Source organism: Paenibacillus sp. S25 (genome assembly GCF_019454085.1).
GTDB classification, from domain to species: domain Bacteria; phylum Bacillota; class Bacilli; order Paenibacillales; family Paenibacillaceae; genus Paenibacillus; species Paenibacillus polymyxa_B.
In genome coordinates this window covers 3088530-3203872 of the sequence record NZ_CP073683.1, presented here as the reverse complement: position 1 = coordinate 3203872, position 115343 = coordinate 3088530, and the positions used below count along the sequence as shown (strand labels likewise).

Annotated in this window: 114 protein-coding genes, 1 pseudogene and 2 riboswitches (2 of these 117 cut by a window edge); of the genes and pseudogenes, 100 read left to right on the top strand and 15 right to left on the bottom strand. The window is 45.2% G+C overall.

The window, feature by feature from the left end:
- The 5 genes from KAI37_RS13745 to KAI37_RS13725 all read left to right on the top strand — a co-directional run.
- Positions 1-452: the 3' portion of a hypothetical protein gene (locus tag KAI37_RS13745; RefSeq protein ID WP_068941120.1), read on the top strand. 295 nt of this gene lie to the left of the window's left edge; only the last 452 of its 747 coding nucleotides appear in the window; its start codon lies off the left edge, out of view; the stop codon is at positions 450-452.
- 496 nt (positions 453-948) lie between these two features.
- Entirely contained in the window at positions 949-1536 is a 588-nt protein-coding gene (locus tag KAI37_RS13740; protein WP_220029636.1) for a hypothetical protein, read from the top strand.
- A 271-nt stretch (positions 1537-1807) separates the two neighbouring features.
- Positions 1808-2566: a hypothetical protein gene (locus tag KAI37_RS13735; protein WP_220029635.1), complete on the top strand. Its 759-nt coding sequence runs from the start codon at positions 1808-1810 to the stop codon at positions 2564-2566.
- A gap of 30 nt (positions 2567-2596) precedes the next feature.
- Entirely contained in the window at positions 2597-3901 is a 1305-nt protein-coding gene (locus KAI37_RS13730; protein WP_220029634.1) for a site-specific DNA-methyltransferase, read from the top strand.
- 137 nt (positions 3902-4038) lie between these two features.
- Positions 4039-4257: a hypothetical protein gene (locus KAI37_RS13725; protein WP_220029633.1), complete on the top strand. Its 219-nt coding sequence runs from the start codon at positions 4039-4041 to the stop codon at positions 4255-4257.
- A 64-nt stretch (positions 4258-4321) separates the two neighbouring features.
- On the opposite strand, the gene KAI37_RS13720 is transcribed toward KAI37_RS13725, so the two are convergent.
- The gene (locus KAI37_RS13720) at positions 4322-4864 is read right to left on the bottom strand and encodes a hypothetical protein (RefSeq protein ID WP_220029632.1); all 543 of its coding nucleotides are present in this window, start codon (positions 4862-4864) and stop codon (positions 4322-4324) included.
- Between the two features lie 78 nt (positions 4865-4942).
- On the opposite strand from KAI37_RS13720, the gene KAI37_RS13715 reads away from it, so the two are divergent.
- From KAI37_RS13715 to KAI37_RS13560, 32 genes are all read left to right on the top strand, one after another.
- A complete protein-coding gene (locus KAI37_RS13715) occupies positions 4943-5809 on the top strand; it encodes a phage terminase small subunit-related protein (RefSeq protein ID WP_220029631.1) in 867 nt (288 codons plus the stop codon).
- On the top strand, positions 5803-7488 hold the full coding sequence (locus KAI37_RS13710) for a terminase large subunit (RefSeq protein WP_220029630.1): 1686 nt from the start codon (positions 5803-5805) through the stop codon (positions 7486-7488). Before KAI37_RS13715 ends, KAI37_RS13710 begins: the two co-directional genes overlap by 7 nt.
- A gap of 3 nt (positions 7489-7491) precedes the next feature.
- Positions 7492-8988, top strand: coding sequence for a phage portal protein (locus KAI37_RS13705; protein WP_220029629.1), 1497 nt, complete (start codon positions 7492-7494; stop codon positions 8986-8988).
- The gene (locus KAI37_RS13700) at positions 8981-9811 is read left to right on the top strand and encodes a phage minor head protein (protein WP_220029628.1); all 831 of its coding nucleotides are present in this window, start codon (positions 8981-8983) and stop codon (positions 9809-9811) included. The genes KAI37_RS13705 and KAI37_RS13700 overlap by 8 nt, the downstream gene beginning before the upstream one ends.
- 25 nt (positions 9812-9836) lie before the next feature.
- The gene (locus KAI37_RS13695; RefSeq protein WP_220029627.1) at positions 9837-11075 is read left to right on the top strand and encodes an XkdF-like putative serine protease domain-containing protein; all 1239 of its coding nucleotides are present in this window, start codon (positions 9837-9839) and stop codon (positions 11073-11075) included.
- An 18-nt stretch (positions 11076-11093) separates the two neighbouring features.
- The gene (locus KAI37_RS13690) at positions 11094-12026 is read left to right on the top strand and encodes a phage major capsid protein, P2 family (protein ID WP_220029626.1); all 933 of its coding nucleotides are present in this window, start codon (positions 11094-11096) and stop codon (positions 12024-12026) included.
- A 38-nt stretch (positions 12027-12064) separates the two neighbouring features.
- A complete protein-coding gene (locus tag KAI37_RS13685) occupies positions 12065-12388 on the top strand; it encodes a Rho termination factor N-terminal domain-containing protein (RefSeq protein WP_258383091.1) in 324 nt (107 codons plus the stop codon).
- Positions 12357-12743 carry a DUF3199 family protein gene (locus KAI37_RS13680; protein ID WP_220029624.1) on the top strand — a complete coding sequence of 129 codons (387 nt, stop codon included), beginning with the start codon at positions 12357-12359 and terminating at the stop codon, positions 12741-12743. Before KAI37_RS13685 ends, KAI37_RS13680 begins: the two co-directional genes overlap by 32 nt.
- Positions 12740-13066 carry a hypothetical protein gene (locus tag KAI37_RS13675; RefSeq protein ID WP_220029623.1) on the top strand — a complete coding sequence of 109 codons (327 nt, stop codon included), beginning with the start codon at positions 12740-12742 and terminating at the stop codon, positions 13064-13066. Before KAI37_RS13680 ends, KAI37_RS13675 begins: the two co-directional genes overlap by 4 nt.
- Positions 13053-13547: an HK97 gp10 family phage protein gene (locus tag KAI37_RS13670; RefSeq protein WP_220029622.1), complete on the top strand. Its 495-nt coding sequence runs from the start codon at positions 13053-13055 to the stop codon at positions 13545-13547. Before KAI37_RS13675 ends, KAI37_RS13670 begins: the two co-directional genes overlap by 14 nt.
- Positions 13547-14041, top strand: coding sequence for a hypothetical protein (locus KAI37_RS13665; protein ID WP_220029621.1), 495 nt, complete (start codon positions 13547-13549; stop codon positions 14039-14041). Before KAI37_RS13670 ends, KAI37_RS13665 begins: the two co-directional genes overlap by 1 nt.
- Positions 14038-14292 (top strand): hypothetical protein, encoded by a 255-nt coding sequence (locus tag KAI37_RS13660; RefSeq protein WP_220029620.1) that lies wholly within the window; start codon positions 14038-14040, stop codon positions 14290-14292. Before KAI37_RS13665 ends, KAI37_RS13660 begins: the two co-directional genes overlap by 4 nt.
- A complete protein-coding gene (locus tag KAI37_RS13655) occupies positions 14273-15625 on the top strand; it encodes a phage tail sheath subtilisin-like domain-containing protein (protein ID WP_220029619.1) in 1353 nt (450 codons plus the stop codon). The genes KAI37_RS13660 and KAI37_RS13655 overlap by 20 nt, the downstream gene beginning before the upstream one ends.
- A gap of 3 nt (positions 15626-15628) precedes the next feature.
- Entirely contained in the window at positions 15629-16075 is a 447-nt protein-coding gene (locus KAI37_RS13650) for a phage tail tube protein (RefSeq protein WP_064796729.1), read from the top strand.
- Between the two features lie 64 nt (positions 16076-16139).
- Positions 16140-16574: a hypothetical protein gene (locus KAI37_RS13645; RefSeq protein WP_076158934.1), complete on the top strand. Its 435-nt coding sequence runs from the start codon at positions 16140-16142 to the stop codon at positions 16572-16574.
- Positions 16575-16732: 158 nt separating this feature from the next.
- Positions 16733-20260 carry a tail tape measure protein gene (locus KAI37_RS13640; RefSeq protein ID WP_258382971.1) on the top strand — a complete coding sequence of 1176 codons (3528 nt, stop codon included), beginning with the start codon at positions 16733-16735 and terminating at the stop codon, positions 20258-20260.
- A gap of 3 nt (positions 20261-20263) precedes the next feature.
- Positions 20264-20911 (top strand): hypothetical protein, encoded by a 648-nt coding sequence (locus tag KAI37_RS13635; RefSeq protein ID WP_220029618.1) that lies wholly within the window; start codon positions 20264-20266, stop codon positions 20909-20911.
- A 6-nt stretch (positions 20912-20917) separates the two neighbouring features.
- A complete protein-coding gene (locus tag KAI37_RS13630; protein ID WP_220029617.1) occupies positions 20918-21895 on the top strand; it encodes a hypothetical protein in 978 nt (325 codons plus the stop codon).
- 2 nt (positions 21896-21897) lie between these two features.
- Positions 21898-22323 carry a hypothetical protein gene (locus KAI37_RS13625; RefSeq protein ID WP_220029616.1) on the top strand — a complete coding sequence of 142 codons (426 nt, stop codon included), beginning with the start codon at positions 21898-21900 and terminating at the stop codon, positions 22321-22323.
- Positions 22316-22759, top strand: a complete 444-nt coding sequence (locus KAI37_RS13620; protein ID WP_220031480.1) for a DUF2634 domain-containing protein — start codon at positions 22316-22318, stop codon at positions 22757-22759. The genes KAI37_RS13625 and KAI37_RS13620 overlap by 8 nt, the downstream gene beginning before the upstream one ends.
- The gene (locus KAI37_RS13615; protein ID WP_220029615.1) at positions 22756-23580 is read left to right on the top strand and encodes a baseplate J/gp47 family protein; all 825 of its coding nucleotides are present in this window, start codon (positions 22756-22758) and stop codon (positions 23578-23580) included. The genes KAI37_RS13620 and KAI37_RS13615 overlap by 4 nt, the downstream gene beginning before the upstream one ends.
- Positions 23577-24329: a putative phage tail protein gene (locus KAI37_RS13610; protein ID WP_220029614.1), complete on the top strand. Its 753-nt coding sequence runs from the start codon at positions 23577-23579 to the stop codon at positions 24327-24329. The genes KAI37_RS13615 and KAI37_RS13610 overlap by 4 nt, the downstream gene beginning before the upstream one ends.
- 9 nt (positions 24330-24338) lie before the next feature.
- Positions 24339-24728: a phage tail-collar fiber domain-containing protein gene (locus tag KAI37_RS13605; protein WP_220029613.1), complete on the top strand. Its 390-nt coding sequence runs from the start codon at positions 24339-24341 to the stop codon at positions 24726-24728.
- Between the two features lie 14 nt (positions 24729-24742).
- A complete protein-coding gene (locus tag KAI37_RS13600) occupies positions 24743-25666 on the top strand; it encodes a phage tail protein (protein ID WP_220029612.1) in 924 nt (307 codons plus the stop codon).
- Positions 25667-25683: 17 nt separating this feature from the next.
- On the top strand, positions 25684-26064 hold the full coding sequence (locus tag KAI37_RS13595) for a hypothetical protein (RefSeq protein WP_220029611.1): 381 nt from the start codon (positions 25684-25686) through the stop codon (positions 26062-26064).
- Positions 26065-26125: 61 nt separating this feature from the next.
- A complete protein-coding gene (locus KAI37_RS13590) occupies positions 26126-26305 on the top strand; it encodes a CD1375 family protein (protein WP_220029610.1) in 180 nt (59 codons plus the stop codon).
- Positions 26306-26413: 108 nt separating this feature from the next.
- On the top strand, positions 26414-26881 hold the full coding sequence (locus tag KAI37_RS13585; protein WP_220029609.1) for a phage holin family protein: 468 nt from the start codon (positions 26414-26416) through the stop codon (positions 26879-26881).
- Positions 26847-27623, top strand: coding sequence for a M15 family metallopeptidase (locus KAI37_RS13580; protein WP_220029608.1), 777 nt, complete (start codon positions 26847-26849; stop codon positions 27621-27623). Before KAI37_RS13585 ends, KAI37_RS13580 begins: the two co-directional genes overlap by 35 nt.
- A complete protein-coding gene (locus KAI37_RS13575) occupies positions 27620-27838 on the top strand; it encodes a hypothetical protein (protein WP_220029607.1) in 219 nt (72 codons plus the stop codon). Before KAI37_RS13580 ends, KAI37_RS13575 begins: the two co-directional genes overlap by 4 nt.
- Before the next feature lie 121 nt (positions 27839-27959).
- Positions 27960-28643: a DUF6338 family protein gene (locus tag KAI37_RS13570; RefSeq protein ID WP_220029606.1), complete on the top strand. Its 684-nt coding sequence runs from the start codon at positions 27960-27962 to the stop codon at positions 28641-28643.
- 360 nt (positions 28644-29003) lie between these two features.
- The gene (locus KAI37_RS13565; protein ID WP_220029605.1) at positions 29004-30095 is read left to right on the top strand and encodes an HNH endonuclease; all 1092 of its coding nucleotides are present in this window, start codon (positions 29004-29006) and stop codon (positions 30093-30095) included.
- A 77-nt stretch (positions 30096-30172) separates the two neighbouring features.
- Positions 30173-30400: a hypothetical protein gene (locus KAI37_RS13560; RefSeq protein WP_220029604.1), complete on the top strand. Its 228-nt coding sequence runs from the start codon at positions 30173-30175 to the stop codon at positions 30398-30400.
- An 85-nt stretch (positions 30401-30485) separates the two neighbouring features.
- On the opposite strand, the gene KAI37_RS13555 is transcribed toward KAI37_RS13560, so the two are convergent.
- Together KAI37_RS13555 and KAI37_RS13550 are read right to left on the bottom strand one after the other, a co-directional pair.
- The gene (locus KAI37_RS13555) at positions 30486-31004 is read right to left on the bottom strand and encodes a hypothetical protein (protein ID WP_220029603.1); all 519 of its coding nucleotides are present in this window, start codon (positions 31002-31004) and stop codon (positions 30486-30488) included.
- Entirely contained in the window at positions 30997-31929 is a 933-nt protein-coding gene (locus KAI37_RS13550) for a hypothetical protein (RefSeq protein WP_220029602.1), read from the bottom strand. The genes KAI37_RS13555 and KAI37_RS13550 overlap by 8 nt, the downstream gene beginning before the upstream one ends.
- A gap of 435 nt (positions 31930-32364) precedes the next feature.
- Here KAI37_RS13550 and KAI37_RS13545 point away from each other — a divergent pair.
- From KAI37_RS13545 to KAI37_RS13485, 13 genes and pseudogenes are all read left to right on the top strand, one after another.
- Positions 32365-33558, top strand: a pseudogene (locus KAI37_RS13545) (pilus assembly protein CpaF); the annotation flags it as partial.
- Entirely contained in the window at positions 33548-35632 is a 2085-nt protein-coding gene (locus KAI37_RS13540) for a hypothetical protein (RefSeq protein ID WP_220029601.1), read from the top strand. The pseudogene KAI37_RS13545 and the gene KAI37_RS13540, both read left to right, overlap by 11 nt.
- Positions 35633-35683: 51 nt before the next feature.
- Positions 35684-36163 carry a hypothetical protein gene (locus tag KAI37_RS13535; RefSeq protein ID WP_029517430.1) on the top strand — a complete coding sequence of 160 codons (480 nt, stop codon included), beginning with the start codon at positions 35684-35686 and terminating at the stop codon, positions 36161-36163.
- 40 nt (positions 36164-36203) lie between these two features.
- The gene (locus KAI37_RS13530) at positions 36204-36599 is read left to right on the top strand and encodes a hypothetical protein (protein ID WP_220029600.1); all 396 of its coding nucleotides are present in this window, start codon (positions 36204-36206) and stop codon (positions 36597-36599) included.
- 1 nt (position 36600) lies between these two features.
- Positions 36601-37155 (top strand): hypothetical protein, encoded by a 555-nt coding sequence (locus KAI37_RS13525; RefSeq protein ID WP_220029599.1) that lies wholly within the window; start codon positions 36601-36603, stop codon positions 37153-37155.
- Complete coding sequence (locus KAI37_RS13520; RefSeq protein ID WP_220029598.1) at positions 37142-38131, top strand: hypothetical protein; 990 nt, start codon at positions 37142-37144, stop codon at positions 38129-38131. Before KAI37_RS13525 ends, KAI37_RS13520 begins: the two co-directional genes overlap by 14 nt.
- A gap of 183 nt (positions 38132-38314) precedes the next feature.
- On the top strand, positions 38315-39868 hold the full coding sequence (locus KAI37_RS13515) for an ABC-F family ATP-binding cassette domain-containing protein (RefSeq protein ID WP_023988981.1): 1554 nt from the start codon (positions 38315-38317) through the stop codon (positions 39866-39868).
- Positions 39869-39961: 93 nt separating this feature from the next.
- Positions 39962-40070, top strand: a riboswitch (TPP riboswitch).
- A gap of 264 nt (positions 40071-40334) precedes the next feature.
- On the top strand, positions 40335-40928 hold the full coding sequence (locus tag KAI37_RS13510) for a thiamine phosphate synthase (protein ID WP_220029597.1): 594 nt from the start codon (positions 40335-40337) through the stop codon (positions 40926-40928).
- A 64-nt stretch (positions 40929-40992) separates the two neighbouring features.
- Complete coding sequence (gene thiO / locus KAI37_RS13505) at positions 40993-42141, top strand: glycine oxidase ThiO (protein WP_220029596.1); 1149 nt, start codon at positions 40993-40995, stop codon at positions 42139-42141.
- On the top strand, positions 42138-42341 hold the full coding sequence (gene thiS, locus KAI37_RS13500) for a sulfur carrier protein ThiS (RefSeq protein WP_076293603.1): 204 nt from the start codon (positions 42138-42140) through the stop codon (positions 42339-42341). Before thiO ends, thiS begins: the two co-directional genes overlap by 4 nt.
- 2 nt (positions 42342-42343) lie before the next feature.
- Complete coding sequence (locus KAI37_RS13495; RefSeq protein WP_220029595.1) at positions 42344-43111, top strand: thiazole synthase; 768 nt, start codon at positions 42344-42346, stop codon at positions 43109-43111.
- Positions 43108-44169 carry a ThiF family adenylyltransferase gene (locus KAI37_RS13490; protein ID WP_220029594.1) on the top strand — a complete coding sequence of 354 codons (1062 nt, stop codon included), beginning with the start codon at positions 43108-43110 and terminating at the stop codon, positions 44167-44169. Before KAI37_RS13495 ends, KAI37_RS13490 begins: the two co-directional genes overlap by 4 nt.
- A gap of 140 nt (positions 44170-44309) precedes the next feature.
- Positions 44310-45002 (top strand): response regulator transcription factor, encoded by a 693-nt coding sequence (locus tag KAI37_RS13485; RefSeq protein ID WP_071641110.1) that lies wholly within the window; start codon positions 44310-44312, stop codon positions 45000-45002.
- Between the two features lie 65 nt (positions 45003-45067).
- Here the strand turns inward: KAI37_RS13485 and KAI37_RS13480 are convergent, their stop codons facing one another.
- On the bottom strand, positions 45068-45565 hold the full coding sequence (locus KAI37_RS13480; protein ID WP_025724146.1) for a C40 family peptidase: 498 nt from the start codon (positions 45563-45565) through the stop codon (positions 45068-45070).
- A gap of 280 nt (positions 45566-45845) precedes the next feature.
- Complete coding sequence (locus KAI37_RS13475; protein ID WP_220029593.1) at positions 45846-46487, bottom strand: thiamine diphosphokinase; 642 nt, start codon at positions 46485-46487, stop codon at positions 45846-45848.
- Positions 46488-46635: 148 nt separating this feature from the next.
- Between KAI37_RS13475 and KAI37_RS13470 the strand changes: the two genes are divergently transcribed.
- A complete protein-coding gene (locus KAI37_RS13470; RefSeq protein ID WP_076293708.1) occupies positions 46636-47100 on the top strand; it encodes a low molecular weight protein-tyrosine-phosphatase in 465 nt (154 codons plus the stop codon).
- Positions 47101-47244: 144 nt separating this feature from the next.
- Here the strand turns inward: KAI37_RS13470 and KAI37_RS13465 are convergent, their stop codons facing one another.
- The gene (locus KAI37_RS13465) at positions 47245-47979 is read right to left on the bottom strand and encodes an alpha/beta hydrolase (RefSeq protein WP_220029592.1); all 735 of its coding nucleotides are present in this window, start codon (positions 47977-47979) and stop codon (positions 47245-47247) included.
- Positions 47980-48234: 255 nt separating this feature from the next.
- Between KAI37_RS13465 and pdhA the strand changes: the two genes are divergently transcribed.
- The 8 genes from pdhA (at position 48235) to KAI37_RS13425 (ending at position 59622) form a co-directional block, all read left to right on the top strand.
- A complete protein-coding gene (gene pdhA / locus KAI37_RS13460; RefSeq protein ID WP_013310511.1) occupies positions 48235-49302 on the top strand; it encodes a pyruvate dehydrogenase (acetyl-transferring) E1 component subunit alpha in 1068 nt (355 codons plus the stop codon).
- A gap of 100 nt (positions 49303-49402) precedes the next feature.
- Positions 49403-50383 carry an alpha-ketoacid dehydrogenase subunit beta gene (locus tag KAI37_RS13455; protein ID WP_013310510.1) on the top strand — a complete coding sequence of 327 codons (981 nt, stop codon included), beginning with the start codon at positions 49403-49405 and terminating at the stop codon, positions 50381-50383.
- Between the two features lie 34 nt (positions 50384-50417).
- Positions 50418-52031 (top strand): 2-oxo acid dehydrogenase subunit E2, encoded by a 1614-nt coding sequence (locus tag KAI37_RS13450; RefSeq protein WP_220029591.1) that lies wholly within the window; start codon positions 50418-50420, stop codon positions 52029-52031.
- Positions 52032-52034: 3 nt separating this feature from the next.
- Positions 52035-53456, top strand: a complete 1422-nt coding sequence (gene lpdA, locus KAI37_RS13445) for a dihydrolipoyl dehydrogenase (RefSeq protein WP_023988970.1) — start codon at positions 52035-52037, stop codon at positions 53454-53456.
- A 254-nt stretch (positions 53457-53710) separates the two neighbouring features.
- Complete coding sequence (gene thyA, locus KAI37_RS13440; RefSeq protein WP_013310507.1) at positions 53711-54505, top strand: thymidylate synthase; 795 nt, start codon at positions 53711-53713, stop codon at positions 54503-54505.
- A gap of 17 nt (positions 54506-54522) precedes the next feature.
- Positions 54523-55011, top strand: coding sequence for a dihydrofolate reductase (locus KAI37_RS13435; protein ID WP_023988968.1), 489 nt, complete (start codon positions 54523-54525; stop codon positions 55009-55011).
- Between the two features lie 238 nt (positions 55012-55249).
- Positions 55250-56737 (top strand): glutamate synthase subunit beta, encoded by a 1488-nt coding sequence (locus tag KAI37_RS13430; RefSeq protein WP_220029590.1) that lies wholly within the window; start codon positions 55250-55252, stop codon positions 56735-56737.
- Positions 56738-57264: 527 nt separating this feature from the next.
- Positions 57265-59622, top strand: a complete 2358-nt coding sequence (locus KAI37_RS13425; protein WP_220029589.1) for a type IA DNA topoisomerase — start codon at positions 57265-57267, stop codon at positions 59620-59622.
- 68 nt (positions 59623-59690) lie between these two features.
- Here the strand turns inward: KAI37_RS13425 and KAI37_RS13420 are convergent, their stop codons facing one another.
- Both KAI37_RS13420 and KAI37_RS13415 read right to left on the bottom strand, forming a co-directional pair.
- Positions 59691-60455 (bottom strand): HAD family hydrolase, encoded by a 765-nt coding sequence (locus KAI37_RS13420; RefSeq protein WP_013310503.1) that lies wholly within the window; start codon positions 60453-60455, stop codon positions 59691-59693.
- 66 nt (positions 60456-60521) lie between these two features.
- A complete protein-coding gene (locus KAI37_RS13415; protein ID WP_076293609.1) occupies positions 60522-61439 on the bottom strand; it encodes an ArsR family transcriptional regulator in 918 nt (305 codons plus the stop codon).
- 438 nt (positions 61440-61877) lie between these two features.
- Between KAI37_RS13415 and KAI37_RS13410 the strand changes: the two genes are divergently transcribed.
- The 5 genes from KAI37_RS13410 to KAI37_RS13390 all read left to right on the top strand — a co-directional run bounded on the left by KAI37_RS13410 (position 61878) and on the right by KAI37_RS13390 (position 67301).
- The gene (locus tag KAI37_RS13410) at positions 61878-63035 is read left to right on the top strand and encodes an MFS transporter (RefSeq protein WP_076293610.1); all 1158 of its coding nucleotides are present in this window, start codon (positions 61878-61880) and stop codon (positions 63033-63035) included.
- 82 nt (positions 63036-63117) lie between these two features.
- A complete protein-coding gene (locus KAI37_RS13405; protein WP_023988962.1) occupies positions 63118-63843 on the top strand; it encodes a phosphonate ABC transporter ATP-binding protein in 726 nt (241 codons plus the stop codon).
- On the top strand, positions 63840-65174 hold the full coding sequence (locus KAI37_RS13400) for a hypothetical protein (RefSeq protein WP_071641093.1): 1335 nt from the start codon (positions 63840-63842) through the stop codon (positions 65172-65174). Before KAI37_RS13405 ends, KAI37_RS13400 begins: the two co-directional genes overlap by 4 nt.
- Before the next feature lies 1 nt (position 65175).
- A complete protein-coding gene (locus KAI37_RS13395) occupies positions 65176-65874 on the top strand; it encodes a response regulator transcription factor (protein WP_007432526.1) in 699 nt (232 codons plus the stop codon).
- A complete protein-coding gene (locus KAI37_RS13390; RefSeq protein WP_071641091.1) occupies positions 65871-67301 on the top strand; it encodes a sensor histidine kinase in 1431 nt (476 codons plus the stop codon). Before KAI37_RS13395 ends, KAI37_RS13390 begins: the two co-directional genes overlap by 4 nt.
- Before the next feature lie 85 nt (positions 67302-67386).
- On the opposite strand, the gene KAI37_RS13385 is transcribed toward KAI37_RS13390, so the two are convergent.
- Complete coding sequence (locus tag KAI37_RS13385; RefSeq protein WP_071641089.1) at positions 67387-68613, bottom strand: glucose-1-phosphate adenylyltransferase; 1227 nt, start codon at positions 68611-68613, stop codon at positions 67387-67389.
- Positions 68614-68849: 236 nt separating this feature from the next.
- On the opposite strand from KAI37_RS13385, the gene glgB reads away from it, so the two are divergent.
- Entirely contained in the window at positions 68850-70772 is a 1923-nt protein-coding gene (gene glgB, locus KAI37_RS13380) for a 1,4-alpha-glucan branching protein GlgB (protein WP_220029588.1), read from the top strand.
- A gap of 21 nt (positions 70773-70793) precedes the next feature.
- Complete coding sequence (gene glgA / locus KAI37_RS13375) at positions 70794-72236, top strand: glycogen synthase GlgA (protein ID WP_220029587.1); 1443 nt, start codon at positions 70794-70796, stop codon at positions 72234-72236.
- A gap of 89 nt (positions 72237-72325) precedes the next feature.
- Here glgA and KAI37_RS13370 read toward each other — a convergent pair whose 3' ends face one another.
- The gene (locus KAI37_RS13370) at positions 72326-73396 is read right to left on the bottom strand and encodes a glycine-rich domain-containing protein (protein ID WP_220029586.1); all 1071 of its coding nucleotides are present in this window, start codon (positions 73394-73396) and stop codon (positions 72326-72328) included.
- A 42-nt stretch (positions 73397-73438) separates the two neighbouring features.
- Positions 73439-74617, bottom strand: coding sequence for a M20 family metallopeptidase (locus tag KAI37_RS13365; protein WP_220029585.1), 1179 nt, complete (start codon positions 74615-74617; stop codon positions 73439-73441).
- A gap of 148 nt (positions 74618-74765) precedes the next feature.
- Between KAI37_RS13365 and KAI37_RS13360 the strand changes: the two genes are divergently transcribed.
- The 3 genes from KAI37_RS13360 (at position 74766) to KAI37_RS13350 (ending at position 78015) form a co-directional block, all read left to right on the top strand.
- Complete coding sequence (locus KAI37_RS13360) at positions 74766-76229, top strand: ABC transporter substrate-binding protein/permease (RefSeq protein ID WP_023988953.1); 1464 nt, start codon at positions 74766-74768, stop codon at positions 76227-76229.
- On the top strand, positions 76216-76938 hold the full coding sequence (locus KAI37_RS13355; RefSeq protein ID WP_071641082.1) for an amino acid ABC transporter ATP-binding protein: 723 nt from the start codon (positions 76216-76218) through the stop codon (positions 76936-76938). The genes KAI37_RS13360 and KAI37_RS13355 overlap by 14 nt, the downstream gene beginning before the upstream one ends.
- A 233-nt stretch (positions 76939-77171) precedes the next feature.
- Positions 77172-77340, top strand: a riboswitch (cyclic di-AMP (ydaO/yuaA leader).
- A 6-nt stretch (positions 77341-77346) separates the two neighbouring features.
- Positions 77347-78015: a 3D domain-containing protein gene (locus tag KAI37_RS13350; protein ID WP_220029584.1), complete on the top strand. Its 669-nt coding sequence runs from the start codon at positions 77347-77349 to the stop codon at positions 78013-78015.
- 198 nt (positions 78016-78213) lie between these two features.
- Here the strand turns inward: KAI37_RS13350 and KAI37_RS13345 are convergent, their stop codons facing one another.
- Positions 78214-79020, bottom strand: a complete 807-nt coding sequence (locus tag KAI37_RS13345; protein WP_071641078.1) for a polysaccharide deacetylase family protein — start codon at positions 79018-79020, stop codon at positions 78214-78216.
- A 305-nt stretch (positions 79021-79325) separates the two neighbouring features.
- Here KAI37_RS13345 and KAI37_RS13340 point away from each other — a divergent pair, with 305 nt between their 5' ends.
- From KAI37_RS13340 to mobB, 11 genes are all read left to right on the top strand, one after another.
- Positions 79326-80348, top strand: a complete 1023-nt coding sequence (locus KAI37_RS13340) for an NADH:flavin oxidoreductase/NADH oxidase (protein WP_023988950.1) — start codon at positions 79326-79328, stop codon at positions 80346-80348.
- Positions 80349-80435: 87 nt separating this feature from the next.
- A complete protein-coding gene (locus tag KAI37_RS13335) occupies positions 80436-81104 on the top strand; it encodes a PspA/IM30 family protein (RefSeq protein ID WP_013310486.1) in 669 nt (222 codons plus the stop codon).
- A 131-nt stretch (positions 81105-81235) separates the two neighbouring features.
- Positions 81236-81643 carry a DUF350 domain-containing protein gene (locus KAI37_RS13330; protein WP_013310484.1) on the top strand — a complete coding sequence of 136 codons (408 nt, stop codon included), beginning with the start codon at positions 81236-81238 and terminating at the stop codon, positions 81641-81643.
- Positions 81644-81667: 24 nt separating this feature from the next.
- Complete coding sequence (locus tag KAI37_RS13325; protein ID WP_007432513.1) at positions 81668-82174, top strand: DUF4178 domain-containing protein; 507 nt, start codon at positions 81668-81670, stop codon at positions 82172-82174.
- Between the two features lie 13 nt (positions 82175-82187).
- A complete protein-coding gene (locus KAI37_RS13320) occupies positions 82188-82943 on the top strand; it encodes a DUF4247 domain-containing protein (RefSeq protein WP_025722664.1) in 756 nt (251 codons plus the stop codon).
- A gap of 186 nt (positions 82944-83129) precedes the next feature.
- Positions 83130-83582 carry an SRPBCC family protein gene (locus KAI37_RS13315; protein WP_071641074.1) on the top strand — a complete coding sequence of 151 codons (453 nt, stop codon included), beginning with the start codon at positions 83130-83132 and terminating at the stop codon, positions 83580-83582.
- 190 nt (positions 83583-83772) lie between these two features.
- A complete protein-coding gene (locus KAI37_RS13310; RefSeq protein WP_071641072.1) occupies positions 83773-84486 on the top strand; it encodes a hypothetical protein in 714 nt (237 codons plus the stop codon).
- Positions 84437-84985 carry an accessory gene regulator ArgB-like protein gene (locus KAI37_RS13305; protein ID WP_220029583.1) on the top strand — a complete coding sequence of 183 codons (549 nt, stop codon included), beginning with the start codon at positions 84437-84439 and terminating at the stop codon, positions 84983-84985. The genes KAI37_RS13310 and KAI37_RS13305 overlap by 50 nt, the downstream gene beginning before the upstream one ends.
- On the top strand, positions 84958-85089 hold the full coding sequence (locus KAI37_RS26375) for a hypothetical protein (protein ID WP_256703320.1): 132 nt from the start codon (positions 84958-84960) through the stop codon (positions 85087-85089). Before KAI37_RS13305 ends, KAI37_RS26375 begins: the two co-directional genes overlap by 28 nt.
- Positions 85090-85413: 324 nt before the next feature.
- Entirely contained in the window at positions 85414-86691 is a 1278-nt protein-coding gene (locus KAI37_RS13300; protein ID WP_220029582.1) for a molybdopterin molybdotransferase MoeA, read from the top strand.
- Positions 86688-87236: a molybdopterin-guanine dinucleotide biosynthesis protein B gene (gene mobB / locus KAI37_RS13295; RefSeq protein WP_076293620.1), complete on the top strand. Its 549-nt coding sequence runs from the start codon at positions 86688-86690 to the stop codon at positions 87234-87236. Before KAI37_RS13300 ends, mobB begins: the two co-directional genes overlap by 4 nt.
- Before the next feature lie 3 nt (positions 87237-87239).
- Here the strand turns inward: mobB and xerS are convergent, their stop codons facing one another.
- Positions 87240-88340 (bottom strand): tyrosine recombinase XerS, encoded by a 1101-nt coding sequence (xerS, locus tag KAI37_RS13290; RefSeq protein ID WP_013310478.1) that lies wholly within the window; start codon positions 88338-88340, stop codon positions 87240-87242.
- Between the two features lie 116 nt (positions 88341-88456).
- Here xerS and KAI37_RS13285 point away from each other — a divergent pair, with 116 nt between their 5' ends.
- The 7 genes from KAI37_RS13285 to KAI37_RS13255 all read left to right on the top strand — a co-directional run bounded on the left by KAI37_RS13285 (position 88457) and on the right by KAI37_RS13255 (position 99770).
- Positions 88457-88966, top strand: coding sequence for a GNAT family N-acetyltransferase (locus KAI37_RS13285; RefSeq protein ID WP_104494567.1), 510 nt, complete (start codon positions 88457-88459; stop codon positions 88964-88966).
- A gap of 284 nt (positions 88967-89250) precedes the next feature.
- The gene (locus KAI37_RS13280) at positions 89251-90867 is read left to right on the top strand and encodes an ABC transporter substrate-binding protein (protein WP_076293709.1); all 1617 of its coding nucleotides are present in this window, start codon (positions 89251-89253) and stop codon (positions 90865-90867) included.
- Positions 90868-90916: 49 nt separating this feature from the next.
- Positions 90917-91843: an ABC transporter permease gene (locus KAI37_RS13275; RefSeq protein ID WP_076293622.1), complete on the top strand. Its 927-nt coding sequence runs from the start codon at positions 90917-90919 to the stop codon at positions 91841-91843.
- A gap of 30 nt (positions 91844-91873) precedes the next feature.
- The gene (locus tag KAI37_RS13270) at positions 91874-92770 is read left to right on the top strand and encodes an ABC transporter permease (RefSeq protein WP_076293623.1); all 897 of its coding nucleotides are present in this window, start codon (positions 91874-91876) and stop codon (positions 92768-92770) included.
- A 45-nt stretch (positions 92771-92815) separates the two neighbouring features.
- The gene (locus KAI37_RS13265; protein WP_220029581.1) at positions 92816-94948 is read left to right on the top strand and encodes an ABC transporter ATP-binding protein; all 2133 of its coding nucleotides are present in this window, start codon (positions 92816-92818) and stop codon (positions 94946-94948) included.
- A 114-nt stretch (positions 94949-95062) separates the two neighbouring features.
- The gene (locus KAI37_RS13260) at positions 95063-96235 is read left to right on the top strand and encodes a M20 metallopeptidase family protein (protein WP_220029580.1); all 1173 of its coding nucleotides are present in this window, start codon (positions 95063-95065) and stop codon (positions 96233-96235) included.
- A gap of 466 nt (positions 96236-96701) precedes the next feature.
- Positions 96702-99770 carry a cellulose binding domain-containing protein gene (locus KAI37_RS13255; protein WP_076293627.1) on the top strand — a complete coding sequence of 1023 codons (3069 nt, stop codon included), beginning with the start codon at positions 96702-96704 and terminating at the stop codon, positions 99768-99770.
- 342 nt (positions 99771-100112) lie between these two features.
- On the opposite strand, the gene KAI37_RS13250 is transcribed toward KAI37_RS13255, so the two are convergent.
- A complete protein-coding gene (locus KAI37_RS13250) occupies positions 100113-101030 on the bottom strand; it encodes an AEC family transporter (RefSeq protein WP_025720621.1) in 918 nt (305 codons plus the stop codon).
- Positions 101031-101280: 250 nt separating this feature from the next.
- Here KAI37_RS13250 and KAI37_RS13245 point away from each other — a divergent pair, with 250 nt between their 5' ends.
- Together KAI37_RS13245 and KAI37_RS13240 are read left to right on the top strand one after the other, a co-directional pair.
- Positions 101281-102282, top strand: coding sequence for a copper amine oxidase N-terminal domain-containing protein (locus tag KAI37_RS13245; protein ID WP_076293628.1), 1002 nt, complete (start codon positions 101281-101283; stop codon positions 102280-102282).
- Positions 102283-102471: 189 nt separating this feature from the next.
- On the top strand, positions 102472-103260 hold the full coding sequence (locus tag KAI37_RS13240; protein ID WP_023988932.1) for an SDR family oxidoreductase: 789 nt from the start codon (positions 102472-102474) through the stop codon (positions 103258-103260).
- Between the two features lie 79 nt (positions 103261-103339).
- Here the strand turns inward: KAI37_RS13240 and KAI37_RS13235 are convergent, their stop codons facing one another.
- Positions 103340-104065 carry a DsbA family oxidoreductase gene (locus KAI37_RS13235; protein WP_220029579.1) on the bottom strand — a complete coding sequence of 242 codons (726 nt, stop codon included), beginning with the start codon at positions 104063-104065 and terminating at the stop codon, positions 103340-103342.
- Between the two features lie 212 nt (positions 104066-104277).
- Between KAI37_RS13235 and KAI37_RS13230 the strand changes: the two genes are divergently transcribed.
- The 11 genes from KAI37_RS13230 to KAI37_RS13180 all read left to right on the top strand — a co-directional run.
- Positions 104278-105306: a LacI family DNA-binding transcriptional regulator gene (locus KAI37_RS13230; protein ID WP_071641041.1), complete on the top strand. Its 1029-nt coding sequence runs from the start codon at positions 104278-104280 to the stop codon at positions 105304-105306.
- Positions 105299-106177 (top strand): ribokinase, encoded by an 879-nt coding sequence (gene rbsK, locus KAI37_RS13225; protein ID WP_071641039.1) that lies wholly within the window; start codon positions 105299-105301, stop codon positions 106175-106177. The genes KAI37_RS13230 and rbsK overlap by 8 nt, the downstream gene beginning before the upstream one ends.
- A 1-nt stretch (position 106178) precedes the next feature.
- Complete coding sequence (gene rbsD, locus KAI37_RS13220; RefSeq protein ID WP_220029578.1) at positions 106179-106613, top strand: D-ribose pyranase; 435 nt, start codon at positions 106179-106181, stop codon at positions 106611-106613.
- 30 nt (positions 106614-106643) lie between these two features.
- Positions 106644-108125 carry a sugar ABC transporter ATP-binding protein gene (locus KAI37_RS13215; protein ID WP_220029577.1) on the top strand — a complete coding sequence of 494 codons (1482 nt, stop codon included), beginning with the start codon at positions 106644-106646 and terminating at the stop codon, positions 108123-108125.
- Position 108126: 1 nt separating this feature from the next.
- Positions 108127-109095, top strand: coding sequence for an ABC transporter permease subunit (locus KAI37_RS13210; RefSeq protein ID WP_076293632.1), 969 nt, complete (start codon positions 108127-108129; stop codon positions 109093-109095).
- 34 nt (positions 109096-109129) lie between these two features.
- Positions 109130-110050 (top strand): ribose ABC transporter substrate-binding protein RbsB, encoded by a 921-nt coding sequence (rbsB, locus tag KAI37_RS13205; RefSeq protein ID WP_220029576.1) that lies wholly within the window; start codon positions 109130-109132, stop codon positions 110048-110050.
- A gap of 220 nt (positions 110051-110270) precedes the next feature.
- Positions 110271-111278: an ABC transporter substrate-binding protein gene (locus KAI37_RS13200; RefSeq protein WP_220029575.1), complete on the top strand. Its 1008-nt coding sequence runs from the start codon at positions 110271-110273 to the stop codon at positions 111276-111278.
- Positions 111279-111310: 32 nt separating this feature from the next.
- Positions 111311-113026, top strand: coding sequence for an ABC transporter ATP-binding protein (locus KAI37_RS13195; RefSeq protein WP_071641031.1), 1716 nt, complete (start codon positions 111311-111313; stop codon positions 113024-113026).
- A 56-nt stretch (positions 113027-113082) separates the two neighbouring features.
- A complete protein-coding gene (locus KAI37_RS13190; protein ID WP_220031479.1) occupies positions 113083-114045 on the top strand; it encodes an ABC transporter substrate-binding protein in 963 nt (320 codons plus the stop codon).
- A 224-nt stretch (positions 114046-114269) separates the two neighbouring features.
- Complete coding sequence (locus KAI37_RS13185; RefSeq protein ID WP_025720646.1) at positions 114270-115334, top strand: FecCD family ABC transporter permease; 1065 nt, start codon at positions 114270-114272, stop codon at positions 115332-115334.
- A gap of 1 nt (position 115335) precedes the next feature.
- On the top strand, positions 115336-115343 hold the 5' portion of the coding sequence (locus KAI37_RS13180) for a FecCD family ABC transporter permease (protein WP_220029574.1). The gene runs 1039 nt beyond the window's last position; the window shows 8 of its 1047 coding nt (coding positions 1-8); its start codon is at positions 115336-115338; its stop codon lies beyond the right edge, outside the window.

Below are 115343 nucleotides of genomic sequence, written 5' to 3'. Positions count from 1 at the left end.
CTGCTGAGGATTTCGAAGTAATTAAGGAAGATGAGAATGAAGTAGAAGCTGTGTTATCCTTTGATGCTGAGCAACAGAAGGAAATGCTTTCTGAGTTTGGAGATCATGCTCTAGTAATAGAAGCTGCTAGATTTATAGAGGCTTTGGAAAGAACTTTGGATCAAATGGAGTTATGTTGTGCAACAGGCAAAATTGATTATATAAATTATTCAACTAACAAGAATGCACATCTACCGGAATTAATGAATAATGATCTGTCTGTTTATTTTAAGAAAGATCATTCACTTTCTTATCAAAAAGAGTTTCGTGCTGTTATTTTAAATAAAGATATTGAGGAACCCATAACAATTAATATTGGGGATATGACTTCCTTTTCAGGAATTCTTCCTTCTCCTCATCTACTAAGTGGAGGATTCGGCGTTAAAATTAACCTGAAGCATGAAAGTTCATAAACTGTGAAAAAAGTAGAGTTTCGTAGATAATCAGTTAGTTGTTAACTGTAACGAGTGAGTTTATTGATTGACCATTTTCTGAGCGATCAGTAAAATGGTCTTGTTCTTCCTCTCTAGTAACTAAGTACAGATGCTTTTATGCAACAGCGTAGCGTTTTGCATCCCGCTTGCGGGAATAGGCTCTACCGTTGTTTATTTTTTCGGGTTTTAAATAAGCGCCTCAGTTCATTTGGTGCTGTAAATACATAGGCAGATACAAGTCACTCATTTGGGTGGCTTTTTTTATATTGCCTTGAAAGGTTTGAATGGTTTGAAGAAGAAGCAGAAGAAAGGAATTTTGCTATATAAGAAAGGCCCACCAAAACAGCCGAAAAAATGCAAAGGTTGTGTTTGGGGTAGATGGGATGGGGTTAAACAGTTTTGTTCCCGTACCGCATGTGTGAAAAAGGATAAGCTTTCCTGAATGTCGAATTATGGTGTAAAGGGAGGGTGTTTAATGAGGAAATTTAGAAAATTTATAAAAAAAACGCTTATGGTATTAAGTATAGTTCTAGTGGGAGTAGTTCTATACTTTTCAATAGAGTACTTACTGAATATTGTCAAGACACTTGCACCTCAGGTTTTGGCAGCAATAATCGCTGGTATGTTTACTGTTTTTGTAACTGTAATATCTTTAATAATTGCTAAGAGGAGAGAAAACAAGCAGTCAATTGATGAACAACATCGAATTAAGAAAATCCCTATATATGAGGAGTTTCTTCAATTTTGGTTCAAAGTATTATTGCATGGGAAAATCGGTAAACCAGTTACTGAAGAAGAGATGCTAAACTTTTTTACTGAGTTTACTCAAAAATTAATCTTATGGGGTTCTGACGAAGTGATATTGGAGTATGGAGAATTTAGAACCTTCTTTATGAAGTTATCTCAAGCAGAAGGACAAAATTCTAAAGAAGCAACAAAAAGCATTCAAAAATTCGAAAAATTAATAACTGCTATTAGAAAGGATGTTGGTCACAAAAATAGTGGATTTAAAAAAAATGATATTCTGAAATTATTTATAACTGACATAGAAAACCTCAAGTAAGACGCACCCATAGGGGTGCTTTTTCTTTTGCCTTCATGTGACAATATGTGAGCTATTCTGAGCACCCTTTCCGTTACACGGACGAATTGCCAGAAGGAGTGCAGAAGAGAGCAGAGAGAGGGCATACACACGCTCTGACAGCCTATTATCCTGATACCTGAATATCGAAAACCAACTCAACACAAAAGAGCGCTAATTTCATTCTTGACCACCATCATTTATTGTCTGATACTGGAAGATGTTGTGTCAGATATAGATGAGGAGTGGTCAGATGAGAAAGATTTATATTGTATTGATTGCTTTAGGGATTTTTGGAGTGTGGGCAGGTTCAGGATGGGCTATTAATACATGGATAAACGCTAGTTACCGTGGAACGTTTGGAGATATGTTCGGAGCAGTGAATGCACTGTTCTCAGGCCTTGCTTTTGCCGGACTCATTTACACTATTTCAGTCCAGAGAGATGAACTGCAGGAGCAGAAGAAAGCCATAGAAATGCAGACAGAAGAATTAGCGCTCCAAAGGCAAGCCATTGAGATGCAGACAGAAGAATTAAAGATGCAGAGAGAGGAAACAGCTCGGTCTGCAGATCAATTGGAGGGCCAAAAGAACTTATTAAATCTTCAGATGGCGATGAGTGTGGTAAATGATTTGATCCAAACAAAAAATAAGAGACTTGAAGAAATCATTAATTTTTTGCCTAGAGAGAGGCTTAGAGGGTATAATGCAATTTCTGACTTAATAAAAACTAATGGTCACGATGGTTCTTATAAAATTACAGAAGACGAAAATTACTTACAAGGTTATCTCAATACTATATTTTTCATTCTGAAATTCATACAGAGTTATGATTTACAAAATGATCAGAAAGATATGTTAAGTAATTTGGTAATCATGAACTCTACAGATGATGAAGTGAAACTTATATACGTTGCAGTAGCGGAAAATCAACATCGGTTGATGATGCTCAAAGTCCATGGTTTTTACCCAAGGTATAAAAAAATAACTGAATCAGAGACAATGCCATCCTAATGAAGGGTGGCATTTTTAAGAGGTGTTGAAATGGAAATTAGAGTCCTGCCGATAGAACAAATCAACGCAGCAGCATATAACCCACGGGATGACCTTCAGCCTGGTGATCCGGAGTATGAAAAGCTGAAAGCCAGCATCGAATCCTTTGGTTATGTCGAGCCCATCGTCTGGAATGAGCGCACCGGCAACATGGTCGGTGGCCATCAGCGATATAAGATTATGGTTAACGAGCTGGGTCATACGGAGCTGGCTGTAAGTGTTGTTGACCTGGACGAACAGCAGGAAAAGCTTCTCAATCTGGCGCTTAATAAGGTCAGTGGGAACTGGAATGATGAAGCCCTTTATCGATTGCTTGATGATCTGCAGGTGAGTGGAGCTAATCTGGCCCTGTCCGGCTTCGATTTGGAAGAGTTCGAGGATCTGGCGGCAGAGTTTGCTGTGCCACATGATGAATCCTTGGACCTTCCGGTTACCGATGATGACTTTGACGTCCAGCGTGCTCTAGATGAAATCAAGGAACCGGAGACCAGGCGCGGGGATGTGTGGCAGCTTGGTCGGCATCGATTAGTGTGTGGAGATGCGACCAATCCTGATGATGTAGCACTTCTAATGGACGGAGCCAAAGCAGCGCTGGTCGTTACTGATCCGCCTTATAATGTGGCCGTTGAGAGTGTTTCAGAACGATTGGCCGCTGATGGCCGTAGCAGCATAATGAACGACAACATGCCCGCTGAGGACTTCGCGGGCTTTTTGCATGCCGTTTTTTCCAAATATGCAGTGGTGATGCAGCCAACTGCAGCTATATATGTATTCCATCCTTCGTCCTATCAGCGGGAGTTCGAGGATGCGATGAACATAGCCGGCATCGTCGTCCGGACACAATGCATCTGGGTGAAGAATGCTGCCACCTTCGGCTGGGCACAGTACCGTTTCAAACATGAGCCTGTCTTTTATGCTCATATGAAGGGCAAAGCTCCTGCTTGGTACGGTGATCGGACACAGACAACGGTATGGAAGGCTGGCCTACCTGTTGAGGACCCGCTCCCCGAGACAGTATGGGAGGTTTCGAGGGGCGATGTGAACAAGTACGTTCATCCCACCCAAAAGCCTCTTGATCTGTTGGCCATCCCAATCAGGAACAGCAGCCAGCGCGGTGACGAGATCGTTGATTTCTTCGGCGGCAGCGGCTCCACGCTTATGACCTGTGAGCAGATGGACCGGACGTGCCGAACTTTGGAGTTGGACCCTGTGTTTTGTGATGTGATCAAAAAACGATTCTTGGAGAGCACTGGTATTGAGCCAGTCCTGTTGCATCGGGCTGAACCCGTAGCATAGGAAAAAGAAGGACGCGCTAACGTCCCCCCATTCACCCAGGGTATCCCCCGGCTGAGACAGCGGCCCGCCACGCGTGGCATTTTGCGAACATCCGCTGTCTCGCATTCCAGTATATAGGAAAGCCGAGGGATACGACAATGGGAACAGACAACGAACAACAAGATGCATTACTACAGCGTGAGATAGAGATCGTCGAGGGAATCCTCGAATCCAAGGCGCAGTACCGCAAGATTGTTAAGGCTGGCATAGCTCAGTGGGTCAAAGACCTGCAGGCTGGGAATATAAAAATGCAGACGGTACAGGACTTGGATCGTCTGATTGAGTTGGATATTAAGTTGCAAAAAGATGATTTTTAATGCCTAGTTCTCCATGATTGAAAAGTTGCTGATTTTTATTGTTGTTATAAGTATTCTCTAACCTTTATGGTTTTTGTGTATGGTCTTTTAATGTTTCCTCAGCAATTATTAAATGCTTGTTTATAAGTTTTTTTAATTTATCTGACGAGAAGTTGCTAATCTGAGTGATTAGTACGATAGCCAGAACTAGTATAGACATCATAATAACTAAGTCTAATGCTGAACTATAAAAATCCAATAAGATTTTTAGGTCTTTAAACGCAGCGATACTTAGTGTTACCACAATTGTAATAAGGGGTATTAGTGTTGCAACCATTTTGAACAGATCATCGAAATTATTAGTGCTATGGTGCTCTTCTTTCAGTAGTTTCAAATCTAGGTAAACAGTTTTAAAATCCTGAATTGAATCAGTAAGAAGCTGAGTGTAAGCTTTGCTTAATGTCAGCGTCTCGTTTTTGAGTAGTAGATATTGTGTACTAATTATTACTTTACGCAACGGCAATTCAATCTGTTTTTTTAACTTATTGTATTTTTTGATTTCTATAAATAGAGTCAAAAAAAATAAAATCCCGAGTCCAATTACAAAAAATAATGTCTTTTGTTCCATATCAATCATCCTTTTTTTATTTATTTATCGGAAATATTCCCTTATTTTATTAGCTTGAGGTGGTGGTGATAAATGTAGATGGCTAGACAACGTAGTCCCGAGCGGGACAAGGCAAAACAAATGTGGCTGGAGAGCGATGGAGCGATGAAGCTAAAAGACATCGCCGCCGCTCTTTCTGTTGGAGAGACTCAGGTCCGGAAATGGAAGTCACAGGACAAATGGGTAGACGATCTGAATAGTAACGTTACCAATGAATCCAAAAGTAACGTTACCAAACGAGGAGCGCCCAAAGGGAACAAAAATGCTGTCGGCAATCGTGGCGGTGCTCCCCCAGGAAATCAAAACGCTAAAGGGAATAGTGGTGGACCGGGCGGTCCTTTTCGTAATAAAAAGGCTCTCAAGACGGGAATGTATGAAACTATCTTTCTGGATGCCTTGGAGGAAGACGAGCAAGAGCTGTTTGATCAGATTGATACTTCTCCTTTGGCACAGCTCAACGAACAGCTTATTATGCTGTCTATCCAAGAGCGACGGCACATGCGCCGGGTCAAGCAGCTTGAAGCTGGCCTGACCGACGAGGAAAAGAAGATCAAACAGGAGCTACACCAGCGCAAGGACAAAGTTCCTTACACTAGCCCGAAAACAGGGAAGCAGATTAATCTGTCTGTTGAAACTGAAGGAATGAAGGTCACGGAAATTATGACCGTAACTACTTCAAAGCTGGATAAGATTTTAAAGCAGGAAGAAGCACTGGTCAAAACCCGTGATAAAAAGCTTCGGGTCATTAACCTTATTTCCAGCTTGCAGCAAGAGGAAGAAAAGCTGGAGATTGCTCGTGAACGGCTGGAACTGGAGAAATTCAAGACGCGTGGATATGGTGGTTCAGGAGGCGATGAAGGCGGCGAAAACGATGATGATGACGATGGGGATGACGACGAATGGTAATTACTCTTGCTAAGGAGCATCGAAAACGAGCCAAGCGGCGGTTAAAGCAGCGCCCTGAAAAGCTGGCTGAACTGAAAGAGGTTCTGGCTGACTTCGAGCAATTCTGCTGGCGCATGCTCAAAATTAAAACCAAGGACGGCCGCATTATGCCGCTCACGCTCAATGATGCCCAACGGGAATTTGTCCGTGAAGTTTTCGAGCAGATTAGGGCGGGCAAGGCGGTTCGGATCATCATCCTCAAGGCGCGGCAGATGGGATTCTCCACTGTCACAGAAGCCGTTATTTATTACCTCACGTCTTTGCAAGAGGCTAAGAATGCTTTTATCGTCGCTCAGGACTCGCACGCATCCGGTAACTTGTATGATATGTTCCGTTTGTACTATGAAAAAGTGCCGGAAATTATCAAGCCCATGAGTAAACGGAACAATACCAAAAGGTTCACGTTTGAAAATCCATCGGTGAAACCCTATGAACACCGCCTGAATCCGGGCCTTAAATCCAAGATAACCGTTCAGTCAGCAGAGAGCCGGGTTCTTGCTCGTTCGGAGACGATTCATTATCTGCATGCTTCGGAGTTGGCTTTCTGGCCAGCGAGTAAAAAGAAGAAGCATATGTTATCCGTCTTTGCGGCTTTATCCAAAGAGCCGGGGACATTGGGCGTTGTGGAATCTACCGCCAACGGCATGGACGATTTTAAGCAGATGTGGGATGCAGCATGTGAGGGTGAGAACGACTTTACGCCCATGTTCTTCGCTTGGTTCCAAATGCCAGACTATCGTAAGCGGGTACCTCCTGATTTTGTACTGACAACCGAGGAATTGGAGCTAAAAGCCAAGTATAATTTGGACGACGAACAGCTTCAGTGGCGGCGATTTACGATCCGAAACGATTGTAACGGCGACCCGCGTGTATTCCGACAGGAGTATCCATCCGAACCGTTGGAAGCTTTCCTTTTGTCTGGCGAAGGCATATTCGACAACGAGTACATTCAGAGTTTGCTTGAAGTTTTGGGCAAACCAGGAACGCGATATGAGGTTGACCAAGTAAAAGGGAAAGTGATCCGTGCAGACTCAGGCGAGCTGCGCGTTTTTGTCGCGCCCGAAGAAGGCAAACGCTACGTTATTGGGGCGGATACGGCTAAAGGCAAGGCGGGCGGAGACTATGACGCTGCGTATGTTCTGGAGGAACGTACTGGACAAATGTGTGCTGTGCTCTGGGGTAAGTGGGATACGGACTTATACGGAAAGAAGCTGGACACGCTGGGGCGCTATTACAATACGGCTTTGTTGGGCGTAGAGAATAACAATACTGGTGAATCGGTGCTGAACACTCTTTTCAACACATGTCATTATCCACTGCTTTACTTTGCCAAAAAGGGCGACATGGGCTGGAATACGAACAAAGTAACTCGTCCTGTGATGGTGTCTGATTTTAAAGAAGCCATTCGGGATCAGCTTTACCCGATTTACTGTCACCGACTGTATAAGGAGTGTTTAACCTTTATCGATAACAACGGCAAAGCCGAAGCCGATAGCGGCTGTAACGATGACTGTATAATGGCCTATGCCATCGCATTGCAACTACGGCAGGTAGCTGGTAGATGGTTTGACTGGTACGCGAAGAAACAGCAGCGGGCAGAGTCCCGTGATGATTACAACGAGGAAGTGGGGTGGATTTAAACAATGAGTGAAGGGAATGCACAATGGTTTCAGATCAGCAAAGCCGACGACGAACGGCATATACCGTCCAGTGCTCAATTGCCGGATTTATTTGACGATCTGTACGATCTTCACGGTCTGTTACCCTTCGCACTCGGCAATGACCCTGCTTCCTGCAAGCTGCTGGTCAAAAACTCAAATATCATACCGCAATGCATAGAGGCATACAAACGCAATATCGCTGGTTATGGTATTGCCCTGGAGTATTTGCCGGGTGAAAATGACAAAACCGCTCTGGATGATTGGAACAAGGCGGAGAAGTTTCTCGAAACTTGCAATCTGGAAGACACACCGGACGAGATTATAAGTCAGTTGATCGAAGACTTGGAAAGTACGGGAATGGCTCATGTAGAGGTAGCTTGGCCTGTAGGGTCGGAGTTCCCGACTATCTTTCGCATGAATCCCAAGTACGTACGTTGTACCAAGGAAAGTACGAAGGCGACTATCAAGCGTAAACGTCGAATCAGTTCTACGAAACAAGTGGAAGAATTTTCACAGGAGCTTTACACCCGGCGATATGCGATGAAACGTAATACTTCCGTCGTATGGTTTCGCTTATTTGGTACGGAGGCAGAGGAAGGTAGGGAAGGAAATCAGATTATCCCGCTTCGTATCGGTCATGACGGCCCCTATGGGGAGCCACGTTGGTTCGGCAATGCGCCTGGCGTGGTCGGCAGCCGCGAAGCTGAGGAATTGAATGTGAATTACTTTAGCAACGGACGGATGCTGTCCATGCTCCTAACCGTTACCAACGGTAAGCTGACAAAGCAGTCAATGGAGCTACTTAAAAAGGTGAAGGGTTCTGATTCTCAAGGCGGGATTTTGTATCTTGAAGCCAAAGGGGAAGAGACAGGCGGCCCGATGGACGAAAAGGTTGAAAAAGTGCAAATCAAGTTGGACAAGCTCAATGACCTGCTGCAACAAGATGCACTCTTTCTAGAGTATGGAAAGGAAAAGAAAGCTGATATCCTGTCCGCCTTCCGACTGCCTCCAATCTTGGTCGGTCAAAGCTCGGATTACAATAGGGCGACCGCCGATGCAGCTCTACGCTTTGCAGAAGAACAAGTTTTTGAGCCTTACCGCAAGTGGATCATGGCAGAGGTATTCAATAAACGCCTGTTCCCGGCTATGGACATTTTCCGAGTGCGTGCCGTGTTGAGAGGGCCGAAGATTATAGACCCGGCTGATCGCAAGGCAATGCTGGACTTTATCGCTGACCGGGGCATTATGCTGGTGCGGGATCTGATTCCGATTGCCGAGGACGTGCTGGGGACGACCATCGACGAAACCAAGTTCACCGAGGAATATCTGGACACACCGATTGCACAACTTGCAGCCAGTCAGCCCGCATTGCTTGAGTCAGAGCCTGACACCGATACAGACGATTTGCAAGAGCGTGTTGCTACAATTGCTAAACGCTTGTTAAAACAGGCTGACAAGGAGGCGGACTTACATGTGTGAGTCCTGCTGGGCGCTGATCGTCAAAGCTGACGACGATGAATTTCTGAATAGCCTTGAGCTGAGCTATGTTGAGCGTAAGGTGCTGGAAGAACTGTACAAGCAGGGCGAGGATCGCATAACCGAGATTCTGGAGCTTCAAGGTCAAGCCCTTCATGATGCCATATCAAAACTAAGTGAAGATGCCCTGGGTGATATCGGGGAGCTGGGTAAGGTGCTTATTGCCTTGCATACCACGGATGTATTCGCGGAGCTGTTCGAGCAGGCTGTTCAGGAAGCATTTGAACCGCTGTTTCATTTGGCCGGAGAAACAGAGCTGTCCGCGTTGGACAAGGAAAAGGTCTGGAGCACCAGTAACAAGGCTGCTGGCCGTTTCACGAAGAAGCTCAAGAAGCTGGTTCCCGACATGAACAAAGCTTCTACGGATGTGTTGCTGCGCAGCTTCGGCAAAGCCATTGAGGAAGGAGCTACACCTTCAGAGCGGGCTTTGCTTGTACAGGAAGTCAGCGCGCAGGCTGCCAGCGGGGAAGATGGCCCATTTAGTATGCAACGTGCGCAGCGGGTATCACGTACCATGAGCACCGCAGCGGCCAATGGCGGCAAGCTGGAGGGCTGGAAGAAATCCGAAATTGCTAAGGGGAAGAAATGGCGCGCTGCTGGCGGTACACGTACCCGTAAGAGCCATCGCAAGGCCAATGGTCAGGTGGTCTCGCTCGAAGAGCCTTTTAAAGTCGGTCATAGCAAACTGATGTATCCCGGTGATCCGTCTGGGGAGGCAAAGGAAATTGTAAATTGCCGCTGTACGATGCAGTTGGTACTGGATTAATTGTGAGGGGAGGTGAAAAGAGAATATGACCTTTAAATTGAAAGATGCAAAGATTACACATATTTCGCTGGTTGATAAAGGAGCCAACGGTGTTCCATTTGCAATCATTAAATCTGCCGGGAAAAATGCCATCCAGAAGCAAGTACAGATTTCGAAGGTTGATGATGCCAAAAGGGTTGTAATCGGCGTGGTATACCAGCCGGACGTGGCTGACGCTCATGGGGATCAGATGGATGCGGAGGAAATTGAGAAGGCCGCCCATCTCTTCATGGAGAAACAGCATACTTACAACATCGACAAGCAACATGACTTAGACACGGACAAAGGCTATGTAGTCGAATCCTATATTGCTCCTTGTGACATGGAGATCGGTGAACAAACTATTATTAAAGGCTCCTGGGTGGCCGGGGTAAAGGTAACGGATGACGATACTTGGGATGATATTCAGAAAGGCGAGATTACTGGCTTCTCGATGTGGGGTGTCGGTAAGCGGGAAGAGATCGAGGAAGACGGGGAGGTATCTAAAGGGCTCTTGAGTAAAATCGTTAAGGCGCTCGGTGCAATGGGATTGATTGAGAAAGGCGCAGTCGCTGACAAATACAATAAGAACCGTAAGAATCGCGAATTTTGGGCTGCTCAGGATGCCTTGAATGCGGTTCTTTTTCGTTGGGATAGTTGGGAGAGCGGCATGGAGAGCGACCCTGAAGTAATTCGGGAAGCCCTTCAAGACTTTGTGGACATCGCTCAGGAAGTGCTCGTTCAAGAGGATATTGTAAAGGCAATCGGTAGCCCACCTGAACAGATTGCTAAAGCAGGGAAAAAGATTTCTGCCGGCAACCTGAAGCACATTGATGATGCTATTGCTGCACTGACCGAATTAAAAACAAAAACCGACCCTGAAAAAGATGAGGGGTCCGAGGAGGAAGACGATTTGAACGCTGAAGATATTGCAAAGGCTGTACAGGCTGCCGTGGCTCCAATCGCCAAGCAGGTAGAAACCCTGTCGACGCAAGTTACTGAATTGAAGAAACAAGAAGGGGCAGAGCCTGAACAGCCAGCGGGAACACAACCACCTGCTGAACCTCAAGCAAACGCGCTGACTGATGCGATTACTAAGGCACTGGCGCCGTTGACCGAGCAAGTTCAAGCGTTGGCTACTGATGTACAAGTTGTAAAGAACAGCCGTGGTGGTTCCGCTCAAGGTGGCTCTGGAGAAGACGAAATTCAAAAATCTGGCGGCGTAAGCTTCGGCGGCCTTCTGTAATCGAAAGGGGAGATAAACATGAGAACAAACGGACAAATTATTAAGTCTACCATCACGACTACGTCGGACCAAACAGCCCTGAACTATGAGCAGGTGGACAAGTTTACCGAAATGGCCTATGAATCTACGGAGTTTCTAAAGGGGATTCGAACGGTTAACAAGATCAGTTCTAAAGGTACACTTGACAAAATCGGTGTGACTGGCCGTAACCTGCGCAGTAAAGTGGAAAATAAGGAGGCTACCAATACGGCTGCACCTACTTTTCCTCAAGTGCCATACGCTGTAGCTCCTGTGGTCTTGCCGTTTGAAATCACGGAGGAATTTATCCGTCAGACTGAACGTGTACGTGGTCAGAATGCCGAGGAAATCATCATGGCTGCCATGACCAAAAATTACGGTGAAAACATGCAGGATATCGGGTTCAACGGGGATACTGCTACGCCGAATACGGACCCTGATTATGCTTTCCTCAGCATCAATGACGGATGGCTCAAACTGGCGAAGACCAAGGGCAACTTCATTGACTGGACTACGCTTCCTGATGTGAAGAAAAAAGGCGTCTTCTTCGAGATCGAGCGTGCAATCCCTACTCGCTTGCGTACAGGTGGCGTGTTCAAATATTTCATGCACCCAAACACATTTAGTGAGCGTATTCAGGCACTGGCTGAGAAAGACACCAGCGCATCTATTCAGTTGCAAATTACTGGCGGTGTGAAGAAGATCAATGCTTACGATGTGGTTGAAGTCGCACATATGCCAGAGGGTGCCGTGTTGTTTACTTATCACGATAACTTTGCGTTGGTTAACACCTATGACATGCAGATTCGTAAAACTACCGAGGGCAGAGAGGCCATCTATTCAGACAAGCGTTTCTACGCTATCCATTCGGATTATGACTCTATCTTCGAAGAGCCAGGAGCGGTGGCATACGTCGAAGGGGTGGAATTTTAATGGCCTATATCACATATCGAGGAGAAAACACCTCTTTGATGCTTTACGGCATCCGCTTCCCGGCCAAAGTCCCGGTGCTGGTTGATAGTGAATCTGTTGTTAAAAACTTTCGTGAACGCTCGGATTTTGATATCAAGGAAGAAAAGGTTATTCCGCTGGAAGACCTGACGCTTGTCCAGCTTAAAGATAAGGCTAAGACTGCTGGGATTAAGGGATTTAGCAACATGAATACACAGGATCTGATCACTGCGCTACGCGGTGGAGGTAAACCTACCGACAATACGCCACCTGCAGGTGATCCGGCGAAACCTGAAGGGGCTGACGGTAAAAATGCTGACGCCAACAATACTCCAACAGCGTAGCCGCGTAACCCCGATCCAAGAGGCATCGGCAGAGCTGCTACAGCAATACATTGACGACGCACAAGTGCGCATTGAGCTGTACTTGCCCGTTCCCTTCCCTAATCCAGTAGACAAGCAGATTATGCTTGCCTGGGTCAAGTTGGCTGAGGGACTAGCCCTACAAGACAGTGAGGAATATCTTGCATCTGTGGCGCGTAATTACGCGTCCGAGAGTGATGGAGCTTGGACGTACACCCGGCAGGCTGTAGAAGGAAAGACAACGGGTAATCCCGATGTGGACGCTATCCTGTTTCTGTGGGTGAAAAAGCAACAGGCGGGACCGGATGATGGAAACATCACGGCATATTTGTTATGAAACATCGTTTTCACACGCCACTGTCTGTGTATCGGACAGAGAGCAAGAGGGATGATGACGACCTGTTCGATGATCGGAAATCCGGTAAGGTTGCTGATTTGAAATGTTTCGTCGTCAATACACAGACGGAAGCTAAGGCAGACGCTAAACCGGTTATGTACATCGTCAAAAAGACGATAGGAGTGCCGAAGAAAGCCGATATCCGGTTAAGCGACGAAGTGGTGCTGTTGGGCCGCCGATACCTGGTCATTGACTCCATTCCGCGCCGTTATTGGCGTGAACTGCTTGTAACATGTGAGGTGAAGGGAAATGACCGTGCATGATTTTGTTGGACTGGCCCGACGTTTTAGGCGCATTGCAGATGAGGGGATGGAACGCATTTTACGTAACATCGCAGAGGCAGCCGGGGAAACGCTGCTCAACCTGATCATTGATGAAATCGACCGACAGGATCTGATCGACACCGGGGCCATGTGGCAGTCCTTTTCCCGTGGCGACGATAACAACGTATGGGAATGGGATGTAGACCGCAACGCGATCACGCTGGAGCTTGGTTCCAACTTGCCTTATGCACAATTGGTCAATGATGGTTACACCATTGAGAAGAAACATTTTGTGCCGGGTTACTGGAATGGTGGCGGCTCATTTGTCTACGATCCGTCTGCTAAAACTGGATTCATGGCAAAGCCGCGCAGCTTCTTAGGTCGCCACTACTTTGATATTGCTGTGGAGCACCTTGAGGGGGGAATGAACCAACTCATCATGCGGCGGTTAGAGGTTGAGCTGGAAAGGATGTTGCGCTGATGATGGATGTTGGTTTAAGGGCCTGGGCCGAAATCGTGCGACGGGTGTATCCTGAGCTTTCTATCTTGCGGGATCGGTCTAAATGGCTGGCTGGTGATTTTAAACTGCCTGCTGTGTTTATCGAGACAGATCTTGTTTCGGACAAGGTTCACACGCCGCGAGCTGACCGAATAATAGAGGACGTTGGGTTGGTATTCCACTATGACAAGGAACGAGCGGACGAACAGGACGAGGGGGAGCCCATACCGCTTGACCTTGACCCGTTTTTCACCTACCTTCGACAGCAACGGTTTAACGTACCTTCCAAACGTTTTGGAGTTGTGCTGGTCATTGAGCCGCCACGAACCCGGAAAAAGGCCGATCAAGTAGAGGTTACCTTTAGGTACTCGTATTTGCTCAGTGTACCGAAGTCACTGGTCAATGACGATGGCAGCCCGATTCAGAAGATAAATCATTTTTATATTGAGCACGAGGGAAAGGAGCTTGATGCATGACTGACGATTTAAACAAACGGAATAAGCAGGAATGGATAGAGAGCGCAGCGGTCTTGAAGGCAGAGCCTTACGAGATTGCGGGCGCTCTTTTTGATTGCACTCCTGATGCCTTGTTTTCGCGGGCAGAAGTGGCGCAGAGACTGGATGCGTATTTGCATCCGACCAAGGAAACTCCCGCTGCTGCTGTGCCGGTTAAGCCACAAGTGAAAAAAGCAAAGGAGGAAACGGTAAATGACAATTCAGCGGGCTAGATCTAGCGCTTATATTGCGCTGTTGGTAAAGGCGCGGTCTCGTGTTGTTCCCACAACTGGTCGTGTACTAATACCGTATCAGGCCGAATGGGGCGCACCGAATCAAGCTGTTGATATGGCTGATGATTCAGAGCGTCTGAAGGAGTCCGGCAAGCTTGTTGATGTACTGGAGCTTGCTGCCGAAAGCGGGGCGACTGTTATCGGCTACCGGGTTACAAATGGGGAAGAAAAGGCTGCATCTGTCGCTGTTGCTGACAGCTACACTGTTGAAGCACGATATCCAGGGACACGAGGTAATGATTTCGAATACATGGTGCGTCCGGCTCTCATCGATGACACCAAGAAGGAGATCGCAGTACGCGACACCAAGGGCGTATATGATACCGAAACGTATCTTGTAGCTGACAAAGCCGCTGCTGTGGAAGCTCTTAAAAAGTCCGCTATGGTTCGGTTTAAAGATACCGGCGCAACTGCTCTTACAGATACGGCTTACACCAAGCTGGATGGCGGTACAACTGGCACGGCCACATTGGCAGCCACCGACTGGAATCGTGTCTTTAATCGGGTTTATGGTCTGACGTTTGATACTATTTACCTCTCCGCTGTTGATCCGGCTGTACAAGCTGCCGCCAAACAATGGCTGCTAGATCGTCGCGATAAGGGTCATAAGCTGGCGACGTTGGTCGTCGCTGGCCCGGCAGCTACGGACGGCGACATTGAGGCGCACAACGCACGTTCACGGGCCATGAATGCCCGTTATGTAATTAACTGCTCGTTGGCTGGTGAACACACCAACGGCAAGACCTACACATCCGTCGAATGGGCTGCATGGGTGGCTGGGCTGGTAGCTGGTACGCCTGCTAATAAGTCATTTACAGGTGTCAAGGTTCCGATGACGCAGGCAAAAGTGGACTGGAGTCATAGCGAAGTGTTGAAAGGACTTGCAGAAGGTACGCTGATGGCCACGCGAGATGGGTACGACTACGTTATCGAGCAGGCCATCAACACACTGACCACGCTCGGACCAAATGAGCGTGAGGACTTTGGTAAAATTCGTGTTTCGGCCACAATTGACCAAGTAATGAACGATATCTACGAAGCGGGTAAGCGCTGGAAGGCCAAGCTTGATAATGACAAGGAAGGCCGGAGCATGTTTATTGCTGCCGTGTTGGAATATCTCAAAATTCGTGCTCAGCAGAAGGCCATTGCAGACAAATTCAGTTTCTCGGAAAATCCAGATAAGACAAGTGAAAATGATTATGCATATTTCAAGCTTGGGGCCAAGCCATTGGATGCTATCGAAATTTTCTATACTGACTGGGAGGTGGAATAATAGATGGAACGCGAACTTATTGGACGAAATCTCTCGCTCCAAGATGACAACGGCGAGGACATTCATACTGTCAAAGAGGTTGAAGTAAAGCTCACCACGGAGACATTGGATATTGTCAGAGCACGCCGTATGACTAAAACAAAGCAATTGACGGGTTATGAAATCCCGGTCAAAATCGTCATGTCCAAATTAGAATCACGGCTGCGTTACCGACTGCTGGAGGATTTTAAAGCGGGTAGGACCATGTTTTTGGCACGCATTACAGGCGGTCTTGAAGACCGGATCACTGGCAACACGGAGAAAGTGTTGATTACTGGTGTCCACATCCACGGAGAAATGGACATCCTGATTGCTAAAATTGATGATAACAACGGCATCGATATTACTTTAGAGGGTACAGCGACGGACTTCGATTTTGTCGAAAAGTTCCCGGATTATATGTGGGAGTGAGAGGGCGATTTATTCGCTCTCTTTTTTGTTTTTTTAAAATACAACCAATATGGAGGAAATAACAATGAGCAACCAACAAAACTACAAAAACGATAGATTGCAGAAGTACCTTTCCAAAGCGAAAGAAGACCGTAAAGACGACTTTATCTCAGTACCGGCTGATGGTGAGGATTGGTCTATAAAACGTTTGACTACATTGGAAACTCGTCGGGTTTATGAACTTGCTTACGACGAAGACGGAAAACCAACATCTCCCTTTTACACGGAAGTTGACGTGATGATCGTCAAAGCTACTGAACACGAATTTGATTGGAATAACAAAGACCTGTTAAAAGCATACGGTGCAACGAGTAAATTTGAACTGCCACCGCGCATTTTGGATGATGCGGATGATTATGCTGCACTCAGCAAGGCTGTCCGAAATTTCAAAGAGACTCAGGATTCTCTTCTCAATGATGCAAAAAACTCATCCGGCGAGACGGAGAAGCAAGCTGGATAGCTCACTTTTGGGTGAACTAGAAAAAGCTGCCTTCTGAGGTCTTGCCGTATGAAGTAGACGAACAGCGCCAGTATTATTTTTGCCTCGCTGCCAGCATGATTGCAGAGGAAGAAATGGCGCGTTTGAATCGGAAATAGTCACGTCAGAAGAGGAAGGGGGTGGAAACAATAGCAACTACATCAGTTACGGTACCGTTTGAGGCCAGGGATATGATCACCGGTGCAGTCCGAAATATGCGGCGTATGCTTCAGGGCGCACATGACGACCTGATGAATTTTCGTCGTGCATCGGGCAGCATGTTCGATGATTTTGTATCCGGTAGCCGCCGGGCGAGGGAATCAGCGGACGATCTAGGTAGACGGATCAATGGGGCGTCCGACGAAGTACGGCGTATGAATCAGATCCAGCTCGATGATATTTTTCGTCGTGCGCGTGCTGGAGCCGATGATCTTCGGCGTTCCGCTGATCGTGCGGATGCAGATATCCGCAGCATTCGTGATGCTAATGTGAAATTACGCGCTGAGGATTCCATAAGTCCAGTCGTTGACCAGGTATCCGACAAGATTTCAGCTTTGGCAGCGTTGGCGGGAGGGATTGTGCTTGGTAGCGGCGTGGGTGACTCTATGTTTGGGGGCGTGTCCGATTACAGCCGTGAGGCGGCGCGAAGTGCGGCTTACATGCCAGAAAACATTCGTCAGCAGAGCCTTAATACGGTAGATGATTTAGTTAAAAAGGCCATTATTCCAGATCGTATAGAAGGAACCCGACAACTTGCTGATGCAGCTCCTTTAGTTCAAGACAAATCCAAGATGAGTGACTTCGTGAGGGCATCTGCTAAAATCCAGTACATTCGCCCGGATGCCGGAGCTGAGGAAGTACAGCGGGCGCTGTCTCAAGCGTCTAACAGTTTTAAAGAATCCTACAGCCAAGTGGCTGATTCTATGATGTACGCCTATAAGGAAGTGGGCGACAAACAACAGGATCTGTTCGATACGTTCTGGGAATACAGCCCGTATTTCTCCAGCAGCGGCACCGACTCAGAACAAATGAGTAATTTTCTAACACAGACGGTGAAGGGTGGAGCCTTCGACTTCGACAAGCCAGCCGATTTTTTCAAAGAGACGTTTGGCGTCAAAGCGCTGAATACAGGGGATATGGCGAATTACTTTATCAGTCGTGGAGCAGGGAAGGATGAGGCCCAACGTCAGGCGTCATCCTTTACGGATGATATCAATTCAGGTGATAAACAGCGTGCGCAGGGAGCCATTGCGGCATTGGTCGGGGATTTGGCTAGTCAAACGCGGAGCCAGCTAAAACAATCCCTTGTCACTTTGGGTTCCGGTGCTGGTGAGGACAATGCTGATTCTATCCTGAAGACGTTTGGCACGGCTTTTCAAAAGGCTCCAGACATGAAGGGAACGACTGATAATTTGCTTCGTAAGCAGCAAGCTGCTGATCCGATGACGGAAATGAAGCAAACTCGTGCTGAAATGAGCCTGCAAATGCAAGAGATTGGAACCAATATTGCTCAAGCAGCCCTTCCAGCTTTGAAAGAGTTTAACGCATTACTGGTGCAGAATAAGGACAACATTCAGGCGCTCGGCATGGGGATAACCAGTGCCATAACCGGAGCGACTAGCTTCTATAAAGATCATTTTAAAGCCATAAATACTGCCTTAATGGGGTTGGCTGCTGTACTGGTAGCTAAGAAGTTATGGTCCTTTGCACAAGGAGTAAAGAAGTTCAACGATGATCTTTCGACTGCTGCTAAATGGGTAGGAGAGAAGGGGAAAGCGGGGGCAAATGCAACAGGCAGGGGAGTCAAAGCCGGTTGGAATTGGATTCGACGGAAACCTCCCGAACCTCCAACTCCACCACCCGAAGAAACGCCAGCCCAACGTGCTGCCCGTATACGGGAGCGAATGGGCGGTCGCGGTGTCAGACGCCAATTGAGCGGAAACCGTAACCCTGTCGATGATCGTATTGGCGGTTTACGCTCTGTTGCTTCGATGACCGTTAATGCGACCAAAGTTTATATAAATGGCTCTGTGTCGGGTGGTGGAGACGGCGGGGCAGATGATAGCGGTGGCGATAGTGGTGATCGTGACAGAGATCGCCGCCGTAGACGAAACCGTCGTGGAGGGCGTAGAGGGGCGGGAGGCGGTAGACGTCGCATACGTATTAATGGACCTCGTCCTACTCCACCAAATCCACCTAACCCGAACCCAAGCCCCAGGGGATCGCGTGATAATCCATATCGTGTCCGTCGTCCTGTTCCTCCAAATCCACCGCCACCACCGAGTCCGCCTTCTGGCGGTGGCCGTCTGAGAGGTTTCCTGAAAGGAGCAGGTAAAGCGGCTAAAGTTGGCGGTATTGTTGGGACAGTCGCAAGCGTGGCCGCAGGTGCTTACGATCTATACCAGGCATCTAAGGAAAAGGGCCTGCGCGAGGCTGTATCTACTCAGGGCGGTGCTATGGTTGGCGGTGTAGCTGGCGGTGCTATTGGCGGTGCTTTTGGGTCTGTTCTTGGTCCGCTTGGCACAATGGCCGGTGCATACATCGGAAACGTCGTCGGTGAAAAGATTGGGAAATTTGCGGATGAGAGTGGCGCTACTCGTTGGGTAGTAGATAAGGCAGTCGGAGTCTTTGATTCAGTAAAAGACACTTGGGGCGGTGTTAAAGACTGGTTCACAGGCAAGAAGGAAGAGAAGCCCGGCCCCCCTCCTGAAGCCAAAATTACGATCAACAATCTGACTGAGCAGAAGCAGAAGCGTCTTCAACAGATTGGCGACGATGTGCGCAAAAGCATAGTCGATAAAGGTCTTAAAGAGGGACTAAAAACTGTTGCCGAGCAACCAGAAGTTAAGCAACGCCTTAATGCGCTTAAAAATGCGTGGGGCGTTGTCTGGAAGATGGGAGACAGTAGCAAGGCTCAGAAGAGCATTAAAGATGTGGGAAAGGCTACAAAGAGCAGTTCGGATGAAGTAGCCAAGGGTGCAGCCAAGAGCAAACAAGCTTATCAAGAGGTCGGCAATGCAGCCAAGGCGGCTGCTGAAAAAGCAAAGCAATATCTGCTCTCTCTAAAAAGCGTGTCGGGCCAAGGCAATAGCTGGGGTAGCGATCTTATTTCCCGTTTCGTTGCCGGGATGCGTAGCCAGTTCCCGACACTTTCCTCTGTAGTCAGTAGCGTTGCTGTAGTCTTACAGAAAATGAAGGATGCGAAAGACGGTAACTCTGGCGGAGGCGGTACTACACCGAAACCCAAGCCACGTCCATATGCTCAAGGTGGTTATATTACCCGTCCGCATGTTGGATTAGTTGGTGAAGCTGGACCGGAGATGATTATTCCGTTATCGGCCAGCCGACGAGATCGTGGCCGCGAGCTGTGGGAACGTGCTGGAATAATCATGGGTGTACGTCCTTATGCCAACGGAGGACAAGTCGGCCGGCCAAGCCTGATAGGTACGTCAAATATGATGCCGATGGCACAGATGCTTAATCCATCCGCTTCGGCTGCCCCGAAGTCAGTGAGCATTGAGAATATCAATATTGATTTCGGTGAACTCGCGAAGGGAATAACCAATTTTGTAGAATTTGCGAAAATGTTCAGTAGTCCGCAGGGGCGAGCTCTGATCCGCAAGGTGGTTGGTGAGGAATTGATTAAAGTATTGGAGAACGGAGGATAAGCGATGCTGGCACTATCGCAAGGAAAGATTCGTCTTACCTTTCCGATCACCCCGGCAGAGATTCAAATAACCGGTGGCAATGAAGTTGAAACCTTCACTGTCATAACTGGTCAGGAGCGCACAGGGAAACCCGTCTCAAAAGTGAAGCGGGTTTCTTTTTCTGCCATTCTACCGCGCTATTGGGAGGAAATTTGGGAGACGGATAGCAAGCAAACAGTGACTTATAAGACGCCGGAAGTGACGTGGAAGCTGCTGGAGCAATGGAAGGGAAAACCGGTGGTTTTGAATTTTGAGAACCTGTTTAGCCAAACGATGCTATTTGAAGGCATGGACCAGACTTATAAGGACGGTCAGGCCAATCTACATGTGACGTACTCTTTTGTAGAGTATAAGCCTGTTAAAATCGTCTCTTACTCCAACTCTAAGCAGGTTCTCAAGCCAGGTACGGTTATTACCAAATCGTCCAAAAGCCGCCCTAATACTACGGGCAAAAAGGACAAAAAAAATGATAAGAAAAAAGATGATAAAAAAAAGAAGGCTGAGGACAAGAGCAAAAAGGCCAAGGAGGACCCGAACGCCAGGGGAGCTTTTGACTATACAGGTTCCAAAAAGCGAATATCGGACAAGGCTTCCAAGGCGAAAGGGAAGTGATGCATTATGGACGGCTTTGCGGTTGAATATGGGAAGGAAAACGCCCGGCAGATGCTAACGGATGGCATCGAGGAAGTGTCCTGGTCTTCCGGGCGGGATGAGATTGCCCGCAGTGCTACGGTGCGACTTCGTAACGCGACCAACATCAAGGTAGCCGGTATGCTGATGTGCTTTTCGCAAAAGGTCGGTGGTGCTTTATATCATCACAAGAACCAATTTTTTCACGGGCCGATAATCAAATACGAGCAGGACGAATTTACAAACGCTTGGGAAATTGAGGCGCGGGAGATCGGCTGGTATTTGTGCAAAAACAAGGGGACCCGACCGTACTTAAAGGGTGAAGCTGGAGCGGAGCTGCAAAGATACATCAAGAGCACAGGCATTGACTTCCGTTGTCCTGCTCTCGGCTTTAATTTGGACGAGCGTTATGGAACGATGGCCCATTCGGAAATTATCCTCGACGTATTGCAAAAGGCATATGAGCGTAGCGGCTACCGTTATTATGTAGACCTTGTAAGGACGGAAAAGAGCTTTTATCTGCAAGTGATGCGTGAAGGGACCAATACCAAGGTCCCTATTTTTGTACCCGAACAGATGACCTCTAGCACCGCCGGGTACAGTATCGAGGAAACATTCACCGTCGTCACCGCCCAAAAGTGGAAGGATGACAAGATTGCTTCAGCCGTTACCAAAACGGCAGCGGGTGCGGTGAAGGCGATGGGCCGAATGGAAGAAATCATTGAAGTCGGTGAGGACGAAAAGCCGGAGACCATCGCCACGCAGCGGCTGAAAGTTTTATCTGCTGCCAAACAGATCAAGAAGATTATAGTTCGGCACACGGACCATACGTTATCCGGCTTACGCTCTGGCTGGCTCGTACTCACCAAGACGGATCATACCTCTAAATGGATTGTGGTGACTGCTGATAGCAGCTATAAGAATGGAACATATACCGTCACGTTGGAACTGGAAAGGAGGGAATAGGGGTGCTGAATGATGCGCTCAAGCTTCTAAAAGAACAGACCAAAGACAGAATCGACGCACGGGACACCGAAAGAGCTACACTCCGGAACTGGCCGGATAGCCCATCAATACAGGTTGACGGTGACCCTGAGCCGTATCCAGCGGAAAAGCTAGTGTTTGCTGAGTATTTGTTGGATCGGGAAGTTAAAGCGGATTTTGTAGTGGCCGAATACCTGGAAGGTGACGAAGCCAAAGGCAGTGTCACAGGCATATTGGCTGACGGGGTGGTATACGAGACAGGAGAGCCTTACAAGCAGGGTCTACGCAGCTCGTTACGGGGCAAGCTGGTTATTCCTAGCCCTTTGCAGGTCGGAGATCGTCTGATTGTCTCCAGGCTGAGCGGCCAGCGCTACTACGTCCACGGGAAGGATGTGGGTGGCAATGGTTGACGAGGAAAGCTTGTTTCCTGATTTGGACCTTTCAACTTTAGACGAGGTGGAGCTGACCGAAACCGTAGCATCTGAAACCAAATGGACGTATGTGATCGACTATCGCACGCGGCAGATGGTCACCACAGATGATGGACGTCCCAAGAAGACAGCCACCTATGCTGAATATTTAGTGCAGACAGCGCTCAAAATCCTCAATATAGAGCGATTTCAATATGTGGTGTATGACGCTGATATCGGTGTCGAACGATCTGAATGGGCCAATTGGGAGGACGTTGAAATAAAACGCGACATTGAGGAAGCTTTGGCAGCTCATACGGAAATCTCTCAAGCAGAGGTGCTGTCTATGGAACGGGAGAGCCAGAACATGTACTTGAAAATTAAATTAACTGGCTTAGCCGGAGAAGCGGAGCTGAAGGAGGCGATTGAACTGTGAATGTGAAATTAACGGATCTGCCAGCACTGCCACCGATGGCAATTTTGGAGGAAACTCCCGAGGAAGTCTACCGCCGATGGGTTAACCGTGCGATTACATTGGCACAGGAAAAAGGCTTACCCCCGCCTCCTACTGATCCGGGAGAATATTTCTATGACCTGTGGTACCCGATAGCTATGGAATATTCCGAACAGCAGGAACTGTTAACGTATGCTTTCCTTCAGGGCTTCCCCATTTGGGCTGATGGCGAATTTCTGGATGGTCACGGGTGGTCGGACGGAATGCCCCGTAAAGCGGGCGAGGACGATGATACGTACAGATTGCGAATACTTGATCGTGCGTTTACTGAGGAAGGCAGCGGACGTCGTAAGGACTATGAGACATGGGCGAAGCAACTGGAGGGTGTCGGTGGTGCTGTGGCTGTTGAGAAGGCTCGTAGCGATGTATCCATAGACTTGTATCTGACTGATCTACAGGGTAAACCAGTCACAGAAGATTTTGCTGCTAAGGTTAAGGCGGATATGTGGGAAACCAAGCGGATTGGTGGCCACGATCTTGAAGTGTATCCTGCCCCAGTGTTTACGCTTCGTGTGGAGGCGAAATTAATTACATCCCTCCCGCTTACTGAACTGGTCGAACCAATCAGACAGCGTATTGCTGATTATGCCCTTGGTCGTACAAAGCTTTTCTTTAATTACGTCGGTGCAGCTTTGTTGGTCAAAGGCGTGGAGGATTATGAAAATCTTACCCTTAATGGAACGACTAAAGATGTTGAGGTTCCAGTAACGTCCGTATTACAGATTGAGGTGAACCTGACATGATACCTCTGCGCTATCGGGAAATGCTGCCGCCGCACATGTATGAGATCGACATGGCCGAGCGGCATTTTGGTGTTATGGAGCTGGTGGTGGCTGACCGAGAAAAGTCGATTGACGATCTTGGAAATCAATTCGTTTTAAAGACCGCTACCTGGGCATTGCCCATTTGGGAGTGGATATATTTTCACCAGGAGCAGATTGGGACGTTAGAGCAGCGCCGTGAAGCTATACGTCGTAAACGTTGGGCCAAGCGGCCATTTACGCTGCCCACGCTGCGACTTATCGGCGGGAAGTACGGCAATCTGTTGGACGTACAAGAGGATTTTCTCGCTAAGCAAATTCATTTTGTTTACTCAGTCGAATCGGATTTGGATATTAAAAGCCTGATGGAAGACTTTGAGTACATTCGGCCTGTCCACATCAATAAGGCTTTGCCCTCAATTCACATTGAATTTCATCATGCACATCAGATCCATTCCCGCATACATTTCCGTTCGCGTGTTCGTTTTTTTGGTGGTCGTCCTTGGTATCTGGATGGTGTTGAGTTACTGAGTGGTGCTGCATCCTTGTCTGGATGGACCAACGAGCGCCAGCGATATCGAAACCAGGTGAAGCTCAGGACGCGGCATCAGGAAGAGAATCGACAGGAAAGCGTTGTAAAGGTTCGGCAGAACTATTGGCTGTTGAACGGAAGTGTTCCGCTAGATGGCAGCAGGTTGCTCAGCTCCACAGAGAAAATATCTACAATATAGGAGGTCAATATGGCAGATCAGATTTTAACCATTACAACAGCATACGCTAGGGAGCAGATGGCCCGGGCTCGTGCTGAAGGTAGCACGCTAACGAAGGTTGTCAAAATGGCATTCGGTAGCGGTGGAGTGGACACAGAAGGCAAGCCGTTGCTGCTGGATGGTACTGAGCAGGCTTTAAAAGCGGAGCTGCTCCAAAAGGACATTTCCAGTTTTGAATTTATTGCCCCTGCAACTATTAGGTATGTATGCTCATTGGCAGAAGCGGAGTTGGCCGGGAAAACAATCAATGAGTTGGCCCTGATAGACTCAGCGGGGAAGCTGACGGCTATCCGTACAATGACCAATAAGATCAAGGATGCGGATATGGAGTTTATTTTTGAGATCGATGATATCTACTGATAAGGAGGGATAGCATGCCAATAAAGCAACCAAGGCGTTTTGTTACCACAGACCAGGGACATGCGGACGTTCTGAATGTACCGATTGATACGCTCTATGAAAATGACCAAGCATTGGCCGAACAGATTGAAAACATTAAAAACGATCCGGCCGGAAATGACATTGCATCCAAGGCAGCACTGGACAGTCACATTTCTGATACCAACTTGCATGTAACTGCCGCTAAGCAAGCAACATGGAATGCAACAGAGGGCAACGCCAAGAAGTATACGGAGCAGTATGCAGCTCCCAAGGCACATACACATCCTGCATCGGATTTGCCTTCAGCGTCAACACAGACGAGAGGGATTGTGCAGCTTAATACCTCTACCGGCAGCACAGCTACAGATCAGGCAGCTACGCCTAGTGCGGTAAAAGCTGCGAATGATCGAGCGAATGAAGCATACAGCCGGGCAGACCAAGCTTTTACGCAAGCCGTTGATCTCAAAAATAAAATAGTAGGCGCGATCAACGGCAAATTTGGAGGCGCCAGTTCTGATATGAGTAGCGATCAGATAGCAGCAGTAATCACAAATGCACCTGTAAAACGGTTTGCATCGGGCACATTCAACGGACAGACAGCTTCGGCTACTGGCTGGAGGCAAAATGTAACTATGCAGATATCCGTCAACTCTATGGGTTTTACTCCTTCAAAAGTATATGTTCATGTGAAACTAGATGAAACAGAGGGAACGCTTTGGTTAGATGCTTGGATTCCTTGTTCAACTTCGGCTCAAGGAACCTTAAGGGGGAGAATGAACAACACCATTGCTTTATACGGATTCGTACAACAATCAGGCGGATTTACAGCTACCATGCAAGGTAGCTATATAAATGACTACGCTGGGGGAAGCCCAATCAGTAGGATAACGGCCTATGAGTGGGAAGCTTACGAATAATAGAGAGGATGATTTAAGTGAAGATCGGACCAAAGGTATATTGGAGAAAAACAAGCGGTGAGGTCATTTTCATTACTCCTCAAGTTGAGTCGTCTTCAGCTCGCGAGACAACCAAAGAGGATGATATGGGGTTTTATCCGAAGCTAAAAGGATACGACGCAGAACAAGTAGATGTACTCAAGCTCGAATTTGATAAATACACAGAAGACTTTCAAAAGGCGATCAACTACAGAGTGAACCCGGACACTAAGACAATGGAGTTTACCTATCCATCAAATAGCGGATCAGAACCCGAGAAGCCTCTTACTGATCAGGTGGCGGAACTTAAGTGGGCTGATTTAGACAACAAGGAAGCTATAGCCGGGTTGGTCCAAATAGTTATGGAAAATGCTAAGTAGGATCCGTGAATGGATTTTACTTTTTGTTTTATGTGAGCTCATGAGGGGAGGTGAAAAAATAATGAATGAACAAATCAGAAAATCTTTTGCGACCACATTTGTACATCTTATCCTTGCTGGCCGTCGCACCGTTGCAGACGTACCAGCAGCATTGCAGGAGCTGGTTAAAGCAGACTTAGGTCTTACTGAACCTACTCAAGTGGCTCCAGCAGCCGAACAAACAACAGAACAAGAAGCGTAAGCGGCGTATCCAATCGGATGCGCTATTTTTTTGCCCCCAGTAAGTGGTCGGGGGCTTTATTTTTACAGGTTAGGCAGAGAGTCCTGACCACGGAGACGGGGGAAGCAAGTGGACAAGTCGGAGGTTTATAAATTAATTGCCGCCTTTGGGGGGAGCGCGATAACGTATTTTTTTGGAGGGTGGTCATTTGCTTTAGCTGCGCTCCTTACATTTACAATATTTGATTATGCTACAGGGCTGCTTGCAGCGTGGACGGAGGGCAAAAAAGGAACGGGTCCAGGTCTAAAGAGCAAGATTGGTCTTATCGGTATTTCACGTAAGGTTTTTATCTTTGCAATGGTAGCCGTGGGTCATATTGTAGACGGCATTATGGGGGATAGCCATTTGTTTCGAGACACGGTGGCTTACTTCTATTTGGCTAACGAACTACTTTCAATCATCGAAAACGGTGGTAGGATGGGTGCCCCAATTCCACCAGTGATCCGGCAGGCGGTTGAAGTGCTAAAGAGTAAAGGCGGCAACCAAGGAGGGGGTAGTAAGGATGCTGACGTTGGAACAACTAAAGAAAAAATCTGATAAACGCTTGATCGGACTTGATCCGGTCTTCAAGCTGGTTTTGGACAAGCTTATTGAGCGTTGTTATGCCCGTGGAGTCTGGGTGTTAATTACGCAAGGATTACGGACGTATGCGGAGCAGGATGCTTTGTATGCTCAAGGCCGCACGAAGCCGGGGCAGGTGATCACGAAAGCACGTGGCGGATACAGCAATCATAACTTTGGGTTCGCGGTCGATTTCGCGCTGCTGTTGCGTGACGGTCGTACGGTGTCCTGGGACACGCTGCGCGACGATGATAAGGATTCGCTGCCTGATTGGTCTGAAGTCGTCGAAGAAGCGAAGAAACTTGGGCTTGAGTGGGGAGGAGACTGGCGTACATTCAAGGACATGCCCCACCTACAGATGGTCTTCGGTCTTTCTACAGCAGATTTCCGGGCAGGAAAGAGCCCAACTCAAGCGCAGCTCAACACTGTGCTGGCTAAGATTAACTTACTTAAAATGGAGGATGAACCTATGACAGCAGAAGAAAAAGCAGCGTTTAAGGCGTTGCAAAACACTGTACAGAAGCAAGCTGACCGTATCAAGACGTTAGAGACAACAGCTAAACAGCCTAAAGTACCTGCATGGGCAGAGCAAGCCTGTATCAACGCCAAGGCTGTAGGGGCGCTGGACACAGCAAATGACGGTAGCTTTGACTTTTACCGTATGGTCACGATGCTTGACCGAGCCGGAGTATTCAAAAGGGGAGTTGTCGCACAATGACAGATTGGAAACGTAAATTGTCCAGCCGTAAATTTTGGGCGCTGTTGGCCGCACTTATAACGAGCTTACTAACTGCATTTGGAGCCAGTAACGACACGGTTATCCAAATAACTGGTGTGATCGGTGCATTTGGCGCAGTGATTGTGTACATTCTGGCTGAGGCTTATGTAGATGGAAAATCGTCTGGGGCTACGGGCACGGACGATTTGGAATAATCGCAAGAGCTTGGAAATATGAATAACCTGCTGGCGTGTGCTGGCAGGGGTTTTTATTTACTAGCAGGAAAAAATAAATAAAAGGGGAATATCTTAATTTAAGTAGAGGAGTGATTACATAATGGATAGTTTTGTAACAACGGTAATATTCATATTACCAGGTGTTCTTATGTACTTTTGGATACAGGCTTTCGGAATTAACCCTGCGATAAAACATTCCGTCCCTGAGGTGGCGGCTATCGCTGCGTTGATGTGGTTGCCTGTTTCGATTACAACCATTTTGATTTATAACTTAATAGGTCTTATTTATGGGGCCCAATCAATTTGGACCCTTACTGAGCTCCAAAGTCATACTAACAGCTTGAAGTTTTTGGCTTGGTTTTTATTCATCAGCATCCCAGTTAGTTTTTTAGTAAGCTTTGCTTACGCACGAATTATATATCCATTTCAAAGAGTAATAACGAACTATAGTCGAAAAAAACTTGGACTTGCAGATCTGGCTTCGATGCCTACGGTTTGGGAAGAATTCTTTGTTAAAGTAGACAAAAATAATGCAACGCTGTCTGTGCGTGTTTTTAAGTTGGACAAGTCTGATGAAAAAACTTTGGTTGGTGTTGTGAAAAACGCATCCCGTCCTTTTGAGACGGAACGCGCTTTGGTTCTTGAGAAATGCTCTGAGTTAAAAGAATCAGATGATTATTTTGAATTTGAAACCACACGTTCTTATGTAGACATAAAAACAGGTGTTATTGTTCAAGAAATCAATCCTAAAAAACCAACCAAAAATGTTGATAAGTTTAATTAGAGCTGGGTGGTTTTTTTATGTCAATACTTGTGTTTCTTTCGATGGAGCGACGCTCGCCTGGAGGAAAAGATTCCCTAAATGGCATAGGTCTTGGTTCTTGCTTCGGTTGGGGACGCGGTGTCGGAGAAGGTCTATGATCTTTATTCATCTTGATGCTCCTTTCTGTCGATTTGTAGATGACCTTTTTTCAAATTCGACAGAAAGACTTAATTCACCTTCTAACTTTACAGAATCAACCAAGCTGATTATACTGATAACAACACATACGGAAGCATCGTTGTACAATCCGAAAGCATTGGTGATACCCTGCTGGCTATGCCGGTGGGGTGTTTTTTATTCATAACTTAAGGGGGAACCACAATGAATTGTTATGTCTGTGGTCTTGATATAACAGCTCTAAATGAAACAGAAGAACATGTAATTCTAAATTCACTAGGTGGTAGATTAAAAAGTAAAAAACTGATATGTAGAGCATGTAACTCTCAATTCGGAAGTGCCATTGATGATCGATTGTCTAAACAACTTTCGCCAATAGCAACCCTCATTAATGTCAAGCGCCATAGGGGTAAGCCGCAAAATATAGTAGCACAATATAAGGATAGAGAAATTATTGTAGAACCCGGTGGAAAACCAAAATTAGCAAGAACACATGTTGAACTGGATGAAAAAGTATATCGTATAGAAGCCCCTTCGCTAAGAGATGCTAGGAAGGCGCTTGTTTCTCTGAAAAGAAATCACCCTGGTATTGACGTAGATAGTGAATTGTTAAGTGCAGTTGAAAGTAAAGAGTATCTTGAGAAGATTAAGATTTCTATGGAGTACGGTGGTATTCAAACAAAACAAGCTATCTGTAAAGCAGCAATTAATTACTACATTCTACAGGGAGGCCAGCCGACTTATATTTCACATCTCATACCTTTCGTAAAAGGGGAAATAGATTCATGTGTTGACAGTGTAAAGTATTATTTTCCTCGTAGAGAACTATTTTACAAGGAAGAAAATGATATATTTCATACTCTGATATTATTTAGTGACATAAAAAATCGATTACTTCATGTATATATTGAATTATTTAATGAATTCAAATTCATTGTTTGTTTGAGTAATGAGTATGAAGGATCGGAAGTCTATAGTGCCTATCATTACAATCTAGTGTCGAATGAAATTGTAGAGTACGAGGACAAGTTAATTATTACTCCAAAGGATGTGCGGAGATATTCTTATACAGATATTGAGGAATCCTTTTTTTCGACTAGATTAAAACTTTTATTCCAAAGAATTACTAATATCATGACGAGCAGAAAAATTGAAGAAATTTCAGAACAAGCTATGAATAATATGCTTCAAAAATTTCCTGAGAGTGAATACGAATATTTCACTAAGGAAATGACAGATTATCTAGCTAAACAAGCTGCAAATTTATATGTTGACGCATTCAAAAATCGCTTTTAATTAGGTAAGAAAATAATGTTTTTCGTTTAAAAGTCTAGTACTATGTTTACTGAAGAGATATGTCGGAGGTGATCAACATGAATCATACATATAGAGTGTTAAAGTCGGATACCGAACTATTTGCAGCTGCTTTAAGCCAGGCAAAGGTATATATAGTCCAGTCGCTAAGCGAGGATATGATAGAGGTTGTGGACTATGGTGGTGCAGTCGAAAAGATAACACCGGAGTCTATTAAGATTAACGGATCTTACTTCTTTCGGAATCAATTTGAATTTAGAACTGATATAAAAAGTTCTGATGGATAATTATATTTGGTTTTGTCCATCCAAAAACAAGTAAAAGCAATAAGGAATAAGGATTTTGTAAACCTTGTTTCCTTATTGCTTTTATTCATATTTTTACATTCCTATCAGCTCCAAAAATCCAAAGATGCGGACTTTCTGACTTTTTCCTTTTTACTATCCTGTAAGCCAAGCTATGGGGAACAATGTTAAACGGCAATTTGCTTTCTTTAAAATCTTTTTCGTAATTTTCAATAATCTCATGGTAGGTTAGTACACTAAAGTCTTTAGATTTGCTGTTCTCAATTTGTATATAGAGTGTTTGAAATTCACTAAGATATTTCTCGAATTTTATATGCATATCATTGAAATTTTGCTTCTTCTCGCTTTGAAAGTCTAAGAATATGGAAGCTGCTGAGATTACAACTAGAACATATCCTATAATGTTTTGTAAAGTAGACCCCAGCTTATAGAGAGGGGTAATTTGAAATATGCTTATAAAAAATATAAAAATGCTAATTAATCGAGGAGCACTTAAAATTAAAGCGTTAATTTTGCATTTTTCCAATTGTATCGCAACTTGTATGGATAATTGAAAGAGTCTTGATAATGTTTGCTTCTTATTCATCTGCAAGTTCCTCTGAGTGACTAGATGGTTGGTCAATCATATTTTTATTAATATGTTCTAACTCATCCAATACAATATTAAAATCTTCAAATATTGATTCATTGGTAAATATATGATTCTCTATTTTTTTTAGAAATTCATAGTATTGAGCATAATATTTTTTATTGTCTGTCTCTCTACTATAGAAGAGATGTAACGACTCTAATGATAGTTCTACATCTTTGTCACGAAGTGGTTCTTCTAATACTTTTAAGAAATACGGAAGTAGTTCTTTGTCAGCATTTTTCCAATGGACTTTAAAGTATTTCAATTCATCTTGTATCTCTTCTATATTTTCTACAAATAAGGGTTTAATAGTCATGTTAGAATCTATAATTTCTAATGCTTTAGATTTTCCATAATAACTGTCACGTATCCTTAAAATATTCCATCCACGATTCAAAAATATCTGAAGTAACTGATAGTTATTTTTTTGGCTTCTCATTTCCATGACAGTTAAACATATTAGTATTATCGGTATTATGTTGCCCAAAAAACGTTCAGTTAAAATGACTATTTGGGCCAACCCAGAGAATTGCACATTTGATGGGAACTGAAAATAAACTGATGCACTATAAAAAAATATATCTAATAATATTAGATATTTGTTCTCTGAATACTGGTTTGAGTTTTCGAAAAATACATGTTTGAGTTTTAGAGGGTTGAGATTATCCCCCCCAATTTCTTGAAGATCACCAACGAAAATAAATAAATAGATAAACGAGAAAAGCAGACAAGTTATCAAAGAAATAATAAAATAGCGAAATATAATTTTGTTCAAAATTTTACGATGTTTAAACATAAATAATCTAGTAGATACATAGATCACCAGTAAAAAGATAAATAAAAATGGTAGGATAATGTTTAGAATTTGATTGTCTGACATTCATCTAGCCGCCCTTATGCTAATTTTTTTATTTCTATAGTTATTATAATTTGACTAAATGGGTCTATTTTCCTGCATCTATAGTCATTAATTTTATGATTTTGAAAATTGTTTTCTGCAAAATATGACAAAACAAAAGTCCATTCAGCAGCCGTACGGATTTTAGGTTGTAGGATTGTATTCTAACGTTTGAAGTAAGTGAATATTAAAATGAGCTCCATTGGCAAATTGCTGATGGAGCTATTTGTTGTTGTTAGTACATAACAAATACACGCATTTAGATGCGGATATTTAGGCATTTACTGCACATAAAAAATCACAAAAAAATCACGCTTTTTATGAAAGAGAATGAATTTGTGCGAATTAAAATGTTGCTCAAAGCGTGGTAGGTTAGTGATTTTGATGTTGTATGAAACCTCTTGCTTGCTAAAGAAATATCAGCATTACAAAGGCTTTTCCGTCATTGATGATATTCGTGACCAGCGGATCGACGGTGTAAGTGGGGGCGTCAGTGGTATGCCGGAAGGTGGGATTCCTGCATCATCAGACTGGCCTTCGGATGGGTATGTATTTGAACAAACATCTGCGCCTACTGCCAATGGTTATGAGAGCGTGTGGATTTTCTATAAAGGTAAAACTATCCATCTTTCGTTCCTTTCCTTCGGATCTGAGCGTGAACTTAAAAGGGTGTGCCAAAATATTTACAAATACAATTACCCGGGACAGCTCTCCGAAGCGAATGGTTATAAGGTCAACGAAATGAAGGATGGGTCACGGGTAGTGGTGGTGCGCCCTCCTTTCTCAGAATCGTGGGCTTTCTTTGTCCGTAAATTCGATATTCAAAGCGCATCGCTGGAACAGTTAATTAAGGGACAGAATGCTGATTTTCCAATCCAGCTACTTTCTTATTTAATGAAAGGCAGCCGGATTACTGCTATTACAGGCGCGCAGGGTTCAGGTAAGACGACGTTGTTAATGGCGATGGTCAAGCATATTTATGCTTCGTATACGCTTCGTGTTCAAGAAATGGCCTTTGAACTGCATCTACGCAGCATTTACAGTCGCCGTAACATTCTTACTTTTCGAGAAACGGACCATATTTCAGGACAACAAGGGCTTGACTTGCAGAAAAAAACAGATGGAACCGTCAATATCCTAGGCGAAGTAGCAAGTGATGAAGTAGCTGCTTGGATGATTCAAATGTCGCAGGTTGCCAGTCTGTTCACCATTTTTACTCATCATGCCAAAACATTTCGTGATCTCGTGTTTTCACTTCGTAATTCATTGCTCAAAACAGGAGTATTTCAGCATGAAGGCATCGCTGAGGAACAGGTAGTTCATGTCATTAACTTTGATGTGCATCTCAAACGTGATGCGGAAGGGCGACGCTACATCGAACGGATCACAGAATGCGTGCCGCGTGACCCGAATCATACAGATGCAGGTTCCAATGCTTCATCGAGCTATAGTTATCGCCACGTTATGGAATATCGGAACGGAAGCTATATACCGATGGAGCCCTTAACTGCCAAAAGTGCAAAAGAAATGTGTGAGCAGATGAATGTAAAGGATGCCAGAGATTTCCGCAGTTTTTTGACCCGCTATTGGGAGGAAGACTATGAGTCTTAAAGAAATTTTATTATGGATTTTACTAATATCAGGTGGGGGCTTTGCGCTTCTATATATAGTTTTGTGGGGGTTGCGTAAGCGCCGTAGTCATGCAGTTCGCAGAGGACGAATTCATTCTGTTCAGGAAGGGCGCAAAGGAAAAGCGGTACTTCAACGTGAGCTGCAAGCCTTACTGAATAAGTTGTACACGCTGTGTATGAAAGTCACTTTCTTATCCGGATATATCACGAGTGTACGTAAGCGACTAGCTGGTCAGCATGCCTACGATGAGTACAAGCTTCGCCTACAGACCATGAAGATGACACTGTTCATCTGGGGGGCTTTTGCTTGCAGTGGCGTTGTGCTGGTCATGATGAAGCCAGGAATAGAGTTTGCTATATTGGCCGTTTTATGCGGAGTAGTAATCAACAGTCTTATTTTGGATATGGCCATTAGCCGAATGGAAAAAAGGCTACTTGCACAGATGATCGAATTATTCGCCAATGTACGTCATTATTACCATCAGCACGGTATGGTGGAGGAAGCCATATCCGAAGCGGCCGATTTAGCGGAGGCAGAGGCTGCGAGACACGCACGTCTCATCCATGAGGCGCTAACAGATGTTGATCCGCACGAAGCATTGGAAAGATACTATGAGTCGGCTCCTAATCGATTTTTAAAAGCTTTTGCTGGTATCTCATATATGGTAATGGAGTTTGGTGACCGGGTTGAGGAGGGTGGCTCCATTTATTTGAAGGGGCTCAGCAGTCTCGCACGCGAAATCCAGTTGGAGTTGCTGCGAAGAAATAAACTGGACCATCTGTTAAAAAGTCTAAACGTGATCGCACTGGCACCTGTTTTCTTTACTACCCCAATCGAGACATGGGCGAGATCCAGCTTTCCATCTATGGATGAGTTTTATCAGGGGAAATGGGGTTATATCACGAAATTGTCCGTTTATATTGTGATCATCGTATCTTATTTCCTGTTACAGAAACTGCAACAGACCGATGAGACAGGATATCGTGCGGGTAGAGGCCGGAGGATTTGGGAGCAGAAGCTATACCGTTTTCCTATCATTCGTAATGTGGTGGATTCTTTAATTCCGCGTCAGCATATGTCTTCTTATTTCCAAATAACCCGCCTATTAAAGGAAAGTGGTGCGGAGGTTAAGCTGGAGTGGCTTTACATACGCAGAATGGCTCTTTTTATCGTAGGAGTGGTGCTCAGTATCAGTACGATATTTTTTTTACATGAAGCTGAGAAAACGCATATCCTTCACGCCCCAGTACAATCAGGTCAAATGTTTGGACGTTTAAGTCCGGTGGAGCAAAAAGAAGCTTTGAAGCAGAGTGAGATTGATCGCAAAATCATGCATTCGCTGAACATGAGGGCGAACAGCACATACGAACAAACGTACGTTATTTTAGAGCATAATGCTAATGGAACTGCTACTCCTGAACAGCTATCCACAAATACTCGGCGTATCCTCCAAAAGCTGAAAGATTGGAATGATGAATACATCAAGTGGTGGGAAGTGCTAATTAGTTTGATTGTTGGGTATGTAGCCTATCAAATGCCTATGCTTTTATTATATTTGCAACGAAAAATGCGTCGGTTGGATATGAGGCATGAGGTGTATCAATTTCAAACGGTGATTTCCATTTTACGGGTTATGGAACGAATGTCTGTCGAGGAAATATTGGAGTGGCTGAACAGATTTTCAGTTATATTCAAAAGACCTCTGCAAAAATGTTTGCTTCATTATGAACACGGGCCAGAGGCAGCTCTCGACTTGCTAAAAGAAGAGGCACCTTTGCCGGAATTTCAACGTCTAGTGGACAAGCTCCATTTGTCTTTGGGTAAAATTACGATTCGAGAGGCCTTCGATGATTTGGAATCCCATATGTCCTACTATTTCGAACAAAGAAAACAGGAGTATGAAAAAATAATAGACAGCAAGGCTATCTGGGGAAGGATGATTGGTTTTGCCCCGATGTATGGTCTTATCTTTTTATATTTAGTGATTCCGTTGATCGGTATGAGCTTTGTTCAAATGGATAACTATTATGAGCAAATACAAAAAATTCAGTAAAAAAGTTCTATTATGACTAATACAAAATAACAAGCTGAGGAGAGAAAAATAATGAATAACGCATCAACAGCTTTAAAGGTAGCCGCTGGGATATTTTTGACCATCGCTCTAATTACGATTGTAGTTATACTGTTTATTTCAGCCCAGGAGGCGACTAAAACGGCACAAAACAATTTTGCTGATATCCAGACCGAATTGTCTCAAGCCTCTTTTACGGTATATGATGGCACAACCATTAGCGGTTCCCAGGTGACCAATGCGCTGCGGAAGTTTCAGGGGAAGGACCAATTCGGCATTCAGATTAAAACCGGTAAAAATATGGCAGGCCAGTGGTACGGTAATGCTCTGAACATTAGCCCAGACAGTGAACAGTATGGCGCCGTGAATGGCGGCAGTGATAAGACTGGGAAAATCACGAATACGCTTAATGAGAAAGAGAATGAATACGTAAATCCAAGTGGCAAATTCAAGGCTGAAATCGTCAAGGACAAATCGAACGTTGTCCGTGGGTTGTTGTTTATCCAGTCCTAAGCACTACTGCAAAGATAATAATCATAAGGGGGATGAGAGTATGTCTGATCACGCTTCAAGCATGCTGCGGCTTGGTGTGTCAGTTATTCTGTTCATAACCGCATGTGTAACGGCAGCAGACTTGTCCAGCCAGCTGGATGGTGCACTGGAATTAAGATCACAGCAGGAGGAGCATTCTGAAGGGCGAATAGCCTGTACTGCTGGGGCGGGGTTGCCGGAACGGATAAAAGGAACTCAGGTAATGCAGGCAATTCGCATGAACTTACAGGAGGGGATTTCGATTCATGTCGACGGGACAGAGTATGATGCGTATTCTGAACCGTTTGAGCCTGATGTGTCGACCTTGGATGCTTCTTCTTTATATTCCATATACCCACAGCGTAATGGGAATGGGGACATAACATCTGTACGTTTTGAGAAATTGGGGGAGGAATGAAGTGGTTCAAACAATATCCAAGCTGTTGGGGGCGCTGATCGCTGTATTGCTTTTGTACATCGTACCCGCAGCTCAAGCTGCTGAACGGCAGGATGATATATCCGGGTTAAATACATATCATTCAACTGTACGTTTTGTTGATATGGTAAGAACCAAAGGTTACATTACACCGACGATGTATAACGATTTTATGCGTGATCTGGAATTGACAGGCAATACGTACGAAGTTGACTTGGAACATATGCACAAAAAGTATGTACCGGACTATGCAGATGCCGCGAAGCCAGACAGTTTTCTGGGCAATTATGAAACTGTATATGATGGGTACTATAATCCGCAAATCTTGCCTGTACTGTTTCCTGACAATCAGCAGCCAAAATCAGATCAGACACGTCGGTATACCTTGATGGCCGGGGATTATTTTACGGTCCGGTTACATAATACGAATCGGACTCCTGCGGACTTGTACAAATCATGGCTTCTCGGTGGGGCAGATAGCGGCAAGCCGGCAGTTAAAGCTTCTTACGGGGGCATGGTTCTGAATGAAGATTACTGATTTTGCAGTCATATTTATACTTTTGTTTTTGCCCTTTGGTGTAGTTAGTGACTTACGGGTGCAAAATCAGCGTGAAGTGCAGAAGCTAGAAATGAAATATACGTCGGCTCTCCGTACCGCAGTTCAGGATGCAGGGGTTGTGCTCTCACAGAATGAACGTCAGGAACGCGAGGCCGGATACGGATCGGATAAGTTTTTTCGTGTAGATAAAGAAGCAGCGCTGAACACGTTCTTGCACACCCTTTTTCTTAATGTAGACATTGATGGGGATATAGTAGCACAACGTGCATTTATGGATTACATACCAGTCATTGTAATTCTGGATTATGACGGTTATTATGCGTTCACTTCAGAAGCCTATACAGACGAGCATGGACAAGCTGCTATTGGCCACAAATGGAGCGAAAAAAAGCCATATGCCTATGTTGATTCAGTAGGCAACAGTGTGGGGTTCACCTTGGATAATTATGTGCACGCATACGATGCGCGGAATCACAGGTGGGTGAAGGGCTTTCAAAAGGAACTTCAGGATCAGACCCCTATAGCTTTACTGAATAATTCAGAAACTTTTGAGCAAATACGTCGTTCCACCATTGTTCGCAACGTTCAAGAGGAGTTGGCGCGAATTATTAATGTCCATAACAAAAAAGCAGCACGTAACGGCATAACTTATTCGTTCACGCTACCGATCATTCCGCAAGAGGAATGGTACAACACGGTAGATGATGTGGGTCTGATCGCGTTTATCCAAGGCATTCCGGTCGGAGACAGGTATTACAATAACTATGGATTTGGTGGTGGGAGAGTCGTCAGAAAGCAAGACATTATCGGTGGCATAGAACCAGATACTGAAATGAAATATTTTTATAGAGATTCATGTCCAGCTCCCTTGAAAGCGAGTGAACGTTTTACGGATGAAAAATCTGCAGCAGCTGCGGGATACTTTGAGTACAAATGCTATAATGGCTTAAAATAATCACCCTCATGGGTGGTTTTTCTTTTTTTAGGCAGATCCATACCAAAAACCTTAAAATTCGCTGTTTTCAATATTCCGATATGGTTGCAGAATGTGCTACAATATAGCTTTGAAAGAAACGAAATGCATATGAAATAAGAACAGTCGGCAACGCCGATGACAATAAGGAGCCAAAAACAGCTTATGAGTTTATTGACTGTAGAAAATGTATCTCACAACTTTGGGGACCGCGCATTATTTAAAAATGTTTCCTTTCGATTGCTTGCGGGGGAACGTGTAGGTTTGGTAGGAGCTAACGGTGTCGGTAAATCGACACTCATGAACATTCTCACTGGAAAATTGCTTAAGGATGAAGGTAAAGTGGAATGGACTCCACGTGTACGTTACGGCTATCTGGATCAGCATACCAAGCTGACACCAGGCAAAACGGTACGTGATGTTTTGAAAGACGCTTTTCTTCCTTTGTTGGAATTGGAAAAGGAAATGATGCAGATTACTGACAAAATGGGGGATGCTTCTCCCGAAGAGTTGGAAGTGCTGCTGGAACAGATGGGTGAAATTCAGGAGCAACTGGATATGGGGGATTTTTACCTCATTGATGTGAAGGTTGAAGAAATGGCGAATGGACTGGGACTCTCGGCCATAGGACTGGATCGGGATGTATCTGCACTTAGCGGCGGGCAACGGACAAAGGTGCTTCTTGCTAAGTTGCTGTTGGAAAAGCCAAATGTCCTGCTGCTGGATGAGCCTACCAACTATTTGGATGTCGAGCATATCGAATGGCTTACGCGCTATTTGAAGGATTATCCCTATGCTTTTATTCTTATTTCACATGATACTGAGTTTATGAATCAGGTCGTTAATGTTATTTACCATCTTGAATTTGCCAAGATGACCCGTTATTCAGCTAACTATGAAAAGTTTCTTGAGATGGCAGATCTGAACAAGGCTCAGCATATTGATGCTTATGAGAAGCAACAGGACTTTATTAAGAAACAGGAAGATTTTATTCAGCGTAATAAGGCGCGTGCATCTACATCAGGCCGAGCAAAGAGCCGTGAAAAGCAGCTTGATCGGATCGAACGTATTGATAAGCCTGAAGAAGCTGCGAAGCCAACCTTTCAATTCAAAGAAGCACGTGCGAGCGGAAAGACGGTATTTGAGGGTATTGATTTTGAGATTGGTTATACGCATGCCCTATTGCCTAAAATGTCCATGACGATTGAACGTGGTGAAAAGATTGCAATTGTCGGCTACAACGGTGTTGGTAAATCGACATTGCTCAAAACCATTCTGGGAAAAATTCCACCAATCAGTGGAAAAACCTATCAAGGTGATTTTTTGCAGCCCGCTTATTTTGAGCAGGAAGTAAAGGCGGAGAAAATTACACCGATTGACGATGTGTGGAATGAATTCCCGCATTTGAACCAGCATGAAGTACGAGCGCATTTGGCGCGTTGCGGTTTAAAGAATGAGCATATCACGCGTCCGCTATCTGCGCTCAGTGGTGGAGAACAGGCTAAAGTCCGTCTTTGCAAACTGTTAATGCGTGAAAGCAACTGGGTACTGTTCGATGAGCCTACCAACCACTTGGATGTTAAAGCTAAGGATGAGCTGAAACGTGCCTTGAAGGAATACAAAGGGACCGTTTTGCTTGTGTCTCACGAACCGGACTTTTACGAGGATTGGGTAACCAAAACGTGGAATGTGGAAGAGTGGTCAAGTAAAGTTAACTAAAATCAGCTAAATCCAATTCTGCATATTTCACACGAAGTGGGGTTTGCAGAATTAGGAAAATATGCTAAGCTATCTTTAGCTTATACAATAAAATAGTCACACTAGGGGAGCCGCCCATGCGGCTGAGACGGAATAAATGGATTTCGGACCCTTTGCACCTGATCTGGGTTATGCCAGCGTAGGGAAGTGAGCGCCGTACAAACAAGGCAACACCATCTTTATTTTGTTTGTGCGTGGGACGATACACGTATACGGATATCATTGTCCGTTCGATTATTGGACGTTCGTTAAACCACTTCCTTGGGGAAGTGGTTTTTTTGCGTTTCGTTCATTTTAAGTTGTTCGAGCTTCCGTAGACGATTCACATACAATCCCCTTTCATTTCTGCTGGTAGACGTGGCTGACTAAGCATAGATCCTCTAGTCCAATGTGAGGTGAAGAGAAAATCGAATTACACGCAATTTCGATGGAAAAGGGCACTTTTGGACAAGCCGCCCAAGTGGCTGCTGTGATTTGTCCGTATGTTCATTATGTACACGCACGTTTGAAACAAAATGGTGCCTCTGCATTGCTTTCTTTGACTCGCAGCATGGTGGAGCAGGAAGTTCCTTTGCAACAAATTGTAGTAAATGATCGTGTGGATGTAGCTTTACTTACTTTGGTTGGAGCCGTCCAGCTACCAGCTAATGGATTACCCGTTGCGGATGTGAAAAGCCTTCTTCCAAAGGGTACACGCTGTGGAGCATCTGTGCATTCATTGGAGGAGGCGCAGGCTGCCGAGCGGGCAGGAGCGGACTATGTACTTTATGGTCACGTATATGAGACCCATTGTAAGCCCGGTATTGTACCGCGGGGTTTAGCTCAGCTTGAACATATTTGCAGGCTGTCGAACATTCCGGTGATCGCGCTGGGCGGCATACAACCGCACCATATCCCGGAGCTTTATAGGGCCGGAGCAAGCGGTATTGCGGTGATGTCTGGTATATGGGAGGCTGAGTCGCCTGTTGCAGCTGCGATGGAATACAGGCGAATGGCAGATCTTGTAGTTCACAGCCTGTAGCGAAAAAACGAGAGTAAAGGCAAGCTGAAAGCAGAATGGTTTATGGAGAGGAGACACGGGACCAATGCTAAAGATACACACGGAGGCAAGAGCGATAGGACACGCTGAATGCTTGGTCATAGGTGGAGGTGTCATCGGCAGTTCCATTGCTTATCATGTGGCCAAGGAGGGAAGAAGTACGATCATGCTGGAACGATTGATCCCGGGTGAGGGAGCCTCAGGAGCAGCGGTTGGAATGCTGGCAGCGGAAAGTGAAGAGTTCATCGACTCTGAGCTGGCACGATTTGCTCGCATAAGTCGAGACGCATTCCCTGAGCTTGTCTGTGATCTGGAGCGTTTGTCAGGTATTTCGGTAGAATTCCGTACAGAAGGATTTGTGACCCCTTTCCGTACGGAAACTGAAGGCCAAAAACGCTGGAAAGCTGCTAAAACGCGAGAGGATGATTGTCCTATCTGGTGGGATGCGAGGGAATTGGCCCGACGAATTCCAGGTTTGGATGAACAAGCGATCGGGGCAATATATCGTTCAAAGGAGACACAAGTGGCTCCTGTCCAGCTTTGTCGTGCTTATGCAGGTGCTGCTGCGGTGCTGGGGGCAACGGTATGGTCTGGTACACAGGCAGAGCAACTGGTCATGCAGGATGGTCGAGTTTGCGGTGTCCGAACAGATAGTGGCTTTTTTTCGTGCGATCAGGTCATTATTGCCGGAGGCTTGGATAGCATGAAATTGCTAGCGCAAGTTGGATTTGAATATCCACTTTATCCGGTCAAGGGAGAAGCGGTAGCGGTCTCCTTGAAGGATCACCCGTTAGAATACACCATTTATGCTGATGATATTTACCTTGTACCTAAACAGAATAACGAGCTTTGGATTGGGGCAACGAGCCTTCCGCATCAGTATGACGAAGAAGTGACCGTAGGAGGCTTAGAGGGGTTGCTGACACGTGCCTCTGCTTGGCTGCCGCGCGTCCGTGAAGCTTCTTTTATACGCACTTGGGCGGGCTTACGTCCGCAGGCCGCATCAGGTCATCCTTTTATAGGCACTGTTCCTGGGGTCGAGGGTGTATATGCTGCCGTCGGGCATTATCGCAACGGTGTCCTGCTGAGCGATGCTACTGGGCGTGCGATAACAGCTATGCTTAACGGAGCAGGTGCGGCTGAACTTGGAATAAGTAGATTTTCTTCTGAGCTCCTCAAGGAGGAAAGCTTATGAAGCTGACGATTAACGGCCAGAGCATGACCTTTTCTAATCGGATCACTCATGTGGATCAATTGCTACATGAGCTTGATGTAAAGGTGAAAACCGTAGTGGTGGAGCTGAATCGGCATATATTGACCCGTCAAGATCATGATGAAGCGGTGTTGAAGGATGGAGATTGCCTAGAGATTGTACATTTTGTGGGAGGCGGTTGATCATGTTAACCATTGGAAAAGCATCTTTTACCTCAAGGTTGTTGTTGGGAACAGGAAAATTCTCTGATCTGGATATTCAATCCCAAGCCGTAGAGGCTGCTGAGACGGAAATATTGACGTTTGCTGTGCGGAGATTGAACTTGGAGGAACGGGATAAGCAGCATTTTCTCGACATGCTGGATTTGAGCCGGTATACACTTCTTCCCAACACAGCAGGGGCTACAACAGCAGAGGAGGCGATTCGTATTGCCCAATTGGCAAAAGCCTCCGGCCTGTGCGATATGATTAAGGTGGAAGTCATTGGGGATAGCAAGACACTGCTGCCTGACCCTTTCGAAACGTTGAAGGCTAGTGAAAAGCTGTTAGAAGAAGGCTTTATCGTGCTGCCCTACATATCGGACGATGTGATTCTAGCAAAGAGGCTACAAGAGCTTGGAGTACACGCTGTTATGCCTGGAGCTTCACCGATTGGTACAGGACATGGTTTGCTCAATCCGTTTTCATTAGAGTTAATTATTGAACAGGCGGAGGTTCCGGTTATTGTCGATGCGGGTATTCGCTCACCCGGTGACGCGGCAATGGCGATGCAGTTGGGGGCAGATGCTGTTTTGTTGAACACAGCCGTATCAGGAGCGAAGGACCCAGTAAAAATGGCTGAGGCCATGAAACTGGCTGTTCGTGCTGGAAGATATGGTTTTGAGGCGGGGATGATTCCTGTAAAACGTTATGCTTCAGCAAGCAGTCCGACAGAAGGCATGGTTCAGACATGAAGGTAACTGACAAATCAGATGCAGGAGGAACACATCCAAGTGACCGTTATTCCAGACAGGAAAGATTCACACCCTTTGGACCCACAGGACAACGTCGGCTTGCTTCCTCTCACGTATTAATCATAGGTGTTGGAGCGCTAGGCACAGGTATTGCGGAAACGCTTGTTCGCGGGGGCGTAGGTACAGTGAGCCTCGTAGACCGGGATTATGTGGAATGGAGTAATTTGCAGCGCCAACAGCTTTTTCAGGAAAGTGATGCTGCGCAAAGATGTCCCAAAGCAATAGCTGCTCAGCGAAGATTAAAGGATATTAATTCGGAAGCGGTCATACATGCACATGTACTGGATGTTAGGGTAGAAGAGCTGGAAGAGTTGATCCAGGGGGTAGATCTCATGATGGATGCGACGGATAATTTCGATACCCGACTTCTTATGAACGACATGGCACTAAAGCATCGCATTCCTTGGATTTATGGGGGGTGTGTGGGCAGCTATGGTATAACCTACACCATTTTACCGGGTCAAACGCCTTGTCTTCACTGTCTGCTGGGAACTGTGCCGTTTGGTGGTGAAACCTGCGATACCGCCGGGATTATTCCGCAGGCCGTACAGATGGTCACGGCTAACCAAACTACGGAAGCTTTCAAACTTCTGGGCGGATATCCGGAAAATTTGAGAGGAAAGCTGCTTTCGTTTGATTTGTGGAAAAATGAGTATGTAGCGATAGCAGTAGATAGCGTTAAAAAGGAGAATTGTCCTTCTTGCGGCAAGCAACCGACGTATCCCTACTTGTCGGCCTCTCATCGGCAAAAAACAGATGTTTTGTGCGGTAGGGATACCGTTCAAATTAGACCAGCAAACCCAACACTTCTGAATCTTGCAGAAACAGCAGATAGATTTGCTTCTTTGGGAGAGGGAAAAGTAGAGCGGAATTCGTTTTTGGTTTCCTTTAGTACAAGCGAGCATCGCTTGGTTGTTTTTGCAGATGGCAGAGCGTTGATCCATGGGACAAAGGACGTGGCAAAAGCAAGAAGTCTGTATCATCGCTATTTGGGTTAAAATATAAAAGCAGAAAGCCATTCTTTGGAGAATGATTTTCTGCTTTTTTGTTACAATAATATTAATATGCTTTAATGGCTTATAACAAACTTGTTCGTATCCAATATGTAATGCTATGTCCAAACCAGGTGGGTGAAAGGATGAGCCCGTTAATTTTACTTGTAGATGTAAATGAAGCGCCTCCCGTATTTGTTCATCCATTGGAGCAGGCAGGTTATCAGGTGGTACATGTTAGCAATACAACGGATGTAAGCTCTTATGTAGCCCATAATCCTGTGGATTTGCTACTCCTGAACATAGAAGATGAACAGGCGGATACACAAGGCTTGATTCGCATTTTGCAGCAAAACCATCCTCATGTCCCGTTATTTGCAATGACTTCATCAGATGAGGAGGACCATATTGTTTCCTGCTTTGAACAAGGGGCACATGATGTGATCGTTCTGCCCTTTTATCCTAGAGTTTTTCAGGCAAGAGTGGCTAATTTATTGCGGATTTTTGGTATTGAACGTGATGTGAAAAGGGCGATCGAAGCGGGTGATTTACATATAGACAATGCAAGCAGAATGGTGAGCAGAGGGGGAGAAAAGCTGGAATTAACTCCGAAAGAATTTGATCTTTTGCTTCATCTGGCGATACATCTTAACCAAGTTTGTAGCAGGCAGCAAATTCTGAAGGATGTTTGGAAACATGATTATATCGTTGATACGAACGTGGTAGACGTCTATATCAGACATTTGAGGGTTAAAGTAGATAAAGGGTATAAGTTTAAGATGATCCGTACGGAACGAGGTATTGGCTATTCACTCAGAACACCAACCGTATCAGAATAGCATAAGGCATATAAAAAAGCCGGAACTTTTCGTCCCGGCTCGCATATTTCAAAATGAGTTTCATACTACAGCACGCGGCGTGCTTTAATGTATGTTCTTTTCCAGTTGCTGGAGTTCAAATCGGAGATGGTCACGCCAGGTCCGCCGTAAGTGTGCAAAATTTTACCGCCGCCCATATAGACTGCTACGTGGGTAATGTTACGTCCTGTAGCACGACTACCGCTTGAAAAGAACACTAAGTCACCTTTTTTTAAATTGGACTTGGATACGGCATGTCCGACTTTAGACTGTTGAACAGAAGTACGTGGTAAATTCACTCCGTATTTCTTGAATATGTGCTTCATGAAAGAAGAACAGTCAAAATTGCGCGTCGTGCTTGTGGAAGCTCCAAACTTATAAGGAGTTCCCATATATTTTTCGCCGTAGTTAATTACTTTTTGGCCTACTGAAGTAGTAGTGGCAGCTTGTGCCGTATTTGTTCCCTCAATTGCAAAAGTACCAAAGCCGATAGTGGCTGCGACCCCTGCTATAATTACCTTTTTTATGATTTTCTGCATATTCATGTTGTAAGTACCTCCAGAAATTGATTTGTGCAATATTTTGCTGAGTTGCTAACTAACTGACAGCGTTGAGTATAACAGTTTTGAAGCCGCCTAATAGTTGGAAAATAACTCTCAAATGCTTGAGGGACAAGACTTACACAGCGATTATTAAAAAACGATTAAAAATTACAATTTGTAAAAAATATATCGATTCATAGATCTCTATAAACGGAAAAACCCTTGTTTATCAAGGGTTTTGAGTGAAAAAACAATCTAAACAATGGTTACAACAATGTCATAATTAATCCTTGCTTTGAATAACGAGTAGTAGACCGCTTTTGATAGAAATCGTACCTTTTGAAGCCGTTAGCTTATTACTGACAGCACGCGATTGTCCCATTTTGAGGGTGGCATTATGCAGCGGATACATAAATCCTTCCAGTTGTATGCCTGTTACTTCGGCGGTCATAGGAAGCAGCGATGTATATGTATAGCCCATAGGCTGAATCTCAAGCCTTGATCCGGTGAGCTCAATATAATTATGTGCGTCCATAATAGCGCAGCTAATATGATGCTGCATTGCGCGTACCAAAATTTGAACATTAGCCAATGTGTGGTCCATCCGGGTGCCAGTCACACCAAGCATCAGTACATGATCTGCCTGTTCGTCCATAGCGATTTCCAAAGCAAGCTCAGTATCTGTTAAGTCTTTAAGTACTGGATCACATGCAATCATACGTTGGCTTGCTAATTCTACCTTTTCTTTTTCCTCTGGTGTGATCGAATCAAAATCTCCTACAGAGACATGTGGTGTAATACCGTGTTCGATCAGGAAAAGAGCACCTTTATCTGCACCTATAATAAAATCATCGGGTTGTATTTGATGTAAATCTTCTTCATTAAGACGACCGCCTGAAAATACAATCGCTCGTTTTTTTGTCATAATCAACATCCTTTCTTTCTGATACCATCCTATATATACCATCGTTTTTAAGTATACCGCGTTAAATATGGCTTGCACAATTTTGGAGGACACGGCTACAATGAAACAGAAAAAAGGAAGTGTAACGTGTAATAGGAAGGAGAACGAAATGATTAACGTTTTGTTTGTATGTTTGGGCAATATTTGCCGCTCTCCGATGGGGGAGGCGATACTGAGACATAAAGCGCAGGAACGGGGATTGGGTGCAGAAATCGGGGTAGACTCGGCCGGGACAGGCGACTGGCACATCGGAAATCCCCCGCATGAGGGAACACTAAAGCAACTTAAACTGCATGGAATCAGCGAACAAGGCATACAGGCAAGGCAAATAACGGGCCGCGATTTTGAGGCGTTTGATTATATTGTGTGTATGGATGACTCCAATGAACAAAACATGCGTAAGATTGCAGGTGGAGCGGAGGCTGATATTCTAAAATTCATGGATTTGCTCCCTCAAGAAAAATTGAGAGAAGTACCCGACCCGTATTTTACAGGGAATTTTGAAGAGACCTATCGATTAATGGACGCAGGGTGCGATGCCTTGCTGGACAAGATCATAGAAGAAAAGCTATAATGTGAACGAAAGATGACGGCAATAATTGCCGTTTTTCGTTATACACTTTTGAAAGCGTAACCAAATTATGAAAAAGAGGAAGGAGCTTTATGACCTATTAGGTCAATGCTCTCATTCCCCTTAGTTACCAGGAAGAATATTTACTCAGGCGCGATCCAAAAAATACATTAGCGCGTCAGGCAACTCGTTTTGCCAAAAGCCCCACAAATGTTTGCCATCCTTTTCACGGTAAGAAACTTCAGCGTTCCGTTTGCGCAGCAAATCTGCGCATTGACGGTTAAGCTCTACAAAGTTGTAAATGCCAGTATCACTCTCAAATGCATCTTCCTGAAGGCCAACCGTCATCCACACCCGCAAATGAGACAGATCTTTCTCGCGGGCGATGATTTCCTGAGAAGCTTCATAGTAAGCACCTGAGAGGCTGATAATGCGGTTGAACAGCTGAGGATACATCAAAGCCAAATGCAGAGACACACTGCCTCCCAGTGAATCCCCCGCCAAAATGCGGGACGCTGCATCTTTTCTTATAGGATACTTTTGCTCTACATAGGGAATAATCTCTTCTGCAAAACAGGCGGTATACGCCTCAAAACGATTGCCAAAGGGAGCATACTCCTGAGTTCTGATTTTGGTATTCACTTCCACTCCTACAATAATGAAGGGTTCGACGCCCTCATCTAAAATGAGGCGGTTGGCGTGAGTTGCAATGCGGCCAAAATTGAAAAATTCTTCTCCGTCCTGACAGTATACGACCGGGTAGCTCAATATTTCATTATAGCCGGGCGGCAAATAAATCCGGAGAGTCCTGGTCTCTCCAAGAAAGCGGCTGTCTACTTCGTCTTTAAGGATGGTTCGTTTTAAATACCGAGAATCCGTCATTTTTCGTCACCTTTCTTGGGTATTATTTTGCATTCGGGATCACAATAAGTTAAGATTACCCTGATTGCAATAGATGTTTAAAATTTCAATCATGTACTAAGCTGTTATAGTAAAAAACATACCCTGTTACACACACAAAAATGTGGCAAACTCAAAAAAAATAACTAAATCTTTGACGCGAGCGATATAACAGGTGTATAATAATCCTATAACAGCGGAACTTGATATTCAAATTTTTTTGTTGAGGTGAAGAAAATGAGCAAGGTTCCTTATGAAGTTTACACAGAGGAAGTTGAGGCGCTGTCCGTACTTTCTCCGGATGGTGAAATTATCAATAAAGATATGTTGCCTAAACTTACAGATGATCAATTGAAAGAAATTATGTATCGAATGGTATTTACACGTACTTGGGACGACCGTGCCGTTAACTTAGGCCGTCAAGGACGTCTCGGTTTCTACGCTCCGGTATCCGGACAAGAAGCAACCATGATTGGTAGCGAATATGCGCTCCAAAAAGAAGACTTTATTGCTCCAGGCTACCGCGATATTCCGCAAATCGTTTGGCATGGCCTGCCATTATACCAAGCTTTCTTGTATTCCCGTGGTCATCAACACGGCGGCCAAGTGCCGGACGGTGTTAATGTACTGATGCCGCAAATCATCATTGGCGCGCAAATTTTGCATGCTATGGGTATTGCTATGGGTTACAAACTGAAAAAGCAAAAACAAGTCGCCATTACATATACAGGTGACGGCGGTTCTTCCGAAGGTGATTTCTACGAAGGCCTGAACTATGCTGGTGTATACAAGTTGCCAGTTATTTTCTTTGTGCAAAACAATGGTTACGCGATCACGACTCCATTCTCAAAACAAACGGCTGCTCTTTCGATCGCTCATAAAGCAGTAGCTGCTGGTATTAAAGGCGTGAAAATTGACGGCATGGACGTGCTTGCAGTTATTAAAGCCGTTCAAGAAGCTGCAGAACGTGGACGTAATGGCGAAGGTGCTACTTTGATTGAAGCCGTAACGTACCGTTTCCGTCCGCATTCCCTTTCTGATGATGCAACAAAATATCGTTCTAAAGAAGAAGAAGGCGAATGGAATGCGAAAGATCCAATTGCTCGCTTTGCGAAATACCTTGAGAAAAAAGGTCTTTGGACTGAAGAAGATACAGCTCGCGTAAAAGAAGAAGCTAAGGCAAAAGTGAACGAAGAGATCAAAAAAGCCGAGAAAACAGAGAAAATGACAATTCCTGGCCTGATTGATAGCATGTTCGAAACAACGCCTAAGCACTTGGAAGAACAAAAAGCTGATTTTAAATAATTGAACTTAAAAGAGACCGGGCGGTAACCCGATCCGGTCTGCTTTTCGATTGACCTGAACTGAAATTGATCTGTCAATGTTTAAGGAGGAAATGAAGCAAATGGCACAAATGAACATGAAAGAAGCGATTCGTGACGCACTGCGCGTAGAGTTGAAACGCGACCCTAACGTCCTGCTTTTCGGTGAAGACGTAGGTCATGTAGGTGGCGTATTCCGCGCTACAGAAGGTCTGCAAAAAGAATTTGGCGAAGAACGTGTATTCGATACTCCGCTGGCGGAATCCGCAATCGGGGGTCTTGCTGTGGGTCTGGGTATTCAAGGCTTCCGCCCTGTAGCTGAAATCCAGTTCGTAGGCTTTATCTTTGAAGCACTCGATCAAATGGCAATTCAAGCATCCCGTATGCGTTACCGTTCCGGTGGACGTTACAATTCTCCAATCGTATTCCGTACACCTTTTGGTGGCGGTGTTAAGGCAGCCGAGCTGCATACAGATTCTTTGGAAGGTCTTCTGGCTCAAACACCTGGTATCAAGGTTGTTGTTCCTTCCAACCCTTACGATGCAAAAGGTCTTATGATCGCGTCTATTCGCGATAATGATCCAGTATTTTTCATGGAGCATTTGAACCTGTATCATGCATTCCGCGCTGAAGTTCCTGAGAATGATTACACAGTTGAACTGGGCAAAGCTAATGTAGTTCGTGAAGGTTCCGATGTGACGATCATTACTTACGGTATGATGGTACACACTTCGATTAAAGCTGCTGATGAGCTGGAAAAAACAAAAGGTATCAAAGTAGAAATCATTGATTTGCGTACCATTAGCCCGATTGACATTGATACCGTTGTTGCTTCTATTCAAAAAACCAATCGTGCCATCGTTGTTCAAGAAGCGCAAAAGAGCTCCGGTGTAGCTGCTGAAGTTATTGCACAAATTAACGAAAAAGCAATCCTGCATCTGGAAGCACCCGTTCTGCGTGTAGCAGGTCCGGATACCGTTTATCCTTTTGCTCAAATTGAAGATACTTGGTTGCCAACGCCAACACGTATCATTGATGCGGTTAATAAAGTATTGGAATTTTAATTAAAGCACACCGTAAATTTGGGAGGTTTTAAACGTGGCTAAATTTGAATATAAATTCCCGGAGCTAGGTGAAGGTCTTCACGAAGGCGAAATCATCAAGATTCACATCAAGCCCGGCGACAAAGTAACAGATGAAGATATCATCATGGAAGTACAAAATGATAAGGCAGTAGTTGAAGTTCCTTGTCCGGTTAATGGTACAGTACAAGAAGTATTTGCCAAAGACGGCGACATCTTTAACGTAGGTCAAGTCGTAGCTGTAATTGATGCAGAAGGTGAACTTCCTGAACAAGAAGATGCACCAGAAGCACCAGCTGCTAGCCCTGAACCAATTGCTGCTGCACAAGGTGGAGCTGCAGGTACAGCTAGATTTGAATATAAATTCCCAGAGCTGGGTGAAGGTCTTCACGAAGGCGAAATCATCAAGATTCACATCAAGCCCGGCGATAAAGTAACAGATGAAGATATCATCATGGAAGTACAGAACGATAAGGCAGTAGTTGAAGTTCCGTGTCCAGTCAATGGTACGGTTCAAGAAGTATTTGCCAAAGACGGCGACATCTTTAATGTAGGTCAAGTTGTGGCTGTAATCGCTGCAGAAGGTGAACTTCCTGAACAAGAAGAAGCACCAGCTGCTGTGAAACAAGAAGAGGATGCTGCAAAAGGCGGAGCTAACACAAAACCAGCTGCAACACCTGCTGCTTCTAACAAAGACGTACTGGCTACACCTAGCGTCCGCAAATTTGCTCGTGAGCAAGGTGTAAACATCGCTCAAGTGAGTGGCTCCGGCAAAAATGGTAAAATCACCAAAGAAGATGTAGAAGCTTTCAAAAATGGTGGAGGTCAAGCGGCTGCACCAGTAGCGAAAGAAGCTGCAAAAGCACAAGAGCCTGCTAAGAAAGAAGCGAAAGCTGCAACACCATCTGCACCAGCAGCAGATCCACGTGCTGAGGAAGAGCGCGTACCATTTAAAGGTATCCGCAAAGCTATTTCCAATGCTATGGTTAAATCGGCTTATACGGCTCCGCACGTTACGATTATGGATGAAGTAGATGTAACTGAATTGGTTGCTTTCCGTACTCGTATCAAACCAATTGCTGAGAAGAAAGGCACAAAAGTAACATACCTGCCATTCATCGTAAAAGCTTTGGTTGCTGCTTCCCGTCAATTCCCGGCTCTGAATGCCACAATCGACGAAGAAGCAAACGAAATTGTCTACAAAAAATACTACAACATCGGTATCGCTACAGATACAGACAACGGCTTGATCGTTCCTGTTATCAAAGATGCTGATCGTAAGAGTATCTGGATGATTGCTGATTCCATTCGTGATCTGGCTGTGCGCGGTCGTGATGGAAAATTGGCTGCGAATGAGATGAGAGGGAGCACAATCTCCATCACTAACATCGGTTCCGCAGGCGGTATGTTCTTTACTCCAATCATTAACTTCCCTGAAGTTGCGATTTTGGGTACTGGCCGCATCAGTGAAAAAGCAGTCGTGAAAAACGGTGAAATTGTAGCTGCTCCAGTAATGGCTCTTTCCTTGAGCTTTGACCACCGTATTATTGACGGTGCAACTGCTCAAAACTTCATGAACTATATCAAACAGCTGCTCGCTAACCCTGAGTTGCTTGTTATGGAGGTGTAATCAATGGTAGTAGGAGACGCTTCTCTGGATATTGACACATTGGTTATCGGTGCGGGTCCTGGCGGCTATGTAGCTGCCATCCGTGCCGCACAATTGGGACAAAGCGTATTGATCGTTGACAAATCTGAGCTGGGCGGTGTCTGTTTGAACCGTGGATGTATTCCATCCAAAGCTTTGATCTCAGCAGCTCATCAATACGAAGCAGCTAAACATGGCGAGTCTTTCGGTATTACGGCTGAGAACGTAAAAGTAGACTTTGCTAAAACACAAGAATTTAAAAACGGTGTTGTTAAGAAAATGACAGGCGGCGTAAGTGGCTTGCTCAAAGGCAACAAAGTTGAAGTTTTTAATGGTGAGTGCATGTTCATCAACGAAAACGAAGCGCGTGTATTCAACGAACATGAATCACCACGTTACCGTTTTAAAAATGCAATTATCGCAACAGGTTCCCGTCCAATCGAACTGAAACCATTCCCATTTGGCGGACGCATTCTGTCTTCTACAGAAGCATTGAACCTGCCTGAAATTCCGAAAAGCCTGATCGTAATCGGTGGTGGATACATTGGTGCAGAGCTTGGACAAATGTACTCCAAATTCGGTTCCAAAGTAACGATTATTGAAGGTATGGATACAGTACTTCCTGGTTTCGACAAAGATATGACTTCAATCGTTGCGAAAAGCATGAAGAAAACTGGCATCGAAATCTTCACTGGCGCTAAAGCGGAAAGTGCAGAGCAAACAGATAAAGACGTAACAGTGAAATTCTCCGTTAACGGCGAAAGCAAAGAAGTAACTGCTGATTATCTGCTTGTAACTGTTGGACGTCGTCCAAACACTGACGGTGAACTGGGTCTGGATCTGATCGGCCTAGAACTGGATGAGCGCGGAATGGTGAAAGTTGACCACCAAGGACGTACTAGCATTCCTCACATCTTTGCAATCGGCGATATCGTAGCTGGTCTTGCTCTGGCGCACAAAGCTTCTTACGAAGGTAAAGTAGCTGCTGAAGCAATCGCAGGCGAGCCGTCTGTAGTTGATTACAAGTGTATGCCGGCTGTCGTTTTCACAGATCCAGAATGCTCCAGTGTAGGCTACACAGAGACACAAGCCAAAGAAAAAGGCTACAATGTCAAAGTTGGCAAGTTCTCTTATGGAGCAAACGGTCGTGCGGTTTCCCTGAACGCTGCTGAAGGTTTTGTGAAAATCGTAGCTGACGCTGACACAGGTCTGGTACTGGGTACGCAAATCGTAGGTCTGGAAGCTTCCAACCTTATTGCTGAGCTGGGTCTGGCGATTGAAATGGGTGCTACACTCGAAGATATCTCCTTGACTATTCATGCTCACCCTACATTGGGCGAAATCGTTATGGAAGCAGCGGAAGTCGTGCTGGGTCATCCGATCCACGCATTGGCACCACGTCGCTAATACCATTTTTCATTATCTCGTTTTTGGTTTTCATACATGACAAAGAGAGGCAAGGAGCGCTATATCTGCGCTCTTTGTCTCTTTTTTTTCAAACTTTAGGATTTTCAGGACTACCATGAAAATTCACACAGTACATGGTCAATGAAGCACCGTACATGATAAACTAAATATAGATATTGGTGCAGAAAAAGAATTTTAAAGATTAGAATCTGGCGATGCCAGGTTTTTATTCATGCTCAAAGGAGAGGGATAACGTGCGTAACTATTTGGAACTGCTGGAGGATATTTTAGAGAATGGAGTAAAAAAAGAGGATCGTACAGGAACGGGTACACTATCTGTTTTCGGAAGACAACTCCGTTTTGATCTGGCCAAGGGCTTCCCCTTGGTGACCACCAAAAGAGTACATTTGAAATCCGTTATTCATGAGCTGTTATGGTTTTTGCGGGGAGATACCAACATTTCTTATCTCAAGGAGAACGGAGTTACCATTTGGGATGAATGGGCGGATGAGCAGGGCAATCTGGGGCCTGTATATGGATCACAATGGCGCTCGTGGGAAACAACAGATGGACAACATATTGACCAAATTGCGAATGTCATTGAGGCTATTAAAAATAATCCGGATTCACGTCGACACATCGTCAGTGCTTGGAATGTTGCTGAAATCGAATCGATGAAGTTGCCGCCATGTCATTTTGTATTTCAGTTCTATGTAGCTGGAGGGAAGCTTTCCTGTATGCTAACGATGCGTTCTGTGGATACCTTTTTAGGGTTGCCGTTCAATATCGCAAGTTATGCATTGCTAACGCATATGGTTGCACAGCAGTGCGGTTTGGAGCCTGGCGAATTTATTTGGTCAGGCGGCGATGTGCATATTTATTCAAATCATATGCAACAAGTGCATACGCAGTTGGAACGTGATCCTTATCCGTTGCCTCAGCTGAAAATTCTGCGCAAGCCGGATTCGATTTTTGATTATACCTACGACGATTTTGCTTTTGAAAATTACGAGTATCATCCAGGGATTAAGGCGCCTGTCGCCATCTGATTAGAGGAGGTGGAAAAATGGGCATTTCAATGATATGGGCTATGGCACAAAATGGTGTGATTGGCCGGGATAATAAACTTCCCTGGCGCCTCCCTAGAGACATGGCCTTTTTCAAAGAGCAGACGATTAATAAAACGGTACTCATGGGACGCAAGACGTGGGAATCCTTTGGAGGAAAAAGCCTGCCAAACCGACGTAACGTCGTCTTGACTCGAGATCAGCGCTATCAGGCAGAAGGTGCGGAAGTAATTCATTCACTGGAAGAAGGGCTCCAATTAGCAAAGCAGGAGGAGTTAATGGTCATTGGAGGAGCAGAGATTTATTCACTGTTTTGGCCACATGCTGATCGGCTGATTGTGACTCGGATTGAGGAGACTTTTGAAGGCGATACAACCTTCCCTGAGCTGGGTTGGAACGGCTGGAATATAGTCAGTGAGACCCCGGGTATCAAGGATGACAAAAATCCCTATGAGTATCGTTTTGTTGTTTACGAGAGAACAGAATAAGAATAGACTGTATCCGACCCCACTCATTTGAAAAATTAATAAACCATATAAAAAATCCTTTTGGCTGTTGATGCAGAAAGTTGCATAAGTTTTCATCACTTTTACGCTGTATTGTGATACAATAAATCAAATTCAACGAGAACAGACCCTTTCATAATACAAACAGACAAATTCGAATTTGACTTGAATTCTGAATGGATGATCGGGGTTCATAAGCGAAGAGATGGGGGAACGTAACATGTCTACACCAACTGGATTTATGGAATACACACGACAGCTTCCTACAGACCGGGACCCGGCAGAGCGTATAAAGGATTGGGAAGAATTCCATAAGCATATGTCTGAAGAAGAGCTGCGTACCCAAGGGGCGCGTTGTATGGACTGCGGAACTCCTTATTGTCATACGGGGATGGATATCATGGGAGCAACTTTAGGCTGCCCGGTTCATAATCTCATTCCGGAATGGAACAATCTCGTATATCGTGGTTTGTGGAAGGAAGCGCTAGAGCGGCTGCACAAAACGAATAACTTCCCGGAATTCACAGGCCGTGTCTGTCCTGCGCCATGTGAAGGTTCGTGTACAGTCGGCCTGATCGGACAGTCGGTTACAATTAAAACCATTGAGGAAGCTATTATCGAAAAAGGCTTTGAGGAAGGTTGGGTCGTTCCTAATCCGCCAGAAAAGCGTACAGGCAAACGTGTGGCTGTTGTTGGTTCGGGTCCAGCAGGTTTGGCTACAGCTGCTCAGCTTAACAAAGCAGGGCACAACGTGACTGTGTATGAGCGTGCTGATCGTGTGGGTGGATTATTGATGTATGGAATACCGTCTATGAAATTAGATAAGAAGGTTGTTCAGCGGCGTGTGGATTTGCTGGAGGCTGAAGGTATTCAATTCATCACAAATACGGAGATCGGCAAAGATATCCCTACCGATCAGTTGATTGCTGAATATGATGCGGTTGTCCTATGTGGTGGTTCTACGAAGCCAAGAGAATTCAACATTGAAGGTAGCGATTTGAAGGGTGTTCATTATGCGATGGACTATCTGAATGGTACCATCAAAAGTTACTTGGATTCCAACCTGGAAGATGGCAACTATTTGTCCTCCCAAGGTAAGGACGTTATTGTAATCGGTGGTGGTGATACGGGTTCGGACTGTGTAGCTACTTCTTTGCGTCATGGTTGTCGGAGTGTCACTCAATTTGGCACTCACACCAAAGCGCCTATGGAGCGTGACCCGATTGCCAATCCTTGGCCACAATTTCCAAACGTGTATTCTCTCGATTATGCACAGGAAGAAGCGAAGGCGCTGTTCGGAGAAGATCCACGTGAGTTCTCCATCATGACGACCAAATTTGTAGGTGATGAGAACGGTAATTTGAAAGAGCTACACACCATTCAAATTCAACGGATTGTTGATGAAACAGGCCGCAAAATCTATCAACCGATTCCAGGTACGGAGCGCGTATTCCCTGCACAAATTGCTCTTATTGCCATTGGATTTGATGGTCCTGAGCAAACGATTGTAGAACAAATTGGTTTGGAGACGGATCGTCGCTCCAACGTTAAAGCACGTTATGGGAAATATGTTACCAATGTGGATAAGGTTTTTGCAGCAGGCGATATGCGTCGCGGACAAAGTCTTGTCGTGTGGGCTATTAATGAAGGTCGCGAAGCTGCACGAGAGGTTGATAAATACCTCATGGGCGCTACCGTTTTGGTATAATTAAAAATTTTATGTAACGGATCAGTCAAAGCTCCATCTTCGGATGGGGCTTTATTGTATTTCAAGCTGAGTCTGTCAGAAGCGAAAAATGAATAAATGATTATTAAGCTTTGAAACATTGTGAAATTTATGTTAGTTAATATAACTTAAATTTAATTATCTCACCATATATTTCTTATATATATTGATCATAACATAAAAAAGGGTGTTTAGTGTAGCTTTTTTATAGAAAAAAGAATTAATTCACAAGAAAATTAGTTAAAATCCGATACTTATGTAATATAAATTAACATATACATAACTTTAGTTGACTGTTTAAAATCATGACCTGAGAGAAGCGTGGTATCTATGGTATAATACACGTATATTGTTGAAGCGTTTGACTAAATGAATTTACAAAGGAGCTTTCGTCGGGAGAAGGCTCCTTTTGCATGAGGCCGGGATACCTGTGTTTTCATTAACATTCCATGTATATGTATGATTCATGGAGGAGAAACAGAAGGCCGTCAGGAAGGAATGGAGTATGAATGAAGACGTTGATTATTGCTGAGAAACCAGATATGGGACGGACGATTGCCGCTGTTATGGAGCCGCGGGCTAAAAATAACCGTACCTATTTGGAAGGTGAGAAATACATTGTAACCTGGGCGATCGGACATTTGTTGGGTTTGGCTGAGCCGGATGCATACGATGCTAAGTACAAACGATGGAACATTAAGGATCTTCCTATTATCCCTGAGCAGTTCAAAATTGTACCGAATCCGAAAACAAAAGATCAGCTGAAAATGATTGGTGAACTGGCTAAACGCTGCAATGCCATCGTAAATGCTTGTGATGCTGGACGGGAAGGGCAATATATTTTCGCGTTGATTCAACAGCAATTGAAGTTGCATCAGCCAGTTAAACGACTGTGGATTTCAGATTTGACAGCGGAAAGTATTGCGACAGGCTTTGAACGATTGCGAGATGCTTCGGAGTTTGAATTTCTGACTCAAGCTGCGAGGGCACGAAGTGAAGCGGACTGGCTGATCGGAATGAATGCTTCCAGAGCGTTCACAACACGACATAACACACTGCTGTCGGTAGGAAGGGTGCAGACTCCCGTGCTGGCACTGATTCATGACCGGGAAAAGGAAATTGAGGCATTTCAGTCTCAAACCTTCTATGATGTGTGGGCTGAATTTAAGCAAGATCAGATCAAGTACAAAGGTGCGTGGCAGGGGGATCGGTTGACGAAGCCAGAGGAAGCTGAGGCGATCGCTGCGGCCGTTCGCGGAAAAACAGGTAAAATCACCAAATATGATACCAAGCAGACAAAAGAGTATCCTTTTAAATTGTACGATTTAACGCTGCTTCAACGCGAGGCGAATGCCAAGTATGGTTATTCGGCCAAAAAAACACTGGATGTGGCACAAGCGCTTTATGAGCGTCACAAGGTCATTTCCTATCCGCGTACCAATTCTAACTATGTGACAGAGCAAAATATAGACGGCATGCACAAGGCGCTACGGATGCTGGGGACAGGTCCTTATGCTGATCTGGTCCAACAAGCCAACCCGAATTTGGTCCATAAACAGAATAAATCGGTCTGCAATCCATCTCGTGTTGAGGATCACCATGCTATTCTGCCGACGTTAAAAAGGCCAGGAACGCTAAGCAAGGAGGAGCAAAATGTATATGACCTGGTTATTCGCAGGTTTTTGTCACATTTTTTTCCGCCTGCTGAATACAAAATGCATACCGTAATGACACAGGTGGACAAGCATCTGTTTAAAACAAATATCAAAGAGCTTCTTTCCTTGGGATGGAAAGTGGTTTTGAGTAAGGCTGATCAGGATAAAGGTAAAAAGAGCAAATCACCGAAAAAAGAGGATGAAGAGGAAACGGACGAGTGGACGGATAAGAAGTTTGAGATTGATGCGGTTCGTCCCGTTGATTGTGTTCGCGCTGAGATGAAAGAAAAGGCGACTCAGCCCCCTAAAAGCTACACAGAGGGTACATTGCTTAAGGCGATGGAAAGCGCGGGCAAACAGATGGAGAATGAGGAATTGCGTGAGGTCATGAAGGACGCCGGTTTAGGCACACCTGCGACGCGGGCCGCCACAATTGAACGATTGAAAAAGGTTGGCTATATTGAAATGAAGGGCAAAAAGATTCTTATTACGGAAAAGGGAAAGATGGCTATTGACCTGATCCGTCATGCTGGGGTTGATCTATTAGCCTCGCCGGAGATGACTGGTCAATGGGAACGTCGTCTACACCAAATTTCCAAGGGAGAGGCGGCTCAAGAGAAGTTTATGGATAACGTTAAAAGATTTACGTTGTCCATCATTGACAAGGTGAGGCAGCAGCCACCGGCTCCGGCAAATGCCTTTGGCGAGGAAGCAAGGGGGAAACGTGCAGCTGGAAAAGAAGGCGCACGTAATGTACGCGCGAGTGGAGGCACCGCCGCCAAAGGGGGAGGGCCTGCTACATCAGGACGCGGTGGCAGCGCTGGAAGCGCAACGCTGGAGCAGGCAGCAGCACCAGCAAGTCGTGCTGTGGGAACAGCAGGTTCCGCTGCACGCAGCTCTTCCGATGGAGCCTCAGGCATTTCAGTGAGCCAAAGGCAAGCTTTGGGTAGCTGCCCACGCTCTAATTGCAGCGGAAGCATTATAGAAGGCCGCAAAGGGTATGGGTGCAGCCACTACAAGCAGGGCTGTGGCTTTGTCGTCTGGAAGGAATATGCTGGAAAGCAGATTACCGAAACGATGCTCAAATCTCTGTTGACGAAAGGACAGACGCAATTGTTGTCTTTTAAGCGTAAAGATGGATCGACCGTCAAAGCGCGAATTGTTCTGAATGAACCAGGTACAGGACAACTTAGCGTTCGAGAGGAATCCTGAGACAGGATTTAGACACTATTTTGGCTGAATCAAAGGTTGAATAACATTTTAAAAACAAAAAAGGGACCCTATCCGAGGGTCCTTTTTTGTTGATGCAATTGTATGCTTTCGTGGATAACCCGTGGTACTTCCGTTAGCTTCTGTATCGTATACATCACGGAGTTCACGTTTTTTTGCAATTCAACCATATTGTAAATCCATTCCTTAGGCTGTTTGAGATATACAGCATGAATACCTGCGGCAAGGGCTGGAGATACATCAGTGCGCAGAGAATTCCCGATCATCCAGGTGATGCTTCGGTCCAAGCGATTCATCTGGATGATTTCTTCTAGTGCTTCGACATTTTTATGCTGGCGAATGTAGATGCGGTCATCAAAGTAGGTAGCCAGTTTCATTTGTTCAATCTTTCTTTCTTGAATGATCTGCTCACCGCCAGTATAAAGATGAAGGGAATGCCCTGCTTTTTGGAGGGAGTTCAACGTTTCAACCATGCCTGGATACGGTTCGATTTCCTGTTCGTACACACTTCGGCCAAGAGAGCGAAGCTCCTGCTCTTCCCGAAAATCGAGACGGCGTCCGAATTGTTCCGAGAAAAATTGGTACGTATCTATCAGAGATTGTGGAAAATGCTCGCTGGCAAAGCCCACTTGATGAACTCCAGCCACATCAATTTCGATTTGTTTTTCACGAATCGTATTTTTCGTTAGATTATGAGTTGCAAACCATTCCTGAAGCAAATCGAAAAAGTGGTTGAGGATAAGGTCAAAATACTTGTTGCAGTGGACTAAGGTGTCATCAAGATCAAATAAAATGTGCTGCTTCGGATACGACATGATGCATACTCCTTCCCAGCCAAAGCTTTAACGCTGCTTTGGTTATAACTAAAAGTACAATTCAAATTACAATCCAATATAGGATTCCAAAAATACCTGTAAATCAGCCGCGCCATCGGGACGGATGCTGAATTTTTCCTTATGATAACGTCCGATGTGAATACGGAGCAGACCAGCCACTCGTAAAATCATCATATCAGACATGAGTGTATCTTCCAAACGGCTCAAATCATGGCGCATATCTTCGAGAGACTTAGGACCTTGAGCTACATAACGCAGAATTCGCAGCCGCTGCGGATCATTGACCGCACGAGTGAGCCGTAGCAGAAGCGTAGGCGGTTCTTCCTCGCTCTCCTCGGGGATATCAACCGGATACTGGATCAGCAATGTGCGGGTATAAAAACAGTATGAATTAATCGGGCGATTATGGACAACCGGAAATAGGACTACTGTATCCAGGTCTTCCATGTGTGGCACGACTAGTCCAGCTGTCGCATACTCAACCAGTGCTTCCGGCTCCATTTTACTCAGTAGCATGCGCTTTTCCGCAGCGTCTTCTTCTGCCAACACACGTAGTTCGCCTTCCAAGGCCCGAAAATAATCACGATCCCACAATTTGAGGAGTGGTGCGTATACCTTACGAATGCGTAAAGATTCTTCAAAGGTTAAAAAAGGGATATGCGGAACGAGCAGCTCAAACATATCTTTATCCGGACCGTGATCCAAATAAGAGATATAATCAGATATTTCATCCGATTCCGGTCGAAGTAACGCCCAGGCATAGAGTGCGTCATAATCGCTAAAAGGGCAATCCTGAGCTGTAGCAAGCTCAGTACGAACTTCAAGTTGTAGTCGTGCATCCACCTTGTCGATCCATTCATGGCCCAAGTCCATATCTTGGACCCACTTTTTAGTCACATAGGCCATGAAGCTGCCGAGCAATTCATAAATTGGAGAAGTGTCTATTTTAATTTGATAACTCATGGAACCCAATGCCTCCTATTCTGTCTTCTAGCCCAGAGCGGTGAACGTAATTAAGCCCGTCCATAAGCAAAACATGAGCATTTTAATAATTGCTCACTTATTTATTATGGCTTGTTCTGCCAGGGATTGTCCACTATAATATGAAATAGTGCGTTGTGACGTGAATGGGTTCGGATTGAACATACGAGGCTCCTTAACCGAAGGAGTCGGATACATACCAGACAAGCTCTTTCCGTAAAATCGTCATCTCAGATGGCGATTTTTTTCTTCTATTCTTTAATACACTAATTACGCCTGAATTTGTATGTGATTTGCCGGTTTTGCAGGACGGCATGGAATACATAGTGATAAGAATTATTATTGATTATGGAATCAAATGCAAATCATTTCGTAACATTGATTTTAATTATTTTATTTGTTCGATCAGGAGGAGCTAGGATGTCGTCGTCGTTACGGGTTCACTATTTTATTTTAATTGCTGTTATTATTGTTGCCGGATTATGCCAAGGTTTATTATTACCTATTCTGTCTATCTCGTTGGAACAAATGGGAGTTTCATCTTCACTAAACGGAATGAATGCGGCTGCCCTGTATATTGGTTCATTCGCAATGACGTTGGTGGCAGAACGGACGTTGGGCTGGTTGGGGTTCAAAAAGCTGATGGCCGGAGGGCTTGTGCTAGTGCTCATTACGCTGCTGCTGTTCCCGCTAATCCCTGATATTCGGGTATGGTTCGTACTGCGTCTGCTAGTAGGTATTGGTGACAGTGCACTGCACTACTCTGCGCAGCTATGGATATTGCTGGTGACTCCAGCAGAGAAGCGAGGCCGCAACATTTCCTTTTATGGTATGTCATACGGTCTGGGGTTTGCTTTAGGACCATTGGGATTATGGCTACTCGATTATGGAATGCTGGTTCCATTCGCTGCGTTGGCCTTATTGTGCTTGCTTGTTTTGCTGTTGGTGTTAATTAAGCTGCCGGACTCCAGACCGGAGAAGCTGGAGTCCGAGGCACGTCCCACTCAAAGATTTCGTCGCAGTTACAGCTGGGCATGGTACGCTCTTTTGCCTGCATTTTTATACGGCTATATGGAAGCGAGCCTGAATAGTAACTTTCCAGTCTATGGCCTACGTATTGGCTTTCATACCGATGAAATCGCCGCCTTGCTGCCGTTCGTCAGTTTGGGAGGGTTAGTGCTGCAGCTGCCGCTAGGGATATTGAGTGACCGTTGGGGACGTAAAAAGGTGCTAATGAGCGTAGGTATAGCAGGGGGAATGACCTTTATGTTTCTACCATGGAGCGGTAATCATTTTATGTTCACTTTGATAATGCTGACTCTAGCAGGTGGTTTAGTAGGCTCCTTTTTCTCCCTCGGTTTGGCCTATGCTGCTGATCTGCTGCCCAAATCATTTTTAGCAGCCGCGAATGTACTGGCATCCTTTCATTTTAATCTGGGAAGTGTGATCGGACCTAATATTAGCGGAGGATTGCTGGACTTTGGAACTCAAGGCAGCATGTTTCTTGTCCTTGGAGGTAGTTACGTTGTTTTCGGATTGTTAGGTCTGTTTTCCAGAAAAAGAGTACCGGCGGTTTAAAACTGCGGTTTGCATGGTATTTGTTTCACATTTACTATAAAATATAAACAGTATTGATGGCACGCAAAGGGGAATCACTTAGATGATTAAAATTCGGAAGCTGACCAAGCAAGTGGGGCCTGAACGGACCCAGCTACTTCGAGGAATTGATGCTGAAATTCATCAGGGCGAATTCATTGCCATAGTAGGGCCGAGTGGAAGCGGCAAAACGACGCTGCTTCGCTGTCTTGCTTTACTTGAGCCATGGGATGAAGGCAGTTTAATTGTAGGTGGCAATGATGTGCTGAAATCCGGGTGGACGGGCAAGATGAAAATAAAGCGGGAATGGGCATACCTGGAGCAAAACCCGCATCTAAATATGAATCGGACCGCTCTTAAAAATGTGCTCATTGGCAGATCTGGCCAAACTCCAATGTGGAGAATGGTGACCGGTATGGTGCGTTCCGACGATTACATGGGAGCGATGGACGTACTGGAGGATCTGGGTTTGCTGGACAAGGCGCATGATAAATGCGACAAGCTCAGCGGTGGCGAGCGGCAGCGGGTAGCGACTGCGCGTGCTCTCGTGCACGGAGCTAAAGTTATTTTAGCTGATGAGCCTGTAAATGGACTTGATCCAGCTTCGGCAGCGCATGTATTGGAGACCTTTCGCAAGCTGTGTTCTGACGAGCGGGTGACGATCATTACTGTATTGCCACTGGAAATGGCTGAACGCTTTGCTTCCCGTATATGGGGGTTGAATGATGGTGAATTGGTGTTTGATATTCAGGGAAGACGATTGACACAAGCAGAAAAGAACAAATTGTGAAGGGGACGGCAAGAGAAGTGAAAATAATGCTGTTGAGAATGGTCACTGGCTGCTGTTCCTTGCTGCTCCTTGCTGGATTTTTAAGCGGCTGTAATGTTATTAGCGATCCCATTTCGCTGATGGAGACACCGACGATGTCTGACGAGAAACAGCAGTTGAACGGTGCAGTGAATACGCAACTAGGGGCGGTACAGCCTTTAAGGCCGAATGACCCAGATGACCCGACGCCAATTCGGACGGGTGATCTGAACAATGATGGCACAGACGAAGCAGTGCTCTTTTATGAAACGCCAGATGAGAGCGTAAAAATACATGGTGCTTTGTTTGAAGATCAGGGCGGAACGTGGGTAAAGAAGCTGACGTTTGATGGGGAAGGCACTGTGCTGGAGTCATTTAAGCTCGTGGATTTAACGAATGATGGAACACTCGATATTGTAGCGGGTTTTTCCAGCGGAGATAGTGGCGATGGCGGAGATCAGAAGGGACTCATCGTGTATTCCTATACCGGAGGAACTCTGGAGAAAATATATGCTACAGGTTATACGGATTTCGTCGTAGATGATTTTAACCATAACAAGATGGACTTGAACGGGGATAATTTGAATGATTTGACGATAATCACGCTGCGACGTAATGAATTCTTTACAGTTAAAACGTTTCAATTCAGTGGGGGAACCTTTAAGGAAATCGGATCGTTGGATTTGGACAGTCAGGTCTTAGGTGTCTATAATGTCGTTGCTGGCAAGGTAGCCGAGGGTAGGCAGGGTATTGTTATAGACACCAAAATTGCCCAGACCACTACCGTCTCCAATGTCATTGTGATGGATCACGGCAAGCTCAGGAAGCTTAATCTTATGGATGTCACCTTCAAGGATGCGACCATCGCCAGTGGTGATGTGGATGGTGACGGTATTCTGGAATTTGGTAATTTGGAGAAGCCAAAAGGTTGGAGTAACAAGCCGCTGGATGAAGTTCCATATTTTGTGTCGTTCTATCAGTGGGACGGGGCGAAAGGGACGATTTTTAAACAGCAGCAGTATCGTGATTCTAATGAACAGGTCTACTTCAGATTACCGAAAGAGCTGCATGGCAAGGTGACGATTGATCCGAAAGTTTCGAAGAAGGACAGCTATTTGCGCTTCATTTTGGATGATACAGACAAAACGATAGCGGAAATTAAATTTTTCTCGTTGTCACAATGGGAGCGAAACAACGAAGGGTATAGCCAACTGTGGCGAACGAATGCGCAGGTCATTGGCATTAAGCGATCCAGTGAGCTGGAACCGCGTAAAACCATAAAAAACAAGATGGGGGAAAGGCAGGTAGAGTAGAGTGAGTAAAGTTTTAATCATGGAAGACGAGGAATCCATTCGCAGTTTTATTGTCATTAACTTGAAACGTAACGGTTTTGAGGTGCTGGAGGCGTCGGAAGGGCATGAGGCTCTAAATATTTTGAACACGGTGCGGGATATTGATATTGCACTGCTTGACGTAATGGTACCCGGTATGGATGGTTTTGAAGTCTGTCGAAGAATCCGGGAAACGAATGAGCGCATCGGTATTATTTTTCTCACAGCGAAGGTACAGGAGCAGGATAAAGTGTATGCCTTGTCTGTAGGGGCCGATGATCATGTGAGCAAGCCTTTTAGCCCGACGGAGCTGATTGCACGTATTCAATCGTTATTGCGTCGGGTGAATGTACATCGTGAAACAGCAGCCAAAGTGTCCTTCCAGTCTGGACCGTTCACGTTAGATTTGATTGCTAAGCAATTTAAGAAGAACGGGCAGCTGATCGAGCTGACACCGACTGAGTTTTCTCTGATTCAATTTTTTCTGGAAAAAGAAAACACGCCGCTCAGCCGAGATGTTCTACTTGATCACGTATGGGGCAAGGAATATATGGGCGATCCGAAAATTGTAGATGTGAATATCCGCCGTCTGCGGCAGAAAATTGAAAACAATCCTTCCGAGCCTGCTTTTTTACAAACAGTGTGGGGACATGGATATAAATGGAAAGGTCAGTCTCAATGATCAAAAAGGGGATTCGCCGACAGATTGTGCTTCACTATTTTTTCGTAGTGTTCTTGGCGCTTCTGTTAGTAGAAGTCATTTTTATGTTTGCACTCCGGTCGTACTATTACGATTCCATATACAAACATATCGAAAGCCGTATCGAATCGGTAAGTGAATTTGCACCCAAATTCAAAGAGCCGGAACAGTCTTTGCAATCGTATTTGTTAAATACATTTTCTCTGCCCTTCACTGAACTGCAGTTGCTTGATGAACAGGGAAATGTAATTGATAACTCGACGAATTTTGCAGCAGATCTAAGTGTGCAAACAAGTGATGTGACACAAGCATTAGCTGGAGATACGGGCAAATGGATCGGAAAGCAACCGAGTACGGGGCAGCAGGTGATGGCGGTATCTCAAAAACTGGACAATATCGTCGGAGACCAGGTGTATGTTATTCGGTATACGACTTCGCTGGAATTGGTAAATGATAAGCTGTTTACGATTACGCTGTTTTCTCTTGGCATCATGGCAGCTGTACTGGTTATTGTATTTGTGGTCAGTACTGGGCTCGCGAATTCCATTGTTAGACCAATTAATAATATTCGCGATGTATCTGCTCAGATGGCTCAGGGGAGGTTTGATGCACGCATTGAAGGCGATTATCGCTATGAGTTGGGTGAACTGGCTTCGACTCTGAACTATATGGCACAGGAAATTGTCAGAACAAATCAAATCAAGGATGATTTTATATCATCCATATCTCATGAATTGCGTACTCCGCTTACATCTATTAAGGGTTGGAGTGAAACGTTAAATTCTGGCGGTTATGACCCGGAAGAGACGAAAATCGGGATGAAGATTATTTCTAAAGAGACGGATCGACTGATTGGCTTGGTGGAGGAAATCCTCGATTTTTCCAAGCTGGAGCAAAATGCCATGAAGCTTGTGATGGGAACGGTGGATTTACGGGAGCTTTTGCAGGAAATTATGCTGAACGTATGGGCCAAAGCAGAAATGAAGCAGATAAAGCTTCAACTGGATTCGGAGGAAACGGCATATCTCGTCCATGGAGACGGTAACCGTCTGAAACAGGTGTTTTTGAACATTGTGGACAATGCTATCAAGTTTTCGCATGAAAGCTCGATTATTTTCCTGTCTCTACAACGGATTGATGGCAATATCGAGATATCCGTACAGGATACAGGGATTGGAATTAGTGCTGAAAATCTTGCCAGAGTTAGAGATCGCTTTTTCCAGGTAGACCACCAAAACGGTGGTACTGGACTGGGATTGGCAATCTCGCAACAGTTTATCGAGCGCCATCATGGTCAGATGCTCATCAGAAGTGAACTGGGGGCTGGAACTACCATTACGGTTTCACTACCTGCTCTGCAAGCAGAGCAGTCCGTGGAACCATCACAACTTACTGAAGGGCTGATTTAAAAGGCCCATTGTATAGATTTAACTAGAAAAAACAACCAGTCCTCTCAAATCGGGAGGGCTGGCTGTTTTTAATTTGGGGGTAACGTTATGAAGTAAAACCTTCGGCACGCAAGCGTGTATTGCGCTCGTAAGCTTCTTTCAGCATACGCGTAGTTTGCGGTCGTACTGCCATTTTACCAAATACCACTTCATTGGGTCCGATAACCATAATTTCGCCCGGATTACCTTTAATGACAGCACCATCACGAATCACAGCACCTTCACCGATAATCGCATGTTCAATATGGACGTTACGTCCAATGCGTGTGTCAGGCATAACGATACTTTCTTTGATGGCAGATCCTTTACCTACCTCGACACCACTAAATACAACGGAGCGTTCTATTCGGCCCTCTACTTGGCAGGAATCATGCAGCAAGCTGCCCAAAGGTTGTGTTTGACGGTTAGGCACCTTTTGTGCGCTCAACCTTGTGCGACGTTCACGTGTATACATCGGCCAGTCCTTACGTTGAAGGTCGATAGCACAATTATCCTGTAACAAATCCATGTGTGAATCCCATAGGCTTTTAACGGTACCTACGTCCTTCCAATAGCCCTGGAATTCATAAACGTACAAGGATTCTTGGTCCGCTAACATTTTAGGGATGATATCTTTACCAAAATCATGACTGGATTGAGCATCCTGTGCGTCTTCTAACAAGTAATTTCTTAAGTAATCCCATTTGAAAAGGTAAATCCCCATAGAGGCCAAATTACTTTCCGGTTTCTCCGGTTTCTCTGCAAATTCTGTGACACGCAGATCTTCATCGGCACTCATAACACCAAAACGGTGTGCTTCATCCCAAGGTACCTCCATGACAGAAATGGTAGCCGCAGCTCCTTTTTCCTTATGGTGGTTCAGCATTTCACGATAATTCATATAGTAAATATGATCACCGGATAATATAAGCACATGCTCCGGATTTTGGCTGTCAATATATTCGATATTCTTATGAATAGCATCTGCCGTTCCTAAGTATTCAGCGTTACCTGTGTTATAAGATGGAAGCAGAGTAATCCCTTTGTCATCTGTTTTTGTAAGACCCCATGGTGTTCCATCCCCGATATGTTCGTGCAAGGATTCTGCCTCATATTGCGTCAGTACACCTACAGTATCAATGTCTGAATTTACGCAGTTACTGAGAGGAAAATCGATGATCCGGTAATGACCGCCAAAAGGTACGGCGGGTTTTGCAATCGTTGAAGTAAGGGGAGCAAGACGGCGTCCCTCTCCGCCTGCCAGCAGCATGGCAATGCATTCTTTATTAAACATTTCGTTTCCCTCCCGGTTTAGTTGTCAGTGTAGTACATACATAAACGGTATGGGGTACTCTTGAAACCATAAGGTATATAAGATTCCCCCAAAACTAAGGTTTATTTTTTTCCTAGTCATTTTTCTGTTCATTGTGGCTAGAATGGGGTAATAACTCAGGTCAGCTTTGACCCAAAAGCGAATACATTACCGATTCATACATTTTTACTTACAAAACATATAAGGGTGGTGACGTGATGACAGACCAAACTCTTCCGCAACAGGCTATTTCATCGGAAGATATTTATTTGTTTCATGAAGGAACGCTTTATCACAGCTACCGATCTTTGGGTTCCCACCTTACTGTGGAGAACGGAGAACAGGGCGTCCGCTTTACGGTCTGGGCTCCTCATGCTCTCCATGTCGGGCTTGCTACAGATCGCAACAACTGGAATGGGGAACAGGATTCCTTATATAGGGTTCCCAAATCCGGTTTTTGGAGTCGTTTTTTTCCGGGGATATCCCAAGGAACTTTTTACAAATACGACATTACGGGTGCAGATGGTGGACAATTTCTGAAAGCAGACCCTTACGCGGTACGTGCTGAAGTGAGACCGGCAACGGCTTCTGTGGTAGCTTCTATAGATGGTTATGCTTGGAACGATGCGATTTGGCGCCGAAAACGTAGAGCACCTTATGGAAAGCCTCTGCACATATACGAGCTTCATCTGGGCACTTGGAAGCAAAAAGAAGATGGTACGTTTTATACATACAGGGAAATAGCTGAGCTTCTTGTGCCTTATGTGACCGATATGGGGTATACACATATTGAGCTGATGCCGCTGAGTGAACATCCGTATGATCTTTCCTGGGGCTACCAGCTCACCGGATATTTTGCACTCACAAGCCGGTATGGAGAACCGCATGATTTTATGTATTTGGTGGATCGTTGCCATCAGGCGGGAATTGGAGTACTGATGGATTGGGTCCCAGCCCATTTTGCAAAAGATGCTCATGGATTAAGGCTGTTTGACGGATCGCCCTTGTTCGAATACGCGGATCCGCTGATTGCCGAAAAGCCCGGCTGGGGAACACTGACGTTTGATTACAGCAAGCCGGAGGTGCGTTCTTTCCTGATATCTAATGCGCTATTCTGGATGGATGTATACCATATTGACGGCCTGCGCGTAGATGCTGTGACGAGTATGCTACGGCTGGATTTTGAAAAGCAGGACGGTCAATATCGTTTTAACTCTAAAGGAGGTATTGAAAATGAGGAGGCTATTGCCTTCCTTCAACAACTAAATGAAACAGTATTCCGCTATTATCCGTATGCTCTGATGATGGCAGAGGAGTCCAGTGCCTGGCCGATGGTGACTTCTCCGGTAAGCGATGGAGGACTCGGTTTTAATTACAAATGGAATATGGGCTGGATGAACGATACGCTTGATTATATCGAAACGGATTTCGATCAGAGGCCGGAGCGCCATAATTTGCTGACATTCCCCATAGCTTATGCGTACAGCGAGAATTTTACACTGCCGTTGTCGCACGATGAGGTTGTTCATGGTAAGAAGTCGCTGCTTGATAAAATGCCAGGTAGCTATGAGCAAAAATTTGCCGGGCTTCGAGCGCTTCTCGGTTACCAAATCACCTCACCGGGTAAAAAACTCTTATTTATGGGAGGGGAATTCGGCCAATTCATCGAATGGAAGGATGAGGAGCAGCTTGACTGGTTCCTGCTGGATTATGACAGTCACCGTTCGCTGCACGCTTTTACGAAAGCGCTGAATCATTTGTATATTCAGGAAAAGGCGTTATGGGAACTGGATCATTCGTGGGATGGATATCAGTGGATTGAGGCGGAGGACCGTGGGCAGAGCGTAATTACGTATTTGCGTAAAAGTAAAAAGTTAGGAGATACACTAGTTGTGCTTATTAACTTTCAACCTGTGCCCAGAGAGAACTACCGAATTGGGCTGGAAAAGGCCGGAAGTTATATCGAACTGATGAACAGTGATCATAAGGACTTTGGGGGAAGGGACCAGCTGAATACGGGAATAATACGGACCGCCCCTATCCCTTGCCACGGACAGCTTCACAGCTTAGAGGTGACCATACCACCCCTGAGCATCGTTATACTCAAGAAAGCGCCTAGGAGGCCTAAAAAAGCAGATTAAACACATAAGGAGGAAGCACATATGAACATTTTGTTTGCGGCAGCAGAAGCACATCCATTTATTAAAACAGGCGGGTTGGCTGATGTCATTGGCGCACTGCCGAAGGCACTTCGTCAGGCGGGGTGCGACGTCCGAATCATTTTACCTAAATATGCTGGGATTCCCGATACTTATAAAAATTCTCTGCGGCCGGTAGCGGTGAAGCAAGTAGCCGTAGGCTGGCGTAATCAATATTGTGGAATAGAGGAACTGACATTAGACGGAATCAAGGTTTATTTTATAGACAATGAGTATTACTTCGGTCGTGACGGTATTTACGGTTATATGGATGATGGCGAACGTTTTTCCTTTTTTAACCGGGCGATTTTAGAAGTGCTGCCTGAACTGAACTTTCGGCCGGATATTTTGCATTGTCATGATTGGCATACGGCAATGGTTCCGCTGCTTCTGAATGCCGATTATCGACATTTGCCCTTCTACAGTGATATTCGCACGGTGTTTACGATACATAATCTGCTGTATCAGGGGGATTTTCCGTATGAGGTCTTAACTGAGCTGCTCAACCTGGATGGGAGCTATTTCACCCCCGAAGGTGTGGAGTATCATGGCAGACTGAATTTTATGAAAGGTGGGCTTACGTACTCGGATCATGTCACAACCGTGAGTCCAACCTATGCAGAGGAGATTCAAACGGAATTTTACGGATATGGGCTGGAGGGTCTGCTTCGTAAATTGGGAGATCAGGGTCGCTTAACGGGGATTGTGAACGGAATTGACACCAAAAGTTACAATCCTGCCACGGACAATCGTATTTATACGAAGTACCGCACGAGTCTGACAAAGAAAAAGGAAAACAAAATTGGCCTGCAGAAGGAGCTGGGTCTGCCGGTGCGGCCAGACGTACCTATGATTGCCATGGTAACCCGGCTTGTAGATATGAAGGGGCTAGATCTGGTAACGAGAGTGCTTGACGAAATCTTGTATTATGATGATATCCAGTTTGTCGTGCTGGGAACAGGGGATCCGGCTTTTGAGCATTGGTTTCGTGAGGCAGCGGGACGCTATCCACTGAAAATGTCGGCGCAGCTCGCTTTTAGCGAACCTCTGTCACGAAAAATATATGCGGCAAGCGATATGTATCTTATGCCATCAAGGTTTGAACCTTGTGGGATCAGCCAACTGCTGGCACTTCGTTATGGAAGTATCCCTATTGTACGAGAAACAGGGGGCCTTAATGATACTGTGCAGGCTTACAATGAATCCACAGGTGAAGGAAACGGATTTAGTTTCACGAACTACAATGCACATGATATGTTGAACACCATTCGTCGTGCTGTTCATTTTTATCGCCAATCTGAGCATTGGTCGAAGCTTACACAGACGGCTTTTGCAGGAGAATATAGTTGGGATGTTTCAGCCGAAGCGTATATGGATATTTACCATTTGCTAACAAAAAAGGACTGAACAGAATAGGAACAACCCAGTCATGTTAATAAAAAAGGGAATCCCTTTAGCCAAGTTTTCTGGATGAGGAATTCCCTTTTTTGCTATGATCAGTCGCCCCCACCACCACAGCTGCTTCCACATGAAGAGCCACTGCTACACGAAGAATGGCTACCAGAATCGCCTGAATCATGATGAGAAGAGTCTCCATGATGAGAACTGTCATGGGAGGAATGATGGTGCGAGTGATGTGTATCCCAGTTTGAACAGCCGCTTGCCGAGCTACAGCCGGATGAGCTAGCTAATACAGCATTACCTATAGCATCCGGGTGCATGTGTATGGCAAATTGTTCAGGTTGATACCATGAATACCACACAACAGCTAATAACAAATAGTCGACCTGTAAATAGTTGACCTTAGGCAATTGCTTACCCTCAGGATCATCCACCACTTTATTCACCCGCTCGCGCAGATGTTGTACAATCTTATGAACCGCTTGTTGGGCCTGCTGTGAAATAGCTATATCCTCCTGCGTATTCCAGCGGTCACCTGCTGGCTGCGCGGAAGTTGTGAGTTTGTAATAGCGCGAAAGCTCGTCGTTCGGTAATGGATGATTAAAAAAGGTTCCCCACAAACTGGCGCTATAGCGGTTCCAGCCAAAGCATTCCACATACAGCCAGTCAAACCACGCCCGCTCCTCAGGCATCGGCTGAGAGCCGCCGGAATGAGGCGCATGGTGAAGCATACGACCAAAAAAAGCTTCCGAGAATTGCTGATATTCGCGGGTAAACATCAACATTTCGTGCCATAATTCATCCACATCACTACTGAACATAGGCACTCGATTCATAATCGCGCATAGCATAAAATATCGTTTTAGCTCATGCCAGCGCCAATCATATTCTTGCTCCGTCAGCTCAGGGTGGGCTTCCATTACACGACTCTTCACGCTATGAGCATAGGAGGCAGGAATGGATTGCTCCAGTAGCTGCATCAGCTCTGTAATCTCTGGATGACGCTCCTGCGCAAGGGACGAAGGGGATGGGGAGCTGAGGAAAAAAGCATTCCGGCGCCGTGTTTTTCTGTTTCCCCGGTTCCTGCGTATTGCACGGAATATAAACCAAAAAATGATGAGGATCACCACAATAAACAACGTCCAAAAACTGCTCATACTATCCATGATGGCTGACTACTCCTTTCTGAAAGAACACGGAATTAAGATTTAGCGTTCGTTATTCAGCAGAGCGAATTCTTTTTTTATCTGTGCTAGCAGTTCAGGATTCGTGATTACATCGCAAGCAGTCCATGCCAAAGTTCTCGCAGCCAGCAGCATTCCTTCCATGGCCCGGTCCTGCATCGCCAAATCACGGAATTCTGGTGTATGCAAGGCATGCTTCTCGTCAATAACTTGAATGTAAGGATGGATAGCAGGGCAATGAAGCGATACATTTCCGATATCCATGGAGCCGTGATCTTCGCCTTCCGTTATATCTTCTTGTGAAATGCCAGCCTGCACCAAATTTGCGGTAAACGCATCGGAAAGTACACGGTTCGTGACCATTTCATCATAAGAAGTCTCATAATTGGAGGTCTCCAAACGACACCCGGCCTGCAAAGCAGCTCCTTCAGCAATTTGAACAACACGGCGAGTCAGCGAGTTCAACTCTTGACGTGTAGCGGCCCTCACATAAAATTGGGCTGAGGCGTAATCAGGAATAATATTGGCTGCCTGCCCACCCTGGTTAATGATCCCATGGATACGCACGGTACTTTTTACTTGTTGACGGAACGCATTGATGCCATTGAACGTTTGAATCACAGCGTCCAGCGCGTTAATGCCTTCGTGCGGGCTGGCAGCCGCGTGGGCAGATTGACCAAAAAATTCGAATTGTACAGCATCAATCGCCAGCGATTTGCCTGATTTTTCGTAACGGTCATAAGGATGCGTCATAAGTGCTATGTCGCAATCATCAAACAACCCGGCAGCGGCCATCGGGACCTTTGCACCGCGTGTTTCTTCGGCAGGTGTGCCATATACCCGTACTTCTCCACCTGTTTCGTCGATGATCGACTTGAGGCCGACGGCAGCACCAATACTCATCATACATATCAGATGGTGCCCACAGGCGTGTCCTAGACCTTTCAGAGCGTCATATTCTGCCAGAAAAGCGACAACCGGTCCGGGTTTTGCAGATTTGTAAGTTGCAATAAAGGCTGTTTCTATGCCCAATACAGGTGCCTGGACCTCAAAACCGTGAAAAACCAGTTCTTCTTTTAAACGGGCAGCGGCCAGAAATTCCTCGTTTCCAAGTTCAGGATTTGCGCCAATAAATAACGAAATGTCCTTAAACCGTGGGGCATGTTGCTCAATGGTCTGTTGAATGGTCTGTTTAAAATCCATGCTGAAAACTCCTTTATATAAGCTGTAATGTAGGTACTGCGTTAGGTATGCTGAAATTGTACTATAACATTCATTGCATAATCATGCATATTCATTTATAATGACACAATCTTATTTATTATAAAGAATTTAAGGAGAGAAAAAAAGATTGAAAAAGGCATATCGTTTTACCGCCCTGGTTTTGACGGCGGTTATCTTGCTGTTGACTGGTCTTCCCATGCTCAATGCATACGGAACGGAAGCAAAGCCACAGAAAAAACTTGTTGTGGGCATGAGTGCCGACTTTCCGCCGTATGAGTTTCATAAAGTCATTAACGGTAAGGATACCATTGTTGGGTTCGATGTGGATATCGCCAAGGAAATCGCCAAAGATTTGGATGCGGAGATGGTCCCTGAGGACATGAGTTTTGACTCTTTGCTGCCTGCTCTGCAAAGTGGTCGTGTAGACTTGGTACTGTCCGGTATGACACCAACGGATGAACGCAGAAAGAGTATTGATTTTTCGGATGTATACTATCGCTCCAAGCAAGTCATCATGGTACGCCCAGAGGATAAAGACAAATATCCGACGATGGATGCTTTGAAAGGCGAGAAGATCGGAGCACAAAAGGGAAGTATTCAGGAAGAGATTGCTCAAAAAGTGCCCAATGCCTCTGTAACTTCACTGGATAAAATATCTGACCTGGTACTCCAGCTGCGGACCCAGCGTGTGAACGCTGTCGTGATCGAAGATACGGTTGCTAAAGGATACACGTTAGACGGTACCGTAACCCTTGCCAAGGCTGTGCCTGAGGATGCGGGAGCAGAAACAGCTGTAGGTATCCGTAAAGGGAATGCAGAATTGCTTGCTTCTGTAAATAAAACGTTGGCTCGCCTGAAAGCAGACGGGTCGATTGAGAAGTTTTCCACGGAAGCGAGTGCACTTTCTGCGGATCGTCAGGTTTCTTCTAATAACATTGTAGATATTTTTTGGAAATACCGCAGTTTATACGCTACGGGTATCGGCTACACCTTGTTGCTGTCTGCGCTCGGAGTACTGTTCGGATTCATCATTGGTCTGATCATATCCTTGCTACGTATGAGTGGAGTACGCATCATTGAGTGGTTAGGCACCACTTATGTAGAGATCCTGCGTGGCACACCTATGCTGGTGCAACTCATGATTATTCACTACGGGGTTGCTTTGACGCTGGGTGTCAATTTTACTCCACTCCAGTCTGGTATAATCACATTGTCTCTGAATAGCTCGGCATATCTGGCTGAAATTTTCCGTGCAGGTATCCAGGCAGTAGACCGTGGACAGATGGAGGCAGCCCGTTCGTTGGGTATGGGACGAGGCAAAGCTATGCGTCACGTCATTTTGCCGCAAGCGTTTAAATCTATCTTGCCTGCTATCGGTAATGAATTTATTACGATCATTAAAGAATCATCCATTATTTCGACCATTGGGATGGTGGATATTATGTATCAGGCCCAGGTCATTAAGAACATTACCTACGAAGGATTAAGTCCGTTCGTAATCGCAGCCGCTATTTATTTTGTAATGACATTCAGCTTGTCTAAGCTGCTGGGTTTATGGGAAAGGAAGTTGAGAGCCAGTGATCACCGTTAAACAACTGCGTAAATCGTTCGGCAAGAATGAGATTTTAAAAGGCATTGATATAGATATCGCCAAAGGTGAAGTCGTCGTCATCATCGGTCCCAGCGGTTCGGGGAAGAGTACGTTTTTGCGTTGCATGAATTTGCTAGAACAGCCTACGGACGGGGAGATTTTGTTTGAGGGCGAGCCGATTACAGCTCGTGGTCATAATATTAACGTAACCCGGGAGAAGATGGGGATGGTGTTCCAGCATTTTAATCTGTTCCCGCATAAAACAGTGTTGCAGAACCTGACGCTTGCACCAACGCAGGTTAGAAGACAGTCAGGGAAGGAAGCGGAAAAAATTGCGCTAGAACTCCTGCGTACCGTAGGGCTTGAGGATAAGAAGAATACCTATCCGAACCAGCTATCCGGTGGTCAGAAGCAACGTATTGCGATTGCGCGTGCTTTGGCCATGCAGCCGCACGTAATGCTGTTCGATGAGCCGACTTCTGCATTGGACCCTGAAATGGTTGGAGAGGTTCTGGATGTAATGAAGAAGCTCGCCGAAGGCGGCATGACCATGGTAATCGTGACGCATGAAATGGGCTTTGCCCGTGAGGTAGGCGATCGAATCATCTTTATGGATAACGGTAAAATTGTAGAGCAAGGTACACCAGAGCAGGTATTTGGTACTCCAAGCCATGATCGCACCCGTGATTTTCTTGCCAAAGTATTGTAAGAAAGTGCTGATATGAGCTATAAAAAAGCCCTCCGTTTGACGGAGGGCTTTTCTTTTTTTGTCACCATTTCCCCATATTTTCGTAACAAATATCGATTTCTTGGTGACAAAATTGTAACGAGTATAGTATGATGTTCAAGGTTCCCAACATTTTCATGCGGATAAGGTTACAAAATTGTGATATTATGCAGTAAGCCAAAACTTACCGGGACAGCATGCGGTTATGACAAACGCTGGATGCTGGGCCCAAACTATGGGAAGTGCGGGGGACGTAACAACGGCATTCTTTCCGATACGTCATAAGACGATATGGAATATGCCTAGGGGTGAATTGCACAAGCATAGGGCTTCTTCTGAGTCCGAATCCGACAGCTAACTTCGCAGGCATAACAGAGGAGGTACATATCTTTGAAACATCTAAAACATATTGGAAAAACCATGAAATTTGCGGTGCTTGCCGCAGCCATTGCAGGTCTGGCACAGACAGCTGGAGTAGCGGATGCTGCTTCGCTTCATACTGCCAAAGATGGCGATACCTTCTTTTTGCTTGCTCAACGTTATGGAGTATCAGTGGACGAGCTGACGAAGGCGAACCCAAACATTGCCTCCAACAATATATATGCAGGTCTGCAAATTAAGGTACCTGGTGAAAAAAGTGTGAAGGCAGCTTCGGATTCGAAGCCGCAGCTTCTAACGGAGAAAGCACCAGCGAATGAGGGGCCAACGATTGAAGCGTGGGGCAAAACATTTAACTATAGCAAAATAGTTGACGTTAAGGCTTCTGCGTATTCTGCCGCAGCCGATGAGAATGGTAAATGGGGAGCAGTGGACTACTACGGTAATCCGCTTAAACTAGGTACAATTGCGGTAGACCCGAACGTCATTCCGATGGGCACGAAAGTGCTGGTTACAGGCTATTCCCACCCAGGTTTGCCGGATCGTTCTTTTGTAGCTGTCGCTCGCGATCAGGGCAGCGCCATTACAGGAAAACGGATTGATATCTTTATTCCTGGCAACAAATCATTTGTGAACGACTTTGGATTTCAAAATGTGAAGCTATACGTTATTGATAAATAGCATTGTACGTATATACGGTTTAATTAAACATAATATATACTATGTAAACTTAATGCCTGTATCCTACCATGTATAACTAGGTCGGACTCTTATCAGGTCCTATCCGTAAAAAAGGCTGTCTTGACGAGCAGAAAACTTCTGCTGGTAAGACAGCCTTTTTACGTTGCTTTAGCTTGTAGCTCAATCCTAAACATATGGTTATTTCCGTTCCGATGTGTGGAGTAGCCGAGGGACTGTCACAAATTTGTAGCCCTTAGCTTTTAGAGAGTGAATTAGACCCGGCAGAGCTTGGACAGTGCCTTGCAAGTTGGAGCTTTGACCTCCACCTGCGTGCATTAAAATAATAGAGCCAGGCCCGGTAGCTGGGATCACATTGCGCTGAATTTGTGTTTTACTTAGTCCCTTCCAGTCGAGAGAGTCTACATTCCAATTGACAATCATGTAGCCATGACGACGTGCCCATTGGATTTGAGGCTCCGTGATTTCACCGTAGGGTGGACGAATCAACTTGGGGCGAAAACCTGCGCTGGCTTGTAAAATACGTTCTGTTTTTGTAATCTGGTTGCGAAAGCGTTCTGGTGTGGCCTTCCTAAAATCCGGATGAGTATAGGAATGGTTTCCTATAGCATGGCCTTCACGGATAATACGGCGTATGATCCCCGGATGCTTTTCCGCACGGTGACCGACGATAAAAAAGGTGGCTTTGATGCCATTGGCGTGTAATACGTCCAAAACCTGCGGCGTATACCTAGAATCGGGCACATCATCAAAGGTTAAGGCAATTTGGCGGGTGTGTGGGCCGCACATTTTAAAAATGTCCGCATGTTTTTTTCGCAGCATTGCTAATGTAGGAGTTGCTCGATCTGTGCTCTGTTGTACAGAAGAAGCAACAGCTGCTTCCTTGGGATGGGGCGTTCCGATGTTGGGAGGCGCATCCGCGTGAACGGGTAAACTTGAAAATGCTAGTAACAGTGCCAAGCATGGCAACACTCCCCTGTACGGCATATGTATCCCCCCTTTCCGTGCAGTGGTACCTAGTGGTGCTCTCGACTATTATGTACCTGTCCTATTAAAAATATGCTGGTTACCAAGTTCGGCTCATCAACGACTGGAAAGAAGTCCACGATGAAACGATTATCAATGAAGATGATGGAGCTAAACGTACATATTCTCTTAAACATGACCGAAAACAGGAGCATTTTCGCAAGTTTTAGCCTTACAACGAATTCGGTATACCGTGACAGCTGGTGTATAATGGGGATGCAATTCATAATTATACAGACATGGAATTGAAGGAAGGATGGATAAAAGTGACCGACTTGTTTACTCCTTATCAATTAAAGGGGCTTTCTTTAAAAAATCGGATTGTTATGCCCCCGATGTGCCAATACAGCGTGGAGGCCAAGGACGGAAATCCAACGGATTGGCATCATGTCCATTATGTGAGCCGGGCAGTAGGAGGCACTGGACTTATTATTGTGGAAATGACAGCGGTCCATCCAGATGGACGTATTACAGATCGTGATTTGGGTATTTGGAGTGACGAACATATTCCTGCATATCGTAAGATTGTAGAGGAAGTCCACAAGTATGGTGCCAAAATTGGCATTCAACTAGGCCACGCTGGACGCAAGGCTGAAGATGCTGAGCAACCTGTGGGTCCGTCCTCGATTCCTTTTAGCGAACGCTTTAAAGAGCCCCACGCCTTAAAGACAGCTGAAGTCAGGGAACTGGTTCAGGCATACAAAGAAGGCGCGCGCCGCGCGGTGGAAGCAGGTTTTGACACGGTCGAGATACATGGCGCTCACGGTTATCTGATCCATCAATTTCATTCCCCTTTAACAAATGCCAGAGAAGATGAATATGGGCAGGATTTGTCATTGTTCGGTGTTGAGGTCATACATGCTGTTAAAGAGGTTCTTCCTGCTGATATGCCTGTGCTTATGCGGATATCCGCCAAAGAATACGTCGAAGATGGATATAATGTGGAATACATAACAGGCGTAGGGGAACGATATCGTGATGCGGGTGTGGACATTTTCCATATCTCTTCTGGTGGTGAGGGTCCGATTGGTTCTGGTGGAGGCCCGTCTGCGCGTGCCGGCTATCAGGTGGATTTGGCTCATACCATCCGTGAAAAGCTGAATGTACCTGTCATTGCGGTTGGCTTACTGGATGATTATGAGGACGCCCGCCGGGTTGTTCAGCAGAAAGAAGCTGATCTGGTAGCAATAGGCCGTGCCATGCTGCGTGATCCCTATTGGGCGCTGCATGCATCGCGGGAGCTAAAAGTACAGGCCGATATCCCAGAGCCTTACTTGCGCGGCTTTTAGATATTTTTGAAACCCTCTTTGCAAAGCTTGCGTAAACATGTGTACAGAGCTTAAAATTTAAGCATTCAACTCTAGGAGGAACTTCACATGTCTATTTTCAAACGATTAAGAGATCTTACGATGTCCAACATTAATGCCATTATCGACAAGGCAGAAGATCCAATTAAAATGACGGATCAATACATTCGTGATATGCAAGAGGACCTGGAAGATGCAGAGAAAGCGGTAGCCGCTCAAATTGCTATTGAAAAGAGATTCAAACAGCAATACGAAGAACAGGCTGCTTTGGTAAAAAAACGCGAAGAACAGGCACATACCGCTGCAAAAGCACAAAATGTAGATCTGGCTCGTCGCGCGCTGGAAGAAAAGAAATCTGCTGAACAAAAAATGAATGAGTTCAAAGCTGGTTACGAACAGAACAAAGCTGCAGCCGATAATCTGCGTGGCAAGCTGGATGAAATGCGCAGACAGCTGACAGAAATGAAAAACAAGCGCGAGACACTGGTTGCCCGTTATAATGCAGCTAAAGCGCAAACTGAAATTAACAAAGCTATGAACGGTTTTAGCTCTGATACGGCAACTGCCGGATTAAAGCGTATGGAAGAAAAAATGCTGCAAGCAGAAGCACGTGCCGAAGCGAGCAACGAAATGTCTTCTAAGGAAAAATCGTTGGATGAGGAGTTCAAAGAGCTGGATAAGAAAAGCGCCGTGGACGATGAGCTTGCCGCTTTGTTGAAGCAATACGAAAATAAATAAGAACATTTTAGCAGTGCCGCCAAGTGTGATTGTTCAGGAAGCGAAGGAGAAACGTTTTCTCCTTCGCTTTTCCCTGCCTGGAGGCGTAAAACATTATATGAAGGTCAAGAAGATGTGGAGGATGGTACGAAATGCATTTTTTAGAAACGATGAAAGCAATGCTTGTATGGACTGGTGCGGGGGCTATTTTGATCTTCGCATTAATGTATGTCGACTCTTTATTTACGAAGTATAAGGATTTTGCCGAAGTGAAGGCTGGAAATATGGCCGTAACGGTACGAATGATTATGAAGTTAGTTGCTCAAGGCTATATCTTGTCAGGCTCTATCGCTACAGCTAATAATTTGCTCGAAGCGCTTGTGTATTCTGTGATCGCCTTTGTCATCCTGCTTGTTTTGGAAGTTATTGTACGTCTGCTGTTGCGGTACTGGGCTCAGTTTGATCTGGATAAAGGTACACAGGAAGGTAAAATTGGTTTCGGTCTGTTTTCAGGAGCGCTGCATCTGGTTGGCGCCTTGATCATTACAGCATGCTTCTAGGCTAAGAAAGGCAGGAATATAACCATGGGTGTGTGGAAACGAATTTCAAATCTATTTGCTAAGCCGGAGCCGCCGAAAGCAGAGAAAAGCATGCTTCACTTAAATCCAGGTGATATCTGTGAAGTGTCGCTTGTCACCTATGAAGTGGTAGGTCGTGTACATAATCGTGCCCGGAATGCCGTTGTTTTGACGCTTCAGGATGGTAATCAAGTCAGTTATCTTCATATTGAGGAACGGGAAACACTGCAATTCGGACTATATCAGGCCATCGACGGCAGACTTGACAACCCCGAGGAAGTGCCGACCATTTTAGAGCTGGATGATACAACGTATCATTTGGAGGAACAGTATTCTGGGCATGTTACCGTCATGGGCCGTGCTCCTTTCCGACAGGGTGGAGAGCAGCATGTGTGGCAGTACCAGTCTGATGATTACCATCTGTTGCGGGTAGAGTGGCAGGACGGTCGCTTTATGCTTTATGAAGGAGAAGAAGTGATTACCGGAGACGTCAAGGTTATTCGGGCAAGCTAGGAGAGGGTTACACATGAGCAAACGCACCTGGCAGTATGCATTAAAGGTCATTGTGGCGCTGAGCTTGTTCGTATCCGTGTTAAGCGGCTGCGGCGCGCCAAGTGTAAAAGATACGTATCCGCTGGAATCGGTTAGCGGCAGCGGAAACTCGACCTCGTATGTATACCGGGCAGCTGGCAAGACAGTCCCGGAAGTAGCAGAGGAATTGAAAGAACAGCGTACACCGGAACAAATGTCACCGCAAAGCAATGAGCGGATGTTTTTGGTATATAGCGATGAGTGGTACCATTTGCAGCAAGATCCAGCTAAGAAGGAAGATACACTCATTGAAATTGACAGTAAAAAGTATGTCGAACAAAATTACAGTTCAAGCTTTCTAAAGGGATACTTAACCGCAACTGTGCTGGATGCTCTGTTTGATTCGTTGCGTGGTTCAGGCTCCTATCGGGGCTACTCCAGCAGAGATGTATACCGACCTTCTCAGGGCCAATATCGTGCTCCTACGGTGCAGGAGAAAAAGGCGATTCCGCCGATTACTGTGGAGCGGAAAGGTTCGGTTACCCGTAGAGGAAAGAACTCGGATTCTAGCGTTGGGTCAAGCGGAAGTTTGTTCGACAGAGGGTCCAGCAGTTCACCGAGCAGAGGCTCGATTTCACGTGACCGGAGCGGCAGCGGCGGTTCCAGCATATTTGATTCGCCGCGTAAATCTTATAGTAAGCCCAAAACACGTAGCGGTTCAGGTAAAATCAGCCGACGAAGTCGACGATGAGGGGTATTGTCAATTTATTTGAAAACAAAAGATTTGCGGAACTGTGGTACTGATGCACAGTTCCTTTTTTTATTTTTAGAGATGATGTTGGTGATCATCTAGCGGCACAGCCAAACCTACACTTTTATGGATATAATAATGTAGAGATAATCATAACTCTGTTTGATTGAAGGGATTGAAAATTAAATGGTACAATCTATTTCTTGGCCAGATCTTTCACAAAGACCATTTAATCTAATGGTGGAACGAAAAATGGAGTGTTCTCCGAATGTTCTGTATCAGGCGTGGACGAAGCAGTTTGACAGTTGGTTTGCAGCCCCAGGATCAGTATTAATGGAGGCTAAAGTGAACACGACCTTCTTTTTCGAAACGCATTTTGAGGGGAAGCGTCATCCACATTACGGAAGATTTCTAAGACTTGAGCAAAACCGACTGATCGAGCTGACTTGGATTACTGGCGAAGGTGGCACCAAGGGAGCTGAAACAGTTCTCACTGTTGAGTTTAAACCTCGCTTTAATGGCACGCATCTTTACTTAACGCATGCAGGTTTTCCAGACGAGAATTCAAGAAACCAACATGAACAGGCTTGGCCGCTTGTACTTGAGCAGCTCGACAAAAGGATGATGCCAGATAGATAAATCAGAAGGTTCCAGCTAAAACTGCAAGAAGAGGACGATTTTAAAATCGTTCTTTTTATTTTTTTGATGACAAAAATAAAAATTTACCTTACATAAAAACAAATATTACCAGTTTACTAGATTATTTCATTGCCACATCTATAAGTAAAATATACAATTACAACAGGCGAAATAAGAGGATGGTGTATCTGTGTTATCTGCTTTTTTATATATATTACTTGGTGTATTCGATGCTTTGGCCGCTGTTATTTTGGTCTTAAAGCTTTATATGCTTCCCGTGAGGGAATATCGTAGAAAAATATTATTTTATGCAATTGGCATAGCTTTGTTTTCCTTTCTAATGAGGGAAGTTATAGGCTTGCCTAAATTAGATTTGCCGCTTCAGTATTTGTTAATGGTTATCTTTTTTAGATTTGGTTTAGGGATCAAAACCCATCTAGCAGCTTTTTCTGCTGGTTCTGGTCTAACGGCCTACATTAATTTACAACTTTTTGTATTTCTGTTTGCGTATTTTTTTGGAGTAGCAGAACCAGGTGCTATTAATGATACTTCTGGCTCTTCTATTTACGTTATTCAGTTAACTTCTATTATTATTGCGTGCTTTATTTCTTATATAATGGGAAAATATAACTTTGGTTTCTCGTTTATAATTCAGCCTCCACATGATTTTTTAAGAGCTGAAAATTACTTATCATCCCTAAATAAAATGTTGATTCTAGGTGCTCTAATATCAGCTGTCACCATTTTTATTACTTTGTATATGCTCTATAGCTCAAATACCATAGGATTACTATCCATTTCATTGCTTACTTTCGGCGTGTCGTATTTCTTTTCAGAGAGAGGAGATTATGAGGATGCTAGAAGCGCTATCACGGTACATCGCAACGGAAATAAAAAAAGCTGATCCTGATGGTCCAACAAGTGTAGAAGTGATGGAATATGCGCTTGGTATAAAAATTACCGAAGTGTCTTCGATACTAATGGTTACGGTTATCGCTTGGATGACCGGGCATTTTTGGGGCTCGTTATTAGCTCTAGTAACTATCATGTTTGTAAGAAGATTTTCAGGAGGGGCGCACTTCAGCAATCTTACATTTTGTGTCTTTTTTACAACGGCAATATGTGTAACTATACCTCTCGTCTCTTTAAATTTATCAACGATTTTGATTATTAATGCTTGTTCAGTATTAGTGTTTTTAGTTTATGCACCCAATCATTTTATTTATATTCATAAGACCAATAACCACAAATATTATAAAACGGTATGTGTTTTAATTTGTGCGGTGAATTTTTTTGTACAATCCCACATAATATGCTTATCTTTAGCTATTCAAGCATTCAGTATTCTTCCTTTATGGAAAGGAGGTGAACGAAAATGGATAAGAAATTGGCGAGAGCTTTAAGTTTAAGACTGGGAAAATACGCTAACGAATCTACCAAAAACGAAAAAACAGTATTTGGCGCTAAACCGATACCGGCTGAGCTCAAGAAAAAAGAAAAGAACTGATTATGTACAGCGTTACTCTAGACATTATTCTTATACGATCGGGGTAACCGCACAGACTTGCAAGGAAGCTTTTCAGCTATCACGACTTGGTTTTGTGAGATCGAGTCTAACGCATTTGGAGGTACGATTCGAAGAATCTGACTTCACTTGCTCTATGTCTCATAATAAGCTTAAAGCACTTAAAAAGTTATAGAAATGACCCGTAGAATTCACGGGTTATTTTTATTGCCATACATACTTAGACCCCCCCCCCCCCCGATTTGCCAGATAACGGTTTTAGCGTTATAACAGAAAGAGGGCATTTTAGAAGAACGGAGTGAGATTATGAATCATACATCATTAAACGCAGAAAAATTCCAGCGTAAAGCAGTTCAGGTGGAAGAGGCACAAAGCAGGATAGCTAGCTATGTAAAACAAGGTGAAAGGGAAGACGTAGAGCTGGGGCAGGCGCATGGACGTTATTTGGCGATGGATTTGACCGCACCACACCCGTATCCCCGTTTTCGTCGCTCAGGTATGGACGGTTATGCGATCCTTGGCTCGGACACTGAAGTGTGCTCGTCCGGTCAGGAAATCTGGCTACATGTGATTGATGAAATTCCTTGTGGCACCGTATCGGACAAGCGGGTGGAGACTGGAATGGCTGCCCGCATCATGACAGGAGCGCAATTACCTGAAGGAGCGGACACGGTTGTCATGCTGGAAGCGACACAGCTGCGTGAGGAAAACGGACAGACATATGTCGGCTTGAAGAAGCGTATAGAAGACGGCAAAAATGTGACACAGATTGGTCATGAGATTCAGGAAGGTCGGCTTTTGCTTAGTAAGGGAACCTGCCTGGGAGCGGGGCACATCTCGGTACTGGCTACTTTTGGAGTACATCGGGTACCTGTTTACAGGAAGCCAAGGGTGGCCGTTTTTTCTACAGGATCGGAATTACTTGCAGTGGATGAGCCGTTACAACCGGGAAAAATTCGAAACAGTAATACATATATGTTGGCTTCTCAAATTAGAGAGGCAGGAGGAGAGCCGTTTATTTTACAAGCCATTCATGATGATTTGAGCCTTGCCCGTACTTCTGTACGTGAAGCGATAGATGCCTATGATATCGTGGTCACGAGTGGAGGAGTATCGGTGGGGGATTTTGATATTATGGGTGATCTGGTACGACAGGAAGATGTGAATATGCTGTTCAACAAGGTTACGATGCGTCCAGGAAGTGTGACCACAGCCGCAGTGATTGACGGCAAGTTGTTATTTGCGCTTTCAGGCAACCCCGGTGCGTGCTTTGTAGGCTGTGAGCTGTTTGTACGGCCGACGATCCAAATGATGTTATCTTCGGCACATCCATATTTACAAACCTGGACGGCGAAGTTAGGCGCAGATTATATGAAGGTAAACAACTATACACGCTTTGTACGCAGCTCTCTGGAGATACGTGGTGGGCAAGTATACGCGATTCCTGCGCGAGTAGATGAATCCAGTGTCATGGTGACCATTAAGGACAGCGACTGTCTGATCGTGATTCCTCCCACAACAGAAGGATTACGCGAAGGTGAAGAGGTGCGTGTACTGGTGTTACAAGGTGGACAGATGACGTGAATACGAAACATCCATTTGTATGTCAAATCGTCGGATTCAAAAATACGGGAAAAACGACCTTTCTCGGAGGATTGATTCGTTATGTGAAGAAGTCAGGTCTACGAGTAGCAGTGATTAAGCATGATGGACATGAATTTGAAATGGATCATGAGGGTACAGATACGTACAAGCACCGACAGGCGGGTGCTGAAGGTATAGCTATTGTTTCGGCTGGAAGAACAGCCATTGTAGAGGAGAATAGTCAACCTGTTACCGGACTGATCCGGCATTTTCAGGCCTATGATTGTGTGTTGCTAGAAGGCTTCAAGCAAGAGGATTATCCGAAGCTGGTCATGGTGCGGGAACAATCGGATGCACAGCTTACCGATAAGCTGACAAATGTACAGGGAGTAGCGGTTTGGGAGCATCAAATGGATTGGGCTCAAGGTTACTACTCGGATGAAATGATACAGATATTTCCTGCCGAGGCCAACGGACCCGCAGGCCGCTGGCTACTCGAACAGATTCAAAAGCAGATAGAAGGAATGAGGAATGAGCAGGGGTAGACATCAATCGGCTGAGTCGGTTAGAGTCTCTACCCGCCGTTCGATCGCCTGAGACATGGTTTTGTCAGTCAGGTGAGCATACACTTCTGTTGTTTCTGTCGAAGCGTGCCCCAGCTGTTCCTTTGTTTTGTAAATATCATTTTGTAAATAATAGTCAGTAGCAAAGGAATGACGAAGCTTATGCACGGTAAGGTAAGGCTTGCCGAACCGTTTGGCGTACTTGATGATCATTGCCTGAATCGCTCTTTTGGTCATGCGTTTGCCTTCTGTACTGCCGTTAGGACGTGTGACAAAGAGAGCCTTTTCTTTTTTTGGAGCGCGGTAACGGGTATGTCTCAAGGACAAATAAAGTACGAGATCATCTTTGGATTGCTCGCGGAAATACACCGGCGTTTTAAAGGTCTCGTCGTTATTGCCTTTGCGGTACACATATAATAATTTATTGTTTATGTCTAAATCGTCCAGATTCAGATTGACGATTTCAGATACGCGCAGGCCTGAGTTCAAAATGAGGCTGGCGATGCAGGCATCCCGTTCCTTATTTAGTTCATAAGAGTATAATGCCTGCTTGTTATCGGCCAAATCTTGACCATATCCTTCATAAATATAACCGATGAATTCAAGCAGTTCTTCCTCTTCCAGTATTTTACCTTTAAGCTTGGCCGCCGTATCCTTGGGTTTATGTATACGCTTGATTTCGACCTTGGCCATAATGTTGCGTTTGAGCAATGGATAAAAATTTTCATCCTCAGCGATCTGACTTAAATAATGAAAAAGCGAACGCAGAGACGATAGCTTACGTGAAATGGTGATACGGGAGTTGGAGCCTTCGCGCTTAGTAGACAGGAATAATCGAAAGCCTGTAATACTGTCCATATGAAGTGTCTCCAGCTCTTCCAGTGTAACTTGGGCATTCGTTTCTCCGGTAGACAAGCCTTCCGAGCGAAGCCATGAAAAGAAAGCTTCGTAATCCCGCACATATTCTAGTAATGTGGAAGGGGAAAGGTCGGGCAGTTTATAATCCATAAATTGCTGCACATACCATGGTAATCCCGGCATTTTTTCATCTAGTTTGCGCCGGTCGATGATCTTTTGTATATTCATTGGGTTCCACCTCGTCCGGTCATAATATATATGTATTTTAGCATATTTTGAACAGCACTGGATGGGATGTAATTCGAAGTTAAAGAACAGATTGAACCGCCAAGAGAGGTGAAAGTATGGGGTATAATATTAAATCGGAACTGAAGCTGTCTATTAAGAGTGTACCGGAGTCGCAAAAGGACATTATAGTACAGCTCATGCAATTTTATTTATATGATTTTACAGCCTATCTTCGAATTGATGTCACTGAGAAGGGGACATTCCCAGCTTATCCAGACTTGTATCAATATTGGACGAGCGGTGAACAGAAGCTACCTTTTCTGATTTGGAGACAGGATATTCCTGTGGGTTTTGCACTCGTTGACCGAATGTCCAGCAATCGAGAAGCTGACTACTACATGGCTGAGTTCTTTGTACTTCGTCCTTATCGGCATAATGGGGTTGGGACTTGGGCGGCTCATGAGCTGTTTGGACGTTTTAACGGACGTTGGAAGGTGACCCAAATGAGCACGAATAGGCCGGCACAATCCTTTTGGCGTAAGGTGGTTGGAAGCTATACGAAAGGTGAGTACAGGGAACAGACACATCCGGTAAGAGGGAATATCAGTCAGTTTTTCAATACCTGAAAAATTCGAAATAGAAAGTCAGTAATGGAAAAGAGTCGAGGAGAGTATCCTATCGGCTCTTTTTTGTTGTCAATTCAAGTCTTCTATCCATCTATAGATCATTCCAATTAGAACCTGCATTGACACTATAAAAACGCAGGTATACAGTTATTAACATAATTCATATATATTTGATTGGAATTATCAACAATGAAACATCGGCTCCAAAAATGCAATGTTATCATAACATCACCCATCAGATCGGAGAGTGTTTTTAGGTGAAACGAACAAGTCGATTTGCAAAAATGGTAGCTTTAACCCTGTCGATGGTGCTGGTCTTATCGGCATGCTCGGGTAATAGCGGGGCCAATTCTACGAATACTGAGGCGAATGCAGCAGGAGTCGGGCAAGCTGCAGAAGGTGGAGATCTTACCTATGCACTGGCAACATCGCCGGATTCACTGGACCCGCATAAGAGTGGATTGGCAGTAGCATCTCGGGTATATCGTGCGATATTCGATAACTTGGTGGTAAAGCTGCCGGACAATACGATTAAGCCTTGGCTGGCAACCGAATGGAGTGTTTCCGAGGATGGCAAAAGCTATACATTCAAGTTGCGTAAGGATGTTAAGTTCCATGACGGAACCCCGTTCAATGCGGAAGCCGTTAAATTTAGCTATGATCGGATTATTGATCCGCAAGCCGTAGTAGGTAATGCTGCTAACTTGCTGGCTCCCTATGAATCCTCACAGGTGATTGACGAATACACGATTAAATTGAATCTGAAACGACCATCGCAGGCATTTTTGAGCAATTTAAGTGTTCCGGCTGTAGCCATTGTTTCGCCGGCAGGTGTTAAAAAATATGGAGATCAATTCGGTAAGCATCCAGTGGGTACAGGCCCTTTCAAGTTTGTAAAATGGGACGAAAATGCAGAAATCAAAATCGAACGTAACCCGGATTACAAATGGGCACCGGAAACTATTGAGAATCAGGGAGCGCCGTATTTGGACAGCGTGACCTTTAAAATTGTTCCGGAGGAGGCGACCCGGATCGGCAGTGTGCAGAGTGGGCAGACTTTGGCCGCTGAAACCGTCCCACCGCAGAACATTTTAACGTTGAAGAGTGACCCTAATTTCCAATTGTTGCAGGTCAATACCCTAGGACTGCCATATACGCTGTTCATTAACCAAAAGAAGACACCGTGGAATGAATTAAAGGCGAGGCAGGCATTGCAATATGGTATTGATGTGGGGACGATCGTCAAAACGCTGTATCTAGGAACTTATGAACAGGCTTGGTCGCCACTCACTCCAGGTATTTTTGGATATGATAAATCACTGAAAAACGGTTTGCAGCCTGATCTTAACAAGGCCAATCAGTTACTGGATGAGTTGGGGTGGGTTAAGGGAACGGATGGTTTCCGGGCGAAGGATGGACAACGTCTGACGCTGCATTATGTAGACGGCACTCCGAACCGTGAAAAACGGAACGACATTGCAGCCATTATTCAGCAGCAGCTGAAGAAAATCGGTGTTGATGTGAAGATTGAAATTACCAAGGATATTGCAACAGTTGTATATACGAACGGAAACTATGATTTCTACGGAAATAGCCAGGTCAATGTGGACCCGAACGCTTTATATGCTTTTTACCACACAGCGGCACCAAATCAGCGGCCTACACTGCCTAACTTCTCCAATCCAGAGGTCGACAAGCTGTTGGAGCAGGGAGCTATTGAAAAGGATGATGCCAAGCGGGAGGAGATTTATAAGAAGGTGCAACAGCTAATCCGTGATCAGGCCGTCATCATTCCGATTTATGTTTTCCCTTATACGGTTGGAGCAGCCAAGTCAGTGCAGGGTCTCAAATTCGATTTAGTGGGTTATCCGCTCTTTAACGATGTGCGTATTCAAAAATAGAATTGCTAAATAGTTTCTGGGGCCATCCAGACGGGAAGGAGTGTGGGCTATGATCAGAGCAGTTGCAGAAAGGCTGGTTACTTCTTTGTTGGTCATTCTGGGTTCCTGTATTTTGGTATTCAGCATTTTGTATTTGCTTCCGGGGGACCCGGTAGATTCGATTCTTGACCCTTCAACGGCCACGCCAGAGATGATCGCCAATTTGCGTCATAAGCTGGGAGTGGATAAGCCTTTTCATGTTCAGTTTTTGAACTATTTCGGAAATCTGCTACAAGGTGATTTTGGAAAATCACTGCTCAATGCTGATCCGGTGCTGTCTAAAATATGGGTCAATCTCCCGCCTACACTGGCGCTGACGCTTGCCGGTTCTGCTATTTCGGTTATTATCGGTGTCCTGCTTGGAGTGCTGTCGGCCATTCATCGGGATAAGCCGATTGATATCATCGCACGAATCGTTGGATTGTTCGGCATTTCTATGCCCACATTCTGGTCAGGCATTCTGCTGTTGCTTATTTTCTCCATTCACTTGGGATGGCTGCCTGCTATGGGCTCGGACGGTTGGAAAACCCTTGTGCTTCCGTCTCTCACTTTGGGTATTGTCGGTGCAGGGTTCATTGTCAGAATGGTGCGTAACAGTATGCTGGAAGTCATTAATGAGCAGTTCATCGTAACGCTCCGTTCCAAGGGTTTGTCTGAAAAGGTTATTATGTATCGCCATGCGCTACGCAATGCGTTGATTCCAGCGATAACGATGATCGGGATGCTGATGGGAGAAATGCTGGCCGGAGCAGTTGTGAGTGAGACGGTATTTTCACGGCAAGGCATTGGGCGTTTAATTGCGGATGCAATTATGGCTAAAGACTTGCCAGTTGTGCAGGGAGTTGTATTGTTCTCTGCCATCATGTATGTGATCGTAAATCTACTGGTGGATATATCGTATACGTTCATTGATCCAAGGGTTAGACGCTCGGCGTAAGCCGGAAGGATTCAGGGAGGAGGAAGTCGGTTGAGAGAAACGATGGCTGCCAAAACAATTTGGAAGGAAAGAAAGCTGCGGGTAGCTCGGCAAACTGGAAGGTGGCGGCTCGGTGGAGTGTCGGATGGGTTCGTATATGCGGCGGGACTGATTATTGTGTTCGTAATCGTCTGTGCGGTGTTTCCGCAATGGATTGCTTCTTATGCACCCACAGAAATGTTAAGCGACCATATATTACAAGGACCAAGTGCTTCTCACTGGTTCGGAACGGACTATTTTGGGCGGGATATATTCAGTCTGGTTGTTCACGGAAGTCGGGATTCTCTGTTTATTGGCATTATGTCGGTACTCGTCGGCGGTCTGGTGGGTGGAATTATTGGTGCGCTCTCAGGTTACATTGGCGGTACAGTGGATTCGATACTGATGCGATTTATTGATATTTTGATGACTATTCCCGGAATTCTGCTGGCTTTGGCGATTGCGGCGGCTCTTGGCCCAAGCTTGTTCAATATTGTGCTGGCGGTAGCCATATCTGCTGTCCCCGGTTATGCAAGAGTTATGCGAGGTCAAATTATGAGTATAAAAGGACGTTCTTACGTCACTGCTTCGCGTTCCATCGGAGTTACACCTTTCGGCATCTTTTGGCATCATGTGCTTCCTAATTCCTTGTCCCCTTTGCTCGTGATGGCGACGCTTGGCATCGGTAGCGCTATTTTGGCCGGATCGGGATTAAGCTTTTTGGGACTTGGCACGGTAAAGGAAATTCCGGATTGGGGAACAGTATTGTCTCAAGGACGAGGATATTTGACCGTAGCTTGGTGGATATGTACCTTTCCTGGCCTAGCCATTACGTTGTTTGTGTTGTCAGTCAATATTTTGGGCGACAAGCTGAGAGACCATTTGGACCCGAAAAAGAATGTAAACTAGCATCAGGAAGCCTATTCTTAAGTGCTATAGAAGGAGGGAGTTCGTTTGTCATCATTGCTGGAGATTGAACATTTGTCGGTCGATTTTCACACTAAAAAAGGTTTGCTGCAAGCACTCGACAACGTATCACTGACGATCAGGGCGGGAGAAACGGTCTGCCTCGTCGGTGAATCTGGCAGCGGAAAAACGATTACCTCCAAGGCGATTATGCGGCTAATCGATTATGAGAACGGACGAATTGCCCAAGGACAAATACGATTCCAGGGCATAGATTTGACCGTTTTGTCACAGCAGGAATTACGCTCACTTCGTGGTAAAAAGATGGCGATGGTATTTCAGGAGCCGATGTCGGCCTTTGATCCGGTGTACACTATCGGGTATCAGCTGATAGAAATCATCATGGAGCATGACCGGAAGACACGAAAGCAAGCATGGGCTCATGCGGTTCATTTGCTGAACAGGGTAGGAATTCCTGAACCGGAAATTCGTATGAAGCAGTACCCCGGAGAACTGTCCGGTGGGATGCTGCAACGGGCGATGATTGCAATGGCACTTTCATGTGGCCCTGAGCTGCTAATAGCGGATGAACCAACAACGGCGCTGGATGTAACGATTCAGTCACAAATTTTGCAATTGCTTCAGGAATTAAAGACAGAATTCAACATGTCGATTCTGTTGATTACGCATGATTTGGGTATTGCGGCAGAGGTTGCGGATCGAATTGTTGTGATGTATGCCGGTCGAGTTATGGAGCAAGCAGCAACGGAAGAACTGTTCGAACTGCCATTGCACCCTTACACCAGAGGGTTGCTGCGTTCGGTGGCAACACTGGATACAGATCGCAGCAGCAAGCTGTTTTCGATCCCGGGGGCAATTCCGAGCCTGAGTGCATTGCCTTCCGGCTGCTTGTTTCACCCGCGTTGCCCGCATGCGACGGATCAATGCAAAAACGAAGCACCACCGCTGGCAGCCAAGGATGAACGCGAGGTAGCTTGCTGGCATTCGGAGCAATTGGCTGCCTCCGACGAGTGGCATATTACAGAGCTATCGATGAAAGGGCAGATCACGCCAGATGCTGTTGCAAAGGCAACCGAAGTAAAGGAAGAATTGACGAACGTATCTGCTGTTGATGGGGCTAAGGTGAGCAGTCATGGCGTACAGGTAAAGAACTCGCCTAAATCCAATGAGACTATCACGGAAACTGTCCAGAAAAAGCAGGACTTGTTTCGGGTGAATGGACTTCGCAAGTATTATCCGGTGAAAAAAAGCTTTCCCGGTCGGACTGGTGCTTCGATCCGGGCGGTGGATGATGTATCGTTCTCAATCCGGCAGGGCGAAACCTTTGGATTGGTCGGAGAATCCGGCAGCGGTAAGTCTACTTTAGGCCGGCTGCTGATGCAGCTGGAACGTCCGACTTCAGGGCAGGTATGCTTCCAGGATCGGGAGCTGACACGTTTAGGGAATTCTGAGTTGCGATCCGTTCGTCGTGATATGCAGATGATTTTTCAAGACCCCTACGGATCACTTGATCCACGGTGGAGTGTGGGAGATATCATAGGGGAGCCGCTTGCGGTTCATGAAGGGCTGAATGGTAAGGCAAAGCAGGAACGGGTGGAAGAACTCCTGAGCGCTGTTGGATTATCACCTTCGCTGGTTACGCGATTTCCGCATGAATTCTCGGGAGGACAGCGCCAACGAATCGGGATAGCCCGTGCCATTGCTCTGCAACCGCAGTTTATTTTGGCTGATGAGGCAGTGTCGGCTTTGGATGTTTCCGTTCAGGCACAAATTGTCAATCTGCTTCAGGACTTACAGCATAAGCTGGATACAACCTATTTGTTTATTGCACACGGATTGCACATTGTCCGCCATATTTCAGATCGGATAGGGGTTATGTACTTGGGGAAACTTGTAGAAATTGCGCCAAGTGACGAGTTGTTCAGGCATCCTGCCCATCCGTATACCCGGGGGCTTGTTGCCTCGATACCTAACCCAAATCCGAAAAACCGCCGGGAGTTAATTACGGTACAAGGTGAGATTCCTTCGCCTGCGAAGCCTCCATCCGGCTGTCGTTTTCATACCCGCTGTCCACTAGCGACCTCGCGCTGTCGTGAGGAAGCACCTGAGCTGACAGAGATTAGCACAGGACATTATGCCGCTTGTCATTACCCGGCCTAGGTTCAACCCCCTCTTTTGATCTGCTATCGGCATGATAAGAGAGCTACATTCTACAGGCCATTCATGGTAAGATAAGGATAGGAGTATATAAATTCAATAGGAAAAGAGGGTATTATGCTAGATAAATGGGTTCAGGAATTAAAAGATGGTGAACAAGAGCTGATTGCGTGGAGAAGACATTTACATCAGCATCCCGAGCTGTCTTTTGAAGAAACGAATACGTCTGCTTTTATCGCCGATCAATTGCGCTCTTTTGGTATTGAGGTAAGAACGAATGTGGGTGGAAACGGTGTGCTCGGGTTTTTAGAAGGGGGTCAGCCAGGTAGAACGATTGCATTTCGTGCTGATTTTGATGCGCTTCCCATTCAGGATGAAAAGGATGTACCTTATAAATCGACCGTTCCGGGTGTTATGCATGCCTGCGGACATGATGGTCACACGGCTGCGCTGCTAGGAGTGGCACGCGTGTTGAGTCATAACCGTAAAGCGCTGAAGGGAAAGCTTGTGTTTATTTTTCAACATGCGGAAGAAAAACCGCCTGGCGGAGCCAAGTTTATGATTGAGGATGGCTGTCTGGATGGGGTAGAGGCCGTATATGGTATTCACCTCGCATCTGAAATTCCTTTTGGCAAAATTGGATTAAAGAGTGGGCCTGCGATGGCGGCTGTCGACGCGTTTACGATCCAGATCAACGGTAAAGGTGGGCATGGCGCACGACCGCATCAGACGGTGGACTCTATTGTTATCGGCAGTCAAATTGTGAACGGGTTGCAGCAGGTGGTTAGTCGCAGGGTGGACCCTATTGAATCAGCAGTGTTAACGATTGGGGTATTTCAAGCTGGAACTGCCTTTAATGTGATCGCAGATAAGGCCAAAATTGAAGGCACCGTACGTACGTTTAATAAGGAAGTGCGTAAGGAAGTCGAGAATGAAATTCGCAGTATCGTCAAGGGGTTGACTGAGGCTTATCATGCCGGATACGAAATTGACTATCTGAATGGCTATCCTTCTTTGGTGAATGCCGAAGCCGAAACGGAACGTGTACGCGAGCTCATCTTCAGACTGTATGGAGCAGATGCTTTTTTGGATTTGAAGCCAGTCATGGGAGCAGAGGATTTTGCTTATTATTTGGAGCAACGACCGGGAGCCTTCATTCATGTGGGTGCACGCAATGAGGATGAACGAACGCATTTTGCTCATCACCATCCTCACTTTGATTTTGATGAGCGGGCATTGCTCGTCTCAGGGCATATTTTTTTAGCTCTGGCGCTTGAATACTTGCAATAATAGGCATATGTTTATGACTGACGACGTATAACAGAAGCTGGAACCGCGCATAGCGCGGTTTTTTGTTGTAAATCAAAGTATTTTGACACCCATAAAGAATGAAAATTAAGTAATTAATTCACTATATGAAAAAATCATAATAGAATTAAATAAAAGGTATTAACTCTGAAGGAAGTTCAAACCTCTTATTATAAGCTGCGGAGCAGGAGATAAAATTGTATTATCTTGATTTTTCGCACAAGGAAATGGGAAAAAGATGACGAATCTATTGAGCAAGACACCTGTGTAAGCGCTAACAAAACAAGCGTTGCACCGTTTTTATTGGTTGGGGGTGAGTCTGAGAGGACATTTGTCAGAATTGTGAGAAGCAACGATAACGATAGGAACGAATTCAGAATCGGTTGATTACTTTTATCCCAAAATGACTCGCAAATTCAATTGATAATGAAGAAGGAGGTTGAATTCATTGACTAAGGCAAAAAACAGGTTGAGAATTGCTTGTTTGGCGCTTGTGGTAGCGGGTGCTTCCTGGACAGGAATGATAGCGCCGGCTCATGCTACTCCAAGTGACGATTACAGTTGGAAAAGTGTGGTTACGGGTGGAGGTGGTGGTTTTGTACCTGGCATTATTTTTAATGAAACGGAAAAAGACCTGATCTATGCCCGTACAGATATTGGAGGAGCTTACCGCTGGAATGCTGCTAATGAGAGCTGGATTCCGCTGACGGATTTTGTGGGCTGGGAGGATTGGAACAAAAATGGTGTCGATGCACTAGCAACTGATCCTGTTGATCCGAATCGTGTATATATAGCTACAGGTACGTATACTAATTCATGGGATAAAAACGGACAAATTATGCGCTCCACCGATAGAGGCAACACGTGGCAGACAACCAAGCTTCCTTTTAAAGTAGGGGGCAATATGCCTGGACGTTCAATGGGTGAACGCCTGACGATTGATCCAAATATGAATAATATTTTGTTCTTTGGAGCTCGAAGTGGTAATGGACTATGGAAAAGCTCTGATTTCGGAGCAACTTGGAGTAAAGTGAGCAGCTTCACAAATCCTGGGACATATGTACAGGACCCTTCCAATGAATATACCAGCGATATTATCGGTTTATCATGGATCACTTTTGACAAAAAAACAGGCTCTTCCAGTAAAGCAACGCAGACGATCTATGTAGGTGTTGCAGATAAAAAGCAAAGTGTCTATCGCAGTACAGATGGTGGGACAACCTGGTCTGCTGTAGCGGGCCAGCCTACTGGGTATTTGCCACATCACGGCGTTTTATCAGCGGACGGCAACTTGTATATTTCCTATAGCGATGGAGCTGGTCCTTATGACGGAACAAAGGGTGAGCTTTGGAAATTGAATACAGCAAGCGGACAGTGGACTAACATTAGCCCCATTGGTAGCAGCAGCGCGGACAATCATTTTGGATATGGTGGACTGACGGTGGATGCCCAGAAGCCAGGCACACTTATGGTTGCTACTTTGAATGCCTGGTGGCCGGATGAAACGATTTATCGCAGCACGGACAGTGGTGCAACTTGGAGTCCTATTTGGGAATTCGATGGTTATCCGTCTCGTAAGCTAAAATACAATCTGGATATCAGCGCTGCGCCTTGGTTGACTTTCAATACCAAGCCTGCTCCACCAGAAGTATCACCCAAGCTTGGTTGGATGATCGGAGACCTAGAGATAGATCCGTTTAATTCAGACCATATGCTGTACGGTACGGGAGCTACGATTTATGGTTCTAAAAATCTGACGAATTGGGATAAAGGTGGAAAGCTGGATATCGCTGTAGCCGCTAAAGGGATAGAGGAAACGGCCATTTTAGATCTGGTGAGCCCTCCAGTCGGCGCGCCTTTGGTCAGCGCAGTAGCTGATGTCTCGGGTTTCAAGCATGACGATCTTTTCAAGGTTCCAGCTAATATGCTGGATAATCCAACCTTTACAAGCAGCGAAAGCATTGATTATGCTGAGTTGAATCCTTCTTTTATGGCCCGGGTAGGTAAAGCGGATTACAAAAATGATCCAAATGCCAAATCCATTGGATTTTCCAATGATGGTGGAGCGAAGTGGTATAAGGCAAATAGCGAGCCTTCCGGTACAGCAGGAGGAGGCAGCATTGCCGTTGCGGCAGATGGCAATGGCATGCTGTGGAATACATCGGACAAAGGTGTGTTCTACTCCAAAACTGGCGGCAACTCATGGACAGCAAGTACGGGGATTCCAGCGAATGCAAAGATCGCCTCTGACCGAGTGAATCTTAATAAATATTACGCATTTGCCTCCGGAAAAATATATGTGAGCACCAATGGAGGCGTATCATTTACACCATCAGCGGCAACTGGCTTACCAACAGCAGGCAATGCTGATATTAGTGCTGTACGAGGAGCAGAAGGAGATGTATGGCTCGCCGGGGGTTCTGAGGATGAAGGGCTTTACGGCTTATGGCATTCCAAAGATTCCGGCGCTACGTTCACCAAGCTTTCTAATGTGCAGGAAGCGGATTTTGTAGGCTTTGGTAAGGCAGCGCCAAACCGCACGAATGCAGCGGTTTTTATCGTTGGTAAAATTGATGGCACACGTGGATTTTACCGCTCGGACGATGCTGGCGCAAACTGGGTGCGCATTAATGATGATAAGCATCAATATGCTCGAGTGACCAAAATTATTGGAGATCCTCGGGTTTATGGACGTGCTTATCTGGGAACAAATGGCCGCGGCATTTTGGTGGCAGATCGTCTAGGTGGTGATCAACCGTCTACTGGGCAAGCAAGTATTACACCAACGACTGCAACCTATGGAGTAGATAACGGCAGTACCGAAATTACTGTCAAGCTAACACTTAGCGGTAATACGTTAGAAACGATCAAGCAGGGGAGCCTAGTACTAAACAAGGGTGAGGATTATACGATTAGTGAAGAAACAGTCGTTCTTACCAACAAGTATCTATCAAAGCTTCCTAAAGGAGAGACAACGCTTAACTTCCATTTTAGTGCAGGCAATGACGCGTTGTTCACGATTATGGTAAAAGGGGATACGCCAGGCGAGCCGGGAACAGACCAGGGCGTTTTGAAGGTGCAAGCCTTCAATGGGAATGTATCCGCCACAAGCAATACAATCAGTTCCAAATTTAAAATAACCAATACGGGAACCTCACCAATTTCCCTAGCAGACGTGACATTGCGTTATTATTACACCATTAATGGGGAGAAAGCACAAAATTTCTTCACGGATTGGTCGAGCGTCGGTACAGGGAATGTGATTGCTAGCTTCAAAACATTATCCAATGCGAAGCCAGGGGCAGATTCCTATGCAGAAATCGGGTTTAAATCGGCTGCGGGTTCTATAGAGCCCGGTCAAAGTGTGGAGTTGCAAACCCGGATATCCAAAGAGGACTGGAGCAGTTACACACAAACCGATGATTATTCATTTAATCCCACAGCAAACAGCTTACAAGATTCTGCTAAAATAACCGCTTACCTGTCTGGAAGCAAGCAATGGGGAATTGAGCCCTAAACCTTAATAAGGACAATCCCAAGTCAGCCACTCTAATGAGTGAGCTGGCTTTATTTTTGACGATCTTATTGTCCCGCATTCTTTTTTTGGGGAAAAAGCAACGACAAGTTGAAAACAGCAACTAATAGAGATTCAAATTTAATAATATAATTATTTCACTATATGAAAAATTCATAATAAAAAAAACTCTTTCTCGCATACAATCTCCACAAAACAAACACACCACTTTAAGTAGAAAAAGAAACACTGACGGGAACATATGTTCTTTTAATTCAAAAAAGAAACGCTCCTGTCCTTAGACAAAAAGCGTCTCTAATCAAATTTTTATATTTATCATACACCTCAAACAAGATGCCGGGATACTGAAATTAACAGTGTCATCGTAATGACATTCACAATCGTAGAAAGTAATACTGTTTGTGCGGCAAAATCGGGTTCATTTTTATATTCCTCCGCCAAAATACTTGTATTAACACCGGTAGGCATACCCGATGCAATGAGCAAGGCTTGAGCGGGAATCCCCTTAAGACCCAGCAGCAAGACGAGCATAAAACCGACCATTGGACCAGCAATCAGGCGTAGTACCATACTGATGTACACGGCTGTCCGGCGCAAGCGAAAGGGATATTGCACAATTTGTGCTCCCAAAGTAAGCAGAGCCACGGCAACCATCGACTGACTAATATAATTCAAAGGTTCAGCCAGTAAATTAGGCAATGGACTATGCAGCAGATTTAGGAGCAAACCTAGCGCAAGCGCATAGGGAACAGGCATTTTAAAAAAATTAATTAATATTTTTCGAGTATTGGCCTTGCCGTTTTGCACAACAAAAGTGCCGTATGTAAATGTGACAAAGCTTTGAAAGGTCATAATCAGAGCTTGAACGGAAATGGCCAACGGGTCACCTTTGAACACCAACTGATTGATTGGCAGACCATAATTTCCTGAATTATCTAGCATTACACTATTTGTAAAAGCTCCACGCATTCCGGGGCTGTATTTCAGAGATCTGGCGACGGTAGTGCTGATTACGTACAGAATAGCTATGTACAAGGCATAAAAAAGTGAAACCTCACCCATGAGCATTAAAGAAATTTCTGAGTTATAAAGACCCGTAAACACAACTGCGGGGGTAATATAGTAAAAATTGATTTTAGCTAAGGTATACAAATCCAGTCGAAAATAATATTGCATGATACAACCAAAACCGATAAGTACAAAAATAGGTAAAACAACGTCCAAAAGAATGGTGCCGAACATGTCTGTTTCATCTTCTTTCTATTATGCGAATGTAAAGGCTGATTCTTAAAAATGCATGTGTAATTCTCATTATACTGTGTAAATAGGTTAGGCGTATAATAAAATTTTATAGTGGTTTTGGTAATCTGGACTGCAGCTATATTGGTGTCTCACACATTAGATAAGAAAAGATAAAAAATTAGCTTAGAGAAGCCGTTAATACATCTAGGGACATTTGAGCCTGGTCTTTACTATAAGGAGGAATCGCATCATGAGAAACACTTGGACAGCCTTACTAACGTGTATACTGGTCTTGGGATTGGCAGCGGGAACCGCTGAAGCCAAGCAGGGACGCGGAAATGATCAGGAGAACAAACAGGAAGCAAAGACGTCTGTTAAAGACGGGAATGAAAAGAGCGGGGAAGAGCTAATCAATCCCCATGACTCAGACAATGATCAGTCCAAAAAACAAAAGGACAAAACATCCGGGAAAAAGGATGAAAACAGTAAAAAAGACAAACACGCAGAAATCAGAAAAACTGAACCTGTTGCAGTAACAGATGATACGTACGAGGAGTCCAAAGACCATAATGCTCACAAGGGACGCAACGGTTACAAGGGTCTGCTTCACGCGGTAGAAAATACGAAGGATAAGCCGGCAGGAGCGGTTATTGCGAACCTGCTGCTTACGAAATACCCGGAACGTTTGACTCCGGAGCAGGTTGCTGAACTTGAATTGATCCGGAATTCTGGTAAAGCACTGACTGAGGCAGCTAAGCTACTAGCTGAAAACGGAAATGTGACTGATGCCGTTTACATGCAGGAGGAGGCAGTACTGGCTAATGTGTCCGATCTGGAAAGCTACAAAAAGCTGGGTGAATTCTCGAAAAAGGCAGGACGGCCGTCGGGCATGAAGCTGTTCGTGAATGGTGAAAAATACGATGCCAAACCGATTAACCGCAATGGGACCACACTTGTTCCGTTTAGAACAGCTTCCGAAGCTTTGGATGCAAAGGTTTCCTGGGATCCGAAAGAAAAGGCTGTTACTGTCACCCGTAACGGCGTGTCCGTCAAATTATTTGTTAACAGTCCGAAAGCATATATTAACGGTCAGCCGTATTCTATCGAGCAGCCAGCATCCATAGTGGATGGGACGACAATGGTACCTGTAAGGGTAATCGGAGAGGCCTTGGGGACAAATGTTAAATGGGAGCCTGAGAGCCAGTCCGTTGTTGTATACGAGCAGCCAACAACGCCTGCATCAACATCATAACGTGCTGTAAACAAAAAGGGCCCCTGACTAAATGTCAGGCCTTTTTGTTTTACCTTGCAATTAATGATTTCGTATTCTTTTTAATGGTGAGAAGATAGATAGCCTTCATAATACTACCAGTCTATTCGCATTATGTGCTGGTCATGTGTACAATTAAATAGAGAACGCTGAGAAAAGGGAGTGTCATAGATGGATTTAGGATTAACGGGAAAAACAGCCTTTGTTGCAGGTTCCAGTAAAGGACTCGGCAAGGCAAGCGCACGGGAGCTGGCACGCGAGGGTGCGAATGTCGTCATTTCAGGACGGAACGAAGCAGAGCTTCAGCGGACGCAGGCGGAATTACTGGAAACAGCGAGTGGCCGCGTTGAATATGTAGTTTGCGATGTAACAAAACCAGAACATATCTCCCAGGCCATCCGCCGTACAGCTGATTTGTTTGGCACCGTGGATATTTTGGTTAACAATGCGGGTGGGCCTCCTGCCGGTACCTTTGATGATTTTACAGATGAAGTGTGGATGCAGGCCTTTGAACAAAATTTACTTAGTCATATCCGGTTGATCCGTGAGGTGTTACCATATATGAAAAAACAACAAAGCGGTAGGATTTTAAATATTGCTTCTTCCTCAGTTAAGCAGCCAATTCCGGGGTTAATCATTTCAAATACGCTACGTACTGGAGTTGCTGGATTGGCAAAAACATTGTCTCTGGAATTAGCTCCTCATAATATTCTGGTACATACTGTAGCACCGGGGAGAATTGCAACTGATCGCGTGCGTAGCTTGGACGAGCATCGAGCTGAGAAAACCCAGCAAACGACGGATCAGGTTCGCAAACAAGCAGAAGAGGGCATTCCATTGGGACGGTATGGAGAGCCTGAAGAGTTCGGTAAAGTTGTTGCTTTTCTGGCGTCTTCAGCTTCATCCTATTTGACAGGGAGTACCATCCTTGTGGATGGCGGAATGATTAAATCGTTATAAAATAAAGATGCGTGCCAGCCTCAGGTTTAATTGGGTGCTGGCACGCTTTTTTTAAATTTATTTAGGAAGTAGAAAATCTTCATTCACGGCCTGGAAGCTCACAACCCTCATCGGTACATATACCACCTGCATCTTGTTTGGACGAGTTGCCGCTTATCATGGTGAAAGGTGATCGTTCATCCCATGCTTTTTGAAGCGCATCATGAAATACTTCCTCCGGCTGGGCACCAGAAACAGCAAATTTTCGATCAAATACAAAGAATGGCACACCCTGAACACCCAACTTAGCGCCTTCGGCTTCATCAGCTCTAACTTCGTCGGTAAAACGGTCACTGGCTAATATAGCAGCCGCTTCCTTTTGATCCAAACCAACTTCAGTAGCCAGCGCTACCAGCACTTCATGATCCCCTGTATGCTTGCCTTCGATGAAAACAGCTTGGAATAAACGCTCGCTCAGCTCCAGCATTTTGCCTTGTGTTTGAGCCCAAAGTGTTAAGCGGTGAGCATCAAGAGAGTTCGTCGGCACCATGGCATGAATATTATATTCAAGACCCGCAGAGCGTGCGTTTTCGTTCATTCGATCATTCATAGCCTGAGCCTCTTGCAGACTAACCCCATATTTAGCTGATAGTTCTTCATTGATCGTTTTACCACTATCTCTCATAGCACCCGGGTTCAATTCAAAACTCTTGAATGTCAATTGCACCTCATTGCGATGTGGGAATTGCTGTAATACTTGCTCCAAACGGCGTTTGCCGATATAACAGAATGGACACATATAATCAGACCAAACTTCGATATTCATCAGGAAAAAGCCTCCATGTATACGTATTTTATTGAGTAACCGGGAGTGGTGCTCCCCCATTTAGAATGTGTATAAAGGTGGAACTTCATTAGTTACAATATGAATTATAAAGCTAAAGCATTCAACGTGCAAATAATTAATGCTTGTCAAAAAATTAATGCTGTGATATTTTATATGTGTAACCGGTTACACATTGGAGTTGAACCTACACTATGACAACAATTAAAGAAGTCGCCAGCTTTGCAGGTGTTTCCGTAGCGACCGTATCCAGAGTTATTAATGAAACTGGATATGTACATGAGGATACACGGCGAAAGGTAGAGGCTGCTGTGAAGCAGTTAAATTACAAGCCCAATGAAGTTGCACGTTCTTTGTATAAAAAGAAATCCAGATTAATCGGCCTGCTGCTGCCGGATATTACGAACCCTTACTTTCCCTTGTTAGCTCGTGGGGTGGAGGATCGAATGCAGGAAAATGATTTCCGGATTATTTTCGGTAATAGTGATGAAGATCGCCAAAAAGAATTGGATTACATGGATACTTTTGTTCAAAATAATGTCGTTGGTGTTATTTCTTCTACCAATGATCCCGATGCCGATTGTTACGCCAAACTGAAGATCCCGGTCGTTTTTCTCGATCGAACTTCCAGTGACAGCCTCTCCGTATATGCGGATGGAGCCCATGGCGGTTGCTTGGCTGCTCAAGAAATGGTTGCCCGCGGCAGCAAACAAATTACAGTCATGCAGGGCCCTGCACATATTCGTCCAGCACAAGACCGTTTTCGCGGGGCGGTTGAAGAGCTTCAGCAATCCGGAATTGCTTACCATGTGGTCGAGACAACTTCCTTTTCGTTCAAGGAGGCCGAGTCGTGGGCCAAAGAGCTGTTTAGCAAGTATCCAGATACGGACGGAGTTATCGCAAGTAACGATATCGTGGCTACAGCGGTGATGCATGAGGCACATAGATTAGAAAAGAAAATCCCGGATGATGTTCAAATTATCGGGTTTGATGATATACCATTAAGTAGTTTATTATTCCCGCCTTTGTCAACGATCCGACAACCTGCTTATGAAATGGGCTGGGAAGCAGCAGGGCTACTCATTCAGTTGATTGAGCAGTCGCAAGTAACGAATTCAAGCGTACCTAATCTTCATTCGAAAGTACTTACCTATTCAAGCATACAATTGCCCGTCAAATTTATAGAACGGGAAACGACGAGAAAGGTGGATTATAATGGCTAAAATTTCGATTATCGGAAGCAGTTCTATGGATCTCGTAGTTACTTCGTCCAAACGTCCCGGTGCTGGTGAAACGGTATTGGGTGAAAGCTTTACAACCGTACCCGGAGGTAAAGGAGCTAATCAAGCCGTAGCCGCAGCACGACTCGGAGCGGACGTTACGATGATTGGACGTGTAGGGGATGACCATTTTGGAGAACAGATTTTACGCAATTTTGAAGAAAATCATGTTTATACTGGCTATGTGAAACCGGTTACACATATGGAAAGCGGTACAGCGCATATTGTACTAGCAGAAGGTGATAACAGTATTGTCGTGGTAAAAGCAGCAAATAATGAAGTGACACCTGCCTATGTGGAAGAAGCACTTGACGTCATTCGAAGTTCGGATATTGTGTTAATTCAACAGGAAATACCGTCGGAAACGGTTGTTTATGTAAGCGAAATTTGTGCGAAATACCAGATACCCTTGTTGCTGAATCCAGCCCCGGCTCGTGAAGTGGAAGAAAGCGTAATTGCGAATGCGACCTACATTACGCCAAACGAGCATGAAGCTGCCATTATGTTTAAGGATATGAGCCTTCAAGAGGCGCTGCGCAAATATCCCAACAAGCTGTTTGTGACTGAGGGCAGCAACGGTGTACGGTTCTTCGATGGAGAACAAGAAGTCGTGGTTCCTACCTATAAAGTAGAAGCCGTTGATACAACAGGTGCAGGAGATACGTTTAACGCTGCTTTTGCAGTGGCATTGGCTGAAGGAAATTCGCTGGCAGACAGTGTGAAATTTGCTAATCGGGCTGCGTCATTGTCCGTAACCAAATTTGGAGCCCAAGGTGGAATGCCAACCCGTCGTGAAGTGGAGGAGCAAATATAATATGAAGAAACATGGAATCCTAAACAGTCATATATCCAAAATACTGTCGGATCTCGGCCACACAGATTATATTGTCGTGGCTGATGCTGGCTTACCTGTTCCTGAAGGCGTTACCAAAATTGATTTGGCCCTTAAATTGGGTGTTCCATCCTTTCAGGACGTCGTTGATGTCATTGCAGCAGATATGGTGATCGAAAAAGTAACGCTGGCCGAAGAAATCAAACAAGAAAATGAACAAGCATTACAGTATATTATGCGCAACTTTGCAGGGGAGCAATTAGAACAGCCACAGCTTAATAAGCAGGCAGCCGTCATTGAGTTTTGCCCTCATGAACAATTCAAGGAGCTGACCCGGTATGCGAAGGCGGTCATTCGTACAGGAGAGGCTAAGCCGTTTGCCAATTGTATTTTGCGGGCAGGAGTTCATTTTGGATAAATCAATGTTGAATAAAAAGGAGGGTACAGCATGCAGATTCAAATGAAAGGAATTCACAAAGCCTTTGGAACCAATCAGGTACTGAGTGGTGTTGACTTTGATCTTCGTGAAGGAGAAGTACATGCCCTCATGGGTGAAAATGGTGCAGGCAAATCAACGCTGATGAATATTTTAATCGGACTGCATCGGCGAGATGAGGGAACGATCATCATTGACGGTCAGGAAACCTATTTTGCCGACCCCAAAGAAGCGGAGCAAAAAGGAATTGCTTTTATTCACCAAGAACTGAATGTGTGGCCGGAGATGACCGTGCTGGAAAATCTATTTATCGGCAAGGAAATGACATCCAAGTGGGGCTTACTAGACAGCTCCAAAATGAAAGCGCTAGCAAATGAACAATTCAGCAAGCTTTCGGTAAATCTTCCATTGAACGGTGAAGCAGGCGACTGTTCAGTGGGTCAACAGCAGATGATTGAAATTGCCAAAGCACTCATGACGGATGCTAAAGTTATCGTGATGGATGAGCCGACAGCCGCCTTAACCGAACGGGAAATTCAGAAGTTGTTCGAGGTTATTACTTCCTTGAAAAAAGATGGTGTTTCGATTGTGTATATTTCACATCGGATGGAGGAGATATTCGCGATCTGTGATCGGATTACCATCATGCGTGACGGGAAAACGGTGGATACTCAGGCGATTCCCAATACAAATTTTGATGAAGTTGTACGGAAAATGGTGGGTAGAGAGCTGACTGAACGCTACCCGGTAAGAACGCCTGCTTTGGGAGAAGTGGTGCTGGAGGTCAAAAATGCTTCGCATAAAGGGTTATTTGAAAATGTGAATTTCACTGTACGATCTGGGGAAATTGTAGGTTTTTCAGGCTTGATGGGCTCGGGACGGACCGAGATCATGCGGGCGTTATTTGGACTGGATGCTTTGGATCGTGGTGAGATTCATGTACGTGGAAAAAAAGTATCTATTCGTAAGCCGGATGATGCGGTGAAACTAGGGATTGGCTTCATTACAGAAGACCGAAAAGATGAGGGCTTGGTGCTGGACTTTTCCATCCGGGAAAATATGGTGCTGCCAAATCTGTTCAGCTTTACTTCGAAAGGATTTATTTCAGGTAAAAAAGAGCTAGATTTTGTTAACACTTTAATTAAGCGCTTGCAAATTAAAACCCAATCGGGCGAAACAACGGTTCGCAGTTTGTCAGGTGGTAATCAGCAAAAGGTGGTTATTGCCAAATGGGTAGGTATTGGTCCAAATGTGCTCATTCTTGACGAACCAACGAGAGGTGTGGATGTGGGAGCCAAGCGGGAAATCTACCAGTTGATGAACGAGCTGACCGAACGTGGAGTCGCGATTATCATGGTATCCTCGGAACTCCCTGAGGTACTCGGCATGAGCGATCGTATTGTCGTGGTGCACGAGGGAAAGATCAGCGGAGAGCTGAACAGGGAAGAAGCCACACAAGAAAATATTATGACGCTAGCTACAGGAGGACAGTAATATGACAACTATGAATGAATCAAAAAGCAGCAAAGGCTTTCAAATGTCACAAATCACACAGAAGCTTGGCCCGTTGTTGGGACTCATTATTTTGGTGGTTATCGTATCGGTCTTAAATCCCAGCTTTTTGGAACCGCTTAATATTTTGAATTTATTGCGCCAGGTATCCATTAATGCGTTGATTGCGTTCGGTATGACCTTCGTTATTCTCACAGGCGGAATTGATTTGTCAGTCGGCTCCATATTAGCACTATCCAGTGCGTTTGTCGCAAATATGATGCTGGCCGGGTTCGATCCTATTTTGGCGATTATCATTGGCTGTGCATTGGGTGGCGTGATGGGGATGGTCAACGGCTTGATGATTACGAAAGGTAAAATGGCTCCGTTCATCGCTACACTAGCAACCATGACCATTTTCAGAGGATTAACACTCGTTTATACCAACGGTAACCCTATCACAGGACTCGGAGACAGTCTGGTATTTCAATTGTTCGGTCGTGGCTATCAGTTCGGTATTCCGGTTCCAGCGATTACGATGCTCATTACCTTTGCTGTCCTATGGATCATTTTGCATAAAACACCATTCGGACGTAAAACGTATGCCATTGGTGGTAACGAGAAGGCTTCGATTGTATCTGGTATTAAAGTACCGCGTGTAAAAATTTGGATTTACTCTCTGGCTGGAATGCTTTCCGCATTGGCGGGAGCTATCTTGACTTCACGTTTGAACTCGGCACAACCGACAGCAGGTACTTCTTATGAACTGGACGCCATTGCGGCTGTCGTATTAGGTGGAACAAGCCTCTCTGGAGGACGCGGACGAATCGTAGGTACGTTAATTGGTGTGCTTATCATCGGTACACTAAACAACGGCTTGAACTTACTGGGGGTTAACTCTTTTTATCAAATGGTAGTAAAAGGGATAGTCATCGCTATTGCTGTACTGATTGACCGTAAAAAATCCGCATAATACACCTAATCTGCGTAGAAGGAGACACAAAAATATGAAAAAGCTTACATTAATCATGACTGCCTTGCTGCTCCTGCTCATGACAGGGTGTTCCTTGGAACCGCCCGAATGGGCGAAACCTAAAGCGGCCGCGAACCTGAAGAACATTAAAATCGGCTTGTCGATCTCAACGCTGAACAATCCATTCTTCGTCTCTCTCAAAGACGGAGTTGTGGCAGAGGCCAAAAAACAAGGAATGCAGGTCATTGTTGTGGATGCACAAAATGATTCGGCAAAACAAAGTAATGACGTGGATGATCTGATTCAACAGGGAGTAAACGCGTTACTCATTAATCCGACAGATTCGTCGGCCATCTCCACTGTGGTACAATCAGCGAATGCATTGAACATCCCGGTTATTACACTGGATCGTTCTGCTGACAAAGGAGACGTAAAAGCACTCGTCGCTTCAGACAACGTAGAGGGAGGGCGAATGGCTGCCAGATATGTGATTGACCAAGTTGGAAAAGGTGCCAAGGTGATTGAGCTGGAAGGTGTTCCAGGAGCATCCGCTACCCGTGAACGTGGGAAAGGCTTCCATGAAGTAGCAGATAAGGATCTGAAAGTCATAGCCAAACAATCGGCCGATTTTGATCGGACCAAAGGTTTGAATGTGATGGAAAATCTGCTGCAAGGCAACCCGGATGTTCAGGCTGTATTTGCCCACAATGATGAAATGGCATTGGGTGCCATCGAAGCAATCCAAAGCTCAGGTAAGAACATTCCAGTCATCGGTTTTGACGGTAACGCGGATGCGCTCAAATCTATTAAGGAAGGGAAACTGACAGCTACCGTAGCTCAGCAACCCGAGCTTATTGGACAATTGGCGGTGCAGGCAGCCAAGGATGTACTTCAAGGTAAAACTGTGAAAACATCAATTCCTGCTAAGCTGGAGTTGGTGGACCAATCGAAATAAAATGGGTACTTGACCCGACATATTAAGCCTTCGGACTGATGCAAAACATACGCATCAGTCCTTTTTTTGACTAATCTACGATGATGATACATACCACATAAATGGAAGTTTTTAATTTTTGTATTGTAAGAAGAGACGGTAAAAGATAGAATAACAATTATATGATAATGAGAATCACTATCATATAATGAATTGTATATATCTAAGGAGGACGTATATTGTGCAACAAAGGTACAGATTAAAATGGGAATCCACGCTTTGTCTTGTGGTTCTTTTGATGGTTGTATTGAGTGCATGTGGAAACGCAAATAGCAACAACCAGACAAACGATAAGACCAGCACTAATGATCCTTCCGGGCAATCCAAAACGGTTGTCATGCGCGAATATACTGATGCCACTGGCAATAAGATCAGTATTCCTGCAAATCCGCAGCGAGTCGTCACGACACAATATTTGGATGCGATGCTGGCTTTAGGTGTTAAGCCAGTAGGGGTTGCTTCTCATGTGTTAGAAGGCGACTATTTAAAAGGAAAGATTGACGGGATTGCTGATATTGGGAACCCGACGAATGTTGAAAAGGTACTGGAGCTACAACCTGACCTGATCATCACAACAGAAGATACCACACCAGAAGTGAAAGAGCAGCTGGAGAAAATTGCTCCAACCGTAGTCGTTTTGTTTGGAGATGGGGATGTATTTAAGCAACTGCGGGATGTCGCAGCCGTGCTGGGTAAGGACAAGGAAGCCGAGCAGTGGATCGCTAGTTTCGACAAAAAGGCTGAAGAAGGTCGAAAGAAGCTGGCTGGAAAATTCAAAAAAGATGAAACGGTTACCATTTATATGACCTACGGTAAGGATGTGCTAAGAGTATATGGAGCGCGAAATGTAGGACATGTCATTTACCGTTCATTGGAATTGAATCCTCCTGAGTACATAAGGCAGAAGTTGGAGAAGGACCCGAAGTTTAACTTTGTATACGATAGCATTTCAATGGAAAAGCTGCCTGAACTGTCAGGAGACCGTATTATTATGCTGGTTTATGATGAAGCGACTAAGGACGGAATGCTTAAGCAAATTGAGCAAAGTGCACTGTGGAGAAATCTCCCGGCTGTCAAGAACCACAAAGTGTATTTCATCAAAGCTGACCCGTGGTTTACCTACTCGCCGCTTGCTATTGACAAATCGCTGGATGAAGCCGCTAACATGTTTTCCATCGATCCTAAATAATTACTCGAAATTAGAAAGGAGAAGTCATGACTATGCTTAAACGTTTTTTTGAATACTACCGTCCTTACCGGACTTTGTTCATCATTGATTTCTCTTGTGCCTTGCTGGCTGCACTGCTGGAGTTGGCTTTTCCGCTTGCAGTAAACCGGGTGGTCGATGATTTGTTGCCCAGCGGGAACTGGAAATGGATTTTATATGCCTGTCTAGCTCTACTCGGTATTTATGTCATAAGTGCTGCGCTGAATTACGTGGTTACCTATTGGGGACACAAGCTGGGCATTAACATCGAATCGGACATGCGTAAAAAGCTGTTTGATCGGGTTCAAAAGCAATCTTTTCGCTTTTTTGACAATAACAAAACAGGGCATCTCGTTTCACGTATGACCAACGATCTGATGGATATTGGGGAAATTGCCCACCACGGCCCCGAAGATTTGTTCATCGCGTTGATGACACTCGGGGGAGCCTTTGGTATCATGCTCGGTATTAACTGGAAGCTGGCTGTACTGACTTTCATCATTGTACCCCTCATGATTTACTTGTCTCTTTATTTCAGCCGTAAAATGTCTGCTGCTTTCCATCGTATGTTTTCTGATATTGCGGATTATAACGCTCGTATTGAAAATAATGTCAGTGGGATTCGCGTTGTTCAAGCGTTCTCCAACGAAGCATATGAAATGGAACGTTTTGCTGAAAATAATGGGCGTTTCCGTAAAACGAAGCTGATCGCGTACCGGATTATGGCCTGGAATTCCTCGATTAGTTTTATACTAATGAAGCTGGTTTCATTGTTTGTGCTTGTGTGTGGAACATGGTTTGTTATCGAAGGACAGATGACCTACGGGGAATTTATCGCATTTGTGATGCTGTCTAATGTATTCCTGGGGCCGATTAAACAAATTAATTCTGTCATCGAAACGTATCCAAAAGGGATTGCCGGCTTCCGACGGTATCTGGATTTGCTGGAAAGTGAATCGGATGTGGAAGATCTGCCAGCAGCCAAGGCGGTTAGCCATCTTAATGGAGATATTCAATTTGCAGGTGTAACGTTTGGTTACGAGAACAAAGACAAGGTATTACGCAAAGTGGACCTATCTATCCATGCGGGTGAAACCGTAGCACTTGTGGGTCCTTCAGGAGCAGGTAAAACGACACTTTGCAGTTTGTTGCCTCGCTTCTACGATGTCGAGGAAGGCAGCATTACCATTGATGGGATGGATATCCGTGAAATGAAGCTGGAATCGCTGCGATCCATGATTGGAATTGTTCAGCAGGATGTATTCCTCTTTGATGGAACAATTCGTGAAAATATCGCTTATGGTAAGCTTGACGCTTCGGAAGAAGAAATCTGGGATGCTGCTCGTCGAGCTCAGATTGAAGACCTTGTTCGCTCATATCCGGATGGTCTGGATACAATGATCGGTGAGCGAGGTGTGAAGCTCTCCGGTGGTCAAAAACAACGTTTGTCTATTGCCCGGATGTTCCTTAAAAATCCGCCTATTCTCATTTTAGATGAAGCAACATCGGCATTGGATACAGAGACAGAAGCCGCGATTCAGCAGGCGCTGACAGAGCTTTCCCAAGGCCGTACGACACTCGTTATCGCGCATCGTCTGGCAACGATCAAAAATGCTGACCGCATTATCGTAGTTGCAGATCAAGGGATTGCCGAGCAAGGCAGACATGAAGAGTTATTAGCAGTAAAAGGGGCATATAGTCGCCTGCACCAAGCTCAATATGGAACGTAAATAGGCCGATATGACACCGTAAATAGAGAGAGGAATGAACGGGTTTGACAAAGAAAATGTGGATTGTGATGATGCTTCTGTCAGTCATTTTAGCTCTTTCCGCCTGTAGCGGAAACGTGAAGCAACCGGATGAAAAGCAGAATCAAACTTCTAGTGAGCAAAAGTCAGAGGAAATGAAAACAGTCAAAACGATTCATGGAGATATTAAGATTCCGGTTCACCCTCAGCGGATTGTAGTAGATATGTACCAGAATGATTTATTAGCACTAGGAATTAAACCTGTGGGCAGTGTTAAATATTATCTGGATAATCCGTTTTCGAAAGATCTTGTGCAAGGCATTACAAGCATTGGAGACCGCGGTAGTGTATCCATTGAGAAAGTATTGGCTCTACAGCCGGATATGATTCTGATTGGTTCCAAAGATGCTGCTGAATATGAAAAATATAGTAAGATTGCTCCGACTATCGTGATTCCTTATGGGACGTACAAGAATGTGCACGAGGAACTGACAGCTTTTGGTGAGCTGCTTGGAAAAGAACAGGAAGCCAAAACATGGCTTGCTCAATACGATCAGCGGATGCAGGCTGCACGTGACAAGCTAAAGGGGATTGTTCAGCCTGGAGATACTTTCACCGTAATGGAAGCTTCGGAAAAAGAATACTATGTGTATGGTGATAATTTTGGCAGAGGAGGACAGGCGGTATACAGAGGTCTGAATTTGACACCTCCGCCGCTTGTCCAAAAAGAGTTATTAGGTGAGACTCAATGGAAATCGGTGTCAAAAGAAGTCATTAATCAATATGCCGGCTCTTATATCTTTCTGACGGTTAACAAGGATTTGAGAGGCTACGAAGGAGACAGCATATGGAGATCATTGAATGCGGTCCGGCAAGGTAAAGTTTTTGAGCTCCAGGAGGATCGATATTGGTACTTCGATCCCATTGCTATTGTAGGGCAAGCTGAAGAAATCGCAGATATGATCATCCAGCGGAATAAAGAGAACGCCGCACAGAAGTAGTCGCTTCGGTGTTGTTGGCAGCCCTTTGGTATTTATGCCGAAGGGCTTTATTTTTTCACAATAGGGCAGAGCATTAGGTATTCCTCGAAATTTGCTATTGAAGCCGTTGCCACATTAATTTACAATAGTAAAGATTGCATGATAATAATTCTCATTATCAACATCATCTTCAACACAGTTCGTGATAGCTACATACTATTCAACAGTAAGGGTGAACAATAGTTATGAAATTATCAGAATCATCGGATAGCCCCGCTCAAAGTAATCATAACCAGTCGCCGACTCAATTCCACTCGCGACCATGGGCAGCTTCGCTTATCCTGACAGCTGGGCTTGGACTTTTAGCGTTCGGTATCGCGCTATCCCTATCCTTTGGTGCAGCCTCTATTAGGCTGGAAGAGGTATGGAACGCCGTTTTTCATTTTAAACCCGAGTTGCAAAACCATCAAATTATTTGGGAAATCCGTCTACCTCGGATTCTGGGTGGGGTTTTAATCGGAGTTTGCTTTGCCGTAGCAGGTGCAATTATGCAAGGAATGACTCGAAATCCGCTTGCTGACTCGGGCTTGCTTGGACTGAACTCGGGAGCCAGCTTGGCGATGGCGATTTGCTTTGCCCTTTTTCCCGGATCTTCCTTTTTACAGTTAATGTTGTATTCCTTTGTTGGTGCAGCTCTGGCTGTTGTGATGGTATATGGTACAAGCTCCATATCCAAATCAGGTCTTACGCCAGTTCGCCTTGTATTGGCGGGCGCAGCTGTCACGGCATTGCTGTCTGCCTTAGGAGATGCAATTAGTTTGTATTTTAATGTGGGGCAGGATTTAGCCTTTTGGTATGCTGGAGGGCTTAGTGGAACCAAGTGGGTTCAGCTCGGTATAGTTTTGCCTTGGGTTGTGGCAGCTTTTATCGGCGCTCTCATGTTGTCGCGCTCTATTACACTGCTTAGTCTGGGAGACGAAATTGCGTTGAGTCTTGGTCAGCGAACTGGGGTGGTAAAGGTAGTCGGGATGATTCTTGTTCTGATTCTGGCGGGTGCAGCAGTGTCGTTGGTTGGTTCTATAGGTTTCGTGGGATTGATTATTCCCCATATAACTCGCAAGCTGGTTGGCGTCGATTATCGCTGGATTATTCCATGCTCGGCCATTATGGGAGCTTTACTCATTGTGTTTGCCGATCTGGCAGCCCGTATGATTAACGCACCTGAGGAAACGCCGGTGGGCGTACTTATTGCCTTAATTGGGGTTCCGTTCTTCCTTTATCTGGCACGTAAAGAAAGGAGGGCACTGTAAGATGAATAA

Coding starts and splice junctions, on each gene's coding strand:
- KAI37_RS13740 (WP_220029636.1), top strand. CDS start 949: ATGAGGAAATTTAGAAAATTTATAAAAAAAACGCTTATGGTATTAAGT.
- KAI37_RS13735 (WP_220029635.1), top strand. CDS start 1,808: ATGAGAAAGATTTATATTGTATTGATTGCTTTAGGGATTTTTGGAGTG.
- KAI37_RS13730 (WP_220029634.1), top strand. CDS start 2,597: ATGGAAATTAGAGTCCTGCCGATAGAACAAATCAACGCAGCAGCATAT.
- KAI37_RS13725 (WP_220029633.1), top strand. CDS start 4,039: ATGGGAACAGACAACGAACAACAAGATGCATTACTACAGCGTGAGATA.
- KAI37_RS13720 (WP_220029632.1), bottom strand. CDS start 4,864: ATGGAACAAAAGACATTATTTTTTGTAATTGGACTCGGGATTTTATTT.
- KAI37_RS13715 (WP_220029631.1), top strand. CDS start 4,943: ATGGCTAGACAACGTAGTCCCGAGCGGGACAAGGCAAAACAAATGTGG.
- KAI37_RS13710 (WP_220029630.1), top strand. CDS start 5,803: ATGGTAATTACTCTTGCTAAGGAGCATCGAAAACGAGCCAAGCGGCGG.
- KAI37_RS13705 (WP_220029629.1), top strand. CDS start 7,492: ATGAGTGAAGGGAATGCACAATGGTTTCAGATCAGCAAAGCCGACGAC.
- KAI37_RS13700 (WP_220029628.1), top strand. CDS start 8,981: ATGTGTGAGTCCTGCTGGGCGCTGATCGTCAAAGCTGACGACGATGAA.
- KAI37_RS13695 (WP_220029627.1), top strand. CDS start 9,837: ATGACCTTTAAATTGAAAGATGCAAAGATTACACATATTTCGCTGGTT.
- KAI37_RS13690 (WP_220029626.1), top strand. CDS start 11,094: ATGAGAACAAACGGACAAATTATTAAGTCTACCATCACGACTACGTCG.
- KAI37_RS13685 (WP_258383091.1), top strand. CDS start 12,065: ATGCTTTACGGCATCCGCTTCCCGGCCAAAGTCCCGGTGCTGGTTGAT.
- KAI37_RS13680 (WP_220029624.1), top strand. CDS start 12,357: ATGCTGACGCCAACAATACTCCAACAGCGTAGCCGCGTAACCCCGATC.
- KAI37_RS13675 (WP_220029623.1), top strand. CDS start 12,740: ATGAAACATCGTTTTCACACGCCACTGTCTGTGTATCGGACAGAGAGC.
- KAI37_RS13670 (WP_220029622.1), top strand. CDS start 13,053: ATGACCGTGCATGATTTTGTTGGACTGGCCCGACGTTTTAGGCGCATT.
- KAI37_RS13665 (WP_220029621.1), top strand. CDS start 13,547: ATGATGGATGTTGGTTTAAGGGCCTGGGCCGAAATCGTGCGACGGGTG.
- KAI37_RS13660 (WP_220029620.1), top strand. CDS start 14,038: ATGACTGACGATTTAAACAAACGGAATAAGCAGGAATGGATAGAGAGC.
- KAI37_RS13655 (WP_220029619.1), top strand. CDS start 14,273: ATGACAATTCAGCGGGCTAGATCTAGCGCTTATATTGCGCTGTTGGTA.
- KAI37_RS13650 (WP_064796729.1), top strand. CDS start 15,629: ATGGAACGCGAACTTATTGGACGAAATCTCTCGCTCCAAGATGACAAC.
- KAI37_RS13645 (WP_076158934.1), top strand. CDS start 16,140: ATGAGCAACCAACAAAACTACAAAAACGATAGATTGCAGAAGTACCTT.
- KAI37_RS13635 (WP_220029618.1), top strand. CDS start 20,264: ATGCTGGCACTATCGCAAGGAAAGATTCGTCTTACCTTTCCGATCACC.
- KAI37_RS13630 (WP_220029617.1), top strand. CDS start 20,918: ATGGACGGCTTTGCGGTTGAATATGGGAAGGAAAACGCCCGGCAGATG.
- KAI37_RS13620 (WP_220031480.1), top strand. CDS start 22,316: ATGGTTGACGAGGAAAGCTTGTTTCCTGATTTGGACCTTTCAACTTTA.
- KAI37_RS13610 (WP_220029614.1), top strand. CDS start 23,577: ATGATACCTCTGCGCTATCGGGAAATGCTGCCGCCGCACATGTATGAG.
- KAI37_RS13605 (WP_220029613.1), top strand. CDS start 24,339: ATGGCAGATCAGATTTTAACCATTACAACAGCATACGCTAGGGAGCAG.
- KAI37_RS13600 (WP_220029612.1), top strand. CDS start 24,743: ATGCCAATAAAGCAACCAAGGCGTTTTGTTACCACAGACCAGGGACAT.
- KAI37_RS13590 (WP_220029610.1), top strand. CDS start 26,126: ATGAATGAACAAATCAGAAAATCTTTTGCGACCACATTTGTACATCTT.
- KAI37_RS13580 (WP_220029608.1), top strand. CDS start 26,847: ATGCTGACGTTGGAACAACTAAAGAAAAAATCTGATAAACGCTTGATC.
- KAI37_RS13575 (WP_220029607.1), top strand. CDS start 27,620: ATGACAGATTGGAAACGTAAATTGTCCAGCCGTAAATTTTGGGCGCTG.
- KAI37_RS13570 (WP_220029606.1), top strand. CDS start 27,960: ATGGATAGTTTTGTAACAACGGTAATATTCATATTACCAGGTGTTCTT.
- KAI37_RS13565 (WP_220029605.1), top strand. CDS start 29,004: ATGAATTGTTATGTCTGTGGTCTTGATATAACAGCTCTAAATGAAACA.
- KAI37_RS13560 (WP_220029604.1), top strand. CDS start 30,173: ATGAATCATACATATAGAGTGTTAAAGTCGGATACCGAACTATTTGCA.
- KAI37_RS13555 (WP_220029603.1), bottom strand. CDS start 31,004: ATGAATAAGAAGCAAACATTATCAAGACTCTTTCAATTATCCATACAA.
- KAI37_RS13550 (WP_220029602.1), bottom strand. CDS start 31,929: ATGTCAGACAATCAAATTCTAAACATTATCCTACCATTTTTATTTATC.
- KAI37_RS13540 (WP_220029601.1), top strand. CDS start 33,548: ATGAGTCTTAAAGAAATTTTATTATGGATTTTACTAATATCAGGTGGG.
- KAI37_RS13535 (WP_029517430.1), top strand. CDS start 35,684: ATGAATAACGCATCAACAGCTTTAAAGGTAGCCGCTGGGATATTTTTG.
- KAI37_RS13530 (WP_220029600.1), top strand. CDS start 36,204: ATGTCTGATCACGCTTCAAGCATGCTGCGGCTTGGTGTGTCAGTTATT.
- KAI37_RS13520 (WP_220029598.1), top strand. CDS start 37,142: ATGAAGATTACTGATTTTGCAGTCATATTTATACTTTTGTTTTTGCCC.
- KAI37_RS13515 (WP_023988981.1), top strand. CDS start 38,315: ATGAGTTTATTGACTGTAGAAAATGTATCTCACAACTTTGGGGACCGC.
- KAI37_RS13510 (WP_220029597.1), top strand. CDS start 40,335: ATGGAAAAGGGCACTTTTGGACAAGCCGCCCAAGTGGCTGCTGTGATT.
- thiO (WP_220029596.1), top strand. CDS start 40,993: ATGCTAAAGATACACACGGAGGCAAGAGCGATAGGACACGCTGAATGC.
- thiS (WP_076293603.1), top strand. CDS start 42,138: ATGAAGCTGACGATTAACGGCCAGAGCATGACCTTTTCTAATCGGATC.
- KAI37_RS13495 (WP_220029595.1), top strand. CDS start 42,344: ATGTTAACCATTGGAAAAGCATCTTTTACCTCAAGGTTGTTGTTGGGA.
- KAI37_RS13490 (WP_220029594.1), top strand. CDS start 43,108: ATGAAGGTAACTGACAAATCAGATGCAGGAGGAACACATCCAAGTGAC.
- KAI37_RS13485 (WP_071641110.1), top strand. CDS start 44,310: ATGAGCCCGTTAATTTTACTTGTAGATGTAAATGAAGCGCCTCCCGTA.
- KAI37_RS13480 (WP_025724146.1), bottom strand. CDS start 45,565: ATGAATATGCAGAAAATCATAAAAAAGGTAATTATAGCAGGGGTCGCA.
- KAI37_RS13475 (WP_220029593.1), bottom strand. CDS start 46,487: ATGACAAAAAAACGAGCGATTGTATTTTCAGGCGGTCGTCTTAATGAA.
- KAI37_RS13470 (WP_076293708.1), top strand. CDS start 46,636: ATGATTAACGTTTTGTTTGTATGTTTGGGCAATATTTGCCGCTCTCCG.
- KAI37_RS13465 (WP_220029592.1), bottom strand. CDS start 47,979: ATGACGGATTCTCGGTATTTAAAACGAACCATCCTTAAAGACGAAGTA.
- pdhA (WP_013310511.1), top strand. CDS start 48,235: ATGAGCAAGGTTCCTTATGAAGTTTACACAGAGGAAGTTGAGGCGCTG.
- KAI37_RS13455 (WP_013310510.1), top strand. CDS start 49,403: ATGGCACAAATGAACATGAAAGAAGCGATTCGTGACGCACTGCGCGTA.
- lpdA (WP_023988970.1), top strand. CDS start 52,035: ATGGTAGTAGGAGACGCTTCTCTGGATATTGACACATTGGTTATCGGT.
- KAI37_RS13435 (WP_023988968.1), top strand. CDS start 54,523: ATGGGCATTTCAATGATATGGGCTATGGCACAAAATGGTGTGATTGGC.
- KAI37_RS13430 (WP_220029590.1), top strand. CDS start 55,250: ATGTCTACACCAACTGGATTTATGGAATACACACGACAGCTTCCTACA.
- KAI37_RS13425 (WP_220029589.1), top strand. CDS start 57,265: ATGAAGACGTTGATTATTGCTGAGAAACCAGATATGGGACGGACGATT.
- KAI37_RS13420 (WP_013310503.1), bottom strand. CDS start 60,455: ATGTCGTATCCGAAGCAGCACATTTTATTTGATCTTGATGACACCTTA.
- KAI37_RS13415 (WP_076293609.1), bottom strand. CDS start 61,439: ATGAGTTATCAAATTAAAATAGACACTTCTCCAATTTATGAATTGCTC.
- KAI37_RS13410 (WP_076293610.1), top strand. CDS start 61,878: ATGTCGTCGTCGTTACGGGTTCACTATTTTATTTTAATTGCTGTTATT.
- KAI37_RS13405 (WP_023988962.1), top strand. CDS start 63,118: ATGATTAAAATTCGGAAGCTGACCAAGCAAGTGGGGCCTGAACGGACC.
- KAI37_RS13390 (WP_071641091.1), top strand. CDS start 65,871: ATGATCAAAAAGGGGATTCGCCGACAGATTGTGCTTCACTATTTTTTC.
- KAI37_RS13385 (WP_071641089.1), bottom strand. CDS start 68,613: ATGTTTAATAAAGAATGCATTGCCATGCTGCTGGCAGGCGGAGAGGGA.
- glgB (WP_220029588.1), top strand. CDS start 68,850: ATGACAGACCAAACTCTTCCGCAACAGGCTATTTCATCGGAAGATATT.
- glgA (WP_220029587.1), top strand. CDS start 70,794: ATGAACATTTTGTTTGCGGCAGCAGAAGCACATCCATTTATTAAAACA.
- KAI37_RS13370 (WP_220029586.1), bottom strand. CDS start 73,396: ATGGATAGTATGAGCAGTTTTTGGACGTTGTTTATTGTGGTGATCCTC.
- KAI37_RS13365 (WP_220029585.1), bottom strand. CDS start 74,617: ATGGATTTTAAACAGACCATTCAACAGACCATTGAGCAACATGCCCCA.
- KAI37_RS13345 (WP_071641078.1), bottom strand. CDS start 79,020: ATGCCGTACAGGGGAGTGTTGCCATGCTTGGCACTGTTACTAGCATTT.
- KAI37_RS13335 (WP_013310486.1), top strand. CDS start 80,436: ATGTCTATTTTCAAACGATTAAGAGATCTTACGATGTCCAACATTAAT.
- KAI37_RS13330 (WP_013310484.1), top strand. CDS start 81,236: ATGCATTTTTTAGAAACGATGAAAGCAATGCTTGTATGGACTGGTGCG.
- KAI37_RS13325 (WP_007432513.1), top strand. CDS start 81,668: ATGGGTGTGTGGAAACGAATTTCAAATCTATTTGCTAAGCCGGAGCCG.
- KAI37_RS13320 (WP_025722664.1), top strand. CDS start 82,188: ATGAGCAAACGCACCTGGCAGTATGCATTAAAGGTCATTGTGGCGCTG.
- KAI37_RS13315 (WP_071641074.1), top strand. CDS start 83,130: ATGGTACAATCTATTTCTTGGCCAGATCTTTCACAAAGACCATTTAAT.
- KAI37_RS13305 (WP_220029583.1), top strand. CDS start 84,437: ATGCTAGAAGCGCTATCACGGTACATCGCAACGGAAATAAAAAAAGCT.
- KAI37_RS26375 (WP_256703320.1), top strand. CDS start 84,958: ATGGATAAGAAATTGGCGAGAGCTTTAAGTTTAAGACTGGGAAAATAC.
- KAI37_RS13300 (WP_220029582.1), top strand. CDS start 85,414: ATGAATCATACATCATTAAACGCAGAAAAATTCCAGCGTAAAGCAGTT.
- xerS (WP_013310478.1), bottom strand. CDS start 88,340: ATGAATATACAAAAGATCATCGACCGGCGCAAACTAGATGAAAAAATG.
- KAI37_RS13285 (WP_104494567.1), top strand. CDS start 88,457: ATGGGGTATAATATTAAATCGGAACTGAAGCTGTCTATTAAGAGTGTA.
- KAI37_RS13280 (WP_076293709.1), top strand. CDS start 89,251: ATGGTAGCTTTAACCCTGTCGATGGTGCTGGTCTTATCGGCATGCTCG.
- KAI37_RS13275 (WP_076293622.1), top strand. CDS start 90,917: ATGATCAGAGCAGTTGCAGAAAGGCTGGTTACTTCTTTGTTGGTCATT.
- KAI37_RS13260 (WP_220029580.1), top strand. CDS start 95,063: ATGCTAGATAAATGGGTTCAGGAATTAAAAGATGGTGAACAAGAGCTG.
- KAI37_RS13250 (WP_025720621.1), bottom strand. CDS start 101,030: ATGTTCGGCACCATTCTTTTGGACGTTGTTTTACCTATTTTTGTACTT.
- KAI37_RS13245 (WP_076293628.1), top strand. CDS start 101,281: ATGAGAAACACTTGGACAGCCTTACTAACGTGTATACTGGTCTTGGGA.
- KAI37_RS13240 (WP_023988932.1), top strand. CDS start 102,472: ATGGATTTAGGATTAACGGGAAAAACAGCCTTTGTTGCAGGTTCCAGT.
- KAI37_RS13235 (WP_220029579.1), bottom strand. CDS start 104,065: ATGAATATCGAAGTTTGGTCTGATTATATGTGTCCATTCTGTTATATC.
- KAI37_RS13230 (WP_071641041.1), top strand. CDS start 104,278: ATGACAACAATTAAAGAAGTCGCCAGCTTTGCAGGTGTTTCCGTAGCG.
- rbsK (WP_071641039.1), top strand. CDS start 105,299: ATGGCTAAAATTTCGATTATCGGAAGCAGTTCTATGGATCTCGTAGTT.
- rbsD (WP_220029578.1), top strand. CDS start 106,179: ATGAAGAAACATGGAATCCTAAACAGTCATATATCCAAAATACTGTCG.
- KAI37_RS13215 (WP_220029577.1), top strand. CDS start 106,644: ATGCAGATTCAAATGAAAGGAATTCACAAAGCCTTTGGAACCAATCAG.
- KAI37_RS13210 (WP_076293632.1), top strand. CDS start 108,127: ATGACAACTATGAATGAATCAAAAAGCAGCAAAGGCTTTCAAATGTCA.
- rbsB (WP_220029576.1), top strand. CDS start 109,130: ATGAAAAAGCTTACATTAATCATGACTGCCTTGCTGCTCCTGCTCATG.
- KAI37_RS13195 (WP_071641031.1), top strand. CDS start 111,311: ATGCTTAAACGTTTTTTTGAATACTACCGTCCTTACCGGACTTTGTTC.
- KAI37_RS13190 (WP_220031479.1), top strand. CDS start 113,083: ATGTGGATTGTGATGATGCTTCTGTCAGTCATTTTAGCTCTTTCCGCC.
- KAI37_RS13185 (WP_025720646.1), top strand. CDS start 114,270: ATGAAATTATCAGAATCATCGGATAGCCCCGCTCAAAGTAATCATAAC.